This window comes from Parasphingorhabdus sp. (assembly GCF_039939955.1).
In the GTDB taxonomy this organism is placed as follows: Bacteria; Pseudomonadota; Alphaproteobacteria; order Sphingomonadales; family Sphingomonadaceae; genus Parasphingorhabdus.
On sequence record NZ_JBDVHS010000005.1, the window covers coordinates 1,089,066 to 1,202,479 of the forward strand.

116 protein-coding genes and 3 tRNA genes (2 of these 119 cut by a window edge) are annotated in these 113,414 nt (G+C 52.4%); 63 read left to right on the top strand and 56 right to left on the bottom strand.

The window, feature by feature from the left end:
• Positions 1-203, top strand: the 3' portion of a protein-coding gene (gene putP, locus ABJG22_RS10470; RefSeq protein ID WP_348020170.1) for a sodium/proline symporter PutP. It extends 1,267 nt beyond the left edge of the window; 203 of the gene's 1,470 nt are visible here — the last part of the coding sequence; the start codon falls outside the window, past its left edge; its stop codon occupies positions 201-203.
• A gap of 66 nt (positions 204-269) precedes the next feature.
• Here putP and ettA read toward each other — a convergent pair whose 3' ends face one another.
• Positions 270-1,949 (bottom strand): energy-dependent translational throttle protein EttA, encoded by a 1,680-nt coding sequence (ettA, locus tag ABJG22_RS10475; RefSeq protein WP_348020171.1) that lies wholly within the window; start codon positions 1,947-1,949, stop codon positions 270-272.
• Between the two features lie 114 nt (positions 1,950-2,063).
• Here ettA and ABJG22_RS10480 point away from each other — a divergent pair, with 114 nt between their 5' ends.
• Together ABJG22_RS10480 and ABJG22_RS10485 are read left to right on the top strand one after the other, a co-directional pair.
• The gene (locus ABJG22_RS10480) at positions 2,064-3,449 is read left to right on the top strand and encodes a M28 family peptidase (RefSeq protein ID WP_348020172.1); all 1,386 of its coding nucleotides are present in this window, start codon (positions 2,064-2,066) and stop codon (positions 3,447-3,449) included.
• Complete coding sequence (locus ABJG22_RS10485) at positions 3,446-3,679, top strand: hypothetical protein (protein ID WP_348020173.1); 234 nt, start codon at positions 3,446-3,448, stop codon at positions 3,677-3,679. Before ABJG22_RS10480 ends, ABJG22_RS10485 begins: the two co-directional genes overlap by 4 nt.
• Positions 3,680-3,688: 9 nt before the next feature.
• On the opposite strand, the gene ABJG22_RS10490 is transcribed toward ABJG22_RS10485, so the two are convergent.
• The 5 genes from ABJG22_RS10490 to glpD all read right to left on the bottom strand — a co-directional run bounded on the left by ABJG22_RS10490 (position 3,689) and on the right by glpD (position 8,394).
• Complete coding sequence (locus ABJG22_RS10490; protein WP_348020174.1) at positions 3,689-5,092, bottom strand: HAMP domain-containing sensor histidine kinase; 1,404 nt, start codon at positions 5,090-5,092, stop codon at positions 3,689-3,691.
• Positions 5,089-5,808, bottom strand: coding sequence for a response regulator (locus ABJG22_RS10495; RefSeq protein WP_348020175.1), 720 nt, complete (start codon positions 5,806-5,808; stop codon positions 5,089-5,091). The genes ABJG22_RS10490 and ABJG22_RS10495 overlap by 4 nt, the downstream gene beginning before the upstream one ends.
• 104 nt (positions 5,809-5,912) lie before the next feature.
• Positions 5,913-6,521 carry a hypothetical protein gene (locus tag ABJG22_RS10500; RefSeq protein WP_348020176.1) on the bottom strand — a complete coding sequence of 203 codons (609 nt, stop codon included), beginning with the start codon at positions 6,519-6,521 and terminating at the stop codon, positions 5,913-5,915.
• Between the two features lie 237 nt (positions 6,522-6,758).
• A tRNA-Gly gene (locus ABJG22_RS10505) sits at positions 6,759-6,832 on the bottom strand.
• A 53-nt stretch (positions 6,833-6,885) separates the two neighbouring features.
• Complete coding sequence (gene glpD, locus ABJG22_RS10510) at positions 6,886-8,394, bottom strand: glycerol-3-phosphate dehydrogenase (protein WP_348020177.1); 1,509 nt, start codon at positions 8,392-8,394, stop codon at positions 6,886-6,888.
• Between the two features lie 104 nt (positions 8,395-8,498).
• Between glpD and ABJG22_RS10515 the strand changes: the two genes are divergently transcribed.
• Complete coding sequence (locus ABJG22_RS10515; protein WP_348020178.1) at positions 8,499-9,971, top strand: glycerol kinase; 1,473 nt, start codon at positions 8,499-8,501, stop codon at positions 9,969-9,971.
• A 77-nt stretch (positions 9,972-10,048) separates the two neighbouring features.
• Here ABJG22_RS10515 and ABJG22_RS10520 read toward each other — a convergent pair whose 3' ends face one another.
• From ABJG22_RS10520 to petA, 3 genes are read right to left on the bottom strand one after another with little or no spacing between them, the layout of a single operon-like run.
• Positions 10,049-10,909, bottom strand: coding sequence for a cytochrome c1 (locus ABJG22_RS10520; protein ID WP_348020179.1), 861 nt, complete (start codon positions 10,907-10,909; stop codon positions 10,049-10,051).
• A gap of 19 nt (positions 10,910-10,928) precedes the next feature.
• Positions 10,929-12,197 carry a cytochrome b/b6 gene (locus ABJG22_RS10525; RefSeq protein ID WP_348020180.1) on the bottom strand — a complete coding sequence of 423 codons (1,269 nt, stop codon included), beginning with the start codon at positions 12,195-12,197 and terminating at the stop codon, positions 10,929-10,931.
• Between the two features lie 12 nt (positions 12,198-12,209).
• Positions 12,210-12,770 (bottom strand): ubiquinol-cytochrome c reductase iron-sulfur subunit, encoded by a 561-nt coding sequence (petA, locus tag ABJG22_RS10530; RefSeq protein WP_348020181.1) that lies wholly within the window; start codon positions 12,768-12,770, stop codon positions 12,210-12,212.
• A 174-nt stretch (positions 12,771-12,944) separates the two neighbouring features.
• Between petA and ABJG22_RS10535 the strand changes: the two genes are divergently transcribed.
• The 3 genes from ABJG22_RS10535 to ABJG22_RS10545 are packed head-to-tail and all read left to right on the top strand — an operon-like array spanning position 12,945 to position 14,847.
• A complete protein-coding gene (locus tag ABJG22_RS10535; RefSeq protein WP_348020349.1) occupies positions 12,945-13,403 on the top strand; it encodes a tRNA (cytidine(34)-2'-O)-methyltransferase in 459 nt (152 codons plus the stop codon).
• Positions 13,400-14,257: an oxygen-dependent coproporphyrinogen oxidase gene (hemF, locus tag ABJG22_RS10540; protein ID WP_348020182.1), complete on the top strand. Its 858-nt coding sequence runs from the start codon at positions 13,400-13,402 to the stop codon at positions 14,255-14,257. Before ABJG22_RS10535 ends, hemF begins: the two co-directional genes overlap by 4 nt.
• Positions 14,258-14,268: 11 nt before the next feature.
• Positions 14,269-14,847: a GNAT family N-acetyltransferase gene (locus ABJG22_RS10545; RefSeq protein WP_348020183.1), complete on the top strand. Its 579-nt coding sequence runs from the start codon at positions 14,269-14,271 to the stop codon at positions 14,845-14,847.
• Here the strand turns inward: ABJG22_RS10545 and ABJG22_RS10550 are convergent.
• Positions 14,840-15,592: a hypothetical protein gene (locus tag ABJG22_RS10550; RefSeq protein ID WP_348020184.1), complete on the bottom strand. Its 753-nt coding sequence runs from the start codon at positions 15,590-15,592 to the stop codon at positions 14,840-14,842. The two genes, ABJG22_RS10545 and ABJG22_RS10550, sit on opposite strands and share 8 nt — an antisense overlap.
• A gap of 72 nt (positions 15,593-15,664) precedes the next feature.
• Here ABJG22_RS10550 and lipB point away from each other — a divergent pair, with 72 nt between their 5' ends.
• On the top strand, positions 15,665-16,315 hold the full coding sequence (gene lipB, locus ABJG22_RS10555) for a lipoyl(octanoyl) transferase LipB (RefSeq protein ID WP_348020185.1): 651 nt from the start codon (positions 15,665-15,667) through the stop codon (positions 16,313-16,315).
• Between the two features lie 42 nt (positions 16,316-16,357).
• Positions 16,358-16,606, top strand: coding sequence for a hypothetical protein (locus tag ABJG22_RS10560; RefSeq protein WP_348020186.1), 249 nt, complete (start codon positions 16,358-16,360; stop codon positions 16,604-16,606).
• Positions 16,607-16,610: 4 nt separating this feature from the next.
• On the opposite strand, the gene queE is transcribed toward ABJG22_RS10560, so the two are convergent.
• The 15 genes from queE to ABJG22_RS10635 all read right to left on the bottom strand — a co-directional run bounded on the left by queE (position 16,611) and on the right by ABJG22_RS10635 (position 28,754).
• Positions 16,611-17,255 carry a 7-carboxy-7-deazaguanine synthase gene (gene queE / locus ABJG22_RS10565; RefSeq protein WP_348020187.1) on the bottom strand — a complete coding sequence of 215 codons (645 nt, stop codon included), beginning with the start codon at positions 17,253-17,255 and terminating at the stop codon, positions 16,611-16,613.
• Positions 17,255-17,938: a 7-cyano-7-deazaguanine synthase QueC gene (gene queC / locus ABJG22_RS10570; protein WP_348020188.1), complete on the bottom strand. Its 684-nt coding sequence runs from the start codon at positions 17,936-17,938 to the stop codon at positions 17,255-17,257. Before queC ends, queE begins: the two co-directional genes overlap by 1 nt.
• Before the next feature lie 57 nt (positions 17,939-17,995).
• Positions 17,996-18,403: a hypothetical protein gene (locus ABJG22_RS10575; RefSeq protein ID WP_348020189.1), complete on the bottom strand. Its 408-nt coding sequence runs from the start codon at positions 18,401-18,403 to the stop codon at positions 17,996-17,998.
• Between the two features lie 145 nt (positions 18,404-18,548).
• Positions 18,549-19,451: an Hsp33 family molecular chaperone HslO gene (locus ABJG22_RS10580; protein ID WP_348020190.1), complete on the bottom strand. Its 903-nt coding sequence runs from the start codon at positions 19,449-19,451 to the stop codon at positions 18,549-18,551.
• Complete coding sequence (gene argF, locus ABJG22_RS10585; protein ID WP_348020191.1) at positions 19,451-20,377, bottom strand: ornithine carbamoyltransferase; 927 nt, start codon at positions 20,375-20,377, stop codon at positions 19,451-19,453. The genes ABJG22_RS10580 and argF overlap by 1 nt, the downstream gene beginning before the upstream one ends.
• A complete protein-coding gene (locus ABJG22_RS10590) occupies positions 20,374-21,558 on the bottom strand; it encodes an aspartate aminotransferase family protein (protein WP_348020192.1) in 1,185 nt (394 codons plus the stop codon). Before ABJG22_RS10590 ends, argF begins: the two co-directional genes overlap by 4 nt.
• 104 nt (positions 21,559-21,662) lie before the next feature.
• Entirely contained in the window at positions 21,663-22,043 is a 381-nt protein-coding gene (locus tag ABJG22_RS10595; RefSeq protein ID WP_348020193.1) for a GFA family protein, read from the bottom strand.
• A 38-nt stretch (positions 22,044-22,081) separates the two neighbouring features.
• The gene (glmS, locus tag ABJG22_RS10600) at positions 22,082-23,905 is read right to left on the bottom strand and encodes a glutamine--fructose-6-phosphate transaminase (isomerizing) (protein WP_348020194.1); all 1,824 of its coding nucleotides are present in this window, start codon (positions 23,903-23,905) and stop codon (positions 22,082-22,084) included.
• 6 nt (positions 23,906-23,911) lie between these two features.
• Positions 23,912-24,289, bottom strand: coding sequence for a type II toxin-antitoxin system VapC family toxin (locus ABJG22_RS10605; protein ID WP_348020195.1), 378 nt, complete (start codon positions 24,287-24,289; stop codon positions 23,912-23,914).
• A 6-nt stretch (positions 24,290-24,295) separates the two neighbouring features.
• On the bottom strand, positions 24,296-24,526 hold the full coding sequence (locus ABJG22_RS10610) for a ribbon-helix-helix protein, CopG family (protein ID WP_348020196.1): 231 nt from the start codon (positions 24,524-24,526) through the stop codon (positions 24,296-24,298).
• 91 nt (positions 24,527-24,617) lie between these two features.
• Positions 24,618-25,967, bottom strand: a complete 1,350-nt coding sequence (gene glmU / locus ABJG22_RS10615) for a bifunctional UDP-N-acetylglucosamine diphosphorylase/glucosamine-1-phosphate N-acetyltransferase GlmU (RefSeq protein WP_348020197.1) — start codon at positions 25,965-25,967, stop codon at positions 24,618-24,620.
• A gap of 114 nt (positions 25,968-26,081) precedes the next feature.
• The gene (locus ABJG22_RS10620) at positions 26,082-27,113 is read right to left on the bottom strand and encodes a nucleotidyltransferase family protein (protein ID WP_348020350.1); all 1,032 of its coding nucleotides are present in this window, start codon (positions 27,111-27,113) and stop codon (positions 26,082-26,084) included.
• Positions 27,113-27,973 (bottom strand): HprK-related kinase A, encoded by an 861-nt coding sequence (locus ABJG22_RS10625; RefSeq protein WP_348020198.1) that lies wholly within the window; start codon positions 27,971-27,973, stop codon positions 27,113-27,115. Before ABJG22_RS10625 ends, ABJG22_RS10620 begins: the two co-directional genes overlap by 1 nt.
• An 8-nt stretch (positions 27,974-27,981) precedes the next feature.
• Positions 27,982-28,266, bottom strand: a complete 285-nt coding sequence (locus ABJG22_RS10630; protein WP_348020199.1) for an HPr-rel-A system PqqD family peptide chaperone — start codon at positions 28,264-28,266, stop codon at positions 27,982-27,984.
• 71 nt (positions 28,267-28,337) lie between these two features.
• Positions 28,338-28,754, bottom strand: a complete 417-nt coding sequence (locus ABJG22_RS10635) for a hypothetical protein (protein ID WP_348020351.1) — start codon at positions 28,752-28,754, stop codon at positions 28,338-28,340.
• Between the two features lie 237 nt (positions 28,755-28,991).
• Between ABJG22_RS10635 and ABJG22_RS10640 the strand changes: the two genes are divergently transcribed.
• From ABJG22_RS10640 to phoB, 7 genes are all read left to right on the top strand, one after another.
• Complete coding sequence (locus tag ABJG22_RS10640) at positions 28,992-30,230, top strand: ATP-binding protein (RefSeq protein WP_348020200.1); 1,239 nt, start codon at positions 28,992-28,994, stop codon at positions 30,228-30,230.
• A 214-nt stretch (positions 30,231-30,444) separates the two neighbouring features.
• A complete protein-coding gene (locus tag ABJG22_RS10645; RefSeq protein ID WP_348020201.1) occupies positions 30,445-31,488 on the top strand; it encodes a substrate-binding domain-containing protein in 1,044 nt (347 codons plus the stop codon).
• A gap of 59 nt (positions 31,489-31,547) precedes the next feature.
• Positions 31,548-32,933 carry a phosphate ABC transporter permease subunit PstC gene (gene pstC / locus ABJG22_RS10650; protein ID WP_348020202.1) on the top strand — a complete coding sequence of 462 codons (1,386 nt, stop codon included), beginning with the start codon at positions 31,548-31,550 and terminating at the stop codon, positions 32,931-32,933.
• Positions 32,926-34,188 (top strand): phosphate ABC transporter permease PstA, encoded by a 1,263-nt coding sequence (pstA, locus tag ABJG22_RS10655; protein WP_348020203.1) that lies wholly within the window; start codon positions 32,926-32,928, stop codon positions 34,186-34,188. Before pstC ends, pstA begins: the two co-directional genes overlap by 8 nt.
• Before the next feature lie 52 nt (positions 34,189-34,240).
• Positions 34,241-35,038 carry a phosphate ABC transporter ATP-binding protein PstB gene (gene pstB, locus ABJG22_RS10660; RefSeq protein ID WP_348020204.1) on the top strand — a complete coding sequence of 266 codons (798 nt, stop codon included), beginning with the start codon at positions 34,241-34,243 and terminating at the stop codon, positions 35,036-35,038.
• Between the two features lie 24 nt (positions 35,039-35,062).
• The gene (gene phoU / locus ABJG22_RS10665) at positions 35,063-35,785 is read left to right on the top strand and encodes a phosphate signaling complex protein PhoU (protein ID WP_348020205.1); all 723 of its coding nucleotides are present in this window, start codon (positions 35,063-35,065) and stop codon (positions 35,783-35,785) included.
• A complete protein-coding gene (gene phoB / locus ABJG22_RS10670; RefSeq protein WP_348020206.1) occupies positions 35,785-36,486 on the top strand; it encodes a phosphate regulon transcriptional regulator PhoB in 702 nt (233 codons plus the stop codon). Before phoU ends, phoB begins: the two co-directional genes overlap by 1 nt.
• A gap of 9 nt (positions 36,487-36,495) precedes the next feature.
• On the opposite strand, the gene ABJG22_RS10675 is transcribed toward phoB, so the two are convergent.
• On the bottom strand, positions 36,496-36,852 hold the full coding sequence (locus ABJG22_RS10675) for a DUF2794 domain-containing protein (protein WP_348020207.1): 357 nt from the start codon (positions 36,850-36,852) through the stop codon (positions 36,496-36,498).
• Entirely contained in the window at positions 36,849-37,553 is a 705-nt protein-coding gene (epsC, locus tag ABJG22_RS10680; protein ID WP_348020208.1) for a serine O-acetyltransferase EpsC, read from the bottom strand. The genes ABJG22_RS10675 and epsC overlap by 4 nt, the downstream gene beginning before the upstream one ends.
• Positions 37,554-37,707: 154 nt before the next feature.
• Between epsC and ABJG22_RS10685 the strand changes: the two genes are divergently transcribed.
• A complete protein-coding gene (locus tag ABJG22_RS10685; protein ID WP_348020209.1) occupies positions 37,708-38,631 on the top strand; it encodes a LysR substrate-binding domain-containing protein in 924 nt (307 codons plus the stop codon).
• 10 nt (positions 38,632-38,641) lie between these two features.
• Here ABJG22_RS10685 and ABJG22_RS10690 read toward each other — a convergent pair whose 3' ends face one another.
• The 3 genes from ABJG22_RS10690 to pgsA are packed head-to-tail and all read right to left on the bottom strand — an operon-like array spanning position 38,642 to position 39,917.
• Positions 38,642-39,085, bottom strand: a complete 444-nt coding sequence (locus tag ABJG22_RS10690) for a molybdenum cofactor biosynthesis protein MoaE (protein ID WP_348020210.1) — start codon at positions 39,083-39,085, stop codon at positions 38,642-38,644.
• Entirely contained in the window at positions 39,082-39,345 is a 264-nt protein-coding gene (locus tag ABJG22_RS10695) for a MoaD/ThiS family protein (RefSeq protein ID WP_348020211.1), read from the bottom strand. The genes ABJG22_RS10690 and ABJG22_RS10695 overlap by 4 nt, the downstream gene beginning before the upstream one ends.
• Complete coding sequence (pgsA, locus tag ABJG22_RS10700; RefSeq protein ID WP_348020352.1) at positions 39,345-39,917, bottom strand: CDP-diacylglycerol--glycerol-3-phosphate 3-phosphatidyltransferase; 573 nt, start codon at positions 39,915-39,917, stop codon at positions 39,345-39,347. The genes ABJG22_RS10695 and pgsA overlap by 1 nt, the downstream gene beginning before the upstream one ends.
• Positions 39,918-40,078: 161 nt before the next feature.
• Between pgsA and ABJG22_RS10705 the strand changes: the two genes are divergently transcribed.
• The 5 genes from ABJG22_RS10705 to ABJG22_RS10725 all read left to right on the top strand — a co-directional run bounded on the left by ABJG22_RS10705 (position 40,079) and on the right by ABJG22_RS10725 (position 44,914).
• Entirely contained in the window at positions 40,079-41,365 is a 1,287-nt protein-coding gene (locus tag ABJG22_RS10705; RefSeq protein WP_348020353.1) for an MFS transporter, read from the top strand.
• A gap of 524 nt (positions 41,366-41,889) precedes the next feature.
• Positions 41,890-42,129, top strand: coding sequence for a hypothetical protein (locus ABJG22_RS10710; protein WP_348020212.1), 240 nt, complete (start codon positions 41,890-41,892; stop codon positions 42,127-42,129).
• Positions 42,130-42,295: 166 nt separating this feature from the next.
• Complete coding sequence (gene hslV / locus ABJG22_RS10715) at positions 42,296-42,862, top strand: ATP-dependent protease subunit HslV (RefSeq protein ID WP_348020213.1); 567 nt, start codon at positions 42,296-42,298, stop codon at positions 42,860-42,862.
• Positions 42,863-42,905: 43 nt separating this feature from the next.
• A complete protein-coding gene (gene hslU / locus ABJG22_RS10720; protein ID WP_348020214.1) occupies positions 42,906-44,207 on the top strand; it encodes an ATP-dependent protease ATPase subunit HslU in 1,302 nt (433 codons plus the stop codon).
• A gap of 77 nt (positions 44,208-44,284) precedes the next feature.
• Complete coding sequence (locus ABJG22_RS10725; RefSeq protein ID WP_348020215.1) at positions 44,285-44,914, top strand: peroxiredoxin family protein; 630 nt, start codon at positions 44,285-44,287, stop codon at positions 44,912-44,914.
• On the opposite strand, the gene ABJG22_RS10730 is transcribed toward ABJG22_RS10725, so the two are convergent.
• Complete coding sequence (locus tag ABJG22_RS10730; protein WP_348020216.1) at positions 44,911-47,829, bottom strand: insulinase family protein; 2,919 nt, start codon at positions 47,827-47,829, stop codon at positions 44,911-44,913. The genes ABJG22_RS10725 and ABJG22_RS10730 overlap by 4 nt on opposite strands.
• Before the next feature lie 123 nt (positions 47,830-47,952).
• Here ABJG22_RS10730 and ABJG22_RS10735 point away from each other — a divergent pair, with 123 nt between their 5' ends.
• The 11 genes from ABJG22_RS10735 (at position 47,953) to ABJG22_RS10785 (ending at position 56,024) form a co-directional block, all read left to right on the top strand.
• Positions 47,953-48,525: a NifU family protein gene (locus tag ABJG22_RS10735; RefSeq protein ID WP_348020217.1), complete on the top strand. Its 573-nt coding sequence runs from the start codon at positions 47,953-47,955 to the stop codon at positions 48,523-48,525.
• A gap of 26 nt (positions 48,526-48,551) precedes the next feature.
• Positions 48,552-49,145, top strand: coding sequence for a malonic semialdehyde reductase (locus tag ABJG22_RS10740; RefSeq protein ID WP_348020218.1), 594 nt, complete (start codon positions 48,552-48,554; stop codon positions 49,143-49,145).
• A gap of 7 nt (positions 49,146-49,152) precedes the next feature.
• A complete protein-coding gene (gene tsaB / locus ABJG22_RS10745) occupies positions 49,153-49,779 on the top strand; it encodes a tRNA (adenosine(37)-N6)-threonylcarbamoyltransferase complex dimerization subunit type 1 TsaB (protein ID WP_348020219.1) in 627 nt (208 codons plus the stop codon).
• Between the two features lie 3 nt (positions 49,780-49,782).
• Positions 49,783-50,286 carry a ribosomal protein S18-alanine N-acetyltransferase gene (rimI, locus tag ABJG22_RS10750; protein WP_348020220.1) on the top strand — a complete coding sequence of 168 codons (504 nt, stop codon included), beginning with the start codon at positions 49,783-49,785 and terminating at the stop codon, positions 50,284-50,286.
• 140 nt (positions 50,287-50,426) lie between these two features.
• On the top strand, positions 50,427-50,843 hold the full coding sequence (locus ABJG22_RS10755; protein WP_348020221.1) for a MucR family transcriptional regulator: 417 nt from the start codon (positions 50,427-50,429) through the stop codon (positions 50,841-50,843).
• A 119-nt stretch (positions 50,844-50,962) separates the two neighbouring features.
• Positions 50,963-51,385, top strand: coding sequence for a Fur family transcriptional regulator (locus ABJG22_RS10760; protein ID WP_348020222.1), 423 nt, complete (start codon positions 50,963-50,965; stop codon positions 51,383-51,385).
• Positions 51,357-52,211, top strand: a complete 855-nt coding sequence (locus ABJG22_RS10765) for a lysophospholipid acyltransferase family protein (RefSeq protein ID WP_348020223.1) — start codon at positions 51,357-51,359, stop codon at positions 52,209-52,211. The genes ABJG22_RS10760 and ABJG22_RS10765 overlap by 29 nt, the downstream gene beginning before the upstream one ends.
• A 9-nt stretch (positions 52,212-52,220) precedes the next feature.
• Positions 52,221-53,558 carry a tRNA (N6-isopentenyl adenosine(37)-C2)-methylthiotransferase MiaB gene (gene miaB, locus ABJG22_RS10770; RefSeq protein WP_348020224.1) on the top strand — a complete coding sequence of 446 codons (1,338 nt, stop codon included), beginning with the start codon at positions 52,221-52,223 and terminating at the stop codon, positions 53,556-53,558.
• Positions 53,558-54,589: a PhoH family protein gene (locus ABJG22_RS10775; RefSeq protein ID WP_348020225.1), complete on the top strand. Its 1,032-nt coding sequence runs from the start codon at positions 53,558-53,560 to the stop codon at positions 54,587-54,589. The genes miaB and ABJG22_RS10775 overlap by 1 nt, the downstream gene beginning before the upstream one ends.
• Complete coding sequence (gene ybeY / locus ABJG22_RS10780) at positions 54,576-55,091, top strand: rRNA maturation RNase YbeY (protein WP_348020226.1); 516 nt, start codon at positions 54,576-54,578, stop codon at positions 55,089-55,091. The genes ABJG22_RS10775 and ybeY overlap by 14 nt, the downstream gene beginning before the upstream one ends.
• 12 nt (positions 55,092-55,103) lie before the next feature.
• A complete protein-coding gene (locus ABJG22_RS10785; protein ID WP_348020227.1) occupies positions 55,104-56,024 on the top strand; it encodes a hemolysin family protein in 921 nt (306 codons plus the stop codon).
• Positions 56,025-56,035: 11 nt separating this feature from the next.
• Here the strand turns inward: ABJG22_RS10785 and ABJG22_RS10790 are convergent, their stop codons facing one another.
• Positions 56,036-56,692, bottom strand: coding sequence for an MOSC domain-containing protein (locus ABJG22_RS10790; protein ID WP_348020228.1), 657 nt, complete (start codon positions 56,690-56,692; stop codon positions 56,036-56,038).
• A 64-nt stretch (positions 56,693-56,756) separates the two neighbouring features.
• Between ABJG22_RS10790 and ABJG22_RS10795 the strand changes: the two genes are divergently transcribed.
• The 7 genes from ABJG22_RS10795 (at position 56,757) to ABJG22_RS10825 (ending at position 64,044) form a co-directional block, all read left to right on the top strand.
• Complete coding sequence (locus tag ABJG22_RS10795; protein WP_348020229.1) at positions 56,757-57,938, top strand: glycosyltransferase family 1 protein; 1,182 nt, start codon at positions 56,757-56,759, stop codon at positions 57,936-57,938.
• 2 nt (positions 57,939-57,940) lie between these two features.
• Positions 57,941-59,260 (top strand): replication-associated recombination protein A, encoded by a 1,320-nt coding sequence (locus ABJG22_RS10800; protein ID WP_348020230.1) that lies wholly within the window; start codon positions 57,941-57,943, stop codon positions 59,258-59,260.
• The gene (locus tag ABJG22_RS10805) at positions 59,241-60,638 is read left to right on the top strand and encodes a serine hydrolase (protein ID WP_348020231.1); all 1,398 of its coding nucleotides are present in this window, start codon (positions 59,241-59,243) and stop codon (positions 60,636-60,638) included. The genes ABJG22_RS10800 and ABJG22_RS10805 overlap by 20 nt, the downstream gene beginning before the upstream one ends.
• The gene (locus ABJG22_RS10810) at positions 60,635-61,636 is read left to right on the top strand and encodes an NADPH:quinone oxidoreductase family protein (protein ID WP_348020232.1); all 1,002 of its coding nucleotides are present in this window, start codon (positions 60,635-60,637) and stop codon (positions 61,634-61,636) included. The genes ABJG22_RS10805 and ABJG22_RS10810 overlap by 4 nt, the downstream gene beginning before the upstream one ends.
• A gap of 114 nt (positions 61,637-61,750) precedes the next feature.
• Positions 61,751-62,980 (top strand): mechanosensitive ion channel, encoded by a 1,230-nt coding sequence (locus tag ABJG22_RS10815; RefSeq protein ID WP_348020233.1) that lies wholly within the window; start codon positions 61,751-61,753, stop codon positions 62,978-62,980.
• Between the two features lie 85 nt (positions 62,981-63,065).
• Entirely contained in the window at positions 63,066-63,938 is an 873-nt protein-coding gene (locus ABJG22_RS10820; protein WP_348020234.1) for a hypothetical protein, read from the top strand.
• Positions 63,939-63,968: 30 nt separating this feature from the next.
• Positions 63,969-64,044: transfer RNA gene (locus ABJG22_RS10825), tRNA-Thr, on the top strand.
• Positions 64,045-64,218: 174 nt separating this feature from the next.
• Here the strand turns inward: ABJG22_RS10825 and ABJG22_RS10830 are convergent.
• The 4 genes from ABJG22_RS10830 to ABJG22_RS10845 form a co-directional block, all read right to left on the bottom strand.
• Entirely contained in the window at positions 64,219-67,197 is a 2,979-nt protein-coding gene (locus tag ABJG22_RS10830; RefSeq protein WP_348020235.1) for a TonB-dependent receptor, read from the bottom strand.
• Positions 67,198-67,427: 230 nt separating this feature from the next.
• Positions 67,428-70,025 carry a TonB-dependent receptor gene (locus ABJG22_RS10835; protein WP_348020236.1) on the bottom strand — a complete coding sequence of 866 codons (2,598 nt, stop codon included), beginning with the start codon at positions 70,023-70,025 and terminating at the stop codon, positions 67,428-67,430.
• Between the two features lie 199 nt (positions 70,026-70,224).
• Positions 70,225-70,309: transfer RNA gene (locus ABJG22_RS10840), tRNA-Leu, on the bottom strand.
• A 104-nt stretch (positions 70,310-70,413) separates the two neighbouring features.
• Positions 70,414-71,211 (bottom strand): A24 family peptidase, encoded by a 798-nt coding sequence (locus tag ABJG22_RS10845; RefSeq protein ID WP_348020237.1) that lies wholly within the window; start codon positions 71,209-71,211, stop codon positions 70,414-70,416.
• A gap of 113 nt (positions 71,212-71,324) precedes the next feature.
• Between ABJG22_RS10845 and ABJG22_RS10850 the strand changes: the two genes are divergently transcribed.
• The gene (locus ABJG22_RS10850) at positions 71,325-72,515 is read left to right on the top strand and encodes an acetyl-CoA C-acyltransferase (protein ID WP_348020238.1); all 1,191 of its coding nucleotides are present in this window, start codon (positions 71,325-71,327) and stop codon (positions 72,513-72,515) included.
• 1 nt (position 72,516) lies between these two features.
• Here ABJG22_RS10850 and ABJG22_RS10855 read toward each other — a convergent pair whose 3' ends face one another.
• Positions 72,517-72,999, bottom strand: coding sequence for an SH3 domain-containing protein (locus tag ABJG22_RS10855; RefSeq protein ID WP_348020239.1), 483 nt, complete (start codon positions 72,997-72,999; stop codon positions 72,517-72,519).
• 106 nt (positions 73,000-73,105) lie between these two features.
• Between ABJG22_RS10855 and ABJG22_RS10860 the strand changes: the two genes are divergently transcribed.
• Together ABJG22_RS10860 and ABJG22_RS10865 are read left to right on the top strand one after the other, a co-directional pair.
• On the top strand, positions 73,106-74,104 hold the full coding sequence (locus tag ABJG22_RS10860; RefSeq protein ID WP_348020240.1) for a D-glycerate dehydrogenase: 999 nt from the start codon (positions 73,106-73,108) through the stop codon (positions 74,102-74,104).
• A gap of 133 nt (positions 74,105-74,237) precedes the next feature.
• A complete protein-coding gene (locus tag ABJG22_RS10865) occupies positions 74,238-75,521 on the top strand; it encodes an ammonium transporter (RefSeq protein WP_348020241.1) in 1,284 nt (427 codons plus the stop codon).
• Between the two features lie 58 nt (positions 75,522-75,579).
• Here ABJG22_RS10865 and ABJG22_RS10870 read toward each other — a convergent pair whose 3' ends face one another.
• The 4 genes from ABJG22_RS10870 to ABJG22_RS10885 form a co-directional block, all read right to left on the bottom strand.
• Positions 75,580-76,035: a GNAT family N-acetyltransferase gene (locus ABJG22_RS10870; RefSeq protein ID WP_348020242.1), complete on the bottom strand. Its 456-nt coding sequence runs from the start codon at positions 76,033-76,035 to the stop codon at positions 75,580-75,582.
• 1 nt (position 76,036) lies between these two features.
• Positions 76,037-77,440, bottom strand: coding sequence for a nitronate monooxygenase (locus ABJG22_RS10875; protein ID WP_348020243.1), 1,404 nt, complete (start codon positions 77,438-77,440; stop codon positions 76,037-76,039).
• Positions 77,441-77,521: 81 nt separating this feature from the next.
• The gene (locus ABJG22_RS10880) at positions 77,522-78,667 is read right to left on the bottom strand and encodes a glycosyltransferase (RefSeq protein WP_348020244.1); all 1,146 of its coding nucleotides are present in this window, start codon (positions 78,665-78,667) and stop codon (positions 77,522-77,524) included.
• Positions 78,668-78,699: 32 nt separating this feature from the next.
• Positions 78,700-79,563 carry an alpha/beta hydrolase gene (locus tag ABJG22_RS10885; RefSeq protein ID WP_348020245.1) on the bottom strand — a complete coding sequence of 288 codons (864 nt, stop codon included), beginning with the start codon at positions 79,561-79,563 and terminating at the stop codon, positions 78,700-78,702.
• Positions 79,564-79,622: 59 nt separating this feature from the next.
• Between ABJG22_RS10885 and ABJG22_RS10890 the strand changes: the two genes are divergently transcribed.
• The 7 genes from ABJG22_RS10890 to ABJG22_RS10920 all read left to right on the top strand — a co-directional run bounded on the left by ABJG22_RS10890 (position 79,623) and on the right by ABJG22_RS10920 (position 86,587).
• Positions 79,623-81,023 (top strand): protein adenylyltransferase SelO family protein, encoded by a 1,401-nt coding sequence (locus ABJG22_RS10890; protein WP_348020246.1) that lies wholly within the window; start codon positions 79,623-79,625, stop codon positions 81,021-81,023.
• Between the two features lie 138 nt (positions 81,024-81,161).
• A complete protein-coding gene (gene astD, locus ABJG22_RS10895) occupies positions 81,162-82,607 on the top strand; it encodes a succinylglutamate-semialdehyde dehydrogenase (protein WP_348020247.1) in 1,446 nt (481 codons plus the stop codon).
• 66 nt (positions 82,608-82,673) lie between these two features.
• Positions 82,674-83,465: a uroporphyrinogen-III C-methyltransferase gene (gene cobA, locus ABJG22_RS10900; protein ID WP_348020248.1), complete on the top strand. Its 792-nt coding sequence runs from the start codon at positions 82,674-82,676 to the stop codon at positions 83,463-83,465.
• A complete protein-coding gene (locus tag ABJG22_RS10905; RefSeq protein WP_348020249.1) occupies positions 83,462-83,758 on the top strand; it encodes a DUF2849 domain-containing protein in 297 nt (98 codons plus the stop codon). Before cobA ends, ABJG22_RS10905 begins: the two co-directional genes overlap by 4 nt.
• A 1-nt stretch (position 83,759) precedes the next feature.
• Positions 83,760-85,394, top strand: a complete 1,635-nt coding sequence (locus tag ABJG22_RS10910; protein WP_348020250.1) for a nitrite/sulfite reductase — start codon at positions 83,760-83,762, stop codon at positions 85,392-85,394.
• Entirely contained in the window at positions 85,387-85,812 is a 426-nt protein-coding gene (locus ABJG22_RS10915) for a DUF934 domain-containing protein (protein ID WP_348020251.1), read from the top strand. Before ABJG22_RS10910 ends, ABJG22_RS10915 begins: the two co-directional genes overlap by 8 nt.
• Positions 85,805-86,587, top strand: a complete 783-nt coding sequence (locus ABJG22_RS10920; protein WP_348020252.1) for a phosphoadenylyl-sulfate reductase — start codon at positions 85,805-85,807, stop codon at positions 86,585-86,587. The genes ABJG22_RS10915 and ABJG22_RS10920 overlap by 8 nt, the downstream gene beginning before the upstream one ends.
• Positions 86,588-86,643: 56 nt before the next feature.
• On the opposite strand, the gene ABJG22_RS10925 is transcribed toward ABJG22_RS10920, so the two are convergent.
• A complete protein-coding gene (locus ABJG22_RS10925) occupies positions 86,644-88,143 on the bottom strand; it encodes a replicative DNA helicase (RefSeq protein ID WP_348020253.1) in 1,500 nt (499 codons plus the stop codon).
• Positions 88,144-88,295: 152 nt separating this feature from the next.
• Between ABJG22_RS10925 and ABJG22_RS10930 the strand changes: the two genes are divergently transcribed.
• The 5 genes from ABJG22_RS10930 (at position 88,296) to ABJG22_RS10950 (ending at position 92,181) form a co-directional block, all read left to right on the top strand.
• Entirely contained in the window at positions 88,296-88,778 is a 483-nt protein-coding gene (locus ABJG22_RS10930) for a UPF0262 family protein (RefSeq protein WP_348020254.1), read from the top strand.
• Between the two features lie 47 nt (positions 88,779-88,825).
• Positions 88,826-89,503, top strand: a complete 678-nt coding sequence (locus ABJG22_RS10935) for a GH25 family lysozyme (protein ID WP_348020255.1) — start codon at positions 88,826-88,828, stop codon at positions 89,501-89,503.
• A 19-nt stretch (positions 89,504-89,522) separates the two neighbouring features.
• Positions 89,523-90,077, top strand: a complete 555-nt coding sequence (gene dcd, locus ABJG22_RS10940) for a dCTP deaminase (protein ID WP_348020256.1) — start codon at positions 89,523-89,525, stop codon at positions 90,075-90,077.
• A 52-nt stretch (positions 90,078-90,129) separates the two neighbouring features.
• Positions 90,130-91,311, top strand: a complete 1,182-nt coding sequence (locus ABJG22_RS10945) for a saccharopine dehydrogenase NADP-binding domain-containing protein (protein WP_348020257.1) — start codon at positions 90,130-90,132, stop codon at positions 91,309-91,311.
• A gap of 102 nt (positions 91,312-91,413) precedes the next feature.
• The gene (locus ABJG22_RS10950; protein ID WP_348020258.1) at positions 91,414-92,181 is read left to right on the top strand and encodes a metallophosphoesterase family protein; all 768 of its coding nucleotides are present in this window, start codon (positions 91,414-91,416) and stop codon (positions 92,179-92,181) included.
• A 73-nt stretch (positions 92,182-92,254) separates the two neighbouring features.
• Here ABJG22_RS10950 and ABJG22_RS10955 read toward each other — a convergent pair whose 3' ends face one another.
• Positions 92,255-92,962: a response regulator transcription factor gene (locus ABJG22_RS10955; protein WP_348020259.1), complete on the bottom strand. Its 708-nt coding sequence runs from the start codon at positions 92,960-92,962 to the stop codon at positions 92,255-92,257.
• A gap of 363 nt (positions 92,963-93,325) precedes the next feature.
• Here ABJG22_RS10955 and arfB point away from each other — a divergent pair, with 363 nt between their 5' ends.
• From arfB to ABJG22_RS10970, 3 genes are all read left to right on the top strand, one after another.
• Positions 93,326-93,724, top strand: coding sequence for an alternative ribosome rescue aminoacyl-tRNA hydrolase ArfB (gene arfB / locus ABJG22_RS10960; RefSeq protein ID WP_348020260.1), 399 nt, complete (start codon positions 93,326-93,328; stop codon positions 93,722-93,724).
• Between the two features lie 100 nt (positions 93,725-93,824).
• A complete protein-coding gene (locus tag ABJG22_RS10965) occupies positions 93,825-94,310 on the top strand; it encodes a GAF domain-containing protein (RefSeq protein ID WP_348020261.1) in 486 nt (161 codons plus the stop codon).
• Positions 94,311-94,468: 158 nt separating this feature from the next.
• Entirely contained in the window at positions 94,469-95,152 is a 684-nt protein-coding gene (locus ABJG22_RS10970) for a hypothetical protein (RefSeq protein ID WP_348020262.1), read from the top strand.
• A 77-nt stretch (positions 95,153-95,229) separates the two neighbouring features.
• On the opposite strand, the gene ABJG22_RS10975 is transcribed toward ABJG22_RS10970, so the two are convergent.
• The 4 genes from ABJG22_RS10975 to ABJG22_RS10990 all read right to left on the bottom strand — a co-directional run bounded on the left by ABJG22_RS10975 (position 95,230) and on the right by ABJG22_RS10990 (position 99,148).
• Complete coding sequence (locus ABJG22_RS10975) at positions 95,230-95,994, bottom strand: arginyltransferase (protein WP_348020354.1); 765 nt, start codon at positions 95,992-95,994, stop codon at positions 95,230-95,232.
• 170 nt (positions 95,995-96,164) lie between these two features.
• Positions 96,165-96,392, bottom strand: coding sequence for a hypothetical protein (locus tag ABJG22_RS10980; protein WP_348020263.1), 228 nt, complete (start codon positions 96,390-96,392; stop codon positions 96,165-96,167).
• Positions 96,393-96,589: 197 nt separating this feature from the next.
• Positions 96,590-98,260 (bottom strand): amidohydrolase family protein, encoded by a 1,671-nt coding sequence (locus ABJG22_RS10985; protein ID WP_348020264.1) that lies wholly within the window; start codon positions 98,258-98,260, stop codon positions 96,590-96,592.
• A gap of 15 nt (positions 98,261-98,275) precedes the next feature.
• Entirely contained in the window at positions 98,276-99,148 is an 873-nt protein-coding gene (locus tag ABJG22_RS10990) for an NAD(P)-dependent oxidoreductase (RefSeq protein WP_348020265.1), read from the bottom strand.
• A 75-nt stretch (positions 99,149-99,223) separates the two neighbouring features.
• On the opposite strand from ABJG22_RS10990, the gene ABJG22_RS10995 reads away from it, so the two are divergent.
• Together ABJG22_RS10995 and asd are read left to right on the top strand one after the other, a co-directional pair.
• A complete protein-coding gene (locus tag ABJG22_RS10995; protein WP_348020266.1) occupies positions 99,224-100,465 on the top strand; it encodes a threonine ammonia-lyase in 1,242 nt (413 codons plus the stop codon).
• A 21-nt stretch (positions 100,466-100,486) separates the two neighbouring features.
• Positions 100,487-101,341 (top strand): archaetidylserine decarboxylase, encoded by an 855-nt coding sequence (gene asd / locus ABJG22_RS11000; protein ID WP_348020267.1) that lies wholly within the window; start codon positions 100,487-100,489, stop codon positions 101,339-101,341.
• Between the two features lie 742 nt (positions 101,342-102,083).
• Here the strand turns inward: asd and folP are convergent.
• Together folP and ABJG22_RS11010 are read right to left on the bottom strand one after the other, a co-directional pair.
• A complete protein-coding gene (gene folP / locus ABJG22_RS11005; protein WP_348020268.1) occupies positions 102,084-103,208 on the bottom strand; it encodes a dihydropteroate synthase in 1,125 nt (374 codons plus the stop codon).
• Between the two features lie 13 nt (positions 103,209-103,221).
• Entirely contained in the window at positions 103,222-104,349 is a 1,128-nt protein-coding gene (locus ABJG22_RS11010) for a DNA methyltransferase (protein WP_348020269.1), read from the bottom strand.
• A gap of 331 nt (positions 104,350-104,680) precedes the next feature.
• On the opposite strand from ABJG22_RS11010, the gene ABJG22_RS11015 reads away from it, so the two are divergent.
• The gene (locus tag ABJG22_RS11015; protein WP_348020270.1) at positions 104,681-105,712 is read left to right on the top strand and encodes an acyl-CoA desaturase; all 1,032 of its coding nucleotides are present in this window, start codon (positions 104,681-104,683) and stop codon (positions 105,710-105,712) included.
• Here ABJG22_RS11015 and rnhB read toward each other — a convergent pair.
• Genes rnhB through glmM form a run of 5 tightly spaced genes read right to left on the bottom strand, consistent with a single transcriptional unit; the run spans position 105,709 to position 108,785 of the window.
• Positions 105,709-106,266 (bottom strand): ribonuclease HII, encoded by a 558-nt coding sequence (gene rnhB / locus ABJG22_RS11020; RefSeq protein ID WP_348020271.1) that lies wholly within the window; start codon positions 106,264-106,266, stop codon positions 105,709-105,711. The two genes, ABJG22_RS11015 and rnhB, sit on opposite strands and share 4 nt — an antisense overlap.
• Positions 106,263-107,072, bottom strand: coding sequence for a bifunctional hydroxymethylpyrimidine kinase/phosphomethylpyrimidine kinase (gene thiD / locus ABJG22_RS11025; RefSeq protein WP_348020272.1), 810 nt, complete (start codon positions 107,070-107,072; stop codon positions 106,263-106,265). The genes rnhB and thiD overlap by 4 nt, the downstream gene beginning before the upstream one ends.
• The gene (locus tag ABJG22_RS11030) at positions 107,033-107,224 is read right to left on the bottom strand and encodes a hypothetical protein (RefSeq protein WP_348020273.1); all 192 of its coding nucleotides are present in this window, start codon (positions 107,222-107,224) and stop codon (positions 107,033-107,035) included. The genes thiD and ABJG22_RS11030 overlap by 40 nt, the downstream gene beginning before the upstream one ends.
• Complete coding sequence (locus tag ABJG22_RS11035) at positions 107,218-107,445, bottom strand: DUF1272 domain-containing protein (protein ID WP_348020274.1); 228 nt, start codon at positions 107,443-107,445, stop codon at positions 107,218-107,220. Before ABJG22_RS11035 ends, ABJG22_RS11030 begins: the two co-directional genes overlap by 7 nt.
• Positions 107,445-108,785 carry a phosphoglucosamine mutase gene (gene glmM / locus ABJG22_RS11040; protein WP_348020275.1) on the bottom strand — a complete coding sequence of 447 codons (1,341 nt, stop codon included), beginning with the start codon at positions 108,783-108,785 and terminating at the stop codon, positions 107,445-107,447. Before glmM ends, ABJG22_RS11035 begins: the two co-directional genes overlap by 1 nt.
• 171 nt (positions 108,786-108,956) lie before the next feature.
• Here glmM and ABJG22_RS11045 point away from each other — a divergent pair, with 171 nt between their 5' ends.
• Together ABJG22_RS11045 and ABJG22_RS11050 are read left to right on the top strand one after the other, a co-directional pair.
• Complete coding sequence (locus ABJG22_RS11045; protein ID WP_348020276.1) at positions 108,957-110,177, top strand: cation:dicarboxylase symporter family transporter; 1,221 nt, start codon at positions 108,957-108,959, stop codon at positions 110,175-110,177.
• Complete coding sequence (locus tag ABJG22_RS11050; protein WP_348020277.1) at positions 110,174-111,166, top strand: aldo/keto reductase; 993 nt, start codon at positions 110,174-110,176, stop codon at positions 111,164-111,166. Before ABJG22_RS11045 ends, ABJG22_RS11050 begins: the two co-directional genes overlap by 4 nt.
• A gap of 3 nt (positions 111,167-111,169) precedes the next feature.
• Here the strand turns inward: ABJG22_RS11050 and ABJG22_RS11055 are convergent, their stop codons facing one another.
• Entirely contained in the window at positions 111,170-112,465 is a 1,296-nt protein-coding gene (locus ABJG22_RS11055) for an amidohydrolase family protein (protein WP_348020278.1), read from the bottom strand.
• Positions 112,462-113,414 carry the 3' portion of an amidohydrolase gene (locus tag ABJG22_RS11060; RefSeq protein WP_348020279.1) on the bottom strand. Its footprint extends 451 nt past the window's final position, so only the last 953 of its 1,404 coding nucleotides appear in the window; the start codon falls outside the window, past its right edge — the gene reads right to left on this strand; its stop codon occupies positions 112,462-112,464. The genes ABJG22_RS11055 and ABJG22_RS11060 overlap by 4 nt, the downstream gene beginning before the upstream one ends.

The window sequence follows — 113,414 nt, forward strand, 5'->3', positions numbered from 1 at the left end:
TGACCTGGAAGCGGATGACCGGTGCTGGCGCTGTTGCCGGATTGGTGACCGGCGCCGTGGTGGTGATTGGCTGGATATCGCTGGGCTGGAACAGCGCATTCATGGGCGGGCCCGGGGTTTACGAGATTATTCCAGGGTTTGTGGCTGCTATGATCGCTATTGTTGGGGTTAGTTTTGCCGGAAAGCCAACAACTGCCGCCTGATACTGACGTTCACTATTCAGAGAAATCGTTGGGGCCCCTTCTCCCTCTCGGGAGAAGGGCTCCACATCAACGCGTCAATTTCTTATAAGCCACCCGTGTCGGCCGATCCGCTGCATCGCCCAATCTCCGGCGCTTGTCTTCTTCATAGGCTTCAAAGTTTCCTTCAAACCATTCCACATGGCTGTCGCCTTCAAACGCCAGGATATGGGTCGCCAAGCGATCGAGGAAGAAACGGTCATGCGAGATGACCACGGCACAGCCGGCAAAGCTTTCCAGCGCGTCTTCAAGGGCACGAAGGGTCTCGACGTCGAGATCGTTGGTCGGCTCATCGAGCAGCAGAACGTTGCCGCCTTCTTTCAACATCTTGGCTAGATGAACGCGATTGCGTTCACCTCCGGATAGTTGACCGACTTTCTTCTGCTGGTCGACGCCCTTGAAGTTAAACGCGCCAACATAGGCGCGGGTCTGGACTTCATTCTTGCCAAAGGTGAAAAAATCATGGCCGTCGGAAATTTCTTCCCAGATGTTCTTCGCTGGATCGAGCGAGTCACGGCTTTGGTCGACATAGCCAAGCTGCACCGTGTCACCGAGTTCCAGCGTTCCGCTATCCGGTGTTTCCTGTCCGGTGATGATCCGGAACAAGGTCGTCTTACCCGCACCATTGGCACCGATAATGCCGACAATGCCGCCCGGTGGCAGCGAAAATTCCAAATCTTCAAACAGCAATTTATCGCCATAAGCCTTGGTGAGACCCCGCGCCTCAATCACCTTGGACCCAAGGCGTTCCGGGGTCTGGATCAAAATTTGGGCTTTGCCCATCTGTCGCGTTTCCTGCGCCGCCACCAGATCATCAAAGGATTTGATACGCGCTTTGGATTTGGTTTGCCGTGCTTTGGGGCTCTGCCGCATCCATTGCAGCTCGTTGTCGATGGCTTTCTGACGGCTTTTGTCTTCCCGCTCTTCCTGCGCCATCCGCTTGGATTTCGCTTCGAGCCAGTTGGAATAATTGCCTTCGAACGGGATGCCTCTGCCGCGGTCGATTTCCAACACCCAGTTCACGACATTGTCGAGGAAGTAGCGGTCATGGGTCACCAGAATGACATTGCCGGCATATTCAATCAAATGCTGCTCCAGCCAGGCGACGCTTTCAGCATCAAGATGGTTGGTAGGCTCGTCGAGCATCAAGATTTCCGGCTTGTCGAGCAAGAGGCGGCAGAGTGCCACACGGCGTTTCTCACCACCCGAAAGATCGATCACCGGACTATCGCCAGGAGGGCAGCGCAGCGCTTCCATTGCAATTTCCAGCTGGTTATCGAGGGTCCAGCCATCGACTGCGTCGATTTTTTCTTGCAGCACGCCCATTTCTTCCATCAACGCGTCAAAATCCGTATCTTCCGGTGGATCACCCATGAGGGTAGAAATTTCGTTGAAGCGTTCGACAAGGTCGGCAACTTCGCGGACGCCGTCCATGACATTTTCTTTGACCGTCTTGGTCTCGTCCAATTCCGGCTCCTGCGCGAGATAGCCGACCCGGATCCCCTCGCCTGCCCAGGCTTCACCCTGAAATTCTTCATCCTGACCGGACATGATTTTCATCAGCGTTGATTTACCGGCACCATTTTTACCAATGATGGCGATTTTTGTGCCCGGCAGGAATTGCAGGTGAATATTGTCGAGAACCGGTTTCGGGGCTCCTGGGAAGGTCTTGGTTAGACCTTTCATGACATAGCTATATTGGACGGCCATCTGGCGGATTTCCTTGCTTCAAATGTAGTAAGATTTGCGCTCCGCCTAGCGAAATGGTGACCGACTCGCAAGAGAGCATTGGCAAAGCCGATAAGGCGGGTTAGGCAAGGCGATATGAGAAACATATCCACCCTGCTCGCTGGCGTATCTGCGCTGTTTCTGTCCACTTCTGCTATGGCCGACAATCACGGAACGATGAGCTTGCAGGCCAAGGCGCTGCAAGATGATGTCGCTTATGACATTGTCGAAGGGCTGACGACCGAAGTCGGGCCGCGACAGGCCGGCACGGAAGCAGAGGCCCGGGCGCGGGATTGGGCTATCCAAAAGCTGAAAGCACTTGGCTTTCAAAATGTCCGGAACGAACCCTTCATGATGCCAACATGGGTGCGCGGAGCGGAAACGGCTGAAGTCGTATCGCCCTACCCCCAGAAAATGCACATTACCGCGCTTGGCAACAGCGCGAGCACCGGAGAAGCGGGGATTGAAGCCGAAGTGGTCTATTTTGACTCGCTCGCCGCAATGCGGGCCGTTCCCAATGGTAGCCTCACTGGCAAGATTGCTTTTGTAACCCACGATATGCACCCCACGCAGGATGGCTCCAGCTACGGTACTTACGGACCTGTCCGCTTCGTCGGCCCGAATATCGCGGCCCAGAAAGGCGCGGCGGCCTATGTGATAAAGTCCATCGGCACGGACAATCATCGCAACCCACACACCGGGAATACAGGGTTCCGCGATGGCGTGACGCCTATTCCTGCCGGCGCCTTGTCCATTCCTGACGCGGACAATCTGGAACGTATGGTCAAACTGGGAGAAAAAAACGGCACGCCTATCCGACTGAAAGTGATGATGACGCCGCAAAATATTGGCCAGCAGGAATCCGGCAATGTGATTGCTGAAGTCACTGGCAAAGACCCGTGCAAGGGTATGATATTGGTCGCTTGTCATCTCGACAGTTGGGATCTGGCCACTGGAGCCTTTGATGACGCAGCAGGCTGCGGGATCGTAGCGGCAGCAGCGAAAAATATCATGGATCACGGCAAACCGCTCCGCACGATAAGGATATTATGGGCTGGCGCTGAGGAAGTTGGGCTTTGGGGCGGCAAGGCTTATGCAGCGGCAAACAAAGACCAAAATCACGCGATTGCGATGGAATCCGACTTTGGAGCGGATCATATCTGGCGGGTAGAGTATAATTTCCCCGACGCCGCGAAGGATGTTCGGACGGAAATTTCACAGGCGTTGCTTCCACTGGGGATCAGCATAAATGGCCCCAAGGCTGGTGGTGGAGCGGATATCCGCGATATCATCGCGAGCAACAATCTAGCGATTATCGACCTGCAACAGGATGGCACGCGTTATTTCGATCTGCATCACACGCCAGACGATACGCTGGACAAAATCGATCCGGAACAATTGCGACAGAATGTCGCGGCATGGACCACGGTTCTCTCGATCATCGCCAATAGCGATGTCGACTTCACGATGCCGGCAAAATGATGAAAAACCGCGATCTCATCCTACCAACGGCGCTGCTTCTGGCGGCTTGTTCCGAAACCCCCATCGACGAGCAAGGCGCCGCAGCAATTGCCGAGCTGGAGCAGCAGATTCAGGAAGACGCTCAATCTCTGGAGGAAGCCGCCGCTGAAGCCGTCAGGACGCTGGAAGAGGAGATTGATGCCGAAATGGCGGAAGATGGGATCACTGCGCCGGAACGGCCCGAAAGCTAATCTATAAGGTCAGCCAATTGGCAGGCACAAGGTGGCGCGAAACCCGCCTTGTTCACGATTTGCCAGAATGATGTCACCGCCATGATCTTGCGCAATCGCCCGCGCCAATGTCAGGCCAAGCCCGGAACCGCCGGTGCTACGATTGCGTGATGCCTCGCCCCGCAAAAACGGATCGAACATGGACTTGATCTTATCCTCTGGGATTCCCGGGCCTTCGTCGTCAATATATATCATCAGCTTATCGTCCGACTTTTCCACAGAGATATCCGCAGCCTTGCCATAGAGAATGGCATTTTCGATAAGATTCCGGAGCGCTCGGCGGACAAGCGTATCCCGCACCAACGCGCTTTGTTTCTCTCCCCGCTGATAGTGGACGTCATGGCCAAGGTCAGTGAACTCATCAACGACGGTTTCGATCAATGAACGGATATCGACGGGATCCGCTTGCTCGTTGGACCGACCAAGCCGTGCCAGAGACAGGATATCCTCGAGCATTTCATTCATATCTTCGATACCCGCGATCATCCGTTCGCGCTCGACCTCGTCATCGACGCTTTCAACACGAACCCGCAGCGCGGCCAACGGCGTGCGCAGATCGTGCCCGATCGCTCCCAACATCACATCTTTTTCCGCGATCATAGTACTGACGCGCCCGCTCATGGCGTTAAACGCCCGGATCAGTTCCTTGGTATCGGGAGGCCCCTGCTCTTCCAGAGATATTGTCTCGCCCGGATCAAAGGACTGCGCTTTTGCGGTGAGTGATTTCAATGGCCGCGAGATATAGCGCCCTAGCAAGATCAAGGGGATTAGCATCAGAAGATAGATAGTGATCGTCTGGACCAATAATGTACGGATCAATAAGGGCGTGCGTCCGCGAACCGCAGATGCAACGCTGATCCACCCCCCATCAGCCTGTTGTGCCGATATGATGACAAACCCTTTGGTTTCCACCTGCGATTGGCGGCCACCCATTGATCGGTTAATCGGGTTGTCCCGCCGTTCGCCCCGACTGGAACCGATCATATGACCGCTCATGTCGGACGTCAGTTGCGGAACGAAGGCCGCACGAATATCGGAAAAGCCAATACCCATATTGGAAAAGGCCTGGCCAGCGCGAGCCTCAAGCTCCGGAAGCCGGTTCATGTCCGCTGTGACCGCCGTGTCGGAATCCATTTTGACTTGGCCCCAACGGCGAACGCGCATTGGTCCCCCGCGCCAAACAGGACGGCCGTTGGCCTGTCGATCCAGGCTATATGCTATGCGGGAAACGGCAGCGGTCGAAGCCTCCACGAGATTCTGCGTTTGCGCACCACGATACAGCAGAAAGCTGTTAATGCCCTGCGCTAGCAACAGCATCAACGCAACGATCAGCAAAAGCTGTCCGATGAGGCTTTTGGGCCATAGATATTTCAAAGCGACTGAACCTCTCCGGCAAGAACATATCCACCGCCCCATACTGTTTTAATAATTTCGGGATTTTTCGGATCGACTTCAATTTTCCGCCGCAAGCGGCTGATTTGATTATCAACAGCCCGGTCAAACGCATGGGCTTCCCGTCCTTGAGTAATATCAAGCAACTGATCTCGGTTGAGCACCTGCCCTGCCCGCGACGCCAAAGCCAACAGCATCTGATATTCACCGGTAGAGAGTGACACATTCACGCCCTCTGCATCGATCAAACTCCGTTTGTCGCATTTCAGCGTCCAGCCCGAGAATTGATACGCCCCTTCCGTCGTGCGGATTTGCTTGGCCCCGCTTTTTTCCGCGCGGCGCAGGACAACCTTGATCCGGGCTACCAGTTCTCGCGGACTGAACGGCTTTGTAATATAATCATCCGCACCCAGTTCCAGTCCGATAATCCGTTCGGTTTCTTCGGTCTTGGCGCTGATGAAGATGACGGGTGTATCTGTCTTATCGGTGACAAACCGGCACAGGCTTAGCCCATCTTCACCAGGCATCATGATATCGAGCAACAGCATATCGAAATCATAAGCATTGAGCAGAGATCTCGCGATACTCGCGTCACTGGCTTGCTGGACTTTATAGCCTTGTTTGATCAAATAATCCGCCAACGGCTCCCGCAAGGAAGCTTCGTCATCGACCAGCAATATGTGAATCTTGTTTGCCATGCGGTTGTCCTAACACAGGATACGTAAAAAGGAACGGACCGCCAGCCAATTTGGGGGAGAGGGAGATGGCTGACGATCCGTTCGCGTAAAGAGTGGTTCAGGGATTAACCGCCTCTTTTATTCCATTTGCCACGCTTGCCTTTGAAAGCGGCCTTACGCTCTTCTTTGGTGAGCTTGCCGTCATTATTGGCATCGGCTTTTTCAAAGCGGGTCAGGGCTGCAGCGGTGAATTCCGCCTTGCTGATCTTCTGATCACCGTTGGTATCCGCACCGCGCATCATCGCCATGCCGCGACCACCGCGATTCCCGCGCATGCCCTTGCCTTTATGACCACGTTTACCACGCAACGCCTTGGCTTCTTCCTGGCTCAACGTACCGTTGCCATCGACATCCGCTCTAGCGAAACGCTTAGATTTTCGCGCTTCACGAGCTGCTGTGATTTCCGCTTGCGAAAGCTCACCGTCGCCATTGGTATCAACTTTGGCAAAGCGTTTTGCATGTTTCGCCGTGCGATCTTCCTTGGAAAGGAAGCCATCACCGTTCACATCCATCTTGGTAAAGCGAGCGTCCAGCGATGTGCTGAGCTCGGCACGGCTTATGGCGCCATCACCATCAGTGTCAGCGCGCATACCGCGGTCGCCAGGAGCTGCGATAGCAATACCGCCAGCCATCAAAAGTGCAGTGGCACTCGAAATCAAAATTGTCTTTTTCATATCTTTTTCCTCTTGGTCCTATTCAGGGAGACGGTCTGTTCTTTCCGTCATGAATATTGTTCTAGTAGCGAGTTGTCGCTGAACTTTGTCAGAACGAGAGGAAATTGTCGCAAATTGTATCAATTGCTGGAATCGGTTCATACCAGCGACAGTTTGCCGCAAGTTTTTGCATGAAATTGCCTAGTAGACCGGGTCACCGGAAGGTCTGTAACAGCAATATTGGATATTTTGCTGGTTTGGAGCGGGTGAAGGGAATCGAACCCTCGTCGTAAGCTTGGAAGGCTTCTGCTCTACCATTGAGCTACACCCGCATATCCAGACTGACTGGATGGCCGCTATTGCCACCGCTTTTCCGGTGCGTCAATCAGGAAAGGCCGGGATTTACCTTTGTCTCTTCATCTCGATGCGCAAACCACTGTGTCACGGCCTGTTGTTCGGCTTCGGTCATATGTAATCCCAGCTTGGACCGACGCCAAAGGACATCCTTTGCCGTGCAAGCGAACTCGTGATCGATCAACCAGTTTAATTCAATCTCATATAGGCCAGAACCGAATTCCTGTCCCAAATCCGTGACAGTTTTGACGTCTTTCAACATATAAGCCGTATCGGTGCCATAAGCACGAACCAGTCGGTACAAGACTCCTTTATCGATATAATCCCATCGATTCGCATATTCCTCGACCAGCTCGTCAAAGCCATCAGGCGGGAAATCGCCGCCGGGAAGATGTGCCTCTTTGGTCCAATCATCACCGTCCACGTTTAGCGCGTCCGACAAAGTACGGATCGCTTGCAGAGCCAGCACACGATAGGTTGTGATCTTGCCACCGAATATCGACAAGACGGGCGCGCCATTCTCGTCGTCATAGTCGAACACAAAATCTCTGGTCACTGTGGCGGCCGTGCGACTGTGATCGTCAAACAGCGGGCGAACCCCGGAATAGGTCCACATAATATCGGCGCGCGTGACCGGAGACTCAAAATATTCACTGGCAGCATCACAGAGATAGTCTGTTTCGGTGTCACTGATCTTGGCAGGGCCTTCCGAATAGCTCCAAGGCTGGTCCGTGGTCCCGATAAGCGTATAATCGCCTTCATAGGGAATGGCGAAAATGATGCGGCCATCTCTATTCTGGAAAATATAGCTGTCATCGCCTTCATATTTTCGTTTCACAACGATGTGGCTGCCTTTGACCAAGCGCAGTTTCGCGGCCGTGTTGCTGCGGTCATACATGGCAGTGACCGGATCAACCCAGGGACCGGCGGCGTTCACCAACACCTTGGCCGTTTCGATCGTTTGTTCGCCATTCTGTTCTATTTTCAGGTTCCAGCAATCCGAACTACGCTCCAGTCCCGTACATTCCGCACGGGTCCGAATATCGGCTCCCCTCTCAGCCGCATCCCGGGCGGTCAGGGACACAAGACGGGCATCCTCAACCCAACAATCGGAATAAGCGAACCCCTTTTTAAGACGTTTTTGCAGTGGTCCGCCACGCCGGTCTTTATGGAGGTTAAGGCTTTTCGTCCCCGGTAATATGTCGCGACCACCCAAATGATCGTATAGAAACAAGCCCAACCGTAGAAACCACGCAGGCCGCATCCCCTCGTCTACTGGCAAAACAAAGCGCATCGGCCAAATGATATGGGGCGCCGCGCGTAGCAGAACTTCCCGCTCCTTTAACGCTTTGCGGACCAAATTAAATTCATAATGCTCCAGATAGCGCAAACCGCCATGAACCAGCTTGGTACTTGCTGACGATGTATGGGAGGCGAGATCATCACGTTCGACGAGCAGGACTTTCAGCCCCCTGCCCGCAGCATCACGCGCAATTCCAACGCCATTTATCCCGCCGCCAATGATAGCCAAATCGTACATGGCCGCACTCATAGAGAATCCAGAAATTTGTGCAATGTTGCATCGCAATATGACTTGCCTTTTATATAGCAGCTTATAGCGTGAACCTTGAAAAGGAGCGGAAGATGGCGGCACCAAATATATTGGTCATCGATGAAGGAACCACATCAACAAGAGCGATGCTCTTCGGTCTTGATGGAAAACTTCACGGATCCCAGCAGGAATCACTGCAACAACATTATCCCGCTCCCGGTCTGGTTGAGCATGATGCTGCAGAGATTTGGGAAAAGACGCTACATTGCTGCCAAAAAATGATCGAACAGGCAGGTGGCGCGGACAAGATCGCAGCCATTGGCATTACCAACCAGCGCGAGACAATTGTCGCTTGGGACAAACGGACAGGCGAGCCGCTTGCCCGTGCCATCGTTTGGCAAGATCGCCGCACCGCCGAAAAATGTGATGCGCTAAAGGCCGAGCGCCTCGAACCCATGGTTCAGGAAAAGACGGGACTGCTCCTCGATCCCTATTTCTCAGGCAGCAAAATCGGCTGGATGCTCGAAAACTGGCCAGAAATCAGCGCTGCAGGAGACAATCTCGCATTTGGCACAATCGAATCCTATCTCATCTATCGGCTCACCGGTGGGCAACATGTGACCGATGCCAGCAATGCCAGCAGAACCATGCTCATGGCGCTGGACGGAAACGAATGGGACGATGATCTTCTTGCGCTGTTCGCCATTCCGAAAAAAGCCCTGCCGAAGATTGTCGACTGCGCAGGAGAACTCGGGACCACAGCAGCAGATCTGTTTGGCGGTCCCATTCCTATTTGCGGCTCTGCGGGTGACCAACAAGCTGCGACGATCGGACAGGCTTGCCTTGAAGTGGGTCAGACCAAAGCGACATTTGGCACTGGTGCCTTCATTCTCACCAATAGCGGAGATAGTCCGCGCCGGTCGGACAATCGCTTGCTGTCGACCATTCTCTATCAGCATCAGGGCAAACGCACCTATGCACTAGAAGGCTCTGTTTTTGTGGCGGGAAGCCTGATGCAATGGCTACGCGATGATATCGGTCTTTTGAAATTTGCCGGCGAGAGCGAAGAACTGGCGCGATCCGTCGAGGACAATGGCGGCGTCTATCTGGTCCCTGCCCTATCCGGCCTTGGCGCACCTCATTGGCGTGCCGATGCTACAGCCACTTTTTCGGGTCTGAGCTTCTCATCGAAAAAAGCCCATATCGCTCGGGCAGCGCTAGAATCCATGGCCTATCAGTGCCACGATCTTAAGACCGCCTTTTCCGCCGATGGTGTTGATTGGCAAAGCCTAAGGATCGACGGCGGTATGGTCGCCAATGACTGGATGGTGCAGGACCTCGCCGATATATTGAATATCACGGTCGAACGGCCCGAGTTTTTCGAAACCACAGCGCTCGGGGCAGCAATGCTGGCGGCAGTGGGATGCGGAATATATCCGTCGCTAGAAGCGGCTTCTGCCATGATATCCGGATTGGACGGCTACAATCCCGAGATAGGCCCAGACATCAGAAACCAGCGATTGGTGGGCTGGAAACGGGCGATCAGCTCGGTTTTGGATAATTAAAGCCGACTTCAGCAACTATTCCAGACATAAAAAAGCCCGCTCGAGGCGGGCTTTTCTAAGGAATGACGCAAAGCAGATTATGCTTCAGCCTCTTTCTTTTTCTTCTCAGCTTTAATGTCAGCCCAGATAGTCTTGTAAGATAAATAGCCCAAGAAGGTAGCAATCAGCAGGAAGATAAGAACCGCCCAGCCAGTTTGATGCCGCTCTTCAAGCTTTGGTTCCGCAGTCCAGATCAGGAATGCCGAAACATCTTCCGCCATCTGTTCGATCGTGGCCGAGGTACCATCCGAATAGCTCACCTGATCAGCCGCAGCGATCGGTGGTGCCATTGCCAGGTTCAGGTTCGCGAAATAAGGATTATAGTGCAATCCCGGTCCCGGTTGATTGGCCGCTGGCAAGTCTGCTGGTGGATTTTGATACCCGGTCAGCAAAGAATAGATATAAGGTGCTCCGCCTTCACGTGCCTTGGTGATCAAGGACAAATCAGGTGGAATTGCGTTATTATTCGCAGCGCCTGCAGCTACATCATTCGCAAATGGTTTAGGAAATTTGTCCGATGGCAACGATGCACGTGTAGACATTTCGCCGGTTGCCGGATCAATATCCGGGGTCGGGATAGGCCAATTGGCCGCGATTGCCTTCACTTCTGCTTCATTATAGCCAATATCTTCCAGATTGCGGAACGCAACCAGACGAAGCGAGTGACAGGCTGCACAGACTTCCTTGTAAACCTGGAAACCGCGCTGCAGTTGCTGACGATCAAATTTACCCAGCGGGCCGTCTGATGTGAAGGAGATATCCTTCGCATGTTGGTGAAACGCATGCTCAGCGGTATCCGCTGGCCGGTTTGTGTAATATTCTTTCGCTCCCATTCCAAATGAGACCAAAAGCCAGCCTGAAAAGAACAGGCCAATCAAGATTCCAAAAATTCTTACCATTACGACAGGTCCCTGTTTCTTAGCTGGCAGTGTTGAGTGGCTTGCCGGTTACCGATTCAGTAATACTGTTCGGCAATGGCTCCGGTTTTTCCAACCGTGACAACAGCGGCAATACGATGAGGAAATGCGCAAAATAGTAAGCTGCGGCCAATTGGCTGATCATCACAAATGGTTCCTCAGCCGGCGCTCCGCCGCAATAGCCCAGGATCAAAACATCAATCACGAGAATGATGAAGAACATCTTGAACTTCGGCCGGAATTTACCGGAGCGTACGGGCGACTTGTCCAACCAAGGCAGGAAGAACCAGACCAGAATAGCGGAGAACATCGCCAACACACCCAGCAGTTTCGCCGGAATGAAGAGGAAATCGAACGTGAAGGCCCGCAAAATTGCGTACCAAGGCCAGAAATACCATTCCGGAACAATATGGGCCGGAGTGGAGAGCGGGTTCGCTGGAATATAGTTATCCGCGTGACCAAGCGCATTGGGCAGGAAGAACATCATGATCGTGAAGAAAATCAATGCCACGCCGAGCGTCCAACCATCTTTCGATGTATAATAAGGGTGGAATGGAACAGTATCCTGTGGCCCCTTCACGTCAACACCCGTCGGGTTGCTCGAACCCGGAATATGTAATGCCCATATGTGCATGATAATCACGCCTGCAATTACAAATGGCAATAGATAGTGAAGCGAGAAGAAACGGTTCAATGCCGCATTATCGGGAGCAAAACCGCCCAATAGCAGCTCCTGGATCGGCTGACCGATCAGCGGGATCGCTTCAAATAAGCCGGTAATCACTTTAGCGCCCCAGAAGCTCATTTGTCCCCAAGGGAGCACATAGCCCATAAATGCAGTCGCCATCGCCAGCAGATAAATTACCACGCCCAACAACCAAACCATTTCACGAGGCGCTTTGTAGGACCCATAATATAGGCCGCGTCCAATATGGAGGTAGATGGCAATGAAGAAGAAGCTAGCGCCATTGGCATGGGCATAGCGGATCATCCAGCCACTGTTTACGTCGCGCATGATATGTTCGACGGAGTCAAACGCGATACCCGCATTGGCAGCATAGTGCATAGCCAAAATGATGCCGGTAACGATCTGAACAACCAGAAAAAAACCAGCCAGCGAACCGAAGTTCCACATATAGTTCAAATTACGTGGTGTTGGATATCCAGCACCCAAGCTGTTGTAGATCAGCCGCGGAACCGGAAGCCGGTCGTCCATCCACTGGCCGAGTTCGGTCGTTGGTGTATATTGTTTTGCCCAAGGAAAGCTCATTTTTTCTGTCCTTTAGCCGATTTTCACGACGGTATCTGATAGGAATTCATGCTCTGGCACTTGAAGATTAGTCGGTGCCGGACCTTTGCGAATGCGCGCTGCCGTGTCATAATGTGAACCATGGCAAGGGCAGAAATAGCCCCCAAATTCGCCTTTAATTTCGCCTTGCGCCGCGCCGAGCGGGACACAACCAAGGTGGGTACATACACCCAGAGTAATCAACCAATTCTCTTTGCCTGCGGTGGTCCGGTCAGCAAGCGTCTCCGGATCGCGTAACTCGGCAACATCAACCGCATTTGCGTCAGAAATTTCCGAAGCGGTCAAATTGCGAATGAAAATCGGCTGTTTCCGCCAGCTTGTCTTGATCGACTGCCCTGTTTCGATTGCCGAAATATCAACTTCAATCGATGAGAGAGCGAGAACGTCTGCGCTCGGGTTCATCTGGTTAACCAGCGGGAATACGGTGGTAACCGCCCCAGCACCAGCGAAGCTCACTGCTGCTATATTGATAAAGTCCCGACGACGAACGCCGTCTTCTGCGACTGCCGTTTCAGCTGTTTCAACTGTTGCCATGCAAACAAGCCCTATTGATAATTATGACCCCCAGACTGCCCGAACATTGAAAACTGGATTAAACAGTTTGAACCGGCAGTGATTTGCGCGCCTGATAGCCGCGAAGGATAGGGTTTGCCAACAGGGAATTTTCGATTGACCAAACATTCACTTCTTGCGCATGATGTGGGCCCTATGAGGATAGCTTTATATCAACCCGAGATTGCGGGAAATTTAGGAACAATATTAAGGACTTGTGCATGTTTAAATGTGCCGGTTGATATCATAGAACCTTGTGGATTTCCATTTAGCGACCGCAGTTTGAAACGGGCTGGAATGGACTATTTTGACCATGTTCAATACACGCGACATGCCGATTGGGATGCATTCCGCGCAACGGTCGATTCCCAAAATGCGAGGATTATACTGCTCTCCAGCAAAGCAGACGCGCCGCTCCACGGATTCGCCTACCAAAAGAACGACATATTGTTGTTCGGATCGGAAGGTTCCGGCGTTCCACAAGACATCCATGATCAAGCGGATAGCCGAATCACTATCCCGATGAGGCCAGGCATGCGCAGCTTGAATCTCGCGGTTTCGGCTGGCATGGCTCTAGGCGAGGCCCTTAGACAAACAGGACAATTTCCAGAATGACCCGACAATTGGATGACCAGCAAATCACAGCTCAGACATGGTTCAAGCAATTGCGCGACGATATTTGTGCCGAATTCGAAAAAATTGAGTCTGAAGCCGGCAGCGACGCGACGTTCGAATATATCCCATGGGATCGCAAAAATCCGGACGGCAGCCCCGGCGGCGGCGGTATGCAGGGGAAGATGAACGGGAAGGTTTTTGAGAAAGTCGGCGTCAGTATTTCTACGGTCGATGGCACGTTTAGCGAGGAGTTTGCGCGCCAGATCAACGGCGCGGAAGAGGATCCACGTTTTTTTGCCACCGGCGTTAGCCTGGTCGCACATATGGCAAACCCACATGTTCCCAATGTTCATATGAACACACGGTTCCTGTGCACGACCAAACGATGGTTTGGTGGTGGTGCCGATTTGAATCCGGCGATTCCCTGTGAGGATGATACCGAAGCCTTCCACGCCCGCCTACGGTCAGCTTGTGCGGCACATAATCCGGAATATTATCCCCGGTTCAAAAAATGGGCGGACGACTATTTCTACATTCCGCACCGCAACGTCCATCGGGGCGTCGGCGGAATATTCTACGACCATATCGAGCTGGAAAAAGACACTGATTTTGAACGTCACTTTGCTTTTACGCAGGACGTCGGACGGGCATTCCTCGACATATTTCCTCAATTGGTCCGCAAGCGGATGGGCATGGCGTGGAGCCCCGAAGACAAACAGCAGCAGCTGGAATGGCGCGGACGCTATGCCGAATTTAATCTGGTCTATGATCGGGGCACGACCTTTGGACTGAAGACCGGAGGCAACGTCGATGCCATTTTGATGAGCCTGCCGCCCGAAGCCAAATGGCTCTGAACTGACGGACAATGCGTAATTACAATGTCCCCAAAAGTCATGTCGCAACCATCATAACTCATCTTGAAATGCATGAGCATGCTGTTCTCTCGGTACCGGATTGCAAGCTTAGCCTGGAACGTTGGACCAATCCGACGGTTGAGGACTATTGCGCCCTCTTTCGAAAGGTTGGCGAGCCTTGGATGTGGATATCCCGCTTGCTGATGGATGAGGATGAACTTGAGACTATCCTGCATGATCCCGCGGTAGAAGTTTCAATGGTCCGCGATGGCGAACAGTCGATTGGTTTTATCGAGCTGGACTTTCGCGAACCGGCCACATGTGAAATTGCCTTTTTCGGGCTGATACCCGAATGCAATGGCAAAGGTTATGGCCGTTGGATGATGAAGCAAGCGCTACAAAGGGCGTGGCGGGATGGAATCGAGCGGGTGTGGCTACATACATGCACGCAGGATTCACCGCGTGCCCTGCCCTTTTACCAACAATGCGGCTTCCGTATCTTCAAACAGGAAATCGATATGATGGAGGACCCGCGTCTGTCTGGTCACTTGCTGAAAACAGCCGCCCCCCACGTCCCCATATTCAGTTGACTATACCCTTCACATCGGCCTGCTTGCTCGTCAGTTCCATATAGATCGAAACATAGATCGCAATAACAACCAGCTGAAGCGCCGTATTGGTAATAGCAGCCACTAGATTCTCTATAAATGGCCAACCGAGGCCACCCGTAAACAGACCAGCTACGATTCCGATCAATATCTGCACGGCGCCAGCTGCGATCGCGCCGACGATTACAATGATCAAGAGAAAGAACAAAATTGAGAAACCATTGTCCTTGGTCACGGCCCAACTTCGCTTTAGCAATGCTACAGGGTGGCGTTCTCCTTCTTCGGCAATCACCACCGGTACAAGAATGAAACGGCAGGCTAGATACAGACCCGGAATGACGAACAGAATCATGCCCGGAAGTATCACCAACACTGACAATATATTGGCCATCAGATAGAATAGAAATGCTGCCAAGGCAGCGGACAGATTTTCGGCAACCGTATTGTCTCGCGATGGAGCAAGAGAAAAAACAATGGCAAGTGACCCAATGGCCATTGCGAGATTGGAGACGATGATTGAAAGATAATTTTCATTAAAATAGGCCGAATAAATCGCTGCCAATGCATCCATATTTTCATCGCCATTGACAATGGGTTGATCGACAAATTGCGCGAACAACAATGCCGGCAGAAAGAGAAAAACGCCGGCAATTGCCAATATTGCTTCTTTATGAGCGCCAAGCAGAGCCATAGCGCCATTCCAACATTGCATAAAGTTCAGCTTCATCTTCTCACCCTCACATCCATTATATGATTGCCAACCCTTGCCACCCGGCTAGCAAAAGTGCACGAAAATTCTATGAATAGCCTTAAAGACATTGAATGGCGGGTTTCGTCCCAACACGTCGCCTATCCCGACGCACTAGCCGAAATGGAAGGGCGCAACGCTGCGGTGCAAACCGGCGATGCGGAGGAATTGATCTGGCTGCTCGAGCATCCACCGCTTTATACTGCCGGCACCAGTTCCGACCCAACAGAACTTCTTAGTCAGGCATTCCCTGTCTACGATACCGGTCGCGGCGGCCGACATACCTATCATGGACCGGGCCAGCGGGTTGGCTATATTATTCTGGACCTTAAAAAACGAAATTCCGATGTACGCGGATTTGTACATGCGCTCGAAGATTGGGTCATTGCTGCCTTGGCCGAATTTGGCGTCGCGGCGCGGGCGGCGGAAGGCCGCGTTGGCATCTGGTGTGACACGCCCGATGGTCAGGAAGCCAAGATAGGCGCCATCGGCATTCGCATCCGAAAATGGGTCACAATGCACGGCTTTTCCGTCAACGTTGATCCCGACCTGAGCCATTTCGGGGGAATCGTTCCATGTGGGATCAGCGAATATCCGGTGACCAGCCTTGCTCAACTGGGTATCGCGATAAAGCTTCAGGAGTTTGACGAAGCGTTGCAAAAAACGGTCGGCAGCTTCCTGAAAGCAATTGATCAGGCCTAATCCGGGTCTATTGTATGACCTCACAGATGAGAGGATGATATAATGCACATGTTCCCCAAAATGGCCGCCGCTGCTGTACTCGCATTGAGCATTTCTGCCTGTTCCGACAACGAAGCGCCGGACGCCGGTGATGTCACAGAAACACAAATGGACGAAGTCGATGTCATTGATGGCACAATCAGCGACGATATGGTCGACGTCGATGCAATGAATGATGCCGCCACGACAGATAGTACAGAAGACTCCGGATCCACAGATGAAGCCGATTCAACCGAAGTAACAGAAGAGTAGTCTGTCAGGCCAAGCCTAGAATTTTATGCGTTTGTAATGACAAACGCCATTTTGGATGGGCCTGCACAAATGCAATGGCCTGTTCAAGATTGGCTTGGCTGGCGGCCGGGTCTTCGATTGCATCCTTCGGTTGCAACAATAAATTGTTGAAGGCCCATCCCTCCATGTCTTGCCAATCGCTTCCGTCCTGTGGCCAAATGAGTTTCAATTCATCGCCGGAGTACTGCACGGTCTCGCTTTGCGCTTTCGGGCTGATGCAAATCCAGTCAATCGCGCGCGGAACAGCCAGCGTGCCATTGGACTCTATCGCAATGTAAAAACCTTCTGCATGCAGCGCCTCAATCAAAGCGTCATCCACCTGCAGCATTGGTTCACCGCCGGTCAGAACTACAAAACGAGCTTCTTTTTCGTTGCCCCATGTATCCGCTGCGGCCTTCGCAAGATCGGTTGCTGTTTTAAATCGACCACCGCCCTCGCCGTCCATGCCGACAAAATCTGTGTCGCAGAATTGGCAAATCGCGCTGGCGCGATCCTTTTCCAGACCCGACCAAAGGTTGCATCCCGCAAAACGGACAAAAACCGCGCGGCGACCAGCATGCACGCCCTCCCCTTGCAGGGTAAGGAACATCTCTTTGACCGCATAGCTCATCAGGCCGCGTATCGCGTTGGATCGGCAAGCCCAGCTTCTTCAAAGCCCTTTTGCCGCAAGCGGCAACTATCACATAGGCCGCAATGCACGCCCCCGGGTGCCGGATCATAGCAGGACCAGCTCCAGGCCGCGTCAATCTTTAACCGGGCAGCTTCTTTGGCGATGTCCGCCTTGGTCATAAATTGCAGCGGTGTGCGGATGTTAAAGCCACTGCCTTGATCCCCCGCCTTGGTCGCGAGATCGGCCAGTCGTTCAAATCCTTCAATAAATTCCGGTCGGCAGTCCGGATAGCCGGAATAATCGAGGGCATTCACGCCGATAAATATATCCCGCGCTTGCCTGGCCTCCGCCAAACCCAGCGTCAGCGACAGAAAAATAAGATTGCGGGCGGGCACATAGGTGACAGGGATATGATCGGTGACGCCTGATTTTGGCACATCAATATCCGCAGTCAGGGCCGAACCACCAAAGCGGCTGAGATCAAGCGGCAAAACGATATGCTCAGCCACATCCAGTTTCGACGCGATCTTCTCAGCAGACTGCAATTCGATTTTATGCCGCTGGTTATAATCGACCGTCAGAGCGATCAACCGATAGCCTTGCTCCGCTGCAATCGCGGCAGACACCATTGAGTCCAGCCCACCGGACAATAATATGATCGCTGATTTTGATTCGGAAGTCATGATGCGCCCCGCTAATGGCCTTGCTTAGCTGGTGCAAGTCTTGCGCGCAATTTGACCTTAGCAACTACCGGTACGGCGCGCTTCCACATTGAAGGAAAAGGGCGCATTATTACGAATACCCTGAGAAGAAATCTGAAGCAAAGTGCTGGATTCCGCCTTGATTTCCGTAACCCCATGGCCAGCGCCACGGCATTTATAGCTTACGCGAAGCTTCTTTGGGGTATTTTCAATCACATAACGCGTACAAGATGTTTCGCCATGTTGAATTTGCAGCAACAATTCAGGATTTCCTAGACAAAGTGGCTTACCGGGCAAACCCGAACTGCGATCCGTCAACGTCCATTGGCCCTGCATAATACCGTCAAGCAAAGTCGCTTCCGGCGTTTGTGCCGGCGCGGCGATCGCAAAACCACACAAGACAGCGGCCGATGCGCTGATAGCTTTGATCAGTTTCAAGCCTTTCATTGATATTCTCCTGTCCTGTTGGTCGCTTTGGTCATTTCGTGAATCTTGAGATAATTTTTAATTATGGCCAATATCGTTATCAATTGTGGCAATCGATAGGAAGTTTTCGACAATTCCGGCCAAAAAGCCACATTTGTAGCAGCGCTTAGTTGTTTAAACTGGCGCTCGTAATCGTGAATTTTTTACTACAAAAAGCGCAGTCAATTGCGATATTTCCGTCGTCGTCCACCATATCTTTCTTATCTTCTTTCGGGAAACGCGCTATCACGCCCCTGATATGGTCTTCATTACAGCGGCATCCCTTAACGCACGGTTTACCGCTCAAAACCCTCACCTCATCGCTCTCGCTGAAAAGGCGCCACAAAACATCCTCCAGCGGTAGGTCCGTTTCGGTCAATTCTGACGCTTGCACACTACCGCCCATAATTTCGATATGCTCCCATTCGGGGTGATCCAATCGAACATGGAGCCGTTCGCGACCTTCTTCCCCTTCTGGCAGGTGCTGCACCAACAAACCGCCAGCGGATATCTGACCACTGTTCTCGCCAACGGCGACCCGGATCAGTGTCGGGATTTGTTCAGACTGAAAGAAATATTGCTGCACCGCTTCGGCTAAGCTGGCACCTTCCAAGGGTACGATCCCTTGATTACGGCCACGCGGCGCGGGAAGGTCAAAAGTGATGGCGAGATAGCCCTTGCCGAACAGAGAGGCCAAAGTGGGATCAATTGCTTGGCTAGCAAAGCGTTCACGATCATAATCAACATAACCGCGAAGCGCGCCATCCTTGTAATCACAGGCAAGAAGACGGATCACGCCGGCTTCTGTCTGGGCCTGCAACGTCAACTGCGCGCCATCATCTTTCAACAAGCCGCCGAGTAAAGCCGTCAAACAGACGGCCTCTGCCAAAACATTGCGGATCATCGACGGATAATCATGTGCCGCTAGAATTTCGTCCAGCGCAGGACCAAGCCGAACGATACGCCCGCGACAATCTTTCGCAGGAATCGCAAAGGACAATAGATTGTCGGTCAAAGCCGGATTCGCCATCAGATTTGGCCGAAACACCAACGAAGGACGGATTTTTGGGCGTGGATGCGGTTTTCAGCTTCATCCCAGATGACCGACTGTGGACCATCAATGACCGAAGGCATCACTTCTTCCCCCCTATGCGCGGGCAAGCAGTGCAGGAACAAGGCATCGGACTTCGCCTGCTCCATCAGCACGTCATTAACCTGATAGGGCATCATCGCAGCAAGCTTGTTATGGACATGCTCCTGTCCCATCGAGACCCAGGTATCCGTCACGACAACATCCGCACCAACTACCGCTTCATTCTCGCCCCGATGGATTGAGATATTGGCGCCAGCTGCTCGTGCGGTTTCGATAAAGCTTGGATCAGGATCATAGCCCTGTGGGCACCCTATGCGCAAATTGAACTTCATCAGGCCAGCGGCTTCGACTATGCTGTTGAGCACATTATTGCAGTCACCAAGCCACGCGACTTCTAAGCCCGGCAGAGCTTTGCCATGTTCAACCAAAGTCAGGAGATCGGCAACAATCTGGCAAGGATGCGAAAGATCGGTCAGGCCATTGATGACCGGCACTGTGGCGTTCTCCGCCAGTTCTTCGATCTTGGCGTGATCATCGGTCCGGATCATGATGGCATCGCACATGCGCGACAGAACCTTAGCGGTATCCGCCACTGTTTCCCCGCGTCCCAGCTGCATGGATCCGCTGTCCATCACAATGCTGGTCCCGCCGAGCTGACGAATGGCAATATCAAAAGACACCCGCGTTCGCGTGCTACTCTTTTCAAAGATCATCGCCAGTACATGGTCTGCCAGCGGTTTATCGGCATCCGGCTTGCCCTTGGGCCAAGTTTCACGCGCTGTCTTGCGATCAATCGCATCCGCTATCATGGCTGCAACCGCATCTCCGCCCGCATCGGCGAGACTCAGAAAATGCCGGCTCATGATGCTGGTGCTTCATAATCGGCTGCACCAGCAGACAGTTTTTCAATGAATGTCGCAATGTGACTATCATCAATATTCAACGGCGGAAGAATCCTTAGCGTATTATCGCCAGCCGCGACGGTCAAAAGACCGTGATTGTCTCGCAAATGCGCGACGAAGGAGCGTGATTCCTGGGTCATCATGATGCCGAGCATTAGCCCCTTACCCCGGACGCCCTTAAACAAATTGGGGTAGTTACCGATAAATTGTTCAATCGAAGCGCGTAGCTTGTCACCCGTCGACCGAACATTTTCCAGAAACTCGTCATTGGCAACCACATCCCAGACCGCATTACCAGCGGCCATGGCCAGTGGATTGCCTCCATAGGTTGAGCCATGGGTTCCAACCACCATGCCGCGAGCCGCCTCTTCCGTCGCCAAGCAGGCACCCAGCGGAAAGCCACCGCCGATCCCTTTTGCCGTTGCGAGAATATCCGGCGTGATGCCATATAGTTCATGGGCATATAGAGCGCCGGTACGTGCAACGCCGCTTTGCACTTCATCCAGCGCCAACAGGAAACCATGTTTGTCCGCAAGATTGCGCAACCCCTTCATAAAGGATTCGGACGCTGGCCTTACGCCGCCTTCACCCTGAATGGGTTCGACCAAAAATGCCGCCGTTTTATCGGTAATAGCCGCTTCCGCCGCTTCCAGATCATCAAATTCCACATATTTGAAACCAGCGAGCAGAGGCGAGAAGCCATGGTGCATCTTTTCTTGATTGGAGGCCGAGATGGTCGCCATCGTTCTTCCATGAAAGGCGTTCTTGAACGTGATAATCTCAAACCGGTCGCTGCCAGCCGATTGATGATAGGCGCGCGCTGTCTTGATCGCGCATTCAACCGCTTCGGCCCCGCTATTGGTATAGAACACCGTGTCTGCAAAAGTTGTATCGACCATACGTTGCGCGAATTTCTCACCTTGCGGGCTACCGTAAAGGTTAGAGACGTGCATTAACGTAGCGGCCTGATCCTGGATCGCTTTGGTCAGATGCGGATGACCGTGACCAAGCAAATTTACGGCGATACCGCTGGCGAAATCGAGAGCACGACGACCATCTTCGGAAATCAACCAGGCGCCTTCGCCTCGGACAGGACGAAAACCACACCGAGGATATACGGGCATGAGCGGGGTAATCGTCATCTTACTTTCCTTCCAAAAATGGACATAAACTAAAACAGAAAAGGCGACCCGACTGGCCGCCCTTATCTAGCTTGATTGCCTATACGCCTCGTCGCCTTGCCGCGTCAATCCGTAGCATTGAGGACGGCTTTGGCCTTTTCCCAATTTCGACCGTCAAATGGCCTGATACGCGGGGCCAGTTCATGCCCCTCGTCCAAACAGTGGAAGTTGATGCTCCAACAATCCGGATGAGAGCGCGGCTGATAGAAGCTTTTGACCCCGCAGTGCCGACAAAACAGGTGATCCGCCTGCCTGCTGCCGAATTTATAACTGATCAGATCGTTCCCACCCTTCAACAAGGTAAAATCTTCATGCGACGCGAAGAGATGGAGGAAGCCGGTGCCAGCACATGCTGAACAGTTACAATCCAACATTTCAGGAGATGCATCGACCGCGGCCTCGAAACGAACTGCGCCGCAATGACATCCGCCCGACACCTTTATCATTGGCGGGCCCGCCCCACAAAAACGAGCAATTGCGGCAACTATTCCACCGTCACCGATTTTGCCAGATTGCGGGGTTGATCGACATCCGTCCCTTTGGCGACTGCTGCATGATAAGACAGTAGCTGGACAGGAACGGCATAGACCAACGGCGCGATCAGTGGATGGACTTTCGGCATCTCGATTGTCGCCATGCAACCGTCGCCCGCTTCGGCGATGCCTTCTGCGTCGGAGATCAACACGACCTTGCCGCCGCGGGCCATGACTTCCTGCATATTGGAAACGGTTTTTTCAAACAACGGACCGGATGGAGCCAGCACGATCACCGGCACCGCTTCATCGATCAAAGCGATGGGACCGTGTTTCATCTCGCCAGAGGCATAGCCTTCCGCGTGGATATAGCTGATTTCCTTGAGTTTGAGCGCGCCTTCCAGTGCCAATGGATAGTCCGGACCGCGCCCCAGATATAGGACATCACGCGCCGGCGCTATAAGATGCGCCATATTGGCAATATCTTCATCATGGGCCAAAGCCGCGTTCAGCGCAGCGGGCGCTTCGGTGAGGTGCTCGACCACTTCATGTTCTTCATCTCGCGTCATCTTTCCTTTTACGACGGCCAGATGCGCGGCAAGGGCAGCCAGAACAGCAAGCTGGCAAGAGAAAGCTTTGGTCGACGCCACACCAATTTCCGGGCCGGCATGGGTGGGCAGCAACAGATCGGCTTCCCGCGCCATGCTGCTGGTCGGCACATTGACGACCACCGCGATTTTCTGGCCATTTTCTTTACTGTGGCGCAAGGCTGCCAACGTATCGGCGGTCTCTCCAGATTGGGAGATAAACAAAGCCAAGCCACCCGGCTCCAGTACCGGATCACGATACCGGAATTCTGATGCAAAATCCAAATCGACGGGTACCCGTGCGAAGGTTTCGAACCAATATTTTGCTACCATCCCGGCATAATAGCTGGTCCCGCAGGCTACGATGGTAATCCGTTTGATATCGCGCAGATCAAAATCCATCTGCGGCAGCGCCACTTTCTGCTCCAACGGCCGGATATAGGAAGACAGTGTTTGCGCAACGACCGTAGGTTGCTCGAAAATTTCTTTCTGCATGAAATGGCGATAATTGCCTTTTTCAATTGCAGTGGCCGATACGCCGGAAGTAGTGATTTCGCGCTCTACCGCACTGTTATTCTCATCATAAATCTTTGCACCATCGCGCGTAATAACCACCCAGTCCCCTTCTTCGAGATAGGCTATTTTCTGGGTCAAAGGCGCCAGCGCCAGCGCGTCGGAGCCCAAATAGGTCTCACCATCGCCATAGCCGACGACCAGAGGTGAACCGAGCCGCGCGCCGATCAGCTGATCTGGCTGCGTACGAAAGGCAATGGCCAACGCAAAAGCACCGCGCAGCTTCGGTAGGATGGCTTGGACAGCCTCTTCTGGAGATTTGCCCGCCTCAACCTGTTCGCTGACAAGATGCGCGACCACTTCGGTATCTGTTTCGCTCTCAAATGAACGCCCACGCGCACTTAATTCCTCGCGCAAAGGTTTGAAATTTTCAATGATACCATTGTGTACCAGTGCTACTTCATCCGTGGCATGGGGATGGGCGTTGCTCGTCGTAGGCGCACCGTGTGTGGCCCAGCGGGTATGCGCAATACCTATATTGCCGGCAGCAGCATCGGTTTTTAAAACAGATACGAGATTGGAAAGCTTCCCCTCCGCACGCCGGCGGATCAACTGGCCATCTTGTACCGTGCAAACGCCCGCGCTGTCATAGCCGCGATATTCCATTCGCTTCAGCCCATCAACGAGGCGATCGGAAACAGGTTCTTTGCCGACAATTCCAATAATTCCGCACATGCTATTTCAGGCTTTCTTATCCAGAGTATAGGGAATCCGAATCCCCGGCATTTCTACCGGAAAATCTTTTGTATTTCTTGTTATCAAAATCGCGCCATTTACCTGCGCAGTTGCGAGGATATAGGCATCAAGAAGTCTCATCTTGCTACGATAGCGGATATCAGCCGCGGCAATAGCAATTCGTTCGTCAACTTCAACCATTTGAAAGGGCGTCAGCAGTTGCGCCATATTGCTCCGGGTTTCAACCGCTTCACCAGCCAATAGCTCGGTCCAGACAATACGGCTGATCCTATGGCGTTTATAACGCGACAATTCGGCAATAGCTTGCGGCCGGTTTTTCAACCAGTCGACAAGAATGTTCGTGTCAAAAAAAGGATCAGACATATCGGATCAATCGTCCCGGTCCGCACGAACCGTCTGCTGATATTCGACGCCATCGGTGATATCAGGACGATCTTGCCAGTATCCCGCACCGCGTTCGATCCAACCTCCCCCAGCATTGGGGCGGTAGGCCGCGACTGCATCCCGTAAAAGCTGAGCACGCGACTTACCCTGCTCGAACGCAAGAGCGTCCAGCCATTTGATATCTTCATCGGGTAAGTCAGCGAGAATACGTGCCATGTCGATCACTGATATCAGGTCATGATATCATGTCAACTCATCATAACTTATGTGACGCAGACAGCAGGAGAGCCAGAGTTTTGGCTGTGGCTTACTTTCCAGCCTTCTTTTTCGCGCTCACTTCATTGAACCGCTTGGCCCAACCATTTTTCGCTGTCTGCTCTGCCCGTACCAGCGCCAAATCACCGGCTGTGACATCTTTCGTCAACGTCGCCCCTGCCCCGACAATTGCACCATCACCGATGTTGACCGGCGCCACCAAGGCGCTGTTCGAACCGATAAAGGCTCCTTTACCGATCACCGTTTTATATTTGAAAAAGCCGTCATAATTACAGGTGATGGTCCCAGCGCCAATATTCGCGCCCTCGCCCACTTCAGCATCACCAAGATAGGTCAAGTGATTGGCCTTTGCGCCTTTGCCCAAGGTGGCTTTTTTCATTTCAACGAAATTGCCGACCTTCGAACCTTCCTCCATCACAGCACCAGGACGCAGGCGGGCAAAAGGACCGACATTGCTGTTGGGCCCGATGGTTGCCCCATCGATATGGCTATGGCCATAGATGGTTGCGCCTGAGGCAATGGAAACGCCGGGGCCAAAGATCACATTGGGCTCGATCACAACGTCCGCAGCAATGTCCGTATCATGCGAAAACCAAACCGTTTCAGGCGCGATCAGACTGACACCATCGGCCATGGCCTGCTCGCGGCGCCGCGACTGCCATTCGCCTTCGACGGTCGCGAGTTCAGCGCGGCTGTTCACCCCGGCGACCTCGACCGGATCATCGACCTCGATCACCGCACTTTTCTGTCCGGGCAACATGACAATATCCGGCAGATAATATTCTCCCGCTGCATTGTCGTTGCTGATCTGGTCAAGCAGGATGAACAAGTCGGTCGAGCGTGCCGCCATCAGACCGCTGTTGCAAAGATTTACACTGCGTTCCTGATCATTAGCGTCCTTAAACTCGACCATCTTCTCGATGCCGCCCTGATCATCAGCGATGATTCGTCCATACGCCGCCGCATCGTCGGGACGAAACCCCAAGACAACGGCGCGCGGATCCGTCCCGTTGTTCAAACGGAAAATCATCTCCTGCATTGTATGTGCGCTGACCATCGGAACATCGCCGTAAAGAATCAGCACATCGCCCGCGAACCCCTTTAATGCATCATGGGCTTGAGCGACCGCATGGCCAGTGCCAAGCTGATCTTCCTGCACCGCTATCGCAACGTTGCGATCGGCAACGCTTGCTTCAATCTGCTCCCGCCGCGCCCCGACAACGACAACTGTTCGTTCGACACCGATAGAATCAACCGTATCGAGCAAATGATGCAGCATCGGTTTCCCGGCAATCGGATGCAGCACTTTATGGGTATCCGACTTCATGCGGGTACCCTGGCCTGCGGCTAAAATGATTGCGGCTAGCGGGCGAGATGTCATCGAATTACTCCGGAATAATGTTGGTCATATATGGTCTCTGGTCGACCGATTTGCACCAGCTAATGCCACGCCCAGCAAGCTTAAGCCAGTCCGTTTATCCACGCATAGGCGGGTTCAATTCGCGGGCATTCCACCCTTGCGCCATTTGGTCCATAAATGCCGAGCAAGCATTATTGGTGGCATCCGCAACCAATGGGAACGGACATAGAAAGCAAATCTTGTCAATTTTCGTGTTTCCCGACCAAATCCATCCCGTGCCAGCAGTCGCCGAACATAGAAACAGTCCGAGAAATGGCCTGGTTCCGACGGACCATCCGGAACCGGCGTCCCATATAGTCGCGCCGCAAGACGCAACGCTCGACCCAACTCCCTGCCCAGTCCATGGAATGCGGCACGGGCAGCAAGTGCTTGCCAGAACCCATCATCCGTTTCGGCAAAGTCCCGCAGCAGAAGATTGATATCCCATAGATTCCGCAATCCCCCTGCCAGATCGCCATCGGCAAACAGATGCGCGATCGAATGCAGCACCATGTCCGTCGGTTTCATCAAATAGAGGCCGTTGTCCAACCGGACCGCAGACTCCAATATAGCATTGGCATCCGGACTAGGCCGAGCGGTTAGAGGCAATATCGTGTGATGAACATCGATCATCCGGTCCCGCTCACGGTGAATCAGCGGCGGCAATTCGTGCATATGCTCTCGATAATATTGGTCATCATAGGGATCCGGCTTCACCCATTCCCATCCTGCATCAAGCAACGCGGGTTCCACGACCGGCAAATCTTCCCGCTGCACCATGATATCGAGATCACCGATACTGCGTCCGACGCCAGCGGACAGGTTAGCCGCGACATAGGCAGTGCCCTTCATCAGGACAATCTTGCCGGAATAATCTACCAAAGCCCTCTGGGCGCATTCTGCCTCCCACAAGGCCTGTTTCCGAACCAGATCATGTGCGCCAATGGCATCTTGCAAGACCGATCGTACCGCATTGGGTAAGCGAACGTCTTGAAGTCGATGGGCCAGCGAACCGATCAAAGACTCGGCGCGTGCTATGCTGACCAATTCCGTCCACTCGCCGCTGCTCAAAGCCTCGACGCTGTTGGGATCCCGCAGAGCACAGATTAACGGACGCGCATCACCCATCATGCGAGCTGGCTCCACAAGCTTTCGATCAATTCTTCCGCCTGCTCCAACGATTGATAGTCCATCGCCTGCGTGGGAACCGCATCCACGAAACGGGTGAGCGATTGAAAGCCAACCTCACCCAGCGCGACATAATTGGTAGAGGCTTGCGTTAATCGAACGAATATTTCTGATTTCCCCATGTCTCGCAATTCAGGCTCGTAGCCAAAACGCGGGAAAAGTAGCAACCCTGGCTTCGCGGGTTCATGCATCCGCACCACGGCCTCTTTCGGCGGCACAAGATGCCTTATATCTCCCTTTGGCGTGGCTTTCATTTCCGGACCAAAGCGGCTTTCCGGAACGGTCTGTTGCATGGCCGCTATGGCCTCATTCTTCAGACTGATGAGACGCGGAAACGGATGCATCTCTCCGGAATCAAGGTTCAACAAAGCAAATTCATCACCCATGAACCGCCAGCCTCTCTCGGCCAGCATGGCGGACAGAGTCGACTTTCCGGAGCCCGAAAGGCCGGTCATAATCAGCGCCTTGCCATCCTTTTCAACGCTGCTGGCGTGGAGCAGCAAATGCCTCCGCCACCCCAATGCCATTTGGAGGTTCATTCCCATTTCTGCAGCCAGTAATCCCTGTGCAAGCGGTAAGGGAGCAGCATCAGGCAACCAGAAGTCTCCTCCAATATGGACCGACGGTCGGACAAATCGCCGCCACGGCTTTTCCGGCTCAAGCCGAACCGTAAAATCAACATGTTGATCCACCGGTTCCGGATAATCCTGATAGAGATTGGTCAACCGATCCAGCGGTTGGCGCCATGTCGAGGCAATCCGGAAAGCCGCGGGACCAATGTTCAGTGATATCTGATGCATCTGCCCCATCAGCCCGATACTTTCGATACCAAGCCAAGCAGGGACAGTTCTTCCAAGCGCGCCAAAACAATATCTTCTGCATCACCTTCGGTTTCGATATCAAACAAAGCGCTCAATCGAGATGCTATTTCGCTAGCCGCTAGCGGTGCATCCCCCATGACCTGCAACAGGTCCGGCGCCGGCTCGGCGAGCATATGGGTAATACCGGACGGGCGATGAAACAAGAGCGTCATGCTGTCCAGAGCATGCCAGATCAGATCATCTTGCGACGCCGCACGATATTTCTGAGTCATGATGGATTACCTGCGATTCTCGTCCGACATACCGGTCTGATAGCAGGCAAATGTAAAATGGAACTAAATTATTAGCGCGGCATCTGCAGAGAGGCATAGCAGGTAAAGCCACTTTGCCCAGATTGCAGCCTACGGATATAGTTCACATAGGCCCTCGACTGACGCCGCGATGTACCGGGAAGTCTCCGTCCCTGCATTGCACGACGTACTTCCTCGCCGGTAAAATTGCGGCCCGATGCCGGAAATGCGCCCGGTGTATCAGGAGGAACGATTGACCCACGTGCATCGATATATCCACCGGCAGCATGGTTGCCAGGAACCGGAATTTCGCAATTCATAACCGAGCCAACGGTTTGCGCCAAAGCGGGCTTGATGCTGACCACAGCCGAAGCCGTGACCGCACCCATCATTAGCGCACGACGGCGGTTTACGATTCCGTTTTTCTGGTCTTCAGTGACCGACGGTTCAGATGGATGTTCATCTTTCATCGAATTTATATCCATGGTTTCTCTTAACTTCAATTTTTATATAGACTGAAATTCCGTAAAAAGCGAGCAAACAGTACATCAGCCTTAGTTCAGTCTACAATCGGGACATCGACGCCGAAAAACCCAAACATAGAGCCGCTATCTCTGCCGCCCGACTTCCCATCACAAAACATTCCCATTGCCGACCCGATGACGCACCGCCTAAATAGAACGGATGAAAACCTCAGAATCGGCCAGATGACCTCTGTTTCCCCTCTTCGTTTGTTCGTTGCCCTCGCATTTATCGCGGGCGGCGGAATATTGGCGAGCCAAATGCCGCAATCTGGACAACAATTTATAGTCGTGATCGCGGCCGGGGCAATCGCCCTTTTCACCGTTTTACAGGATCCGCTGCCCACTGCTGCGCCGCCAACAGACTCTTTGGAGCGACAGCGCAAGAGGATCCTGTATCAGGGGCGAGCGGAAGCTTATCAGGACATCATCAACCCCATTTCCGATCCGATATTGTTAGTCCGCAACGCAAAGGTTGCCGCCGCCAATCCGGCAGCCGCCCAAATTTTGGGTGATCATATCGTCGGTGAAGACGTCCGAATTGCTATTCGTCACCCCGCCGCTGCGGATCGTTTGGCAAATCCCGACGCCCAACATACCGGACAGCCTATCCTGCTGGTTGGAGTTGGCAGCGCCGAGCAGCGATGGGAGTTACGTATTCACACCCTGCAAGATGGCCTTAAGCTGGTCCAACTTTCTGATCGGAGCAGTCGCTATGCTGCAGAAAGAATGCGCACGAACTTTGTTGCCAACGCCAGCCATGAACTGCGCACTCCGTTAGCGGCGATAAAGGGGTTTCTGGAAACTCTCGAAGACCCAAAGGCCGGCAAGGACGATGCTACACGCGCGCGGTTCCTGAAAATCATGTATGATGAGGCCGATCGTATGCAGCGTCTGGTCGAAGATCTGATGTCGCTTTCTCGAATCGAAGCGGAAAAATTTGAACTGCCTTCCGAAGAGGTAGATCTCCGTGATTTAGTCGGAGAAGCGCGTGATTTCTATATCAACAGCCGCGGCAAGAATGCAAAAGACATTCTGGTAAAACTGCCGACGGAAATACCTCTTATAAACGGCGACCGCGCCCAGTTATCGCAGGTTGTGAATAATCTGCTCAGCAATGCGTTCAAATATGGACGGAAAGGCACGCCGGTCACGATCAATGTAGCACCCAACAAAGCCGGCACAATGTTATATCTGGCGGTTAGCGATGAAGGAGAAGGCATCGCACCGGAACATATCCATCGACTGACGGAACGATTTTATCGCGTCGACAAAGGGCGTAGCAAATCGATTGGTGGGACGGGCCTTGGACTAGCCATCGTCAAACATATTTCTGAAAGACATGGTGGTCGAATGGAAATAACCAGCGAGGTAGGTAAAGGCACCACCGTATCCATGATGCTGCCTATTTCTAACAAATCTTAAAGCCATAGAGACCGGAACCACCGCATCGCATGAGCCGGTTTTCAGGGAAACATGCGCGGATAGAAAGTCCGCTGCGCCCACTGTAATATATCCGTAACATATCTGTAATGAGTAGGACATTGCACCTCCCTAGATACCAGCTAATCAAACACGCATTCAAGGTTTTTGGCGTTGTTGGCCAGGAATCATAAGTAGACCAATCAAGGATTTTTTCATGCTAAAGAAACTTGCTCTCTTAACAATTGCTACTCTCGCAACATCTGCCTGTCAGGATCAAGCTTCTGGCGGTCAGGGCGGCACGCGCGGCGAGATCCGGATCGTTGGATCTTCTACGGTTTTCCCATTCGCAAAGGCAGTGGCCGAGCAATTTAGCATCAATGGAGAAAATCCATCTCCGATCTTGGAGTCGACGGGCACAGGCGGTGGAATGAGCCTCTTCTGTGCGGGTGTCGGTGCAGACACGCCGGACATTGAAAATGCTTCGCGCCGGATCAAAGCCTCCGAGTTCGAAATGTGCCAGAGCAACGGTGTTACCGATGTGGTAGAAGTCAAAATCGGGATCGACGGAATCGCCATCGCACAAGCGAATAATGGCGCTGCTTTCTCTCTGACACCGACGCAGATATATAAGGCGATCGCAGAACGCCCGTTTGGGGAAGAAAACACTAGCGAAAAATGGTCAGATATTGATTCTTCTCTGCCTGATTTTGCGATCAGTGTTTACGGGCCGCCGTCTACTTCCGGTACGCGGGACGCACTTACCGAACTGATCATGGAAGTTGGTTGCGTCACGGACCCAGCAACAAAAGCGCTGAAGAAAACCGACAAAGAGAATTTTGATGCAATCTGTCACGAAGTCAGAGCAGATGGCGGCTATATTGATGCAGGGGAAAATGACAATCTCATCGTCCAAAAGCTGAAAGCCAATCCCAATAGTGTCGGTATTTTTGGGTATAGTTTCCTGGAAGAAAATCTAGACAGCGTTCGCGGTATTCCGGTTTCTGGCGTCAACCCAACCTATGATGCGATTGCATCAGGGGAATATCCCGGTGCCCGCCCACTCTATGTATATGTCAAGAAGCAGCATGTTGGCGTGATTCCCGGACTGCAGGAATATATGTCAGAGTTTATTAATGCCGGTACTCGTGATGGATATCTGGTGAAAGCTGGCTTGATTGCGTCTCCTGACGATGTTCGGGCCGAAATGACCGAAGTGGTGGCGGATATGAAACCACTTGCCGCTGACGATCTTAAGTAAAAGCTCTCGACCGGGCATTTTTTCCAGACGATTTTGATTCAGGGGCGGAACCAAATATTGTGACCAGTGCAACGCTGCTTTTTCTCGTTATCGGCTTGGGCCTTGTTGCGTGGTTTTTTGGTCGTTTAAAGGCGGCTGGACTGCAAACGGGTGGCAAAGGCTCTCGATCCGTTCTCCATTCCTTGCCGACCTATCACGGCTGGTATGTTGCACTTTGGGCGATTGTTCCCGCTGCAATTTTCATGGCGGTGTGGAGCGCCGTCAGTCCGGCATTGATAACCGATGCAGCACTGACCAGTCCCGCAGCGGCGCAATTGCCACAAGGTGGCTTCGCGCGCGGTGCGATTCTGTCAGAAGCCCGTGCCATTGCTTACCGCAATCAGGTAAACGCATTTAATCCGCTTTCCCAATCGATGGTCCAGCCCTATCGGGACGCTATCTCCTATTACCAGATGATCGGAGCCGTTGTCGCGCTACTCATGGTCTTTGCTTTCGGAGCCTTTGCATGGCTACGCATCAAACCTGATCTTCGCGCCCGCACGAAAATAGAACGTGTTACGATGTTCGTGCTGTTGTTAGCATCGCTCATCGCAATCATCACCACCGTAGGCATTTTCCTGTCATTGGTTTTTGAATCGGCGCGGTTTTTTTCCATGGTTTCGCCGATCGACTTTTTATTCGGAACCGAATGGAATCCAAAAGCCGTCGCTGGCCCCCGGGGTGAAACCGGATTTGGTGCGATCCCGCTTTTCTGGGGTACGGTTTTTATCGGCGCCATAATCGCGATGATCGTTGCAATCCCGCTCGGACTGATGAGCGCTATCTATCTCACGCAATATGCACCAGCCAAATTACGGTCTTGGATGAAACCTATATTGGAAGTTCTCGCTGGCGTTCCAACGGTCGTTTACGGATATTTTGCTGCCTTGACGGTGGCCCCTGCCCTGCGTGACTTGGCTGTTTCCATTGGCATTTCCAGCGCATCTTCGGAATCCGCCTTAGCGGCTGGTGTGGTCATGGGAATCATGATCATTCCGTTTGTTTCTTCGATGGCGGATGACAGCATCGCGGCCGTTCCAAGCGCAATGCGAGACGGATCGCTGGCAATGGGTGCCACGGATAGTGAAACCATCAAGAAGGTTCTTATCCCTGCGGCTCTGCCGGGCGTTGTCGGCGGCGTACTGTTAGCGGTAAGTCGCGCTATTGGTGAAACGATGATCGTGGTGATGGCTGCAGGCCTTGCTGCCAATATGACAGCCAATCCTTTTTCAAGTGTCACCACCGTCACCACACAGATCGTTCAGCTTTTGACCGGTGACCAAGAATTTGACAGTCCAAAAACATTGGCTGCCTTCGCCCTTGGTCTCGTCTTGTTCATTGTAACTTTGCTGCTCAACCTCATCGCCTTGCGCGTGGTCAAAAAATACCGGGAAGCTTATGAATAGTCTAACCGAAACGAAACGTCAGCCGACCGACTGGCAAGGCCCGGAAATGCAAAAACGCATTGCAGGCCGCTATGCCGCCGAACGTCGATTCAAGGCGATGGGTATGGCTGCGATCATATTGTCAGCCGGTTTTCTTGCTTTTCTGCTGGTCGTCATGGTGGGCAACGGGTTTCTTGGCTTCACCCAGACCGAGTTACCTGTAGAAATCGACTTTCCCGCTGCGACCGGCGGAGCTTCTCCCAGCCAGTTTGAAGGCCCCAATGCGAGCGCAAACCTCCAATCCATGGGGCTGCGCGAAATTGTCGATACCAGCATAGAAATCCAATATGGACAGGATGGCACGGAACTCTTCTCACCCGGTGGTTGGACCGCCGTCAGCGCCCAGCTGCTGAACGATCCGGAATTGGTTGAGCAGAAAACAACAATCTATCTGCCGGTCAATTCTGATTTGGACGTCGCGTATAAAGACGTCGGCAATCCCGAAGCGGAACAAAAAATCGAGGAATTGGGAGACCAGCTCTCTACCGGATTCAACTGGAATTTCCTGAGCCATTCGGACGCTACCGACCCTATGCAGGTTGGCGTGTGGGGGGCATTTAAAGGCTCTCTGATCACCATGATTGTGACGTTGCTGCTGGCTTTTCCAGTGGGCGTGTTGGCCGCGCTCTACCTGGAGGAATATGCTCCAGAAAACCGTCTAACGGACCTGATTGAAGTTTCGATCAACAATCTGGCGGCGGTTCCCTCGATAATCTTCGGCCTGCTCGGATTGGCAGTGTTTTTAAATTTCTTCGGCATGCCGCGTTCCGGCGCGTTGGTGGGTGGTTTGACCCTCGCGCTGATGACGATGCCGGTGATTGTTATTTCGGGACGCAATGCGGTGAAGTCGGTACCGCCGTCTATCCGCGAAGCCGCTCTCGGTATCGGGGCAAGCCCGCTGCAAGTGGTGTTCCACCATGTTCTGCCACTCGCGCTTCCTGGTATATTGACCGGTACCATCATCGGCATGGCCAGAGCATTGGGCGAAACCGCTCCTCTGCTGATGATCGGTATGCGGGCCTTCATCGCGACACCGCCAAGCGGCATAACCGATCCAGCAACGGTTTTACCCGTTCAGATATTCCTATGGTCCGATGAAGTTGACCGCGGTTTTGTCGAGAAAACATCCGCAGCAATCATTGTGCTATTACTATTCCTCCTGACCATGAACGCACTAGCGATTTATCTCCGCAATCGCTTCGAAACCCGTTGGTAGGTGCCCAATGAATGATGACCAGAAAATGCAAGAACCGAGTGAAAGCGTAAATATGACAGATTCGGCTACGACAGGCGCGACAACCGACATAGGCACGCCGAAAATGACGGCTCGCAATGTCGATGTTTTCTATGGCGAGAAACAAGCGATCAAAAATGTGTCCATCGATGTGAGCATGGATAATGTGACCGCGTTCATTGGTCCGTCTGGCTGCGGTAAATCAACCTTCCTACGCTGCATGAACCGGATGAATGACACGATCCCGATCGCACGCGTCACCGGGGATATAATGCTGGAAGGCGAAGATATTTATGCGCCGAAAATGGACGTCGTGCAGTTGCGCGCCAGGGTCGGCATGGTGTTTCAGAAACCCAACCCCTTCCCCAAGTCCATTTACGACAATATCGCTTATGGACCACGCATCCACGGACTTGCGACCGGTAAGGATGAGCTGGATCATATTGTAGAATCCTCTTTGCAGCGCGCCGGCCTTTGGGGCGAAGTGAAGGATCGATTGCTGGACAGCGGCACAGCATTGTCCGGCGGTCAACAGCAGCGCCTGTGTATCGCCCGTGCGATTGCGGTCGATCCCGAAGTGATCCTGATGGACGAGCCATGCTCGGCACTCGATCCGATCGCCACTGCAAAAATCGAAGAGCTGATTCATGAATTGCGCGGCAAATATGCTATCGTCATTGTGACGCATAACATGCAGCAAGCCGCCCGTGTGTCGCAAAAAACGGCCTTTTTCCATCTCGGAACTCTAGTGGAATATGGCGATACAACGGATATCTTCACCAATCCGGGCGAAGAAAAGACACGGGACTACATCACCGGTCGATACGGCTGATATACAGATTGTTAGGAACAGATAATGGTCAATAGTGGGACAGAACATACCGTCAAAGCCTTCGATTCTGACATCAACGAATTGCGGGGAATGGTTGCCGAAATCGGCGGTCGCAGCGAGCAAGCCATTGCCAAGGCAATGCGCGCATTGGAAAATAGCGATCTCGACCTCGCTGCCGAAGTCGTCCGGGAAGACAAGTTAATCGACGAACTCGAAAAACGGATCGACGAGTTGACCTTTCAGACGATCGCCCTGCGCGCACCCATGGCCGATGATCTGCGAGAATTAATCGCGACATTCAAAATTTCCGGCGTGGTCGAACGCATTGGTGATTACGCCAAAAATATCGCGAAGCGGGTTCCGCTGGTCACCAAGACGCATCGTCTGACACCGATCTCGCTTCTGCCTTCCATGTCGAAAATCGCGAGCGAACTGGTTCGCGATTCGCTCGACGCCTTTGCACGACGCGACGCCGAATTGGCTATCGAAGTGAACCGACGCGATCAAATTGTCGATGATTTCTACAACAGTATCTTCCGTGCCGTTATCACCCATATGATCGAAAACCCGAAAGATATTGGTGAAGCAGCCCATCTTCTGTTCATCGCCAAAAACCTCGAGCGCATCGGTGATCATGCCACCAATGTTGCAGAGATGGTCTATTTTGCCGCGACCGGTGAACCGATGCCGGAACGAACCCGCGGAGAGAATCCGACAGACGATGCATCGGGTGACGGGACTGATTAATGCCAAATGCAAAATTATTGCTAGTAGAAGACGACGCAGCGCTTGCCGAACTCTTGTCCTGGAATTTTAAGAAAGAAGAATATGATGTCATCCACACGTCGGATGGCGAGGAAGCACTGCTACTCGTGCAGGAGCACCGTCCAGACGTTATATTGCTCGACTGGATGCTCGAAAGCCTATCCGGAATAGAAGTTTGCCGTCGCCTGCGCCGGTCATCGGAAACAGCCAATATTCCGATCATCATGCTTACGGCAAGAGGCGAAGAAGAAGACAAGATTCGTGGACTGGAAACCGGCGCGGATGATTATATTACCAAACCTTTCAGTCCTCGCGAATTGATCGCTCGGGTCAAAGCGGTTCTGCGCCGTGTCCGGCCGGCGCTTGCGGGCGAGAAACTAAGCTTTGGTGACCTCGAGATGGATGCAGTGGGACATAAGGTCAAACGCGACGGCGAAACCATACCGCTGGGCCCAACAGAATTTCGTCTGCTTCGGCATTTTCTCGAACATCCCAACTGGGTCTTTTCCCGGGAACGCCTCCTCGACAGTGTTTGGGGACAGGATAGCGATATCGAACTACGCACCGTGGATGTCCATATCAGACGGTTGCGCAAAGCCCTGAACGCCAACGGGCGGCCGGATATCATCCGCACGGTTCGGTCAGCAGGCTATGCACTCGATACCGACGCCGTTGAAGTCTAGACGGCCAGCCTATTCAACAACCAGTTTCAAAAGCTTGCGCTCAACCGGGGCCAAAACACCCGCCAAATCATGACCACGCTTCAGAATTTGGCCTTGCTCACCATGTAAAGACCACATGCCTTGCCGGTTTCGGTCTGCGGGGCGTTTTTCTATCCGTATTTGAGGTCGTTCGGACGCACGGCGAAAGGCCGCAAAAATGGCAACATCCTGTCGCATGTCCATCGCATAATCTTTCCAATGGCCCGCTGATACCATGCGACCATATAGGTTGAGGATACGTTCCAATTCTCGTCGTTCAAACCCTACTTGTGAGGGCAGGTTTTTCTGCGGGAAGACCGCGACATTCGATTCAGCGGAACGCTTCAAGCGCGATCACGCCCCTCTGCGATATTGTCTTCAGTCCCTTCATCCCGCTCTTTAGCGAAGGCAGCCATGCGTTTCTGCAACTGCTCCATCTCGCATTGCAAAATTTCCAACTTTTGCGTGGAGGGATCAAAAACCTCGCTGCAAGGCGTCCCATATGGAACAAAGTCTTTTTGATATTCTGTCGCTTCGACCAATGTCGGTCGCGCCCGTACACCAACCATCGTGGCTCCTTCGGGTACGTCCTGTGTCACAACCGCATTAGCACCCACGCGCGACCGCTTGCCAACCGTAACGGGGCCAAGCACCTGCGCACCGGAACCCAGAATGACGTCATCTTCAATGGTCGGATGGCGCTTACCACCAACTCCGTTGGTAGGATTGGTTCCCCCCAATGTCACACATTGATAAATCGTTACATTGTCGCCGATTTCGACGGTTTCTCCGATGACCGTGAAGCCATGATCAATGAACAAATGCCGACCGATTTTTGCACCCGGATGAATGTCGATCGCGGTAAAGAAACGCGAAAAATGGTTGATAAACCGGGCACAGAAATAGAGCTCCCCCTTGAACAACCAATGGGCGAAACGGTGCAGACCAAGCGCCAACACACCGGGATATAGCAATACTTCCCAGCGCGATCGCGGTGCCGGATCGCGTGCCTTTATGGAATCTAGATAGGCGCCAAGTTCCCGAAACATAAATATTCTCCGGATGTTGCGAAGACTCATAAAATAGGCGCAGCAAAGGAGTATTTCCAGTCCTTTTTTGCAACCGAAATTTGTTCATGCTTTCCAAGGCCTCCATAATCACTATATTAGATCAATGCCCAAATACTGATCGAAAGATTCGATAATGTCGACCTATCTCCCCACGCTCAAACAACTCCAATATCTGGTGGCACTGAAAGAACATGGCCATTTCGGCAAAGCCGCCGAGTCTTGCTTTGTCACCCAGTCCACATTGTCCGCTGGTATAAAGGAGCTGGAAGCCCTCCTCGATATCGTTTTGGTAGAGCGCACACGGCGCGTGGTCCGTTTTACGGAACTCGGCAACCAAATGGTGGAAAAGGCCTATCGTATTCTGCGCGAAGCCGAAGAGCTTTCGGAAATGGCGCGCTCTGCAGGCAAGCCTTTGGCCGGCGATATCAGGATGAGCGTTATCCCAACAATCGCGCCGTTTCTTCTACCACGTTTGCTGCCGCAACTGCGCAAGGAACGTCCCGAACTCAAGCTATACCTAAAAGAGGAAACCAGCCAAGCGGCTTGCGATTCTTTACATCACGGCCATGCGGATTGTGTCCTGCTTGCGCAGCCATTCCCTTGTGGTGACGTGGAATCCGAAGTCTTGTTCAGTGATGAGATATTCGTGGCTTTCCCAAAAGACGACCCACGTGATCCTCCGCCGCAAGTGGATCCGGCGACCATCGATGAAACGCGGCTCCTTCTATTGGAGGATGGTCATTGCCTCAAAGACCATGCGCTTGCGGCGTGCAATCGGCCAGAGTTGAGAGCTTCAGCGCGGATGATGGGGACTTCTCTCCACACATTGGTGCAAATGGTCGACAATGATCTCGGCCTAACCCTGCTGCCCAAAATGGCGATCGATAGCGGCATATTGAATCACACCAATATCGTTGCAAGGCCGCTGAAATCGGAACGCGCATCACGGGATATTGCGTTGGTGTGGCGCAAAAACAGTCCGAGACGCAGCGAATTTCAACTTTTGGCGGAAATCATGAAAGGTGCACAGGATTGGGTGTCAAAAGCCCACTCATAATCCGCTCTTTCTATGCATTCCATTTTTCCGATGCTTCCACATCCGAAGCGCGTTCCTCGATCCATTTGGTTTTACCATCGATGCGCGTTTCTTTTTTCCAAAATGGCGCAACGGTTTTCAACCGGTCCATGATAAATGAACAGGATTCTATCGCCGCTTCGCGATGATCCGACCCCGTCACTACAAGAACGATATTATCCCCAACGGTTAATTTTCCGACGCGGTGGACGATGGTAATCGCGTGAAGCGACCATTTGGATCGTGCCGTTTCGGCAATCTCCAACAGCGCCTTTTGCGTCATTGCTGGATAATGTTCTAATTCTAGGGTTTCCAGATTTCCATCATCGCGAACCTGACCAACGAAACTGGATATCGCCCCGCCGCCCTGCCCGGCCACTTTTGCAGATTCTGCACCAATATCAAAATCTGCCGGGCCAACCTCAACCCTAATCATCCGCCTGTCACCGGGGGGAAAATCGCCAATTCTTGTGCCGCCCCTATCTCGGACGCCGGAAGACCATAGTCTTGATCGAGAGCAAAGCGGAGCTTCTCAACATCAGAAAAAATATCTGCATAAGTATCGCTGCGATTTTTGAGAACGTCCAGAACATCAGAAATGGTCTTTACGCCACCTCCGATAGCGATGTTTTCTTCCTCGAGGCCAAGTCGTTCGCGCACCCAAGCGAAATATACTATTTTAATCGAACGATCCATCAGTCCATGTGCTTCAAGCCGACACGGAGATAGTCCCATCCGGTAATCAAGGTCAAAATCGCCGCCGCCCACAATGTCCACAAGCCAACCGATTGAATGACCGGGAAATGCGGCAGCCCGCCCGCTAGGATCAAGGCACCAAGAGCAATCATCTGAAATCCGGTTTTCCACTTAGCCAGCTGGGAAACTGGTACACTGACTTGCAAACCTGCCAAAAATTCGCGTAGCCCCGACACCGTGATCTCACGCAACAGAATGATAATGGCTGCTATGACGTGCCATCCGCTGATATCTCGCGTGAATATCAACATCAGCACCACGGCAGCAACCATGATCTTATCGGCGATCGGATCGAGGAAAATACCAAGCTTAGAAACGGTACCCTGCGAACGCGCAAGATATCCATCAAAATAATCGGTAACAGCCATCAGGCAATACAAGCCAAAGGCAAGAAGATAGTCGAGGGTCATAGGCTGTGACCCCATCAGATCGAACTTCGGCCACAGCAGAAAAACTAGAATCGGCACCGCAAATATTCGCGAAAGTGTCAATATATTCGGTAGGTTCAGCATAGTGACTTTCGCATAGACAGATTTCGAGGAAATGAAAATCGATTCAACCAAATAATTCAGGTTTCCGTCGCGGCAACACCCGTCATTCGTTTGACGCCTTGATGGAAAGGCCTAAAGATAGCAGCACGATCATCATCCGCTCAAAAAGAGATTTCCAATTGATGCAAAATACTGCGCATTTGCTGCGAACCAAAAGGTTTCTCCCGTTGTTCCTGACGCAGCTACTCGGGGCTTTTAACGACAATCTGTTCAAATTTTCGATGGTCATTTTGGTGACCTACGGGATTTACGAAAGCGAATCCGAGGATTTTGTTTTCAATGCCCTCGCGTCTGGCCTGTTCATTCTGCCCTTTTTCCTATTTTCTTCATTGGCCGGACAATTGGCTGACAATTATGACAAGGCTCGGATCACCCGATTTGTAAAGACGTTGGAGATCCTGATCGCGGTGGTAGGCGGTATCGGGCTTTGGCTACAGTCCATCCCGATCATGCTCACCGCATTGTTTCTATTGGGTTTGCAATCCACATTTTTTGGGCCGATCAAATATGCCGTTCTTCCGCAACATTTAGAGAAGGACGAAGTGCTCGGCGGTACCGGACTGGTTGAGGCAGGCACCTACGTGGCAATCCTGGCCGGGACCATTCTTGGTGGGATCATCATCGACCGCGACGGAAATGGCGTTGAAATTGCCGTCATTGCAGTTTTCTTCGTCGCCCTACTTGGTCGAGCGGCGGCTCAATTCATGCCACCCGCCCCGGCTCAAAAAGAAGTCGAAAAAATCGACTATAATTTTGTCAGATCATCGATCCAGCTGATCTCCGCCACCCTGCATGTTCGCAAATTATATCTCGCGATCATCGCGATCAGCTTTTTCTGGACGATCGGATCGGTACTGATCATCCAATTTCCGCCATTGGTTGAAAATGTGCTTACTGCGACGCCTCAAGTAGCCAGTCTTTTCCTAGGAGTGTTTTCTATCGGGATTGCCATCGGATCTGTGTTGGTAAACCGCCTGTTGAAAAGCGAAGTTTCAGCACGCTTCGCTCCCATCAGCGTCATTTTCATGGGAATATTCGTCCTAGCGCTTTATTTTATCGCCCGCGGCTGGGAAGGCTTGCCCGATGGCCAACTATACACATTCAAAACGTTCATCGTCCATGAAGGCGCTTGGGCGTTGCTCGGCACGCTTGCCGGAGTATCCATATCAGGAGGCATGTTTGTCGTGCCCCTTTATGCTTTTCTGACCACTACGGTTGATATCAGCCAAACGGCACGCACAATTGCTGCCAATAATGTAGTAAATTCCGGCTGCATGGTGTTGGGAGCTCTCGCTGCTCTCGCTCTCAGCATGTTAGGTGTCTCAACAACAGAGCAGCTATTACTCGTCGCTGCGATGTGTGTGTTCGCCGCTTGGCTGGGCCATCAACTCCATCGCGTATGCGACTGAGTCCTATTATACAATGAACATGTAAAAAACGGTGAAAAAGGCAACGAAGCTCAGCAGGAATAGGCTGGCATCGTCACCGACACTCTTCTCTTTCGTTGTAGCTCCTAGATTCTGTTCTTTTTTTGCAAGTCGTATAAACTCTATTGGCAGGCTCTGACGGAAAGGATGCCTTATCCCTTCGTCGCGCAACGCTAGTGTCTTCAGTCTCTTTCGCTCCATGGGAAAACATTAACAAAATATTATCCATATTATCCAGCGGGAACTTAGCCCCGATGGTTAACGTCTTATATTGGAACAGGCTTACAAATCCGGCGTTTTCCAGAAAGTCAGGCACATTGCATTAACTAGTAAGGAGCTAATTTGCCTCTAATCCAGCGCAAATTTGCGAAATTCTACCTGTGTGATCTTTGCAACAATCGGGATGATTTACAAGATTTGAACAATAGTGCGGTTGATTTAAAAGGCCTGTTATGCCACTGCCGTTACCGTATTTGATTAAATGCGAAATTCTGAAGGAGTATATTATGCGTTTCGGTAAACTTGGAATTGCTGCGGCAGCAGCTGCATCGCTGGTAAGCGCACCTGTTTTGGCCCAGGCTGTTCAGCCCGTTTCTTCTGTTGCACGTACAAGCGCGACTGTTGAAAGCGAAAACAACCTTGAAGGTGGCTCAGGCATTATTATTGCTATTCTCGCTGCAGCTGCAGTGATTGCTGGCATCGTTATCGCAGCCGACGGCAGCGACGACACGCCAACCTCTCCCTGAATTCATTCAGGCATAGAAATTTGAAAATGGCGGCCTTTTGGTCGCCATTTTTTTTGCCAGTTAGACAGATCGAACACGAGAGAAACGGGCGCGAACATCTTGCTCAAGCGCGAAGCCCCAAAGCCTTCGGTTGCACATCGGGGCAGGATTACCCATATCTTATTTCATGACAGAAAATCAGCAACATGGCCTGCCTCAATGGCATGGCACAACAATCTTATCGGTACGCAAAAACGGTAAAGTCGTCGTCATTGGTGACGGCCAAGTCTCTATGGGGCAGACCGTTATGAAACGGAACGCGCGGAAAGTCCGTCAATTGCATGACGGGTCCGTGATCGGCGGTTTTGCAGGCGCCACTGCGGATGCTTTCACCCTGTTTGAACGGCTCGAAGCGAAATTAGAACGTCATAATGGCCAGCTCATGCGAGCTGCTGTCGAACTGGCAAAAGATTGGCGGACAGATAAATATCTGCGCAATCTGGAAGCGTTGATGATCGTAGCGGACAAGGATATTACGCTCATCCTGACCGGCAATGGCGATGTTCTGGAACCCAATGAGGGCATCGCAGCCATCGGCTCCGGTGGTAATTTCGCTCTTTCAGCGGCTCGCGCTTTGATGGGCTATGAGAAAAATGCCGAGAAACTTGCGAAGAAGGCGATGGAAATCGCTGCTGAAATATGTGTCTACACAAATGATCAGGTCACCGTTGAGACGCTAGATAGCGAAGCTTGATAACGTCGACCCCGTCACAATCACGAATGAAGAGAAGAACAACATGCAGGCGAACCTGACTCCCAAAGCCATCGTCAAGGCATTGGACGAACATATTATCGGCCAACAAGCGGCGAAACGGGCCGTTGCCGTTGCTTTGCGCAACCGCTGGCGCCGCCAAAGACTGTCGGCTGAGCTACGCGACGAAGTGACGCCGAAAAACATTCTCATGATCGGCCCCACCGGTTGCGGCAAAACTGAAATTTCCAGGCGTTTGGCAAAGCTCGCCGACGCGCCCTTTATCAAAGTGGAAGCCACAAAATTCACCGAAGTCGGCTATGTTGGCCGTGATGTCGAACAAATTGCGCGCGATCTCGCGGAAGAGGCCGTCCGGCTAGAACGTGAACGTCGACGGCTAGCCGTGCATGACGCAGCGGCAGAAGCAGCCATGAAGCGTCTGCTCGATGTTTTGTGCGGCGAAAATGCGAGCGAAGCCACACGAGAGAGCTTTCGCCAACGCGTCATCGACAACCATATGAACGATACTGAGATCGAGATCGAAGTAGAAGATACGCCGAATACGCCAATGGATATCCCGGGCATGAACGGGCAGGTTGGTATGATCAACCTGTCCGACATGATGGGCAAGGCGTTCAATCAGAACAGCCTGAAACGGCGAAAAATGCGCGTGGCGGATGCTTGGGACAAACTGGTGGAAGAAGAGTCCGACAAGCGTCTTGATGACGAAGATATTTCAAGGGCCGCCATTTCGGATGCCGAGTCCAACGGCATCGTGTTCCTCGATGAAATTGACAAAATTGCAGTAAGCGATGTGCGCGGTGGATCCGTGAGCCGCGAAGGTGTTCAACGTGATCTTTTGCCGCTGATTGAAGGCACAACGGTCGCAACCAAATATGGCCCAATGAAAACCGACCATATTTTATTCATTGCCTCCGGTGCTTTTTCCATATCCAAACCCAGCGATATGCTGCCCGAGCTGCAGGGCCGGTTACCAATTCGAGTAGAGTTAAGAGCTCTGACGGAAGCCGATTTCGTTCGAATATTGACCGAAACCAAAGCCAATTTGCCCGTGCAATATGTTGCGCTTCTGGGAACGGAAGACGTCAGAATTAACATTACCGAAGGTGCGATCGACAAGCTTGCCGAAATTGCCGCGACAGTGAACGAAACGGTAGAGAATATCGGGGCACGGCGGCTCCAGACGGTTATGGAAAAACTGCTCGAGGAAATCAGTTTTGAAGCGGAAGATCGTGTGGGTGAAGAAATTACGGTTGATGAAGACTATGTCAAAAAACAGCTGTCTGATGTTGCCAAGGACACCGATCTGTCCAAATATGTCCTGTGATGATAAACTCCTAGTCGAGCTGTAACGGAATAGCGCCGACACGCGAATAACCGCTACGATAGTTAGATGGAGCCTTTATGAAACGAACGAACATATTCTTATCATCCGTTGCGGTTGTTGCTCTTTCGGCATGTTCCGAACCGGCAGCTACTGCCCCTGATGCAGCAGAACCAGTACAAAGCAAACAGGATGAGAGCGTCCAAGCTGTTGCTGAAGCAGTGAGCATAGATGCCGGATTGACGGTTGGAAAGCAGGCGCCCTTGACCACCAGTCTGCTCAGAAATGGGGAGAAAACTACCCTTGGCGAGATTGTCGAAAATGGCCCTGCCCTGATTGTTTTTACGCGTTCAGTTGAATGGTGTCCCTATTGTCAGACGCAATTGAAATCGATCAATACCATTGTCGATGACCTGAAAGACCGTGGTTATAGCCTCTACGGGCTCAGCTACGACGATCCAGAACAACAAGATCGCTTCTCGACCAACCAGATGCTGCAATATGATATGTTGTCTGATCAGACATCAGCGGTGATTGATGGTTTTGAATTACGCGATCCGCAATATACCGAAGGTCGTGCCGTCGGTGTGCCTTATGCTTCGGTTTTCTTGATCGACCAAAACGGAAAGATCGTCGCAAAATCGGTATCGGGTGATTATAAAAAGCGCCCTACCAACGATCAAATACTGGCACTGGTAGATTCAATCTAGTGGTTGACGGCAACAGCTGAGGATGGTGGCCCGGGCGCATTATCATTCGCAGCCGAGCTATTGGCTTCAGGAAGAACAACCAGTTTCCATTTCTTGCTGTCATCGAAATATTTAATCGCCAAGGCCTGCACCTCTTCAGGGGTGATTACGGTATAGTCCTTGAGCAAGCTTTGAAGCACCGTAAATTTCTCTGGTTTGAAGCTTGCTCCCTCCATTTGGCTCATCCAAAAGCTGTTGCCGCTTGTGGCCCGGACGATCAGTTGACGCAATGGCTCAACCACCCGCCGGAGTTCATCGGCACCGACGGGTTCTGCCTTCAAATTTTCAGCTATTGATTCCACAACATTGAAAAATTGCTCCACATTGTCTGGCGTCAATTGGCTTTGTGCTCCGACATAGCCGCCGGATTCAAGCTCAGCCGGCCAGCTATTGATGAACTGTGGACTATAACTTGCTCCTTGTTGAGACCGGAGAATTTCAAACAATCGATCATTGAAAATCGATGACAATATTTCAAGCTTGCGGCTTTCGCGTATGTTTTCAAGGCCACCGCCAGTCGGCCAAGCCACCATGGCTGCCGCCCGTTCGGGATCGCCTTGATGCCGTATAATCTCCGGATCAGATTGAGATGCCGGGAAACGAGGAGCCAATGCCTCTGGCGGGATGGCAAGCTCCTCCCTCTCTTTCAATGCGCCGAAGGTTTTCAAGATGGAGTCCACGGCCTGCTCCCGATCAAAATCTCCAAAGAGCATTAATTCGATCGGACCACTCTTAAGAATAGGTTCCCAAAATTGACGAAAATTGCTCGCGGTCAACCGCCCCATCTCTTCTTTGTCGGGTGTCTTCCAGCGTGGATCCCTTCCGTAGGTCAACCATTGCAGATCGCGTTCGAACACCGCCTGCGGAGATCCCGAGAAACTGTCATAGCTAATCATTGCCGCCGCTTTACTACGAAGCACGGGAGCCGCATCCCAGCGAGGGAAAGCTAGCTTTGCGGCAATCAAGTGAAGTTGGTCTTCGAGGTCAGATTGCCGCGTGTCCGCTTTTATCTCAAATGCATCATTATCGATGTCGAAGCCCAGTCCAATCCGGCGACCGGTGGTAAGCTTGTCCAGCTCTCCCTGCCCCAAATCGTCTACTCCACTCGCCATCAAAGCCATAGCACCCGACCAAGCAAGAGACTCATCATGCGGCGAAAGCCCGCTGTAGCCGTGCCCAAACCGGGCATTGACCATGATCTTGTTGCGTTCCGATTTATTTGGATACAACAAGACCCGAACACCATTGGCGAGCTCCAACTGCTCCACATCAAATCGTTCGATTGTTTGAGAAGATTCAACCTTACCTTTTCGTCCGATTTTCTTTAGTTTTTCAAAACTGATATCAGACTGAACGACCCGAGCATCGCTGGCGGCATCGACCGTTGCGCGCAACGCTTGCGCGAGCCTTAGGCGTCCGTCCGAAATGGCGTTAGGCGACGTCAGCAATCCCCGGGTGGAAACCCCGGAAAACAAGTTGCGTGTTGAATCGAGTAACTTACTCGGCGTGAAATTATTCCGCATCCCGCGAAACACATCCAGTGCCACCTGCGGTGTCGCGACGGTTTCCCGAATGTCGACTGCATTGACGATGTTATCCGCCTGTTTCCGAGCAGATTCGGTTTGATAACTCTCAACGCCAATAACCAGCGCCGCGTCAAATTCCGCGATCTCTCGCGCTATATCAGCTTCGGAAGGCGCATTACCTGTCGCATCAGCGATAACCGCTCGAACGTCTCTAAGCGCAGCCTCCCAGTCGTCACCAAGTGGAATGATGCTAATGAATGTACCATCGATAGAGCGGCTGACATCTTCCTGCCCCACGCTTGCTTGTAGATAGCTACCACCTGCCCTCGCCCGCTCTTCCAATCGTCTATTGATGAGTTGCAGCGCCAGTAGGTCAATCATCAACTGTTGATTATATACGATCGTGTCATCAACTTGTTCCCAAGGCCGCGTAATCACCATCGAAATAAACCGCGGTAAAGTCGGCTCTACGACAATATGACTGATATCGGTGATATCCTCCGGGCTCCCAAAATCGGGAATATTGCCCGCTTTACCTTCGCCTTTCCAAGCCGAAAAATGCTTGTTCAATAGTTCCGCGAACAGCGCAGGCTCTCCGTCACCCGCGATTGCAATCACGACATGTTCCGGGCGGTACCAGCGTTTATGGAATTGCTGCAGCGCCTTGGGCGTCGCGGCAACTAGTGTTTCCGTTGTTCCGATTGGCGCACGGTTGGCCAAACGTTGTCCGGCAAAGAATAAGCCTCTTATCGCGTCCTGAACTTTCGTTTGCGGACCAGCGCGCTCCCGTAATTCGGCCAGAACGACCGGACGTTCGGCATCAACAGCGGTCGCGCTCAAACCAGGCGAACGCATCATACCCGATAGAATTTTCAAGCTTTCATCAAGGCTAGACCTGCTGGCATTCGGCAAATCCAACTTATAGACGGTTTGTGTCGGCGTCGTTTCAGCATTGCTGTCACTTCCAAATGTAGCGCCCAATCGCTGCCACACACGCTTTGCTTCACCATCTGGGACGTAAGTAGAACCTCGAAAGATAAGATGCTCCATAAAATGAGCAAAGCCCCGCTCTTTTTCCGTCTCCATCAACGATCCAACATCCACTCTCAATCGGATCGACACCTGACCAGGTGGCACGCCATTGCGCTTCACCGCATAGCGCAATCCATTATCCAATTCACCGAACGTCCAGCTCTTGTCGACCGGCACATCGCTATTTTTATAAAGCCATGGCAATATATCGTCGCTCGTCGCTTCTTGGGCATAAGCCTTTCCCGGCATTGCCAGCAGACAAACCGCGAGAAGGAAAATCGGAAAATAGGGAGCCACACGAGCAGATAATGATTTCATGTCCCGGATATAAGCAGCCCCAATCTTACTGACTAGTGAATATTCCCGTCATTCCCAATCTATCTTGCTGATCGGCTGCGTTTAGTCCTTGATCGATCCGATCACAATCGCCAGATAGCATCTATGCTCATTGAAACAGAAAAAACACCGAACCCATCAACACTCAAATTCTTGCTCGGACAGCAGGTCATGGCTGATGGAACCCGCGATTTCGCTTCACCGGAAGATGCTGAGATATCTCCCCTGGCCGAAGCTCTTTTTACCTTGGGCGACGTCACCGGCGTTTTCTTCGGTTCAGACTTCATCTCTGTAACCTGCGGACCGGGTTCAGATTGGAACGACCAGAAGCCACAGGTTCTCAGCATCTTGCTGGACCATTTCTCCGCTGGGCTCCCCCTTTTCAAGCCTGGAAGCGCTGGAGAAATTACCGTGCCACCGGAAGAAGAAGTGCATGACGACCCGGAAGATGCGGATATCGTAGCACAAATCAAAGAATTGATTGAAACCCGTGTGCGGCCAGCTGTCGCCAACGATGGTGGCGACATCATCTATCGTGGCTTCAACAAAGGCACAGTATTCTTGAAGATGCAGGGTGCCTGCGCGGGATGCCCATCGTCGACCGCTACGCTGAAACATGGCATCGAATCTTTGCTGAAACATTATGTTCCCGAAGTGACGGAAGTCCGGGCAGCGTAAACTCTACCTCATATAAGGGCACATCAATGAACTCTCCTCTCGATCAAGCGGCGCTGGATCAGCTGTTTTTGAAAGCACGGACCTATAACGGCTATCATGACAAGCCCGTCTCGACTGAGCAATTGCACGCCATTTGGGACCTGATGAAAATGGGGCCCACCAGTGCGAACATGCTGCCGGCACGCCTCATCTGGTGCCATAGCCAGCAATCGCGAGACCGGCTGGCGGATCTCTCGTCGGAAGGTAATCAGGAGAAAATTCGGAAGGCCCCTGCCGCCGTCATCATAGGTACGGATCAGGAGTTTCACGAACATCTTCCCGAACTCTTTCCGCATGCGGATGCAAAAAGTTGGTTCGCTGGCGATCCCGAAGCACGGAAAGTGCATGCTTTGCGTAACAGCTCGCTACAGGGCGCCTATTTTATTTTAGCCGCTCGGGCCCTGGGCTTGGATACCGGCCCGCTATCGGGTTTTGACAATGCCGCTGTCGACAAGGAATTTTTTGCCGATCAACCCAATGTGAAATCCAATTTTATCTCCACGATCGGCTATGGTGATCCCGCAACAATTTTTGATCGGAGTCCTCGTCCGGGATTCGATAAATTCAATAGCTTGATTTGAAACACCGATGGGCGAACGCCTTCTCGCAATTGACACAGCCTCCGTCGCTTGCTCCGTGGCACTATTTGATGATGGCGCGCTGATTGCTTCGGATTATGCCGAAATTGGGCGCGGCCATGCGGAAAAACTGATTCCTGCTATTCAGCAGCTTCCTGATAAAGGCAGAGCGGCCAAGATATTGGTCAATTGCGGTCCTGGCAGCTTCACAGGGGTCAGGATCGGTATATCAGCCGCAAAAGCTCTTGCCTTGGCATGGAACGCGGAAATTCGCGGCTATTGTGGTCTTTCGCTCGTCGCCGCACAGGCGCAAAACAAATTGGATATTTCTGACCCGGTCTGCGTCGCAATGCTCGCAGGACATGGCGAGTATTTTGTACAGAATTTTGACGGAACCGGTAAACCACTGGAGGCCTTGGCTAGCCTTACACCGGACCAAACTGTCGACAAGGTCAAGGCCAACATGATCGTAGGATCGGCCGCAGCGGAGCTAGCTGCTGCAATCGGGATCGATGATCATATTCCCATGTTGCCAAACGCCGCCCATATCTCTTTAGTAGCCGATGATATGAAAAAGTTGCCACCTACACCTATCTATGGCCGCAAGCCCGACGCTCAACCAACGAAAACTGCCTGAACCATGGCGAAACGGGAAAGTTCTTGGGACGATCAAAACATCGACCCAGTTGATATCCAATCGAGCGACCTTAACAGTCTGCGCGACGTGATGCACATCATGGAACGTTCATTCCCGAAGACCTATGGCGAAAGCTGGAACCATCACCAATGCCGGTCGATGCTTTCCATGCCGAGTGCGAAGCTCCTCATTGCGCGACGGCGAGACGAAGTTTGCGGCTTTATAATAAGCCGCCAAGCCGCCGATGAGGAAGAACTGCTTATGATTGCAGTTTCTCCCGAATGCCAAGGTAAGGGTGTCGGATATTCCCTGCTCCGCCATATGATTGAGGAAGCCCGGAAACTTGAAGTTTCTGCGGTTTTTTTAGAAATGCGGGCGGGAAATCCAGCAGAAAACCTCTATATCAAATTCGGCTTTGAACAGATCGGATTGCGCAAAGCTTATTACACCGGCGTAAACATGGAAAAGTTTGATGCCGTTACTTACAAGGCTGTAATAAGCGCTTAAATAGCCATGATATTAATGGCTTAATTGAAAGTTGGATTAACTCTCAAGTTTGACTATTGCAGCCAACGAACGTTCGTGTAGATAACGCTCCGCAAACTATGCAAACATAGTAGTAATTGGTCGCACAAAGGTAATAGAATATGACAGAGGAAGAAATTGCTCTGAATGAGACGTTGATTACGCTCACTTCAGACATTGTCGCCGCGCATGTTAGTAACAACAGTGTCGCAGTATCAGATTTACCACTTATCATTAGCAGCGTTCATGGAGCGCTGGCTGGCCTATCTGGCAAAGCAGCGGAACAAGCACGCCCAGAACCTGCAGTTCCAATCAAATCTTCAATAAAACCAGATTATGTCGTCTGCCTGGAAGATGGCAAGAAGCTCAAGATGCTGAAACGCCACCTGATGACGCATTATGGCATGACCCCCGAAGATTATCGTGCAAAATGGGGCCTGAGAAACGACTATCCCATGGTCGCACCAAATTATGCGGAAAAACGACGGGAACTTGCTAAGGCAATAGGCCTTGGTAAGAAAAAAGGCGCAAAAAAGTAACGAGCCTTTTCGATATATTTTACACGAAAATTGAAAATTGCGGCAACTCTGCCGCAATTTTCTCTTTGAAATATTCCACTCTCCGCATAGAGTCTTCCCAAGCATAACGGAAAGAGTCCATGCCGCAAAAAATCGATCTTGAAGCATTATGCGCGGAAAAAGGGCTCCGCATCACAGACCAACGTCGTGTGATCGCTCGAGTTATTTCCGACGCCGAGGATCATCCCGACGTAGAGACCCTGCACGAGCGGGCATCTGCAGTGGATCCTCGTATTTCCATCGCAACAGTTTACCGAACAGTTCGCCTGTTTGAAGAAGCTGGAATATTGGACCGGCATGATTTTGGAGATGGGCGCGCGCGATATGAAGCCGTTCCGGAAGCGCATCATGATCATCTCATAGATGTCGAAACTGGTAAAGTTATTGAATTTGTCGATCCAGAACTGGAAGCGCTGCAAAAGCAGATTTCCGAGAAGCTAGGCTATCGACTGGTTGACCACCGTATGGAGCTATATGGCGTATCTCTCGCCAGAAAAAGCTAAAGTGCCACATCCAGACCCACAAGCCCGCCCTTGTGACACTCAGCCAATGGCATATCGGCTGTGGGACGGAGCTACTCCTTTAGGTTACCTGCGGTTTGGCCTTCGGGTTCTCTTGTTATTTGCTGCATTGTTTTTCTGCATCCCCTTCTATTATATCTGGCGCATCTTGCACCTCCCCAATCCTTGGCCAAGGACATTTCTCAAGGCCGCAGCATTCGCATGCGGTGCGCGGGTCAAAATTATTGGCACTCCGATCAAGCGTGATGTATTTTTCATTTCCAACCATTTATCGTGGGTCGATATTGCCATTCTAGGTGGACATAGCGGCACTGCCTTTGTTTCGAAGGAAGAAATCGGCAACTGGCCCATCATAGGTTGGCTTTGCCGTCTAAATGATACGGTCTTTGTTTCACGCTCGGATCGCATGGGTATTGCGGATCAGATAAACCAACTTCGGGATGCCTTGGAGGAAACATGGGCAATCACGATTTTTCCTGAGGGCACGACCACCGACGGTTCAACGCTACTCCCTTTCAAGGCCCCTCTTCTGAAAGTGCTAGAACCGCCACCACCCGGCATCATGGTGCAACCCATATTCTTAAACTATGGGAAAGACGCCTATGAAGTGAGCTGGCCCGGCGAAGAAAGCGCGCAATCAAATGCCTGGAGGCTATTGACCCGACCCGGCAATTTTCTGGTCGAGGTCCATTTTCTAAACCCGTTCGATCCAGATCAATTTTCTTGTCGCAAAGACATTGCAGCAGAAGCTAGGCTAAGAATTGCGGAACCGCTTTCGGCTTCCCTGGGGGGCAAACCCATTGTATAGGCGCGGGCTATGAGCAAAGCCGATCCCAAAAAATTCCATATTAAGTCCTTTGGTTGCCAAATGAATGTCTATGACGGAGAGCGCATGTCCGAATTGCTCGCCGGACAGGGCCTGAGTGCGGCTACAAATAGCGAAGACGCGGATATGGTGGTTCTGAACACCTGCCATATTCGTGAAAAGGCAGTCGACAAGGTGTATTCCGATATCGGACGGTTGCGCAGAAAAGACGGCAGCAGCCCAATGATCGCTGTTGCCGGTTGCGTGGCGCAGGCCGAAGGCAAGGAAATCTCTCGCCGAGCACCCAGTGTGGATATTGTGGTCGGGCCTCAGGCCTATCATCGGCTTCCGGAACTTATGGAAACGGCAAAATCCGGCAAGAAAGCGCTCGACACCGACATGCCCGCAGTGTCAAAATTTGACGTCCTACCATCTCGTGGGAAGCAAGCACGACCAACAGCTTTTCTCACCATCCAAGAGGGTTGCGATAAATTCTGTACCTATTGTGTCGTTCCCTACACCCGAGGCGCTGAAATCTCACGACCTTGGTCAGACTTGGTTGATGAAGCCAAAGCGCTTGTCGACGGTGGCGCCCGTGAAATCACGCTTTTGGGCCAAAACGTCAACGCGTGGACCGGTGAAGATGACAAAGGTCACCACCAAGGCCTAGACGGCCTAATCCGCGCGCTCGACAAAATCCCTGACCTAAAGCGTATTCGTTACATGACCAGCCATCCGAACGACATGACCGAAGGTCTTGTTGCGGCACATGGTGACGTCGAAAAGCTCATGCCATTCCTCCATCTACCAGTACAAGCAGGCAGCGACCGGGTCCTCAAGGCGATGAACCGTTCGCATAGCGCTCAAAGCTATCTCGACATTCTGGAGCAGATGCGCAAAGTCAGGCCCGACATAGCGCTGTCTGGCGACTTCATCGTCGGATTCCCGGGCGAGAGCGATCAGGATTTTGAAGAAACATTGCAGATTGTCCGCGACGCCAAATACGCAATGGCCTTTTCATTCAAATATTCCCCGCGCCCCGGTACACCGGCTGCCATGATGGAAGAGCAAATTGCGCCGGAAGTTATGGATGAGCGCTTACAAAGACTGCAGTCATTATTGAACGAGCAGCAATATGCCTTTAATCAGCAGACCGTTGGGCGCACAACCAACATTCTGCTTGAACGCAAAGGCAAGTTGGATAGCCAGTTGATTGGCAAGACGCCGTGGCTGCAATCCGTGCATATTATATCTCCCGATCTCAAGATTGGGGATTTGGTTGAAATAGAAATCACGCAAGCCGGACCCAATAGCCTCACAGGCGAGATCAAAGAAAGAATAGCCGCTTAATGGTGCAAAAAACGAAGGCAAATGCAGATAGCAACCTAGTCAAACTGGATCTCGAATTTGAAGATCCGCAGATATTGGGTGATCTTTTCGGGGAATATGACCGAAATATCGTCGCGATCGAAGACCGCCTTGGTGTGTATATCGCCGCACGCGGAACAAAATTGAAAATTGAGGGCGAAGAAACGGCAGTATCACAGGCCCGTTCAGTTCTAACCGGCATATATAATCGATTGGAGCAGGGACAGGAAATCGATGCTGGCGCCGTAGAAGCCATAATAGCGATGGCGGCAGATCCCCGCGTCGCCAAAGTTGCGAAACAATCTTCTGCTGGCACTAACAATGATAAAGATGATGTCGTCGAGCCGCCGAAGGTGATGATCCGGACGCGCAAGAAGACTATTTTTCCGCGTAGCGCTCGGCAAGCCCATTATATGGAAGCCTTGGCGCGTGATGATATGATATTCGCGCTCGGCCCGGCAGGTACCGGCAAAACCTATCTTGCAGTAGCACAAGCTGTCTCTCAACTCGTCAGCGGTTCCGTCGATCGCCTCATTCTGTCGCGGCCTGCTGTCGAAGCCGGTGAAAAAATTGGTTTTCTTCCGGGCGATTTAAAGGAAAAGGTCGATCCGTTCCTCCGCCCCCTATATGATGCACTCTACGACACACTGCCTGCCGAACAGGTTGAAAGACGCATCGAAAGCGGCGAAATTGAGATTGCTCCTATTGCATTCATGCGCGGACGGACCTTGTCGGATGCATTTGTCATCCTTGACGAAGCGCAAAATACAACCGCCGCGCAAATGAAGATGTTTCTCACTCGTTTTGGCATGAACAGCCGCATGGTGATTTGCGGCGACCCCAAACAAGTTGACCTTCCGCGAGAAGCAGTGTCCGGCCTAGCCGATGCGGTATCGAAGCTGCAAAATGTAGAGAAGGTTAGCTCTGTCACATTTGGCGCAAGCGATGTGGTACGCCATCCTCTGGTAGGCAAGATTGTCGAAGCCTATGAAGGCAAAGATGCTCCAGACTGAATTGATCACATCTCCGTCATGGGGAAATGAAGGCGATTGGACGGACTTGGTCACGCAAGCGACAACGGCTGCAATCGCCTCTTCTTCTCATGCCAGCCTGCTGTCACAGAGCTTTGCTCTGGAAGTCAGCGTGAAATTTTCAGACGATACTGAGGTGCAAACCCTCAACAAATCCTATCGCGGCAAAGACAAGCCCACCAACGTTTTGTCCTTTCCACAGGTCCAGCCCGACCTTCTGGAAACATTGGCGAATACCGATGACGGAGAGGCGTTGCTTGGCGATATCATTCTTGCTTACGAAACATGTCATGAAGAAGCGACGGCAAAAAATATTCCGTTTTCCGATCATGTTTCACATTTGATTGTGCACGGGTCCCTGCATTTGCTAGGATATGATCATGAGAATGAAGCAGATGCTGAGATAATGGAAAATTGCGAGATCAATGCATTGGCAAGATTAGGCATTGCCAATCCCTACGCCGAACAGGCGCAAAACAGGTAATCAAGAAATTATATGACTGACGATGACAATGGTACGGTTGTGGCACGCAGCAGCAGCCAATCCAAAGAAGATGAAGAGCCTGGACGAATATGGCGGAGCCTGAAGGCTCTGCTATTCCGCAATACGGAAGATAATAGTCTGCGCGCGCAGATTGAAGAAGTCATAGATGATCATGAAAGTGACGCGGAAACCGCGCCTAACGGTGATCCGGACTTGTCGTCCCTTGAACTCGAAATGTTGCGGAATATGCTGCATTTCAGCGAACATCGGGTGGATGATATTGCGGTACCCCGTGCTGATATGATCGCGATCGAAGAAAGCGCGCCATTTAGCGATTTTGTAGAGATTTTCTCGGAACATGGGCATAGCAGAATCCCGGTTTTCCGGGAAAATCTCGATAATATTATTGGTATGATCCACATCAAAGACATTTTTGCGATTGTTGCCAAAGGTGGCGATTTCCCAGACGATATAACACCCTTTTTACGCCAACCACGATTTGTCCCGGAATCCATGGGAGTTCTCGATCTACTTGCAGAAATGCGGGCAACACGGACCCATCTTGCAATCATATTTGATGAGTATAACGGCACCGAAGGCTTAGTCACCATTGAAGATATTGTTGAAGAGATCACCGGCGAAATCGAAGACGAGCATGATGATGAACCGATACCGATGCTCGTCAAATTGGATGATGGTGTTTGGGAAGCGGATGCGCGAGCCGAACTGGATGACGTCGGAGATATCGTAGATTCGGCGCTGGAAGAAATTGACGAGGATGTCGATACGATCGGTGGACTCTCCTTCGTTCTGGCGGGGCATATCCCGACCGTAGGTGAGCGGCTAGAACATCCCAGCGGCTGGACATTGGAAATCACCGAAGCCGATGATCGGCGCGTCACCAAATTGCGTTTGCATCCCCCCGCACATTAAGAAAATTGGAACTATTGCCCCTCCGCCAGCTCCCCTGCGCGCAGTCGCCAGTTTTCGGCCAAGGCCGGATGTTCCGCCAACGTTTTGAGTTCCGCGCCGCGGCCCTTGTGCTTACCGCCGATGATCAAGCCGAACAGTTTATCCAACGGCCAATCCGGCCATGGTCTTTCCTGTTGCACCAGCTCGTCCCCGCTCCGTACATGCCCTTCTTCCAGCACCCGGAAATAGCTACCTGATTTTCCGCTCTGCACGACGGTTTTCAGAACATCTTTTTTCCCAAATCGGTGATTGAGTTTCCAGCAGGGCTGACGCGCATGGCTACATTGGATCAACGCCTCCCCTACCCTAAAAACATCGCCCAAACATAGCTTCTCTTCGGTTAATCCTTCACAACTAAAATTCTCTCCAAAAGCGCCCGGTCGTTCCAAAACATCCAGGTCCGGATATTTGTCTTTCCAATAAGCATAGTGTTCCGCCGGATAGAGATGGAGCGCTTTATCACGTCCGCCATGCCTCAGAGCATCGCCAACCTTATTACCTTCCAGCCCTTCAAATCCCAGCATCAAGGAAGCATCCGTCTCGGTTTTGGCAATAGCGCTCATTTCGCCGTCATCACCAAATGGTTGCGGAGTGCTTATCAACACATGTTTGAGCGGCGTTCGGATCATCTCCGTCTGTTAACCGAGCAAGTTCATATTGGCAATTTCCGTGCGACTATGCTTGAAGGCGCGGATGGAAATAAGTGATCTTCGCATTGCGCTATATAGCGGTAATTATAATTTTGTACGGGACGGTGCCAATCAAGCACTCAACCGTCTCGTTGACTATTTGCTTCGCCAGGGCGCGGCTGTTCGCGTATATTCACCGACAACCGATACACCGGCTTTCGAGCCCACTGGCGACCTGATCAGCGTACCATCAGTGGCCTTCCCCGGGCGCGGTGAATATCGCTTCCCTACCCGTCTGTCTGGCGATGTACGGAAAGACTTAGAGCAGTTTAATCCGAACATCATGCAGATATCTAGCCCGGACCGGGTCGGGCATAAGATGGTATCTTGGTCCCGCAAACAGGATATACCGGTGCTCGCATCCGTTCACACCCGGTTTGAGACTTATCCGCGTTATTATAATCTGGCCTTTCTAGAGCCAGTGATCGAGGCAATATTGCGCAGGCTGTATCGGCGATGCGATGCGCTGGTAGCGCCATCCGAATCGATGGCTCAGGTACTGCGCGATCAACGGATGAACTATGACGTCGGCATATGGTCACGGGGCGTCGATCGCTATACTTTCAATTCGAATCGACGGGATACAAAATGGCGACAGTCCTTTGGCATCGCGGACAACGAACCCGTGATCGGATTCCTTGGCAGGCTCGTTATGGAAAAAGGGCTGGATGTCTTTTCAGACACAATTGACGAGCTCAAACGCCGTAAGGTGGCCCATAAGGTGCTCGTGATTGGCGAAGGGCCTGCACAACAGTGGTTTGAGGAGAGAATTCCCGGCGCTGTTTTTGTCGGATTCCAACAGGGCAGCGATCTTGGTCGCGCGGTGGCTAGCATGGACATGCTTTTCAATCCCTCCATTACCGAGACGTTTGGGAATGTAACGTTAGAAGCCATGGCTTGCGGTCTTCCCGTCGTTGCGGCGAAAGCCACAGGCAGTCAGAGCCTGGTCAAAGAAAAGGAATCCGGCAGACTTATCCAACCTGGTGCCATTCGTGATTTTGCGGATGCATTGCAGCTATATTGTGACAATGACGGTCTTCGCGCCACCCATGGCTCCGCCGGTGAAAAACGAGCCGAGGAATTCAGTTGGGATCAGATCAATAACGCGGTCGCCGAAACCTATTTACGATTAGTTCGTCAACGGCAGGCCGGCCATGGGCCGATCGCCCAAGCTGCCATCCGTTAATCATGCCCGGGCTGTTTGACGAAGAAACGGATCAACAGCGTGAACCGGAAAATGCGCCCGACGGGCCATTGGCAGATCGGTTACGGCCGCGCCACCTTGACGACATTGTGGGACAAGATCACCTTGTCGGCAAAGATGGTACAATTGGTCGAATGGTTGCTGCTGGTAAGCTTGCATCGATCATCCTGTGGGGGCCACCTGGAACCGGGAAGACCAGTCTTGCTCGTTTGCTAGCCGATCAAACCGATCTACATTTTAAAGCCATTTCCGCCGTCTTTTCCGGCGTCGCTGATCTTAAAAAAGTGTTTGCTGAAGCCGAGATGCGATTGCAGTCAGGCAAAGCGACTCTTTTATTTGTGGATGAAATACACCGCTTTAACCGCTCTCAACAAGACAGCTTCCTTCCCTATGTCGAGAGCGGCACCGTGGTATTGGTTGGTGCCACGACCGAGAATCCATCTTTTGAACTAAATGCTGCTCTGCTCAGCCGCGCACAGGTTCTGATCCTCAATCGACTGGACGCCACGGCCCTGACCCGACTTTTGATAAAAGCAGAGAAATTGGAAGGCAAATCACTTCCGCTCACCACCGAGGCAAAAGAAGCGTTGATCGCAAGCGCGGATGGTGATGGTCGTTTTCTGCTCAATCAGGCCGAGACATTATTTTCCCTCAATATCAAAGATCCACTGGAGCCAACTGAATTAGCCAAAATCCTGCACCGCCGGATGGCTGTCTATGACAAGGATCGCGAGGGACATTATAATCTGATCTCGGCACTGCATAAGGCGATGCGCGGTTCTGATCCGCAAGCATCGCTATACTATTTGGCAAGAATGCTGGTCGCGGGCGAACAACCTCTTTTTCTGCTCCGCCGGATCGTACGCTTTGCCAGTGAAGACATCGGTATCGCTGATCCACAGGCACTGGTACAAGCGCTTGCCGCAAAGCAAGCTTATGAGTTTCTCGGCAGTCCCGAGGGCGAACTAGCGATCGTTCAGGCCTGCCTCTATTGCGCAACAGCTCCGAAATCCAATGCTGTGTACAAAGCCCAGAAAGCTGCTTGGAAATCGGCCAAAAATACGGGTTCGCTCATGCCGCCACAGAACATACTCAACGCGCCAACAAAACTAATGAAAGAAATCGGCTATGGCGCAGGCTATAGCTATGATCATGAAACTGACGATGGGTTTTCAGGCGACAACTATTGGCCGGAAGAGATGGAGCCGGAGCATTTCTACCAGCCCGTCGATCGTGGTTTTGAACATAAAGTCCGGGAACGGCTTGAATATTGGGAGAATTTGCGTGCTGAAAAAGCTGGTTAGTATTTTTGCGGTCGGGGCGCTACTCGGCGGCACTGCGGTTGCTCAAAGCGACGAAACGGCCGGCTACGACCGCGCCCTGGCGGCGGGCTATAAAGCGCAGTTCATCTGTTCGGGTCTCTGGAATGGCGGAAAGTCGCTTGCTGATATTGAAACGGACGAGCTCAGCGGCATCTATGACCGGATATCCGATATCGTCCCGACTCTTGATGCAGAGATTGACGATATCGCGCGCACGGTCCGCGTCAGCTTTGCCGATGATGCGCCGCCACGCGTCGCTATCTGGAACAGCCAGAGTGGTTGCACGTCAATGCCGATCGGCTTTGACGGACCGGAAAAAACCATGCCGACGGGCGAACGGGTGATTGTTGATGAACAGCCCTGGCCGATCGGCGATCGGGATGCCGCACCAGAATCGACCGCTCTTTCCTCCGAATTCGAGTCCCTGACCGAGGCAGCTTTCCAGACGGACCGATATGGCGGTAAAACAAGCGCCGTGCTCGTTATAAAAAACGGCAAAATCCAGGCCGAGGCTTATAAGACAGGGCATGATCTACACACCGCTCAACGCACGTGGTCGGTCGCAAAATCGCTCGCTGGCACCTTGATCGGTCATTCTGTCCAGCAGAATATGCTCGACATTCACGCTCCTGCGCTCATTCCCCAATGGCAACAATCGGGTGATCCGCGCGCACGTATCTCGATCGACCAACTCATGCGCATGAGCAGCGGCCTGGTGAGCGACACAGCAGGCAATCGCACCGATCCTCTCTATATGGGTGGCGCGACGGTCACGGAGCGGGCGACCGGCTGGCCGCTACTCTACACGCCGGGCTCCCGTTTTCGCTACGCCAACAACGACACGCTGCTGGCAGTCTACGCGGCGCAGGCTCAGCATATTGCCCGAAACAGCAAATTTGAGGGCGAAGGAGCCAGAAAGGTTGATTTTGACCCCTTTGCCTTTTTTCAGAAACTCGGGATGACCCGAACCTATGCCGAAACCGACTGGCAGGATAATTACATCCTCTCCAGCCAGGTCTGGACAACCGCACGTGATCTGGGGCGATTGGGCATGCTCTATCTTAACAACGGCATGTGGAACGGGGAACGTCTGTTGCCGGAAAACTGGCGGTCATGGGTCAGCGCCCCATCAGGGCCACAGCCCGAGGGCCGTGATTTTGGTTATGGTGCGACGTTCTGGCTGATCAACAAGTCCGAAGGAATTCCAAAAGATACATTCGCGGGCTTTGGTAATCGCGGTCAATATTTGGTGATCATTCCCTCTTTGGATATTGCAGTCGTTCGGCGAGGCTATGATACCGCCGACAATCGTTTTGATATCGGTGCCTTTACCAAAGATATCGTAGCAGCGGCCAAATGATGAACAGCACATATAGAGCCGCCGTCTGCACAGAACTCAGCGGCCCGTCATCCATCCGAATATTAGAGCAAACAGCCGAACCGCTTCAGTCCGGTGAAGTGCGGATACAAGTGCAAGCAGCAGGCCTCAACTTCCCTGATCTGCTGATGACTCAGGGCAAATATCAATTTAGACCAGAGCCTCCGTTCATACCGGGGCTTGAGGCGGCTGGCGTCGTGATCGAAGTCGCGTCCGATGTCCAAGGGGTAGCGGTCGGGGATCGGGTCATGGCTGGCGGCAAAGGAGGTACGTTGTCGGAACAGTCGGTCGTCAGCGAAACCGCCATCAGCCCCCTTCCCACAGCTCTATCCTTCATCGAAGGCGCTTGCTGGCAAACAGCAGCCTCAACGGCCTGGCACGCGCTAGTCGAGCGCGGCAAACTTCAGTCGGCAGAAAGCGTTCTAATTCTTGGCGCTAGCGGTGGCGTCGGCATGGCAGCCATCAAAATGGCGAAACATATTGGCGCGATGGTGGTTGGTACTGGATCCAATGACAAAAAGGCGGAAGCCATCCGTCAGGCTGGAGCGGACCATATACTGGACCCTTCCGACCCGGAGTTAGCGACCAAGGTTAAAACTCTAACCAACGGAAAAGGTGTCGATGTCATTTTTGATCCCGTCGGCGGTGATCTCGCGTTAACCGCCACACGGGCGATCGCTTGGAACGGGCGATATCTTATCGTTGGTTTTGCCAGTGGTTCTATCCCATCCTTCCCAGCCAATCATGCGTTGATCAAAACATATAGCCTGATCGGCGTTCGTGCGGGTGAAAGTCCTCGCCGCGACCCAGAGTTGGCGAAGCGCCAAAAGGCGGCGTTACAGGATTTAGCCGCAGCAGGAGCAATGCGCCCCCATATTTCTCATCGTTTCCCACTGGGAGAGGCTGCTGAGGCCCTTGCAGTACTGGAACGACGCGAAGCCATCGGCCGGGTCGTTGTAGAGATGACTGCAAGCTCCTGATCTTTACGAGTTTTTACGCTTAACCCCAAGTATCACCCTATTGAATTCTGTCCATCAGACAGCAAACGTGCTAGTAACAAAAGTCACTACTATTAACGCAAGAGGGGAAGCGAAATGGATGGACTGCGAATAGGCAACTATGCTCTGGATACAGAGCTGATGGTTGCATGGGGAGAGAAGCTAGGCATAGCCCTACTCGTCCTCTTCGGCACATGGGTATTGGGAAAGGCCGCGAAATGGACCTTTGCTAAACTTGTGAACAACGTAAAATTTTTACAACGAGACACTTCAGCGGGCACGTCTGTTGGAGAGTCACTCGGCAAGATTGTATCTCTATTGATCTGGCTGTTCGGACTACTTATCATCATGCGCGTCCTAGGACTCGGTGGTGTTGATGCACCGATCCAGACTTTGCTGAACTCGATAATGGGATTTGTGCCTAATCTGATTGGCGCAGCCGTTATATTCTTCATCGGTGTCGTTGTTGCACGGATTGTCAGAGACCTTGTGGTGACATTCTTGCAAACAGTCGATTTTGATAAATGGGCCAACCGCGGCGGAATTGATGCGGTTACCGGCAATTCAGCGATCAGCAAGACCATCGGAACGATCATATATGTTCTGATCATCATTCCGATCGCAATATTGGCGCTTGAAGCTCTCAAGCTGGAATCCGTTTCCGGACCAGCCAGCGACATGCTTCGTATGATTTTGGCAGCAATTCCAAACATCATTGGGGCAGCCATCATCTTGGGCATTGGCTATTTGATTAGCAAGTTCGTGGTTCAGATCATCTCTGAAATTCTCCCGGGCCTTGGTGTGGATCAATCCGTAGCCGCTCTTGAAATTCTTCCGGCGAAAACGTCATTGACGGCGGTATTGTCGAGAGTTGCTCAGGTAGCGATCATGCTCTTCTTCGCAATCGCAGCGATGCGCCTGCTTGGATTTGCAGAGCTCACATCGATCCTTGATCAGATCCTTGAACTCGGCGGACGTGTCATATTTGGCGCAATCGTTATCGCTGCCGGTTTCCTGATCGCCAATCTTCTGTCGAAGATCATCGGTGGTGCGGATGAAGGCACAATGGCATCGACCATCGTGCGCTACGCAACGATCATATTGTTCACCTTCATGGGCCTTCAGTTCATGGGCGTTGGACAAGAAATCGTACAGACGGCTTTCACTGCACTGGTTATCGGTGGCGCCGCAGCGGCGGCACTGGCCTTTGGCTGGGGCGGACGTGATGTTGCTGGCAAGGTTCTCGAAGACCTGCGCAACAACCCACCAAAACCAAAAGCACCTGCTCGTAAACCAGCAGCACGGAAGACAGCGGCGAAAAAATAGACGCTGACTACCTAATAAAAGAACGAGGGCGGGTCCGATGGACCTGCCCTTTTCTTTTGCCGGTTTGATCCGCTAAGGATTGAACGTGCGAAGCTTCTCCTATTTTGCCTGTGTCGATTGGTCGGGTGCCAAGGTCGAACGCCCCGACGGTATTGCCGTGGCCATTATCGGTCCAAAAGGGCCGCCGGTTCTCATAACACCCAAACCACACTGGTCGCGTGCAGATGTACTGCAATGGCTTTTCCGCTTGGCAGCTCATAGACAAAATATCCTGATTGGCTTTGATCTGTCGATGGCGTTGCCCTTTCTAGATAAAAGCTCCTACTTCCCGGCGTGGGATCAAAGCCCCGGTGGCGCAAAAGAGCTATGGAGCGGAATAGACGCCATTTGTAACGATGATCCCTATTTAAACATCTCCAGCTTTCTAACCCACCATCAGGCCAGTCGCCATTTTCGCCATAGTGCAGACCAGGTTGGCGATCTGTTCGGCAGTGGGATAGGACGACTGCGGCAAGTCGAACACCATCAGCGCGCTACCGGTCAAGGCAATAGCGCAAGTTGCTTCAATCTCGTTGGCGCTGCTCAAGTCGGGAAATCAAGTCTTACCGGAATGCGTTTACTGCATCAGCTTTCCGGAGCGATACCGGTTTGGCCATTTGATCCCCTCCCCAGCCATGGGCCTGCGATCGTCGAGATATATACAAGCATCGCTGCGGTGGCGGCGGGCCGACCGAAGGGCCGCAGCAAGGTCCGCGATCAAGACGGCCTTGAGACCGCTCTGGGGCATTTGGATACGCCCGTGCCCGAACGATTGAACCACTATGACGACCATAGTACCGATGCCCTGATCACCGCCGCCTGGATGAAGCAGGTTGCTCATAATCCGGCCCTTTGGAACGTCCCTGCAATGACAGATGAAATTGCAAAAAAAGAGGGCTGGACCTTTGGCGTAGTTTAACGCTAATAGCGCCCAGCAAATCCAGTGTATGCCGAATTAGCTCAGCTGGTAGAGCAACCGCCTTGTAAGCGGTAGGTCATCCGTTCGAGTCGGATATTCGGCACCATTTTCCATAGACAAGAAACATCCGCGGATCATTACCCCGAGAACTTCCAACAGGAAAATGGGCTCTGCCGCTATCAACAAACTCGCGCGGCTACGATCGCATGGCTTTTTCGGTAACATAAAAAAAGCCCCGCCGGTCTCCCGGCAGGGCTCCTTTTCTTACGTGACGATATCGTTAGAACTTGAAGCCAGCGCCAATACCGTAGCGACGTGGTTCCAGGGTAAAGACATTGGTGTACAGACCTGATGATTGATCCGTTACATAAAGCCCTGTCTCAGAGTTGCTATCGAAGATGTTCTGGATGAAGCCACGAACATACCAGCGATCATCGGTGCCGTTCAACTGGATCTGGGCATTTGCCTGCGCATAGCCTTTGATCCGGTTGACATTGCCGTTGAAGATGCTGCCATAGCTTTCACCAGTGTAAGCAAGGTCAACACGTGGAACCAAGCTCATGCCACTGTCAAAGTTCACCGTATATTGCGCTCCGACGGAGAACTTAAACTTGGGCGCTTGAGGCAAAGAGTTTCCACGAATGTTCTTGGGAACACCAGCTGCAAAAAATTCAACTCCACCGAACGCCGCCGGATCCAATCCAGCTGCTGCGAATGCTCCACCAGCTGCGGCTTCCAAAATACCGCAGATGCCAAATGCCCCTGTTGAAGCAATGCCACTGTCCGAGCCAAAGGATGTGGTCCCTTGGAGATTGGCACCCGGACGGATGTCGCCTCCATCGATCACGCCGTTTTGATCAAGATCGATTCCTCCGTTAATCACATTATTCACAGTATTGACGAAGGCATTTATCCCTGCAGCACTTCCTGAAGACGATACAACAGCACAATTGGATGCATTGGTAATATCTTTGATGATCACCGCATCCGATCGTCCGCCACCAAAGTCGCGCGGATCGCTGTTAAACGTATCCCCTTTGACCTTGGTTTTCAGATAGCTGAATCCCATATTGATCATCCAGTCTGGATCAGGGCGGAGAACCGCCTCAACTTCCGCGCCGTAAATATCGGCATCGATATTTTCGTTTACCGATGTACGTGCAACAATCTTACTGAGCTGCAAATTCTTATACTTATAGTAGAAAGCAGTCAGATTGAGTTGCAGAGCACCATCACCAAAGCTGTTTTTCGATCCAATTTCAAATGCATCGACTTGCTCGGACTCAAACGATTCTGGTACCTCGAAGATGGGCTGCAGAGGCGGGTTCAAACCACCCGATTTATAGCCGCGCGAATAAGAAGCGTAGAGCAGATTGTCGTCGCTGATTTGATAATCAAGTACCAAACGCCCGGTGATTTCATTGTCTTTCACGTTACGCCGCTGGTAAATCTGATTACCAGGCGTTCCCGGATCAGCGTCGTAAGATCCGACAAACGGCGAATCAAATGCGTCGGTCGTTTGACTGTAAGGGACCAAGAAGCTTGCTAGCGTCGAACGCGCTTCAACATTTTTCTCATCATTATTGTAACGCAAACCACCGGTCAGCTTCAGTCTGTCGCTGACGTCAAAATAGACTTCACCGAACAATCCATATGATTTGACGGTCAAATCGTTCGTATTGTTCCGGAAATATGGTGTGCCCAAGAATGACGGTGGCAAACCATTACCAAGCGAAGTGAAACTGCCAAGCAAGCCCGCAACATAGTCAATTGCAAAGGCATTCACATAATAGCTGTTTTCGCTCAGATGAAAGTCAGCATAAATACCGCCAACGAGGAAGTTGAACGGGCCATCAAGATCACTTGAGATAATGGCCTCAGCCGACCAACTGCTGTTTGCTTGGTTGGATCCGTCAAACTGAAGCGGCGTCGTCCCACAAATGCTGTTGCCACCGAACGAACCGAGACCGGTAGTATCCGTATCTGACGTACAAAGCACGCCATCAGGCCCATCAGGAATGATCGCCGAGGCAAGAGGTGCAAAATAGGCAGCGGGAAGACCAGGAACCAAGCCAGCAGCAGCGGCAGCAAGCGTGTTCAACGCCGGCGCGTAGATATCCCGGCGGCCTATATTGTTATTATAGTCTTGCCGTGAATTGAGCTTCACCTTTTGATAGTTACCGGAGAGCTTTGCGTTGATTGGACCAAAGTCATGCTCGATCGAACCTTGAAGCGTCATCTCGCTGGTAAAATATTCCGGCGTGAATGCAGTATTCACCGTTCGCGAATCTTCCGGAATATCTATGCCTGCATATTGGTCGGGCCCATAGAGACTACCCAAAGCAAATGCCGTTGGGATGCCTTGCGTTGCGAGAAATTCCCGTGATGACAACGCCGCCGTAAACGTCGCGTTTGCATTGAAGGATTCCGCTTTGCGAGAACCATTTAGACAACCCAAGATACCTGTAGGGTCCCGTTGACAATATTGTTTCTGGATCCGCATCCGATTATCATTTTCACGGAAATAGGAAGCATAAAGGTCAATCGTGGTATCAGGGCTTGGTTCAAAGCGTAGCGAACCACGAACTGAATATAGATCCCGGTCATCAAGATCAGGACCACCGTTCAAATTGGTCGTATAACCATCACGTTTCACATAAACACCAGCGCCACGAAACGCGATGCTGTCGCTAATCGGGACGTTGACCATTCCTTGCACTTTGATCGCATTGTAGTTGCCATATTCAGCATCGCCAGATGCTTCGAACTCGCCCAAATTCGGTTTCGCTGTAACGACATTGACCACACCAGCGGTGGCGTTCCGTCCGAACAATGTACCCTGTGGGCCACGCAGAACTTCAACCCGCTCGAGGTCAAAAAATTCTGTTTCAAAAAGCCGTGTTGCGAACAAGGGGGAGTCATTCAAGTGAATGGCTGTTGCCTGATCACAAGACACACCCACACACAGATCGCCGATCCCGCGGATCGTGAAACTGGAGCTTGTAAAGTTAGTTTTTGTAAATGTGATATTGGGCAGTGTCAGTTGAAGATCAGAACTATTTTCAATCTGCTGCGCCTCAAGCGTCTCTTGTGAAAAGGCCGAAACAGCAATTGGCACATCCTGTAGACTTTGTGCCTGACGTTGAGCGGTAACAATGATGACATTGTCATCAATGGCCCCTGAATCCTGATCCTGCGCGACAGCAGGTACGGACATTGCAGATATAGCTGTAGCAGCCAATAGTAACGATTTACGCATTTCTCTCTCCCAAATCCCATCCTAATTTGTTGGAGAGTGAATATTTTACCCATCCCCCCAAGACAAACCAACCTTCAACTAATCGGTCAGTTAAGTCCAGATAGAAATGTAAAAAACGCATTTTGGCATGCCATTTATGCATCTAGCTGGGCCCACCGTACGGGAATGAGACAAAAAAAGCCCCGCCAGTTTCCCGGCAGGGCCTAAATTTTTTTAATGAAACTTCTAGTTTAGAATCTGAAACGGACAAGAGCACCGTATGTACGCGGCGCACTAGGGTAGCCCGAAACCGTGCCCTCCTGGGCGACGCCGTCAAACACCGTTGTCAGAAACTGGTCGTTGAACAGGTTGCGAACATAAGCGCCAACTTCGAGTCCATTCTCAAGTTTAAGCGTCATCGAACCGTTGACCAGATTTACTTCGCGTTCAAAAATCTGGGTATTACCCAAACGAGCGTTGAAAGTTGGCAATCCGTTGTTGATCGGCGTGTTGCTTTCATGGCTGTAATCAATCCGCGTGACCAGAATATTACCGCTCGCGCCAAATTCGTGCGAATAGGTTGCAGACGTCGAAATCGCCAACTCAGGAATACCCGCCGGCTTCACGCCGCTGAGGTCGCCCAGAACACTACCCGGGAAATCATCAAATAATGGATCAAGGTAAGTCATGGCAAAAGTGAAGACCAAACCATCGGTCGGGCTAATGGTACTATCAAATTCAAAGCCCTTAACCGACTGCTGACCCGCATTCTGCAGAGCAAAACCAGTGCCGGTGAAAGCCAAGCTTTGGAAGCCTTTGATAGTTTGGTCGAACAATGCGAGGTTAAAACCGAATCCTTCCCACTGGCCTTTGATACCAACTTCATACACGGTGGCATTCTCTGGTCCCGCAAAGCGCGAACCACTGCTCAGGTTGGCAGTTGCTAGACCAGCATCGGTAATCGGTGACGATGGCGCAAGAAAGACACTGCCCGAAGCTCGTGCTGGAGCATCCGGGCGTGCCGTTGTTTGAGGCGCATTCACAAAATCTGTCGAGGATGGGCGGCTATCACGCGACAAGTTAACTGAGCTCGCTTTGAAGCCAGTTGCATAGCTTGCGTAAACATTGATCTCGTTCGAAATCGCATAAGACGCACGCAGAAGATACGTAAACTTATCATCGTTCGTCTTCCCGTCTTCAACGGCGTTCGGAATGGTTAGAAAAGGCGGCTGGAACTGAAATGCCCCGAGACCAAGGAAGGGATTTATCGCTGGATCAAGAGCCGCATTCGCGAACGCATCTTGGGTAGCCTGCGGGAGTGCGAGGAATTCATCGCGAGTGGTCACCGTCCCTCCAGTAAGAAAACCTGTGATGAACGCATCAACCAAGTTTATCTGCCCCAATGGATCAAAGCTTTGTTGAGCGAGCGCGAAGTCTTTCTTATCGTCGGTATAGTTGAAGCCGCCGGTAAAGACGAGGCCCTCAACAGGTTCAAAATCAACGGTACCGAAAATCGAATAGGAGGTATTGTCCATCGAGAACTGCTCGGCAGTGAGCAGCGGCGTTAGGAAAATAGACTCCTGCGGCAGACCGAGACCAGCTTCAACGCCATTAAACACACTTGGGTTGCCCAAAATAACGTCCGCCGGGTTTCCACCAGCCAATATTTCAAAAAAGTCACGAATCTGCGTGCCATTTTCGATCTGACTGATCTGCGAGATGCTTTCGTCGAAATAATAACCACCGAGCAAGAAGTTGATCGGACCGTCAAAGTCTGATGTAATCCGGAATTCCTGGGTGAGAGTCTTTACCTTCTGGTTTCGGGTTTCGTTCGCAACGTCCAGACTTGTGTAATCAATGTCCGAAACAAACAAGTTCTTCAGTTCGCGATAAGAAGAGATAGAGGTGAACGAAAGCGCACCGGCCTCGTAATCCACCTGAAGCGAGCCGCCATAATTGTCGACTTTGTTAATTGGAACCTGGTTCAGATATGCATCATAACTGAAACGATCTGTCGAAAGTTGGCCGCCGAGCAGTTGAACTGCTGCTGCGGTCGGTCCGGCAACAACCGTCGTTACCTGACAGCAAATTTCGTCAATCTTCGAATAGTCAGCAATCGCACGGATTTTCAAATCCGATGATGGTTCAAACAAAAGCTGGCCGCGTGCTGCCCAACGATTACGGTTGTTCTGTTCTTCGTTCAAATTGACAATATTAGCGTAACCGTCTCGTCGGTTGTAGCTGCCGTCTACCGAGAATGCGATACTATCAGACAATGGACCTGTAATATCGCCCTTCAGAACGACATTGTTGAAATTACCGTAAATGGCCTCAACCGCTCCGCCAAATTCGAATTGTGGTTCGCGTGTCACAACGGAAATCACACCAGCAGAAGCGTTCTTACCGAACAGTGTCGATTGCGGGCCATTCAGCACTTCGATGCGCTGAACATTGGGGAGATCTGATAGCGCCGCAGCGGAACGCGAACGGAACACGCCGTCAATGAACACGCCAACAGATGGCTCAATGCCGAAATTGTTGTCGCCATTACCAAAACCACGAATGATGAAAGTCGATGCCGAAGATGTCTGCAACTGACTGACTCGCAGCGAAGGTGTAACCGATTGAAGATCAAGCACATCACGAATTTGCGCATTTTGAAGCGTCTCACCCGTCGTCACCGACACCGAAATCGGGGTTTCTTGTAGCGTCGATTCACGCTTGGAAGCCGTAACGATGATGACATTGTCGTCGAATGTCTCTGCTTCTTGGCTATCCTGCGCATAGACTGGTGAAGCAACGATAACGCTGCTGAGCGCCGTTGCGGCTAAATATTTCGTGATTTTCATAACTCTCTCCCAAGGCCTGAACTTATTCGTTCAAGCAATTCTAACAAAACGGAAGCCTATCCATTTTCGTAGGCAACATTTGTCGAGATATGAAAAATAGTCCAGCACATATGGCCGTAAAAGCCTGCATGAACGCGCAATATTTTTGAAAAACCGGATAGCGTTGCAACTAAGCCACAATATCTAAACTTCTAAGGAATGGTGCCCCTGGCCCGACTCGAACGGGCACTCCTTGCGGAACTGCATTTTGAGTGCAGCGCGTCTACCAATTCCACCACAGGGGCTTATCAGCTGCGTCAAATAACGATCAGCGAAATCGGGGCTCTGTTAGCGAACAGACTTTCCGCTGGCAACGGCTTTTTCACAGGACCTTCTGCTGCATCACAATTCAATATAATAAACCATCACCCGCAGCCTGATAAAGCCAAAGAGGAAAAGCGACTACAGCCATTAAACTTCCAAGCGGCAGGAGGCTGTCAGCAGTCATAATCTTTCCCCTCACCTGCCATGATAACGCGACCAATAGGCCAACAAAGCTAGCGCCAAGAATGACCAGTGGCAAAGTCTGCCAGCCCAGCCAGCAACCAATCCCGGCCAGCATCTTGGGATCGCCGCCGCCAAGCCCTTCTCTCCCGCGCACATATCTATAAAGGCCGGCTACAATGGCCAGCGAGGCGAAACCTAACAGTCCACCGATCAGCCGATCGATTAGCTCCACCGGAACCAGCAAAACACTGGCAACCAATCCTGAGACCGCCAAAACCACTGTTAGCCGGTCGGGTAGCCAATGATGGTTCGCATCTAGCGCACCAAGTGTCAGCAGAACCCAACCAAAAACAGCGCCTGCGAGGCCTTCCGGACCGGGAGCGGCGAAAAGAGCGAGGCCTCCAATCAGCCCCGCCGCGATTTCTATGGCGATATGATCTGGGGCAACCTCCTGACCGCATTGTCGGCATTTCCCGCGTTGGAGCAGATAGCTTGCAACCGGGATCAGTTCCCATATGCGCAGTTGATGCCCGCAATGGTCGCATGATGAACGTCCAGACATTACGGAACGGCCTTCCGGCCACCGAAGGATCAAGGTCGCCAGAAAGCTTCCAATGATCAGACCTAGCAGGGCACCGGCAATCGGTATGGGTAAAGCTGGCAACATGTGCTCCAAAGAATAGCCTCGATCGATTGGCACGACCAGCTCCGGCATTCAATGCCGCAATTGAAAAAGCCATTGGCCACGCCTATGTGCGTTGCAAGATTCGCGCTTGTCGAAGGCAGCGCAACAAACGCAGAAAGGCCAAACCCATGTCCAATTCCGATCCGATCGTCATTCTTTCTTATGCCCGCACACCCATGGGCGGTATGCAAGGCGCACTCGGAGAGGTCAGCGCACCAGATTTGGGTGCCGTTGCGGTCAAGGCTGCTGTCGAGCGCGCTGGAGTTGCGGGCGCAGATGTCGAACGCATCTACATGGGGAATGTTTTGTCCGCTGGCCAAGGTCAGGCCCCTGCCCGCCAGGCAGCAATTTTTGCAGGCCTGCCGCAATCGGTTGAGGCAACGACCGTCAACAAAATGTGCGGATCGGGCATGCAAACCGCGATCATGGGAGCGGAAGCGCTTGCGGCGGGGTCGGTCGACATTATCGTGACCGGCGGTATGGAAAGCATGACCAACGCCCCATATCTGCTGCCCAAGATGCGGAGCGGCGCGCGCCTGGGTCACGCGGAGGCCAAAGACCATATGTTCCTTGATGGCCTAGAAGATGCATATGAACCAGGCCGGGCAATGGGCACCTTTGCAGAGGAAACCGCTGGCGAATATCAGCTCACGCGCGAATCACAGGACGAATATGCAATCGAATCCTTGTCCCGCGCCAAAACGGCCGTTGAAGGCGATGATTTTGACGACGAGGTCGTCGCAGTTGAAGTCAAAACCCGCAAGGGCAGCGTGATCGTCGACAAGGATGAACAGCCGCTAAAAGGCAATCCGGATAAAATCCCTCAGTTGCGGGCCGCTTTTGCTAAAGACGGTACAATCACTGCGGCCAACGCTTCGTCAATCTCCGACGGCGCCGCTGCAATGGTCCTTTCCCGCGCCAGTGTCGCAAAGGAAAAAGGTCTCACAGCTGTCGCCGAGATCGTAGCTCACGCAGCTCACGCTCATGCACCAGCCAAATTCACCACGGCACCGGTTAGCGCGATCGAGAAGGTTCTCGAAAAAGCTGGCTGGTCAGTCGCCGACGTTGATCTTTGGGAAGTGAATGAGGCTTTCGCTTGCGTCGCGATGTTTGCGATGCAGGACATCGGTATCAGCCGCGACAAATTAAACGTGAACGGCGGCGCAACCGCATTGGGGCACCCTATCGGTGCCAGCGGCGCGCGGATCATGGTGACCTTGATAGCAGCCTTGAAAAAGCGCGGTCTGAAAAAGGGCGTCGCTGCTCTTTGTATTGGTGGTGGCGAAGCAACAGCCGTAGCGCTCGAGCTAACCGACTGAGTTATTTCAGCGGCTCGTCGCCCCAGACATCTGCGACGCTGACATAGCCTTGGCGGCCGGTAACATCGAATAGACACCAGCCCTTGTCACAGAAGCTCAGGCTGCCAACCACGCCTGGTTCAGCAAGCCAAACCGTTTTTGCGCCAGCATTGGGCAATGCGCGCATCGCAATCGGCTCGCCGCTGGATGCTAACACTAGGGCTGTTCTGGATGCGCTAAGCAGACGTGCGTGCATCCATCCCTGGGTTCCTTCATGATCCTCAATCTTGCGCCAAGCATTATAGCGCGCGAGAATTTTCACCGGTAACTTCTCACGTTTATAAATCCACATAGTCGGATACTCGGTACTGGGGCCGGTGCGCATCCGCGCCTCTGGTTCGTCGATGGATGCCCAATAAGGTGGTTCTTGCTGAGCCAGAGCGGGCGTGGACAAAAAAAGACCCGAAACTGCTATGAATGTGAAAGCCAGAATGCGCATGATCATTGGTTACTCAACTTCCCGAATTAAGAAATCTATAGCCCGAAGTTGAAGCCTGCTTCAAGTGCCCGCTGCTTGACCTGAAGTAAAATTCGGGCATAGCAATTCGCCTATGCCAGACTCACAACGCCCCGCTAATCCCCGTGTCATCATCACCCGCGAATTGGCGGATGCGAATCAGGATCGAATGTGCGAACTATTCGATGCAGTGCCCAATCATGCCGACAAACCGTTTTCGCGCGATGACCTGATTGCGGCCATGGCGGATTGCGACGTACTTGTCCCCACAGTGACCGACCATATTGATGCCGAAATGATCGAAAATGCACCGGATCGACTGCGTCTGATCGCCAGTTTTGGTGCGGGTGTCGACCATATTGATCTAGCCGCCGCGCGGGCGAGAAAGATCATGGTCACCAACACACCGGGTGTCTTCACCGAAGACACTGCCGACATGACAATGGCTTTGATCCTGTCAGCGCCGCGCCGCCTTTCAGAAGGTGAGAAGCTGATACGCGCCGGCCAATGGGAAGGCTGGAAGCCATCCGGCATGCTTGGACACTGTATCGGCGGAAAAAAACTCGGCATCATTGGGATGGGCCGCATCGGCCAAGCCGTAGCCCGACGTGCTTCCGGTTTTGGGATGTCGATTTTCTATCACAACCGCCGCCAATTGCCGCCGGCGGTCGAAGAATCGCTTCGCGCCAGCTTTGTGTCCGACATTGAGGATATGATCCGCGAGTGCGACATCATCTCGCTCCATTGCCCGCACACCGCAGAAACCCATGAGATGATAAATGCCGAGCGTATCAGCAACATGAAGCCCTCGGCCTATCTCATCAACACCGCACGGGGGGATCTAATCGAAGAAGAAGCGTTGATCGAAGCCCTCCAAAACGAAAAAATTGGTGGCGCCGGTCTGGATGTCTATCAAAAAGAACCAGATATTGACCCGCGTTTTCTCACGCTTAAAAATACAGTGTTACTGCCGCATATGGGGAGCGCAACCTTCGAAGGTCGCGAAGCTTCGGGCGAGCGGGTCATCACCAATATCCGCGTTTGGGCGGATGGTCATCGTCCGCCCGATCAGGTGCTTGATGGTTGGGTATAAGCTTTCCATTGAGTCCACCGGTCGTCTCGACTAGAAATTCGATGCAATCTGATTCGCAAGGATGGATCAGTAGAATAAAATTATAAATACAGGGAATGCCATGAAACATCCAATCAAGCTCTTAGGGCTGCTTATGACCGCGATTTGGGCGACAGCACCGCTCCATGCGCAGCAGGTCTTTGATCCGGCGGTCACTGATGTTGCCAATAGCGGCGACACGGCCTGGATTTTAACTTCCAGCGCCTTGGTGCTCCTCATGACCCTGCCTGGCTTGGCGTTATTTTATGGCGGACTTGTTCGATCGAAAAACTTTTTGTCCGTGCTAATTCAATGCATGGCGGTCGCAGGCGTTTGTTCGGTTCTGTGGATCATCGTCGGCTATACGCTTGCATTCGGTGGTGTCAGCCACGGATTTCTTGGCGATGGATTCAATCTGATGCTCAACAATCTCGGGAATGTTCGGGAAGGAACGACAATACCCGAATCTTCGTTTGTGATGTTCCAGATGACTTTCGCCGTGATCACGCCCGCACTGATGATCGGTGCTTGGGTTGAACGCGCGCGTTTTGGCTGGGTGATTGCCTTTTCGGCATTGTGGCTGCTCATCGTCTATGCACCCGTAACCCACTGGGTCTGGGGCGGCGGCTGGCTCAGCAACCTTGGCGTGCTCGACTTTGCTGGCGGCATTGTTGTTCACACGACTGCCGGCGTTTCAGCACTGGTGGTTGCGATCATGCTGGGCAAGCGCATGGGGTGGCCAAAAACCTTGATGCTACCGCATAGCCCTGCCCTGACCGTTGTCGGTGCTGCGATGCTATGGGTCGGCTGGTTCGGATTTAACGGCGGCTCCGCGCTGACCGCGACCGACGATGCTTCTTCTGCCATCATCAACACTCATATTGCCGCATCCATGGCTGCAGTGACCTGGATTCTTATCGAGAAACTCAAGGTTGGGAAATCAACCGCTATCGGCGTCGCAACGGGCGCCATTGCTGGACTAGCAACAATCACGCCTGCGGCTGGTTTTGTTGGCCCCGGCGCGTCGATCATCATCGGTGCTGCGGCAGCAGTGGTCTGTTTCTTTGCGGTCAGCTTGGTGAAAAACGGCTTCAAAATCGACGATAGCTTGGATGTCTTCGCGGTCCACGGCGTTGGCGGAATATTGGGCAGCTTGCTGCTGGCCCTCTTTATCGCAGAAGGCTTTGGCGGAACCGGATATGACGAAGGCATGGCCTTTGGTAGCCAGTTCGTCGCCCAGTTGATCGGTGTCGGCGCCGTCGCAATATGGTCTGCGGTCGCCACAGCAATCCTTGGATTGGGTATCAGCTTCATCCTACCGATGCGGGTCAGCGAAGATGACGAGCGCGACGGATTGGATATTTCCAATCACGGTGAACGGGCTTGGGATCTGGATTAATCGGCAATACCCCCTCTCCCTCGGGAGAGGGGCTTGCTGCAGGACCGGATTTGGTTGACTATAGTTCCAGGTGAAGAAACTGGTTAAATTCGGTGGATTTATAGTCGCCGAATGCATCACCATTCGCAAACCCTCGCTTGCGATATAGACCCAGCGCTGCATCAAATTCTGTTCCAGAACCTGTCTCTAGGCTCAACCGCCGATAACCACGCTGTTGCGCTTGGTCGATGATGTGATCGAGAAGTGCGATGCCAACCCCTTTGCGTAGATGTCGTGCATCGGTTCGCATCGATTTGATCTCGCCTGTGGTTGCAGACAATTGCTTGAGCGCGCCAACGCCCATCAACTCTCGCCTATCCCAAATCGTCCACACCGCCACATCAGGATGTTTCAATCCGCTTAGATCAAGCGCGTAAACACTTTCAGCCGGAGAGTTTGCTTGCATCCCGGCGAGATGCGCAGCCAGCAAGTCTTGGACCTGCTGGCCGCTGAGATCATCAAGCCGGATATCCATCTTAGTCGCCCGTCAAAATCCGGTCCATCAACTGCTTCACAGTCGGCACAAAACCGTTGGAATAAAATGGATCCGTTCCGAAATTATAGGCACCATGGCCAGCGAACATCAGATGTTCTTCTACCGGAGCACCGTGGACGATTTCCTGCAGGCTCTTCTGAATGCAGAAGCTACGTGGATCGGCGAGCCGTCCAGTGCTGAAATTGTCATGGTCTTTCCATGCAGAGAAACCGCAATGCGAAAGGCAACCCATGCAGTCCGCCTGATCCTTGCGGATCATTTTCGATTCCTCTGGCGCAGCGAATATCACGGTGCTGTCGGGGGTTTTCAACGCCATGGTGTGGCCAAGGCCAACCCATTCGCGCGCGCGCAACAAATCAGCTTTGCTAACCCAGAAATTCTTCCCTTTGACGCCAACATCCAGTTGGTGCGTGTGTTCGCCTTCCTGTTCCGTCAGATACGGAATCTGACGCTCCGACCGCGCTTCCAGGCTGCGGAGAAATTCATTCCGAACAGCGGAACTATAGAAACCGGTTGGTGAAAATTTATGTAGAAGAACATCACCTTCTTTGATTTTGGTCAGTTCACTCTTCCAGCTTTCCGGGATGGGGCTTTCTTTCGTGAGCAAAGGTCTCGTTCCGAACTGGAATGCAATCTGCCCCAATTCTTCATTATCGATCCAATTTTCCCAATCACGCAAATGCCAGACACCGCCCGCCATGATGATCGGCACAGTATCGGCTATTCCTTCTCCGCGCATAGTATCCCGCAAAGCCTTGACCCGCGGATACGGATCTTCCGGTTTTCTTGGGTCTTCCGCATTGGACAAACCGTTATGACCACCCGCCAGCCACGGATCTTCATAGACCACAGCTGCCATCAGATCAGGAACCTTCTTATAGGCCCGCTTCCACAAAGCGCGGAACGCACGAGCAGAGCTAATGATGGGTAGATAATTTACCCCATATTCCTGCGCTATTTCGGACAGTTTATAAGGCATGCCAGCGCCGCAAGTGACACCAGCGACCATCCCTTTTGTCTGGTCTAAAACGCCTTCCAGCACTTGCTGTGCGCCGCCCATTTCCCAGAGCACATTGATGTTGATTGCGCCCTTGCCGTTTGAGATTTCATAAGCTTGCGTGACCTGCGCGACCGCGCCGTCAATCGCATATTGGACCAGTTCCTGATGACGCTCTTCCCGTTTTCGGCCATGATAGATTTGCGGAACAACATCGCCATCCTCATCATAACTATCTGCGTTCACGGCCGATACTGTACCAATACCGCCTGCAGCGGCCCAAGCCCCCGAACTAGCATGATTGGTTGCTGCAACGCCTTTTCCACCCTCGATCAATGGCCAAACTTCCTGACCATTATACTGGATGGGTTTTAACCCCTTGAACAATGAAATCTCCTATAATCCCCTGATGCCGATATAGACGGCAGCCGATAAAAATGCTCGAAAAAAACTCTTTTCTGAAATCCTTTAACTGGGCGAACCAAAATCACCCCGCCCTAGCGCACGACCATAAAGCAAGCCGTAACGACCAAGCATCTTATTCTCATTATATTCTGCTTGCGCTTTGGCCCGATTTTGCATCCCCAAGTCTTCCCGCAACTGCTGATGCTGAACCAAAGTTGTCACAGATTCGAAGAATTTGCTTTCGTCGGCAAGCGGTTTGATAAAACCGTGATTGGCCTGTGACACCATGGATTTAATATCCCCCACATCTGTGGCAGCGACGGGCAGACTCGCTGCCATTGCCTCGATCACCGAAATCGGGAATTGTTCACTGTCCGATGACAGGGCAAAAATATCGAACAAACCCATATAGCGCGACGGATCCGCCAAAAAGCCAGGCATCAGCAAACGATCCCCTAGCCCAACGCGTTCTGCCTCGGCCAATATTGCTTCTTTTTCCGGCCCTTCACCGACAATGACCAATCGGACATTATTGCCAGCTGCGGCACAGGCGCGCACGAGCCGAGGCAGATTTTTGATCGCCCGCAATCCGGCAACCGTTCCGACCACGACTTCGCCGTCACGCCGCATGAACCCAGGCAAAGCGCCCCTTTGTGGCGTCTTTTCGAAACGTTTAACATCAATGCCGTTGGGAACCTGATGGATTTTCTGCTCTGGCTGTTTCCATATCTCCTTGGCGATTCCGGCCAATTGCTCAGAGGGAACCACGAGAGCCTCCGCGCGCCCTAAAGCAAATTTACGGAACCAGTTTCGTTTCCAGTTCAGCCTCTCGCGCTCATCCTCGTTAAATCCGTCTTCGTGGTGAATCAGAGGTGGCAATCCCTCGATCCGGGAGAAAAGCGTCCGTGCCATCACGCCATCCATGGAACCCCAATTATAGGACAGGATCAGATCAAACTGCCGAAAATAGCTGACAAATTCCCGATATCGTTTCAGCGATGGCTTCCCCGCCAGCAAGGGTGCATCCTTTGGGAAAGCAACTTTGACCTTCGGATCAATCGCTTCGCGAGCGGACAGGCTATCAGGCTGCGCGGACAAAATGACATGTTCCGCAGCGGCACCGAAATGATTCATCAACCGGACGGCTCGCGCCTCCTTGCCGCCCAAATTGAACGTACTGTGAAGATGTAAGATTTTAGCTGGCTTCATGCGGTTTTCATGTTCGGCTATCGTGATGAGAGTCAATCAATGCGGTGGAGCAATTGATGGATCGCGTCAAGCGAGGCAGGCTCTTCCAGCGTCGGTGCGTGCCCCACGCGTGGGACAGTAACCAGATCACCCTTATCCAGTTTCTCGAGCATTTGCCGAGCGATCTTCTCACTGAATAGATCTGAAATCTCTCCGCGCAATATCAGCGTCGGGACCACCTTCAAACCTTCCAATGCGTTCCACAAAGCGCCACTGCCCCCACCTTTGCTATCAAACGGCTCGGCAATTTTCATGTCATAGTCTAGTTTAATGCGGCCAGAGCTGTTCATCCGGTAGACTTTTTTGGAAAAGGCAATCCAGTCTTTCAGTGTGAAATCCGGAAAGATATCTCCGCTATTTTCCGCCGTATCGCGTCCGGCATGGGCCCAAGTATCGAAGCTTCTCCCCTGCCCGACATGCGAACCGATGCGGTCCAATCCTTTTTGATCCAGTTCAGGACCAATGTCATTCAACAACGCGCCCGCAACGCGTCCGGGATGCATTTTTGACATTACCATGGTCACAATGCCGCCCAGAGACGTACCGAACAAGACAGCCTTCGGCATAGCCTGCTCGTCCATAAGCTTGATAATGTCAGCTATATATTGCTTCGGGTTGTAGCTGCTGCTGTCTTTGGCATATTCGCTCATACCGCGGCCGCGCAAATCCAACATGATGATCCGTCGTTCACCGTTGAGCACAGCGCCAAGATGCTCAAAATCCCGAGCATTGCGCGTTAATCCCGGCACGCAGATGATCGGTGTCTTGTCATTATCCGCTGAATAGTCCCGCGCGTGTAATTTCAATCCGTCCTCAGATTGCCAGTAGATATCTTGATATGTTTTTTCGTCGCTCATGTTGCGATTGCCCCGTCTTCCCACTTGCTGCGCAACCGATTAGCCGCCACTGTCAAGAAATGCCATATAAACCGCAATCCGAACCCACAAAGATCAACTACCAGCCCGATGTCCAGATCACCCAACTGGGAGAAAAGATCGGTGATCCGGTCAGCGCCGCTAATTTTCCAGATCATATTCTCCGGTTCAGAAATGACCGATGGGACCAGAGCATTGGCCTGCACGGCTTGGATGACTCGGATTGGATCAATCATTTCGGAAAACTTGCACCACTTGCGGACAACCTAAGCCCGCCGTTGGCCTTGCGCTATCATGGGCACCAGTTTCGCAACTATAATCCGGATATAGGCGACGGTCGCGGCTTTCTGTTCGCGCAGCTGCGCGATCATGAGAAACGGCTCATGGACCTTGGGACTAAAGGTTCCGGGACAACACCTTGGAGCAGGACCGGTGACGGCCGCCTAACCTTGAAAGGCGCGGTCCGCGAAATTATTGCGACTGAGATGCTTGAAGCACTCGGCGTCAACACCTCTAAAACACTCTCGGTTGTCGAGACCGGCGAAGAGCTAACGCGCGGTGATGAGCCGTCTCCGACGCGATCAGCCGTAATGACAAGATTGAGTCACAGTCATATTCGTATCGGAGCGTTCCAGCGGATCGCCTATGAAAAGAACGAGGCACTGATGCAGCAGCTCATCGAATATTGCCTGACAAATTATTATGGCGGCATCCAGACCGATGATCCGGCGGCAGAGCTATTCGCCAAAACTGCGCAGGAAGTCGCGAAACTAGCGGGCGCCTATATGACCGCGGGCTTTGTCCACGGTGTCCTGAATACCGACAATATCAACGTCACAGGCGAGAGTTTCGATTATGGGCCCTGGCGTTTCACCCCTCATTGGGAACCGGGCTTTACCGCCGCCTATTTTGATCAAGAGGGATTATATTGCTTCGGCCGGCAACCGGAAGCGCTCCACTGGAACCTGGCTCAATTTGCTAGCGCCTTGTGCTTAGTAGCAGAGAGTGATCCATTGGTTGCGATATTGGAATCCTTCCCCAAGGCCTATGGCACTGCGTTCACCGAACATTTCTGCTGGCGGCTGGGCATCGAGTCAAAAGGCTTCGATGACGACCGTGATCTGGTGGTTGCAGCAGAAAAAGGCTTGGCGCAGAAAACAACCCAGATTGACCAATTTTTCTTCGATTGGGGCAAAGCAGAGGACGTCGCTAAGCCTAAGGATGACTCATCAGAATTTTCCGAATTTCGCAATCTGATCGCGAACCGCGAGCGCACGCGAAAACCGGTGAGCGAATATTGGCACAAAGCTAGTCCATGTTCGATGCATATCGAAGAAGTTGAAACCATCTGGGCCGCCATTGCCGAAGATGATGATTGGAACCAACTCTCAGAAAAAGTCAATGAAATCCGTGGAATGGGTTTTGCATTGCGTAATGGCTAACAAGTCATGTTACATCAATTGACGTTCTGCAGATATTAACCCTGATATTAGCCGAATTTTCGCGCTATGGTCCATTGCGCTGGATATGCTTCAAACGGGCTATCTGGCATCGAATATCCTTAGAAAACAGAGGCTAGCTTGAGCGATCTGATATCAACTGAACCAGCAACCGGCGACACATTATGGACCGGCACGAGCGGCGATCCTGATGCAGCGATTATCAAAGCGCGCGAGGCATGGCCCGCTTGGGCTGCGACCTCCGTGGTCAACCGTGTAGAGGCGGTTCAACGCTATGCCGCCTGTATCCGCGCTGATGCGGAGAATCTCGCGGAACTGATTTCGCGCGAAACCGGCAAGCCATTGTGGGAAGCACGTACCGAAGTCGACTCTGTCGTCAAGAAAATCGACATTTCAGTTGATGCCTTCGCGCAACGTACCCCACAGCGCCAACTACCCAGCCAGGGCAATATGCGCGCAGCCTTGCGCCACAAGCCGCTTGGTGTTCTTGCAGTACTGGGTCCATATAATTTCCCAGCTCATCTACCCAATGGCCATATTGTTCCCGCTTTGATTGCCGGTAACACGATTGTTTTTAAACCATCCGAGAAAACACCTGCCGTTGGTCAATATCTAATTGATGCCTTCGCGAAGGCTAAGCTGCCGACCGGCGTGGTCAATATCGTTCACGGCGGCCCGAAAATCGGCAAACAGCTCACCACCAATGAAGATCTCGACGGCGTCTTGTTCACAGGCTCTGCCCGGACGGGGATTGCATTGAACCGCCAATATGCCTCCCGGCCCGACAAGATGCTGGCTTTGGAGATGGGTGGCAACAATCCCATCATTGCATGGGATACCGACGATATTCACAGCGCCGCCACGTTGATCGTGCAGTCGGCCTTTCTATCGGCTGGCCAGCGTTGTTCGGCTGCGAGCCGCCTGATCGTGAAAGATACGCTCTATGATCCCATCGTTCGGCAAGTGAAGCGGATCACAGATCGCCTTATCATAGATGAACCTTTTGCGAAGCCAGCCCCGTTCATGGGGCCCGTAATCGATAATGAGACCGCCGACGGCCTTACCGAGAGTTTTCTCGCGCTGATGAGCCACGGCGGAAAACCGATCAAGCATATGGCAAAAAAGATCGAGGGCCGTCCGTTTCTGACGCCGGGCATCATTGACGTAACCGACCTTCATGAGCGCCCGGACATCGAATTATTCGGCCCCATTTTGCAAGTGGTCCGTGTCGGTGACTTTGAGGAAGCCATCGCTGAAGCCAACAACACACGCTATGGGCTATCCTCCGCCTTAATCGGCGGAACGGCTGAACATTACGACAAATATTGGTCAAACAGCCGCGCTGGTATCGTGAATTGGAACAAAATGACAGTAGGCGCCTCATCTGAAGCACCCTTTGGCGGCATCGGCTTATCAGGTAACCATCGACCCAGCGCTTATTATGCCGCTGACTATTGTGCCTATCCCGTAGTTTCGCTGGAAGCAGAGCAAGCCAAGGCCTCGATCGGGATTGGCCTTAAAGATGAAGATCTTGGGAACAATACCGAACCTTCGCCCGCTAAATAGCTAAGCTTAGGTCACCCCAAAAACTTCTGTTTTGAACATGGCCGTCAATGGGGGCATATCGTAACTATGGAAAAAACATCAAATACGGCGACCCCATCGGGTAAAGTTCATCTGGTTGGTGCAGGACCCGGAGATCCGGATCTGCTGACACTGAAAGCGGCGAAACTGCTGGAACGCGCCGATGTCGTCGTTCACGATGGCTTGGTTAGTCGTGATATTCTGGATTTGATAGCGCCATCCGCACGTCGGATTTCGGTTGCCAAGAAACGTTCTCTGCACAGCGTCGCACAGAACCAAATCAACGACATTCTGATCAGTGAAGCTGAAAAAGGCCATTTGGTCGTACGCCTGAAGGGCGGCGATCCTTTTATTTTCGGACGCGGCGGCGAAGAGGCTGATGATTGCATCGCCGCTGGAGTGGCGGTCGAAGTCGTTCCGGGTATCAGCGCCGCCCTCGGTTGCGCTGCACAGGCAAGAATGCCCCTCACCCATCGCGATGCATCCAGCGCAGTGTCTTTTGTCGCAGGCCAATGCAAAGGCCTGTCCGATCAAAATTGGTCCGGCTTGGCAGGAAAAGGCCGTACGTTGGTAATCTATATGGGCGTAGCCAATGCCGAAGCGATCGTTGAGAAGCTGATCGCCGACGGCGCTGCACCGGACCTGCCCGTTGCCGTGCTGGAAAACGGCACGCGTGACAATTTCAGAGCACTCCGGACTCTTTTGACCGACCTCGGTGATCTCGTGAGGCGCGAAAAGATTAAGAGCCCTGCACTACTCGTCGTCGGGGAGGTCGCGAACTATGGCGATGCCGACGATAAATTTCAGGAATTTGCTCAAATAGCGGGAGTGATCGCATGAACATATTGACCGGAAATGACCTCAAAACCGGCGACGTTATCTGGTGGACCGGCAGCGAATGGTCGCGTCTTGTCAAAGACGCGGTCGATGTCGGCGATCAGGGCGAAACGATTCTGCAGCAAGAAGAATCCGCCCGCAGGGTCAACTCGCCTTATATTATCGAAGCCGAGCAAACAGAAGGTGGTCCGCGACCCGGACACATAAAGGACCGAGTCCGGGCACTCGGACCAACCGTTCGTCTCGACCTGACATTAAAACCGGCTGATCCCAATGCCGGCGACTGGGTGATCTAACATGTATCAATATGACCAATATGACCAGAAAATGGTCGACACACGGGTTGAAGAATTCCGCGATCAGGTAAAACGCCGCCTCGCAGGAGATCTAACCGAAGACCAGTTCAAACCGCTAAGGTTGATGAACGGCCTCTATCTACAGCTTCATGCCTATATGCTGCGTGTTGCCATTCCCTATGGCACGCTGAGTGGCAAACAGATGCGGATGCTTGGCCATATCGCGCGCAAATATGACCGCGATTACGGACATTTTACGACACGCCAAAACTTGCAATATAATTGGATCAAGCTGGAAGATGCTCCCGATATTCTTGCTGATCTTGCGTCGGTCGAAATGCATGCCATCCAAACCAGCGGCAATTGCATCCGGAATATTTCTTCTGATCAATTTGCTGGTGCGACGGCAGATGAAATTGCTGATCCACGCCCTTGGGCAGAAATTCTGCGGCAATGGTCCAGCTTTCACCCCGAATTTTCTTATCTTCCACGGAAGTTTAAGTTCGCGGTCATTGCCAGCGAAACCGATCGTGCGGCAATGCGGCTGCATGATATTGGTATCCAGTTGGTGCACAATGAAGCCGGCGAACTAGGCGCGAAATTCTATGTCGGTGGCGGCATGGGTCGTACACCCATGATCGCACCGGAAATCCGGGACTTTGTGCCTGCCGATGAACTGATCAGCTATGCCGAGGCCTGCCTGCGGGTGTATAACCGCTACGGACGACGGGATAATAAATATAAGGCACGGATCAAGATCCTCGTCCACGAGCTTGGCAAGGAAGAATATACCCGCCAGGTTGAAGAAGAATTCGCTCATATGAAACAGCTGGGACTAAACCCGCCGGTTGAGGAGTTGGAGCGCATCACTCAATATTTTGCGGACCCGCCGTTTGATAACAGTGCCAGCAATGATCTAGACCTATCCGATCCTGATTTTGCTTTATGGGTGGACCAGAATGTTTCCGAGCATAAACAATCGGGCTACGGAATTGTAACGATCAGCCTGAAACCGCGCGGTGGCATTCCCGGCGATGCTTCATCGGCACAGATTGATCTGATGGCGGAATTGGGCGAGCAATATAGCTTCGACGAATTGCGCGTGACCCACAGCCAGAATATTGTGCTCCCGCATGTTAAGAAGAGCGATCTATATGCGCTTTGGCAGAAGCTGGATGAAGCGGGACTAGCTCCAGCAAACCTCGACTTGATCTCGGACAGCATCGCCTGCCCCGGGCTCGATTATTGCAGCCTCGCCAATGCCCGTTCTATTCCCCTCGCCCAGAAAATCAGCGAACGCTTCGCTGACCTCGGTCGTCAGAGGGAATTGGGTGAGCTGAAGCTCAAAATTTCAGGCTGTATCAATGCTTGCGGCCATCACCATGCCGGACATATTGGCATATTGGGCGTCGACCGAAAAGGCACGGAAAATTATCAGCTTCTGCTTGGTGGTTCCGCTGCGGAAGACACCAGCCTTGCGAAGATCACGGGGCCTGGTTTTACCGAAGATGGCGTGATTGATGCAATTGAGACGGTAACCGATCTCTATCTCGATCAACGGGAAGATGGAGAGCGATTTATCGACACCTATCGCCGTGTCGGCATGGCTCGGTTCAAGGAGGCTATCTATGGTTGATCCCATCCGTTTGCGCAGTGATGATGCCCATGCAGAACCAGCGGTCTCGCTCGACTCGTTTCTGGGCGAATCCAACGCCACTGCTGTTCGTATCGAGCCAGGTGAAGATGCCCGGCAATTGCTTCCCTTTCTTGATCGTCTGTCACTGATCGAAGTTGCTTTTCCGGCCTTTGGCGACGGTCGTGGCTATTCGACCGCACAGATATTGCGGGAAGCCGGCTATGCCGGTGAGCTCCGGGCCAGTGGTGATGTGCTGCTGGATCAGGTCGCTTATATGCAACGTTGCGGCTTTGACGCCTTTGCACCGGACGCTCCAATCGATCCCGAACTGATGGAAGAAGCGATCCGTCGTTACGACCATGTCTATCAGGGAACATCAGACCAACGCACAGCAATTTGGAAACTTCGTCATGGGTGAAGCAGCACGCAGAATCGACACAATCGACGTCCGTCCGGATTTTTCCCAGGCCGACGCAGATGCCCTGAACCAACGCTTTGAAGGCGTAGGCACGATAGACATGCTTAAGGCATTATTTGACGAGCGCCAGTTGGGCGAAGTCGCGGTCGTATCCTCCTTTGGTACCGAAAGCGCCGTTCTGCTCCATCTGATTGCAGCGGTTGACGCAACCATCCCGGTGACCTTTGTGGATACGTTGAAAATGTTTCCAGAAACGCTCGAATATCGAGAGAAATTGGTCAAAACTCTTGGCATAAAGAACAGCAATGTTGTCGAACCCGATGCAGCGGTACTGGCGGAGAAGGACGAAAACGGTCTCCGTTGGTCCTATGATCCCGACGGTTGCTGCGAAATCCGTAAAGTGGAACCGCTGGCACGCGCCAAAGCGGGATTGAACAGCTGGATTTCTGGCCGGAAGGCATTCCAGTCTGTAACCCGCAACAATATCCCGCGCTTTGAAATTGACGATGGTCGATTGAAGATCAACCCATTGGGTGACTGGATCAAAGATGATCTCGAAGCCTATTTCGAAGAGCATGACCTGCCGCGCCACCCGTTGGAAGCGGAAGGTTATCTCTCGGTTGGTTGTGCACCCTGCACCTCCAAAGTGCTGCCAGGTGAAGATCCCCGTGCGGGGCGCTGGCGCGGCTGGGACAAGTCCGAATGCGGCATTCACGAAGATGTGACGCCGTTGCCGGATGCGGATGATAATGGAAAGAATGATCCGATTTTCTAGCGCTTCATTCTCTATATGAGGCTCACCGCTCGGTTGGGATCACTGTCTATCGCTAGCTAATATTCGTCCGGCGCATCCCCATATGCCAAATCACCGAATTTCGTGAACTCGCTGATGAAGCTAAGGTTGATATTACCGGTCGAACCTTGCCGGTTTTTGGCGACGATGACCGTCGCCTTATTCACCTTGCTTTGGTGATCGGTTTCCCAGGCAGAATATTTTGCAATCTGTTCCGGTGTGGAATTGCCATCAGGCTCATCAGGCTTGATCGCGAGATGATAATATTCATCCCGAAAAATGAACATCACGATATCCGCGTCCTGCTCAATCGAACCGGATTCACGAAGATCGGAAAGTTGCGGACGTTTGTCATCCCGGCTTTCAACCTGCCGACTGAGCTGCGACAGTGCCATCACCGGCACTTGCAATTCCTTCGCCAGTGTCTTCAGGCCACGACTGATTTCCGAAATTTCATTAACTCGATTGTCATTGGCACGACCGGAGCCTTGCAGCAACTGCAGGTAATCGACCACGATCAGCCCGATACCCTGACGCCGCTGTAACCGTCGAGCACGCGTCCGCAGTGCAGCAATAGTCAATCCTGGCGTATCATCGATAAACAGCGGCAAATCCTGCAATTCTCGCGACGCCAACGCAAGTCGATGCATATCGTCCCGACTGATCGCACCCATGCGCAGCTTTTCCGAGCTAATTTCTGCTTGCTCCGACAAAATCCTTGTAGCCAGCTGATCCGCCGACATTTCTAGGCTGAAGAAAGCGGTTTTAGCACCCAAAGAGTCAGCGGGTGCAATCCCGTCTTCCATATCCCGTAGATATCGATTGGCCGCATTGAACGCGATATTGGTCGCGAGCGATGTCTTACCCATGCCAGGACGACCCGCCAGAATGAGCAAATCGCTCCTGTGCAAACCACCCATCTTGGCATTCACATCGGTCAGGCCTGTCGTGATACCCGACACCTTGCCGCCACTGTTAAAGGCCCGCTCAACGTTGCTCAGCGCCTCTGTCGATGCCTGTAGGAACGATCGTACACCGCCTTCCTGCGCTTCGCCTTCGGAAACCCGGTAAAGAGCCGTTTCCGCTTCCTCGATCTGTTCTTTGGGAGCAACGGTTTCGCTGGTGTCCAACGCGCTTTCCACCAAAGTCCGACCGACGCTGACCAATTCGCGCAGCAAGGCCAGATCATAAATCTGGTCGGCAAAATCACGGGCGCCGATCAGTCCGGCCCCATCACCCGTGAGTTTCGCAAGATAGGATGGTCCGCCTAGCGCCTTCATTGCTTCATCAGACTCGAAATAAGGCTTCAGGGTCACCGGAGTAACCACCATATTTTTGTCGAGCAGCTTCAATGCCTGCTCGTAAATCCGTCCATGCAAGGGTTCATAAAAATGTTCGGGCCGCAGACGTGTCTGCACATCTTCCGCGACACGATTGTCGATCAGCAGCGCACCAAGAAAGGTCGCCTCTGCTTCGACATTGCGCGGCAGTCGCTGCTCGTCACTTTCATCTGCTTGGAAATGCATCAATTCGGCCATGGCTCTTCATTGACCCTGAATCGATTCTCGGCAAGGGGCGCGGCGAAAAAATTCGTAAACTTCCGGGGACAGTCCTGTGGAAAAACACACAGCCGCCATGTTGCACTGCAAAAACTCTTGTCCTCTGACCGGCGCTGCGGCAACAAGGCGCTATGTCCGATCCGCGCATCATTTCTGTTGAACTCGACGAAGCCACAATTTTGTGGCGCAACGCCGATATCGAGCAGGAACGGCGGATCGCAATATTTGATCTGATCGAAGAGAATTTCTTCAAGCCACTCAAACCACATGACGATGGCTATGCCGGCCCCTATCAACTTCAACTCAGTGTTCAGGAAGGTCGACTGATCATTTCCATCGGACGCGAAAATGGCGACCCCCTGGAAACTCTGATCTTAGCACTTGGCCGGTTTCGACGACCAGTTCGGGATTATTTTGCCATTTGCGACAGCTATTATCAGGCGATCCGCAAGGCGAGTGCAGCGGAAATCGAAACCATCGACATGGCCCGGCGGGGTGTACATGATCAAGGAGCAGATTTGCTGATCGAACGATTAGACGGAAAGATCGAGGTAGACTTCAAGACCGCGCGCCGTCTCTTCACATTGATCTGTGTATTGCATATCAAGAATTGAATGATTCTTCCGCTGCGTATTAGGGAACCAGGGTGGCCAATCGAAACATGAAAAAAACACTGTTGAGCCTTGCCGTAACAGCAGTGGTGCTGCTGATCATCGCATTCATCTTGCGCAGCGTTATCCTTAGCTGGGCGCCATCCCGGGACCAATATCCGGTGCAGGGCATATCCGTCGATGAAAGCCACGGCCAGATCATTTGGCATATCGCCGGCGCGACTGGCGTTGACTTTGCCTATGTCCAAGCCACCAACGGTGCGAAAAAACGGGATGAGAAATTCGCGGAGAATATAAAAGGAGCACGGGAGTCCGGGGTGCGCTATGGTGCTCTCCACAATTATTCGCTCTGCCATCTCGCGACGGATCAGGCGACTATGTTTGTGACCACCGTCCCGCGCGGCGACAATATGTTGCCACCTGCCGTTCGTCTGGCCTTCGACAATGATTGCAGAGACCGCCCTAGTCGCGCTCTGGTGCTCAGCGAGCTCAACACATTCCTCAACCAGATAGAAGCCCATAGCGAGAAACCCACCATCGTCGCCGTGTCAAAAGACTTCGAGCAGCTATATAATATCAGTAGCGGGATTGACCGGACCTTTTGGCTCGAGGCCAATTTTTTTCCACCGGATTACGCCACAAAACCCTGGGTCATGTGGCGCGCTTCAGATATGCGGCGGATCAGTGGGGTTGACGGCCCGATAAACTGGAACGTAGTGCGACCATGATCACCAACAGGAAACAAATATGAGCATTTTGTCTGACCGCTGGATCCGCAATGAAGCGAAAAAGTCCGGCATGATTGAGCCTTTCGTGGAAGGTCAAAAACGGGAAGGAAGCATCAGCTATGGCCTGTCTTCTTATGGATATGACGCCCGCGTGTCAGATGAATTCAAGATTTTCACGAACGTCGATAATGCCATTGTCGACCCGAAAAACTTTGCCGAAAACAGCTTCGTTGATCGCAAAACCGACTGTTGCATAATCCCGCCCAACAGCTTTGCCTTGGCCCGCACTGTCGAATATTTCCGGATACCACGCGATGTGCTCGTTATCTGTCTGGGTAAATCCACATATGCCCGCTGCGGGATCATTGTGAATGTCACACCACTGGAACCGGAATGGGAAGGCCATGTCACTTTGGAATTCTCCAATACCAGTCCCCTGCCCGCAAAAATCTATGCAAATGAAGGTGCCTGCCAGTTCCTGTTCCTAAAAGGCAATGAACCTTGCGAGACAAGCTATGCGGACAGAGCCGGCAAGTATATGATGCAAAAAGGTGTGACTCTGCCTAAGCTGTAGGTCATAGATCGCACAATTATTTCACCAGAAGATAAACGGCAGGAGCGCCCCTATGTCCGAAACACGTGAATTTGATGTCATCATCTATGGTTCAACCGGCTATACCGGACGTCTTGTCGCTGAATATATGGCACAGCAATATGGGCTGTCCGACGATGCCCCGAAATGGGCAATGGCAGGTCGCAGCCTTAACAAGCTTGAAGAGGTCCGCGATCTCATTGGTGCGCCAAAGGCCACACCGCTGGTCGTTGCCGATTCCGATGATAAAGATTCCATAGATATGATGGCGAGCCGGGCGCAGGTCATACTGACCACAGTCGGCCCCTATCAACTATACGGCGACGAACTTGTGGCTGCCTGCGTCAAAAATGGCACCCACTATGTCGATCTTTGCGGCGAACCGGGATGGATGCGCGAGATGCTCGACACCCATCAGGAAGCGGCCGAAAAATCAGGAGCGCAAATCTGTTTTTCCTGTGGCTTTGACTCGATCCCTTTCGATCTCGGCGTATTGATGCTGCAGAAGGAAATGAACGAGCGTTTTGCGAAACCTGCCACGCGCGTCAAAGGGCGCGTCCGCGCAATGGAAGGCACATTCTCGGGCGGAACCGCAGCCAGCCTGAAAGAAACGATGAAAGCGATTGCCAAAAACCCTAGCCTCGTCAAAATTCTAGCAAGCAGCTTTGGCCTGACACCCGGTTTTGAAGGACCGGACCAGCCCAATATGTTGATCCCCAAATATGATAAGACCATCGACAGTTGGGTTGCCCCGTTCATCATGGCCGCAATCAACACAAAAAATGTGCATCGCACCAATTTTCTGCTCGATTTTGCCTTTGGCGAAGACTTCAAATATGATGAGATGGTCGTCACCAGCCCCGGTGATATTGGCAAACAGGCCGCTGAAATGGTGGCGAAAGCCAATCCCCTCGGTGGTGATGATGCACCGAAGCCAGGCGAAGGCCCAACCAAAGAACAACGCGAAAATGGCTATTATGACGTATTGTTCCTAGGCGAGACTTCCGACGGTGAAACAGCCACGCTCTGCGTCAAAGGTGATAAAGACCCCGGCTATGGCTCCACCTCCAAAATGATTGCCGAAGCGGCTCTATGTATTGCTCTTGATGGTAACAAACAGGGTGGCGGTGTCTGGACACCGGGCGCACTGATGGGCAACAAGCTCGTCAAGCGATTGGAAGACAAGGCTGGACTTAGTTTCACGGTAGAAAGCTAGAGGCCGTCAGCAACCGTTCAGGCTTTGACGCTATTGACACGCTAAAATTGCAAACGATATCCCCCTTGAAACCAGATTTTTCAGGATAGATTTTTAGTCACCATGTTGAAACGCCTTCTACGCAAAAAAAAGCCGGACCGGCCAATTGATAGCGCGACGATTCCCGAGAACCGCCGCGTCTATGCAATTGGCGACGTACATGGTTGCAATGACCTCCTGCTGCAATTGCTGGACAAGATCATCAAGGATGACGGTGAACGCGATACTGTTGAAAGTGAAATCATCTTTCTTGGTGATCTCGTCGACCGCGGCCCCGACAGCGCCGGCGTGCTCGATACCGCTATCCAGGCCAAAGCCGAACTGGGCAACGTCCGGTTTCTGATGGGTAATCACGAAGAAGTTTATCTGGCCGCAGCTACCGGTGAAGAAAAAGCCGTCCGCTTCTTCAACAGGATCGGCGGACGCGAGACGATCTTGAGCTATGACATCACAATGAAGGAATATCTCGAACTCGACATGCCGGAACTGGCCGCACGCTTGCCTGAGCTATTCCCGCAAGAGCATATTGATTTTATAACAAGTTTTGACGACCAAATCGTCGTTGGCGACTATGCGTTTGTACACGCTGGTATCCGTCCCGGCATCCCCCTTTCTGAACAGCGTCAGAAAGACCTTCGCTGGATTAGAGAAGATTTTCTTGCGACACAGGAAGCCCATGAAAAGGTCATTGTCTACGGCCATACGATCAATGAAGACGTCGTAGAATGCGGGACACGGATCGGTATCGACACTGGTGCCTATTATTCTAACAAGCTAACCGCACTGGTACTGCAAGGTTCAGAACGTTGGTATCTGGACACCGCTTCATAAAAAAGGCGGAGCCAGATGGCCCCGCCGTTTTTCGGTCCGACAAACAGACCATTTTTGATATTGCTTCCGCGTTTTATGCGACCTGAGCAGTCGGCGCGATTTCTTCTTCCATATCGCGCAGAACATAGCCGCGTCCCCATACCGTTTCGATATAGTTTTCACCACCGCAGGCCAGCGATAGCTTCTTGCGCAGCTTACAAATAAACACGTCGATAATTTTAAGCTCCGGCTCGTCCATGCCGCCATATAGATGGTTGAGGAACATTTCCTTGGTGAGCGTTGTGCCCTTACGCAAGGACAGCAACTCAAGCATCGCATATTCTTTGCCGGTCAGATGTACCCGGTTGCCATCAACTTCAACCGTCTTGGCGTCAAGATTAACGGCCAGTTTTCCGGTCCGGATAACGCTCTGTGAGTGGCCTTTCGAACGGCGCACAACAGCATGGATACGGGCAACCAACTCGTCTCGGTGAAACGGCTTCGTCACATAGTCATCGGCACCGAAGCCAAAGCTGCGGACCTTGCTATCCATTTCGCTGATGCCGGAAAGAATTAGGACAGGTGTTTGAACCTTCGCAACGCGCAGTTTCTTCAACACATCATAGCCATGCATGTCCGGCAGGTTTAGATCGAGACAGATGATGTCATAATCATAAAGCTTGCCAAGATCGAGGCCCTCTTCACCCAGATCAGTGGTATAAACATTAAAACCCTCGGTCGTCAGCATAAGCTCGATCGCTTTTGCGGTCGTTGGTTCATCTTCAATCAGCAGCACGCGCATCAGGCAGCCCCTTTTTCTAAATTACGCTCCAGGATCGGAAACTATTCCGACCCGATGGATCATTTATTAACCATAAGATGAATGAACTTAAAAGGTTAATTTTTCGCTAAGTCAGGACTCAAGGCGAGTCGCGAAGATCGAAATGACTCTGTAACCCGCAGGAATGAGTCATTTCAGGACTCTCGGAATCTTCCAAAAAAAAATTAACTTTTTGCAATTTCGATGCTCAAATCGTGACTATTTTGTCAAAATGCACTGTCTTTTTCGGTATATTGGCAACACAAAGGACCATTTTTTACAACATATGGTAAGCTTCATTAACAAGCTCTTGTTGCACGGAGGCCCATGCCGCATGATCCATCCATGACCGAAATCCCAGCGAGCGCGATCACTGAAACATTCTTAGCCGCCAGCGGTCCTGGAGGGCAAAATGTCAACAAAGTAGCGACAGCGGTTCAAATGCGGGTCAACGTCTATGCTCTGGGGTTGACGCCTTATGCATTCCGGAAACTAAAAACCCTTGCAGGGAGAAAAATGACACAGGCCGGGGAACTCGTCTTCACCGTCCGCGAATATCGCACCCGCGAAGCCAATCGGGCAGAAGCGCGACGGCGGCTAGAGGAAATCATCGAGCAAGCCCACCAACGAGATCCGCGAAGGGTCAAAACCCGCCCGAGCAGAGCAGCCAAAGCGCGGCGGATTGATTCCAAGAAGAAGAAGTCCTCCGTGAAAAGAATGCGCGGAAAACCGAGTTTGGACTGAGCGATGAGCAGCGCAGTCACTGGATATCATCATGGGCTAGCTTGCCGTATATAATCCGGTAAAGAAGCCGGAAGTAGAAAATCTATTCGAAAGCACCATCATGTTAGAAATTTCCATCGATAGAGAACAGCCGACGGCGGAATATTATGCTGACCTGACATCCGCTGCCGCTGCACTCGTTGATGGCGAGCCAGATGCGATTGCCAATATGGCAAACATCGCAGCACTAATCTGGCAATATATTCCAGACCTCAACTGGGCCGGATTCTATCGGATGGTCGATAGCGAACTCATACTAGGGCCGTTCCAAGGCAAAACAGCCTGCATCAGGATCGCGGTTGGATCAGGCGTATGCGGCACCGCTGCAGCATCCGGAAAAACACAAAGGGTCGCCGATGTTCATGCCTTTCCGGGCCATATTGCTTGTGACGCCGATAGTCGGAGTGAACTGGTCGTACCGGTTATGAAAGATGGAAGAGTCATCGCGGTCCTCGATTTAGACAGCCCCCTGCCCGATCGTTTCAGCCCGGCAGATGAAGCGGGGATGATGAGCTTGATCAAGGCCATTGCCCCCAGTCTTGGCTGAGAAAAATCGTATGATATGCCCCAATTCGAGACAGGGTGAGAAATCTACCCTATTTCAGATAAGCCCAATGGCCAACATCCGTGAACAATGGTAAATAGCGGTTAACCAAATTTCCTTTGGGCATGCTGGATGCAAGCCCAAAATAGGAGTTGTTACGCATGAAGCCCCTCATATGTGCTTGCGTTACCGCTATTTTCGCGGTTGCGCCAAATTCCGCCATTGCCGCTGTCGACTCGACTTCAGATGCCACCGTTCAACTCCCCTATAACCAAGACTATCCCGATAACCGGATCGCTTATGAGACAAATGCTGTGATTGGCGATGATCGAGTGATTTCCACACCATCTGCTTATCCCAACGCCGCCCAGCCAACCTATCAAGGGAATTGGAACGGCGCATATCAAGAAGACGGAAGCTACCAAGGTGAATGGCAAGGCGATTATCGTGATGCCGACGGTCGCGTATATCGGGGAGACTATTCAGGAACCTTCATCGGTACTGGCGACATGGAGCCAGCACAAAAATATCAAGCAAAGAAAATTTCAAATCGTGCAGAAGAGCTTGTCTATCTTGAACAATGCAAGAAAACTAATGGTGTGACCGGCGGTCTGGGCGCGGTTGCGGGAACTGCCATTGATCAACGAACCAATCGATGTCGAAAATTGCTCAAAAAAGATACGGAAAATCAGCAAGATACCACGCGATATCAAACCAACCCCGGCGGTAGGAACGGATATTATCCGGATGCACAATCGGCGGTAACATCTACCGTCACGCAATCTGGACCCACAACTACCACGACGACGACAACCACGACGACAACGACCTACTACGAAGAGTGAAGGGCTTCAGCAACGCCGAGGCATGCTGCTCTTTGGGCACCAGTATTTTCGGCGAATAAGATCACAAGTCTCGAGTGTCAGCTTTGACCCTGTCGTCGGAGCAACGCAGTTGGATCAAATCTTTCCCAACCGTCGGGACCAAGGCGCTCCAAAGGACGAAACCGGACTTTATATTCCATCTGGGAAGCGCCATCTACCCAATAGCCTAGATAAACATAGGGTAGCTCAGCCGCCTGAGCGCGCAGAATATGATCCATGATAATATAATTTCCAAGGCCCGTCCGCTCGCCATGTTCCGCATCAAAGAAACTATAGATCATTGATAGGCCATCAGCTTGCTGATCGGTCAAGCAAGCGCCAACCAGTCGCCCCTTACTGCCATCCAGCGTGGGTTCGCGATATTCGACAACTAAACTCTTAACCGGCGACTGCTCAACCATGTCGGAATAATCCATCTCGTCCATCTCTGCCATACCACCGCCTGGGTGGCGTTTCGCGAGATAGTTCTGGAGCAGTTGATATTGTTCTTCTGTTGCCCATGGTTCACAGGCTTCGACCACTAGATCCTGATTGCGGCGGATCAATTTCCTTTGCGTGCCACTGGGACGAAACTCATCGGCCAACACTCTAACCGAAACGCAAGCCTTGCAATCCACGCAACTGGGTCGATAGGCGACATTCTGGCTACGTCGAAAACCAATCCGCCCAAGGGCGTCGTTTAATTCTTCGGTATGAGGGCCGCTAAGCTCTGTAAAAACTTTGCGTTCGTTTTTGCCAGGCAAATAGGGGCATGGGCTGGGATTGGTCACAAAGAATCGCGGGAAGCGAACGGGTGCAGTCACAAAACCTGCCTTTTGTTGCATTATTCAGAATCGACATTAGCAATATGCAATGGAGTGAACAGAATGAAAAGGTGATTCACCACATAATTTTATAATCAGGTCATGTTGGTGATAACCAAAAAAAAACGGGACGAAAATCGCCCCGTTTTCCAAATTAGATTAGCTTAAGCTCAAGGGCTTGTTGGATCATCATCATCAGCGATGACAATGATACCAGCGATAACCGCTGCTGCTGCAAGAACAGCGATCAGAATGCCGCTTCCGCCTTCAAGCTCTTCCGAAGAAGAAGCAGAAGTGGTTGCGCCAACGCGCTCAACACTCTGAGATACTTGGGCCGTCACAGGTGCAGCAATCAAAGATGCTGCGGCAATGCCAGCTGCCAATTTACCGAATTTCATAACTATGCTCCAATACGTCATTTACAAAAGGTCGAATGCCAAAAATGGGCATTCATGCGCCCTGCTGTTTTACAAAGGGTTTTATTGAAAAGTCCCTCTGCTGGAATTTTCCTAACTGAGATTATGATTCTTGGCAACAAAATAGAGCATTTAGTTTCTCAAGTTAGCTTATTTCCAAACCACTTAAGCACATATTGCTATTTCTGAACAAATACCGGCCTGCCCGCGATCCACGTTTCCAAAACTTTCAAATCTTTGATTTGCGAAGGGGTTGCGAGCAAGATATCCCGATCAATAAGCAGGAAATCCGCCCTTTTTCCAGGCTCCAGACTACCAAATCGATCTTCAGCAAAGGCTGCATAAGCCGAGCCACTTGTATACGCATGTAACGCATCTTGTCGCGCCAAGCGTTCTTCAGGCATCCATCCTCCGAAAGGCCGCCCAGAAGCATCTTCCCGCGTCATGGCAGCAGCAATACCGGGAAAAGGATTGGGTGATTCAACCGGAACATCGGTCCCAAATGCCAATTTTGCGTCCGAATCAATCAATGACTTCCACGCATAGGCACCATGCAAGCGATCCGGCCCAAGACGCGCCTCCGCCATTAGCCTATCAGACGTCTGATGGACCGGTTGCATGGAAGCGATTGTTCCGGAAGCAGCGAAACGGCCAATGTCGACAGGATCGACAATCTGAGCATGCTCCACTCGCCACCGCCGATCTCCCTTATAGGTCAGTCTCAGCTCTTCAATTGCCGATAAGACTTCCTCATTCGCTTTATCACCAATCGCATGAACCGCCGTTTGGAAACCGTCCATAGCTGCTCTGCTCATCTTATTTCTAAGCTGCGCCGAGGTCAGCATTGCCAGCCCGCTTTCCTTTGGGCGGTCGGCATAGGGCTGTTTCAACAACGCTCCCCGCGACCCCAATGCACCGTCAATCATCAACTTGACCCCCGCCAAACGGAGATGGTCCTCATAAAGCCAAGGTGAAGGCCCAGGGCCTGCTATTGCGATCATATTATCTATCCCAGCGGCATAGGCAACAATACGCACCTTCAACTGGCCACTATCCCCTGCCCTGCGAAAACTTTGCCAATCCTGCATCGACGTACCCATGTCAGCGATCGCCGTGACTCCATTGACCAGCAATATCTCCTGCGCTTTGGCTAGTGCCAGGTCGCGTTCTACGGGACGCGGCTTCGGAATGACATCGGCGAAAAGCCCAGCAGCCGCATCGACAAAAATACCGGTTGGTTTACCGGCTTTCGTTTCAATAGCGCCGCCGTCAGGTGACTTTGTGGCAGATGTAATACGAGCAGCTGCCATCGCAGTACCGTTTACCCAAATTGCATGCCCATCAACCCGGGACAGATAGACCGGACGATCCGGCACTATAGCATCCAGTTCAGCCGCCGTAGGAAAACGCCCCAGCCCCCAGGCCTCTTGGTTCCAACCCGTTCCGATGATCCACTGTCGAGCGGGATTGTCGGCTGCATATTGCGCGACCTTTTCCAATGCTTCTTCGAGCGACTGGGTGCCAGATAGATCAAGGGTCAGCGCGGCGAAGCCCAGTTCCATCACATGGCCATGAGCATCAAAAAAGCCCGGGATCAGCGTACGGCCTTCGCCATCAAACTGAAAATCCAATTCACGTGGCCGCTTATCGTCACGGCTTAACAGCTGCTTCACCTTGCCATCATCGTCAATCACCATGGCGGCGAAACGAATGGCATTGCCTTCATCGTCTAACGTTATGCCGTTGACATTTTCGATCAAGCTGTCGGCACTGACCGGGCTGGATGCCAGACTCATACTCGCGACCATCACACCAAATATTGCACCATGTTTTTTGAACCAGCTGCTCATATCGCTCGCCTTTGCTTATTTTCTTTTCGGAAGACGGGAGACCAGAGAACTCGTGTCATTGCGGCCACCACCATCGGCCTGCACTTCCGCATAAAATTGATCGACCAGCGCGGCGACCGGTATCGCTGCACCATTGGACCGGGCTTCCTCAATCGCCAGCCCCAGATCTTTGCGCATCCAGTCGACAGCAAAACCAAAATCAAATTCATCCTTCGCCATGGTTGCCCAGCGATTGTCCATTTGCCAGCTTTGTGCTGCACCGCCCGAGATAGCCTCGTGGACCTTTTCCAGATCGAGCTGGCTGGCCTGCGCGAAACGCAGTGCCTCAGACAGGCCTTCGAGCACCCCGGCGATCGCAATTTGATTGCACATTTTTGTCGTTTGCCCAGCCCCCGTGCGTCCGACATGCACAATACGTTCCGCATAAGCGGACATGATCAACTCGGCAGCGGCAAAGGCTTCCTTGCTACCACCGCACATGATCGACAACGCACCATTTTCGGCTCCGGATTGACCGCCAGAGACCGGCGCATCGACAACATGAATGCCTCGCCCCTCTGCTTCAACCGACAATTGCCGCGCTATCCGCGCAGAAACGGTCGTATGGTCGATGAAAAGAGAACCCGACGGCATTGTCGAGAAAGCCCCATCGCGGCCCATGGTGACCGATGCAAGATCATCATCATTACCGACACAAGTAATCACAATTTGTTTATCGCGTGCGGCCTCCGCCGGATTTTCTGCAAGAGCAGCACCATGTTTGGCACCCCACGCCTCGGCTTTCGCACGGGTTCGATTGTAAACGGTTAGCTCATGTCCTGCATCGACTAGATGAGCCGCCATTGGGCCGCCCATCACGCCCATCCCGATAAATGCTATTTTTGCCATAGTTTCCTTTAACCTCTTGAACGGCCATAATCATTGTTTCCCTCCCTGACCAGATGCGTTAGGGGCACAGACGATATGAACGATATACAGACAACCAACCATCCTTCCTTCGACTTTGAAGATGTGAAAGCGGCACACGAACGGATCAAAGACCGGGTCGTCCACACACCAACGCTGAAAAGCATTACACTGTCGGAACTTAGCGGTGCGGAAGTCTATCTCAAATTTGAAAATCTGCAATTTACCGCAGCCTATAAGGAACGGGGTGCACTCAATGCCCTACTCCTGATGGATGAAAACAAGCGCAAAGCGGGCGTGATCGCCGCCTCAGCCGGCAATCATGCGCAAGGCCTCGCGTATAATGCCAAAAACCTGAACATCCCGGCCACGATCGTCATGCCGAGCACCACACCGATGGTCAAAGTGGAACAAACCCGCGGTCATGGAGCAGAAATCGTCATATTCGGTAGCAATTATGATGAATCATATGCCCATGCGCTATCGCTCGCCGAGCAGCGGGGCCTAACCTATATTCACGCTTTTGACGATCCACATGTTGCTGCTGGTCAGGGAACCGTGGCCATTGAAATGCTTGATGCAGTGCCGGATTTGGACCGATTGATCATTCCGATAGGCGGCGGCGGACTATTCTCCGGCATGGCCACCGCAGCGGCAGCGAAAAAACCGGGCATAAAGATGACCGGCGTGCAAGCGGCTCTTTATCCCAGCATGTACGGGAAGTTGACGGGTAAGACCGTCGAAGCTGGTGGCGATACGCTGGCCGAAGGTATTGCGGTGCGCAATCCATCGGAATTCACGGCCGAGATCATCCAGAAACATGTCGATGAAATATTGTTGGTCAGCGAAGCGCAATTAGAAGGCTCTGTGAGCTTGCTTCTGCAGATTGAGAAAACTGTCGTTGAGGGAGCGGGAGCCGCCGGCCTCGCCGCTCTGCTCAACAACAAGGAAAAATTCGCAGGTGAAAAAGTCGGTCTAGTTCTGTGTGGGGGCAATATCGATCCACGATTGCTGGCAAACGTGCTCCTGCGCGACCTTGCCCGGTCAGGCCGTTTGGCCCGTCTGCGCCTGCATCTGCGTGATCAGCCCGGCGCACTCTATAATGTCGTGAAGCAATTCGCCGAGCATGAAGTCAATATCATCGAAGTCTATCACCAGCGGGTCTTTACCAATCTGCCGGCCAAAGGCCTGATCACCGATATCGAATGCGAAGCCAAGGATCGCGAGCAGCTAGAAGGTTTGATCGCTGACCTCAACAAGGCCGGCTATGATGTCCGGCAGGTTGAACTGGCCGATTGAGCCATTGATGCGAGAAATTCATTGTTCGAACGTCTGAAAGTCGCATCGCAGCACATCCTGCCAAAGCGGGGCCTTACCGCCTTTGCCGGTCGCATTGCCGAGGCGGAACGCGGCGCGCTGACGACCCGGCTGATACGCTGGTTTGTCGGCAAATATGCGGTCGACATGAGCGAAGCGCAAAACTCCGACATCTCCAGCTATAACAGCTTCAATGCCTTCTTCACCCGCCCGCTCAAAGCCGGCGCGCGCGCTATCACGGAAGCGGATTTTGCCTGCCCGGTCGATGGCGCGATCAGCCAGTTTGGCGCGATTGATGACGACCACATCCTGCAGGCCAAGGGCCATTTGTTTACGACGACCGAATTGCTGGGCGGGGATACGGCGCTGGCAGCAGAATTTCGCCACGGCAGCTTTGCCAATATCTATCTGTCACCAAAGGATTATCATCGCATCCATATGCCTTGTGATGGCAGGCTCACGAGCATGACCTACGTGCCAGGCGCGCTGTTTTCGGTTAATCCCGCCACAGCGCGCGGCGTGCCGAACCTCTTCGCGCGCAATGAACGGGTCATATGTGTGTTTGAATCGCCCGAGCATGGGACGTTCGCGATGGTCCTGGTCGGAGCTACCATCGTCGGCAGCATGGCAACGGTGTGGCATGGCCTCGTCAAACCAAAGCCCGCCAACAAGCTTACGCAGTGGACTTATATCGACCAGAACATCACGCTCGAAAAGGGCGAGGAGATGGGGCGGTTCCTGCTCGGCTCTACAGTCATCATGCTATTCCGCCCGAACAGTATCGCGTTTTCAGCCGACTGGGCACCGGAGAGATCGGTGCGGCTCGGTGAAACAATGGGTGATCGGCCCGGTATTTGAGCTTTATCGACTGGCATACAAGTAAGCGAAGACGCGGCGACTTTATTATTTTCTGATCACTCTGATTAATAGCCTTTGATCGAGTGGCCGACGGTGATCAAAGCTGACCACGGGTCTGAACGTCTCGTTCTACGTCATTTGCGGAATGTCAGCATTTAATCTGCAACATCGATAAATCAGACCTCGGGCTCGCTTTTCAGGAACTTCCGCTTCCGACCCAATGGCGGACTTTGAGTCGAATGATAAATCGACTTGGAAGCTAACATAGATGATCTCTTGGCCGTCAGTTATTCCGTTTTTTTGAGGCCCGTCGGATCGCTCGCAAAATGAGGAATGTTCCAACTAGGGTCACGGAAGTCGCCCATGTTCCTGTGAGAGCCATTAGAAATCTGCCTAGCGCTGTTGCCTCGGACCAATTCGCTACGAAGGGGCTAATCAAGAGAACTGGCAGCACGGCGAGAAGCATCATCTTTGCTTCGCGTCGTTCCGATCGCCTGTGTCCTCGAAAACGAGCGCTCGCTGACTTTCCATGGAACTGTTGTCGTAGTGCATTTTCTTCGCTCGATGCCCAACGGTGAATAATTTTATTGATCCATGGTCTTGGCATAGCACAGCAGTAAAGCGAACGACTGCAAATTTCAAATATTGTCGTCCAACAGCCGCCGTTCCGCTTTCCACCCAATCCCGGCCATCCCGCAAACCCATGACCGCCGTCCGCTTTCCAGATATCGCGGAGTTCAGTCTAGACCGGCGCGGTAACCCCTGCATCGCGCATGCCACGCCAGATTTGCAATGCCTGCACCGTTTCCGGTACATCGTGCACGCGTACGATTTGCGCGCCCTGCTGGACGGCGTGATGCGCAAAGGCGATGGAACCGCCAAGACGTTGATCTACCGGCGCTTCCTTGGACAAGGCGCCGATCATCCGCTTGCGGCTGGCGCCGATCAGAAGAGGTTGACCAAGCGCATGGAACATCGAAATATTGTTCATCAAGGCAAGATTGTCCGCCAATGTTTTGCCAAAGCCCAAACCTGGATCGACAATGATCTTTTCCCGTTCAAAACCTGCTGCAATCACATCCGAAATCCGCTGTTCCAACCAATTCAGCGTATCGGTGACGATATTGCCATAGCCACCGCCTTTATGGGGGTTTTTACCACTGGACGGCGCGTGCATCAGCACCACCGGGCGACCTGAAACGCCAGCCACTTCAAGCGATCTTTTATCGTGCAGCAATGCAGACACATCATTGATCACATGCGCACCAGCAGTAATGGCCGCTTCCATCACCGCTGCCTTGCGCGTGTCGATGGAGACAACAGCACCACAATGGGCCAGTCTTTCAATCACGGGCGCGACGCGCTTAATCTCGTCCCCTTCCCAAACAGGTTCAGCGCCGGGTCGCGTACTTTCCCCACCGATATCAATAAAAGATGCACCAGCGGCCGCCATCGCGAACCCTGCGTCTGCCGCCTTCTCCGGATTGTCCTGATGCTTACCGCCATCCGAGAAGCTGTCTGGCGTAATATTGAGTATGCCCATGACATGCGGCTGATCGAACCGGATGGTCCGCTCTCCGCATTGCAGCGCTTGATGCTGCCGCGTGAGATTGGCGAATTGGTCGTTGGCTCGCTTCGCCAGTGGCTCCGGCAGAGCCTTCGACCATTCCGGCCATTGCGTGATATTGACCAGGCCTCGCTTGGGCGGACTATTGGCTTCAAATATTGAATATTCTATCTGAGAAAACCAAATTAAACTATTGTTTAATTGTTGATTTTTGCCTTCATGCCATTGCGGATTATCAACAAATCCAACCGGTTTCAGATAGAGCTTCGCATCCGGCCCACATGCTTCCAATTCTTCCATTGGACCGCCCATATCAGGGTTCGGTGGCGAGTAAATAGGTCTGACGCAGATTGTCGATCGGTTTCAGATCCTTGCCGTCCTTATAATACCAATATGTCCAGCCATTACAGCTTGGTGCATCCTGTACCGTCGCCCCGATTTTGTGGATTGAGCCTTCCTGCCCCTCCCACAGAACAGAACCATCGGCACGCACCTTCACCTTAAACTTGCGGTTCTTGCTGCACAGCTCGTCGCCGGGCTTCAGATATCCGGTTTCAACCAATGTGCCAAAAGCAACCCGGGGCTTGGCTTTTGGTGACTGCATGGTTTTGAGAGAGCTTTCGTCCAGAGGCAGGGCTTCGGCGATACGCTGTTCAGCCACTTCGCAATAGCTGTCTTCTTTTTCACAACCAATCCATTCCCGGCCCAGTCGTTTTGCAACTGCGCCCGTCGTACCGGTGCCGAAAAACGGGTCGAGCACAACATCGCCAGGATTGGTGGTCGCGAGCATGATCCGGTACAGCAAAGCTTCTGGTTTTTGCGTAGGATGTGCCTTGCTACCGTTGCGTTTCAGCCGTTCTTGGCCACCGCAAATCGGCATTACCCAGTCGCTGCGCATCTGCAATTCATCGTTGAGATTCTTCATCGCGCGATAGTTGAACGTATATTTCGCTTTTTCCGATTTCGACGCCCAAATCAGGGTTTCATGCGCATTGGTGAAGCGCGTTCCCTTGAAATTCGGCATCGGGTTGGCCTTGCGCCAGATAATATCGTTGAGGATCCAGTAGCCCAGATCTTGCAGAGACGCGCCGACCCGGAAAATATTATGATAGCTGCCGATGACCCATAGCGAACCATTTGGTTTCAATATACGACGCGCTTCGGCCAACCATGCCTTGGTAAAAGCATCATAAGCGGCGAAGCTGTCGAAATGGTCCCATGCATCATCCACGGCATCCACCTGCCCGCCTTCCGGACGATAGAGATCACCGCCAAGCTGCAGGTTATAAGGAGGATCTGCGAAGACCATATCAACCGATGCGTCAGGAAGAGACGCCATTGCTTCGATACAATCCATCTTCAGAATCTGCCCCAATGGCAGCCTTGTAGATTTTTTCGCGATACGTGTTTTGGGCACGTGAATGCGCTCGATAATCCCCATGAAACTCTATTCCTTTTTCCTGATGCACCTACGGATGAGTCCGAAGCGCCTCGCGGTCAAGGCCGTTAACATAGGTTAAAGCCGTATCTTTATGGTTAACCAAAGCGAACGTAGGAGAACGAAAGGAGTCCGCCACCAGATGTGGAGTCACGCCCATCAAGCGAGACTCAACCCCTAGTGGTGTGACGAAAAAGACTCTTTCCGAAAATTAATTGTGCATTTTCGAGAAACCCTCGAAATTCAAATATGGTTTCCAAGATGTTACATTCGGGCTATATGTCGCACCAACAAATATGCTCCAGAGCGTAACAGTCCGAGGATCAGTGAACAAATGGCGCGCAATTTTCGAGATAAATATCAGCATGAATATGGCATTGCTCAGGAAAGCGATGAACCTCGTCCTCATCCCGGAGTCATTGTCGGCGGTGCGGCCGGACGCGAAAAGCGTCGGGAATATGCCATTGTTTTTGGATCAAAAATTTTCGGATCTATTGCGGCGGTTTGGTGGATGTTCACCTATGAAACCGGCTGGGTAGAATGGTCCGCTTTCATCGCAGGATATATCATTTTGATGCTTGGTATCGTTCTGGGCTTTCACCGCTATTTTTCACATAAATCCTTCGAAACTTCTGTTCCCATGCAGTATATTCTGGGAGCAATGGCGCAAATGTCGATCCAGTCTTCCGTCTTGCGTTGGGCCACCGATCACCGGCGTCATCATGCCCATTCCGACGAAAATGGCGACGTTCATAGCCCTTGGCTGGATGGCAAAGGTCGTCCGACGAGCCGATTGAAAGGCATGTTCCATTCGCATTTCGGTTGGTTCATGGATGATTGCGTCACGGACATGAGCATCTACGGCAAAGGCCTTGCGGATAATGATGTGGTGCTCTGGCTGCACAAGACACGCTGGTATTGGTTGATCTTCTCCTTGATAATCTTCCCCGGTATTTGGGGACTGGTTTTCGGCGGATGGGAACATGTTATCAGCACGATCCTGATCGGCGGTTATTTCCGGACATTTGTCGTCCTGCAAATCACATTGGGAATCTCTAGCTATGCCCATGTTGTCGGATCACAACGCCACACCAAAGGCGTCGGTACGGCCAAGAACAGCTTCATTTTCTCGCTGCTGACCTTTGGCGAAGGCTGGCATAATAACCACCATAAGCACCCGCGCGCCACGTTTCAGGGCATGGCATGGTGGGAAATAGACATAGCGGGCTATGTTCTATTGCTGCTGGAGAAAATGGGGCTGGTCTGGAATGTTACCCGGCAGCCGAAATATATCAAAAATGACGAAGGCGTGTGGGTTTTGGCGGAACGCAAAATCGCTCAAAAACCAACGAAAGCTGAAGCTTAGAGCAAATCCAACTGCGCTATCGGCGCGAAGCTCTTCCGGTGCAGTGGCGTCGGACCATATTGCTTGAGCGCCGCCAAATGTTCCGCCGTTCCATAGCCCTTATTCCGTTCCCAGCCATATTGCGGATATTGTTCTGCCGCAGCAATCATCATCCGATCCCGGTATTCCTTGGCCAGAATTGACGCGGCAGAAATGCAAGCGTGGATAGCATCTCCACCGACGACGGCTTCGGCTGAATAGGACCATTGGGGCAATCGATTGCCGTCAACCAGCACATGATCCGGCACAGCATCCAAACCTTCCACTGCCCGCTTCATCGCGAGCATTGTCGCCTGCAAGATGTTGATCTCGTCAATTTCAGTTTCCGTGCATTGGGCCACTGAAAAACGAGCGACATCCATAATTTCCTGCTCAAGCCGTTCGCGCTTTTTGGCAGTCAGTTTCTTGCTGTCATCTAGTCCCACAATAGCATGATTGTCGGGTAGAATGACCGCTCCGGCAACCACAGGCCCGGCAAGAGGCCCCCTGCCCGCCTCGTCCACACCGGCAATCAACGCCGTTCACCCTGAAAGTCGGTAACAAATTGATGCCCCAGCGGACCGTTTCCTTCACCAAGGCCCGGTGCTTGCAAAATCGCAACACGCGTAAATGATACCGCTTGTTCAAATGCCATCGTTAGATCCAGACCACGGCCAAGCCCGAACGCCAGCGCACTGGCGAAGGTACAGCCGGTGCCGTGGGTCTCGTTGGCCTCCAACCTTTCGTCCTCTATGCTCTTCAGCAGGCCGCTTGGCGAATAGAGTTGATCGATGACCATAGAGCCCTCTCCGTGCCCACCTTTGATCACTAGGTGGCAACCATGGCTCAATATCCGGTCCTTACCACCCAGAGCTTCCAATTCCGGCAGATTTGGCGTGACGACCGTTGCGACGTCCATCAAATCACCAAAGGCCGCGATCGTATCGCTATCGGCCAGCTCGCTGCCACTCGTTGCGACCATGACCGGATCGAAGACGATCGGAATGCTCAGCTTCGCAAGATATTGCGCAACCGCCTGCGCTGCTTCCGCGCTGCTAATCATCCCGATTTTGATTGCATCCGCGCCAATGTCACTGATCACGGACTCAACCTGTTGTACTATCATCGGAGTTGGCACCGGATGCACAGATTGCACACCAAGAGTATTTTGCGCCGTAATGGCGGTAACCGCCGTCATCGCATGACCGCCCAACATGGTGATCGTTTTGATGTCAGCCTGAATGCCCGCTCCGCCGCCGCTGTCAGAACCCGCGATCGACAATATTCGCGGACAATCGCCGGTCACAGGAATAGTGGTCCGACCTGCACGATCAGGAACCATTCAACGGCTCCGATAATCAACAGGATCAATACCCAGAAGCGACGAAAAAACCCGCGTGCAAAGACAAAGAGGAGCAAGGCCAAAAGGATCGGCAATATCAAGCCAACAACCACAATGGTTGTGGCATCCATCGCATCAAGGAATGTCAGCATTTATATTTCCGTTCCGTCGAAGCTGGGTATTTTGCAAGAAAAGCCGCAGAACGGGTCGGGCGTGCTATCAGCGCGCCGCCGCAATTGGGGCATATGTTTTGGTATTTTTCAGCATTGCAGTTATCGCAAAATGTGCATTCGAAACTACAGATCAGTGCGCCGGACTGGTCCGCGGGCAAATCCTTGCCGCAGCCTTCGCAATCAGGGCGCATTTCGAGCATCAGCCGGCAACCTCTTCGACCACCGCGCAAATCCGGTCGACCACTGCATTCACTTGATCCTCGTCATCGCCTTCCGCCATCACCCGGATCAGCGGCTCAGTTCCTGATTTACGGATCACCAGACGGCCACAGCCTTCAAGTTCTTTCTCCGCTTCTGCGATCACAGCTTTGACCTTTTCGTCTTCAAGCGGCTGACCTTCACTATAGCGGACATTTTTAAGCAGTTGTGGCACTGGGTCAAAAAGATGCAGCAGTTCACTTGCTGGCTTCCCGCTTTCGACCAGTTCACCGAGCACTTGCAGTGCAGCAACAGTACCATCACCGGTGGTGCCATGGTCCAGCATGATCATATGTCCCGATTGTTCGCCACCGACATTATAGCCACCCTTTTTCATCTCTTCCAATACGTAGCGGTCACCGACCTTTGCCCGTACGAGATCCAAATCTTGGGATTGCAGAAATCTCTCCAGCCCGAGGTTTGACATGACCGTGGCGACAATTCCGCCGCCGCGCAAAAGACCATTGCGGTGCCAACTGGAACCGATCAGTGCCATCAGCTGATCGCCATCCACAACCTGTCCTTTTTCGTCGACGACGATCAGACGATCGGCATCGCCGTCCAGAGCAATACCGATATGAGCACCGGAAGAGACCACAGTCTCCTGCAGAATTGCAACATCGGTAGAACCACATTTATCGTTGATATTTAAACCGTTTGGTTCGATCCCCAACGAGATTACTTCTGCGCCCAATTCCCAGAATGCAGCAGGGGCAACCTGATAGGCAGCGCCATTGGCGCAGTCGCAGACAATTTTCATGCCATCCAGTCGGATATGGTCCGCCAAAGACATTTTGACCGCATGAATATAACGGCCGCGTGCATCTTCAAACCGTTTGGCCCGACCAATGTCTGCCGCCGGTGCCAATTTGGCATCTTCCTCCAGATAGGATTCAATTTTGAACTCATCTTCGTCCGACAGCTTAAACCCATCTGGGCCAAATAATTTTATACCATTGTCAAAATAGGGATTGTGACTAGCGGATATCATCACCCCCATATCTGCGCGCATCGATTTTGTGAGCAAAGCCACCGCAGGTGTCGGCATAGGGCCGACTTGAACCACGTCCATACCGACACTGGTGAAGCCCGCCACCAATGCGTTTTCCATCATATAACCGGACAATCGTGTATCCTTGCCGATCACAACGCGATGCTTGTGATTTCCACGGAGGAAATGACGGCCAGCAGCCTGTCCCACTTTCATGGCAATTTCGGCAGTCATTGGGTGTTTGTTGGTCAGGCCTCTTATGCCATCAGTTCCAAAAAATTTCTTCGTCATATTCACTTACATCCCAGAATGGCTGCGCCCCTTAGGCTTGTCTCTAGCCGATGCTCCTGCCGTAGACCAAGAGCGAATGGGATCAATAGGAAAATTTACACATAATCATCCCTTGCCACAGCTTAGCGGTCATGGTTGATGGTAGCCTAGGGATGCCACCGGAGACAAAGAATGAAAAAAGCACTGATCATACTGCTTGCTCTGGTACTCGGCATATTGACCGGACTATTTGTCGGCACGAAAAGCGATTTTCTGGTCGAAGCCGCTGATGTTGTCGGCAACATGTGGCTAAATGCCTTGCGCATGACGGTCATTCCCCTTGTTTTCACCTTGTTGATCGTTGGTATTGGTAAAGCAGCATCAATGGCGCGCGCCGGACGAATGACGGCACGCGCCATATTATTCATGATCTTCATCCTATGGTGTTCTTCCGCGATGGCAGCCTTGGTCACGCCCGCGCTGCTAGAACTTTTCCCGCTCAATCTTGATGCGGCTGCGGCACTTCAGGCCGCGCTCGGCAATGCCCCACCTCCCGGAGATGTGCCTCCATTTAGCGAATTCCTTCGCGCCCTAATCCCAACCAATGCGATAGCGGCAGCTGCAGAAGATGCGGTATTGCCATTGATGATTTTTGCCCTCGCCTTTGCCTTTGCAATCACCCGTTTGCCAGACACCCAAAGGCTGATACTCGACCAATTTTTCAATGCAATCGGGGATGCCTTGCTGGTGCTTATTCAATGGGTTCTGGCTTTGGCACCCATTGGTGTGTTTGCACTGGCTCTGGGGGTCGGCGCCAAAGCCGGACTGGCCGCTTTTGGGGCATTGCTACACTATGTCCTGATCGTCAGCAGCGTTGGCGCGGTGATCTGGATATCCAGCTATATCCTAACCTATGTCGGCGCCAAACGCGGACCAATTGCATTTTTCAAAGCCTCCGCACGGGCACAGGCCGTCGCCATTTCTACACAAAGCTCGCTAGCTTCGCTACCCGCCATGGTTAGCGGCGTGAAAGCCATGGGCGTTGGCGAACGGTCGGCCGATGTTGTCCTGCCTATTTCAGTCGCACTATTCCGCGCCACTGGCCCCTGTATGAACCTCGCTGTCGCAATCTACATCGCCCATCTTTTGGGGATCGAACTATCGTTCGGTATATTGGCTATTGGTGTGGCGGTGGCGGCGATCACCACCATGGGTGCGGTGAGCTTGCCAGGATCCATCAGCTTCATCACATCAATTGCTCCAATCTGCATCGCCATGGGGATCCCAATCGAACCGTTGGTCCTGCTTTTGGCGATTGAGACCTTTCCTGATATCATGCGGACTGTAGCCAATGTCAGCGCTGACATGAGCGTGACGGCAACAATCGCTAGAAGCGAAGGAGATATGGAATGAAATATCGCAAGCTAGGTAGCGAATTGGAAGTCTCGGCCCTTGGCCTCGGTTGCATGCCAATGGCAGGAATTGGTACAGCGATGTATGGCGCGGCAAACGGAACCGAAAGCCTCGCCACCATTGACCGGGCGATCGAGCTGGGTGTCACATTTTTCGACACGGCAGAAGTCTATGGCCCGCACATCAACGAAGAATTACTCGGCCAAGCCATTCGGGGCCGCCGCGACCGATTGGTAATCGCCACCAAATTCGGCTTTGCTTTTAACGAAGGGAAAGTGGTTGGCGTGGATTCCAGCCCTGCCAATATCCGCCGCGCTTGCGAAGGGTCGTTGCGCCGACTGGGTGTTGATACCATTGATCTTTTCTACCAGCATCGCGTCGATCCCAATGTACCGATAGAGGATACGGTGGGCGCGATGGCCGAACTCGTTGCGGAAGGCAAGGTCCGCTATCTCGGCCTATCGGAAGCCGGAGCGGAAACACTGAAGAAGGCCCATGCAACCCATCCCATTGCTGCCTTGCAGTCGGAATATTCTTTGTGGGAGCGCGGCATTGAGGAAGAAATTCTACCGATCTGCCAAGACCTTGGCATCGGCTTTGTGCCCTATAGTCCGCTGGGCCGTGGCTTCCTGACTGGCCAGATCAGTAGCCGGGATGACTTGCCCGAAGATGATTATCGCCGCAACGATCCGCGCTATTCGGAAGAAAATTTCGCGTTGAACATGAAACTCGTCGATGTGGTGAAAGAAGTCGCCGGGCGCCATCACTGCTCGCCTGCACAAATCGCCCTGGCATGGTTGTTGGCCCAGGGCGACTTCATCGCCCCGATCCCCGGCTCCAAACGACGGGCAACGCTGGAAGATAGTATGGCGGCGGTCGATATCGCATTGACGGAGACGGATCTCGACGAACTGGAAACCGCTGCCCCCGTCGGCGGAACCGCAGGGCTTCGCTATGGCGACAGAATGATGTCGATGGTCCGGCTTTAACGGCTAGTGGTCATAAGCCTTTGGCAAAGCACCAGGCGCTGGGTTCCGGTAACGATCCCGCAGATGCATCTGGCGATTGCTAAGAGACTGCTCAACACCATCGATGATCACCTTCTCAACCTGCGTTGAAAGTTCCAATGGGTCACCATTCCAAATCACGACGTCGGCCTGACGGCCGACTTTGAGAGACCCGATCCTGCCACCCATACCCATGATATCAGCAGGTCCAGAACTGATCGCAGCGAAAGCCTCGTCCCAGCTGAGCCCGCTAGCGCGAGGCACCTTGTTGAGCGCAACAAGATTGCCGGCATATTGCATCGAATAGCGCAGTTGGTGCGCATCACGATCATTGATCATACCGATAGCGACCTTCACTCCGGCATCCTTCATCCGACCGATATTGGACTGGGTTGCCGCCAAATCCTCAAAACCATATGGCAAATCGCTCAGCGCCGAGGCCAGAACCGGCACACCGGCTGCCGCGATATGATTGGCGACACGCCAACCTTCATTGACGCCTACCAATACCATTTTCAGTGCAGGAAAATCCTTTCGCAAGTCCAGAACCTTCAAAATATCATTCGCGCCTTCGACATGGACGAGAAGCTTCGTGCTGCCGTTAATCACTGGCAGCAGCGCTTTTGCATCTGATGCCTTTAGCAAATCACTATCGAAGACTGCTGGATTACGTGCGTAAGTGCGCGCTTCGTTTAACAATGCCCGGAAATGGATATGGGCAGCGGAACGACTGCCGCCTGCCCGCCGATGACCGGTCTCACCCAGTTCCACAAATTGGAAAGCGCGCGCTTGGGTGATGGGGTTTTCATCCTGTCCAAGATCAACGATCGCGCCATATCCGCCAAAAATCGAACTGCTGGTGCTCGGCGAAACAACCGCGCGAGTGACCCCTGCCGCGCGGTTCACGGCAATTGCTGACGCAAAGGGATTGACGGCATATTGAATGTCCAGCGCAGCCGAGAACGGCGAACTGCTCGCATTCACATCATTGGTTTGATTCACCGCCCCGACTTCAACCAGACCGACCCGGCTAAAACCGGCGAAAATACCTGGTGTGACCCATTTTCCGGTCGCATCAAAACGGCGGGCATTAGCGGGGATTGTGACATTGGCACCTGCCGCCACGATCCGGTCATTGCGGATCAACACCGTACCGCCCTCTATCGGAGCGCTGCCGTCACCAATCACAAGCTTTCCGCCAGTGATAGCGATGGTCTCAGCCGCTGTAGGCGCAGCCATCAAGGCCGCGGCGGAGGCGAGGAGCATAGAAAAGCGCTTCATTTTACGTCTCCTTCACCCGGCTGGCCCAGCTCGAAATCGCTGACCGGACGCCGTTTGGGATCGCCGCTGTCAAACATCAATGCACCATCAATCCACACTTTCTCGGGTCGTGCATAGACGCTGAGCGGGTTGCCGTTCCACAAAACTAGATCGGCCATCTTGCCCGGTTTCAGGCTGCCAGTCATTTCGTCAATGCCCATCGCTTTCGCCGGATTCAGCGTGATCCACCTGATCGCCTGCGCGTCGCTAATTTCAATGCCCATGGCCCGTCCATCGGAAAGCGCCTTGGCCGCTTCCTGATTGAGCCGCTGGATTTGGTTTTCATCATCGCTATGGATGATCACACAGGCCCCTGCATTTTGCAGCAATGCAGCATTTTCCGGGATGGCGTCATAGGCCTCCATCTTGAAGCCCCACCAGTCGGCCCAGACCGCAGAACAAATATCTTCCTCAGCAAGGATATCAGCGATTTTGTAGCTTTCCACCGCATGGTGAAAAGCCGTTACCTTATAGCCAAATTCCTTTGACATATCGATGATCTGGGCAAGCTCATCTGCGCGATAGCAATGGTTGTGTACCAATATATCTCCGTCGAGCACACCGGCGAGCGTTTCCTTGCCCAAATCACGCTTTGGCGGATTGGTGCCATTGCGTTTCTTTCGATATTCCTGAGCATCTATCCAGGTTTGCCGGTTGAGCGCCAGATTGCCCATGCGGGTAGATGGCAAGCGGTTGCGTCCGCCGTAAACACGCTTCGGATTTTCACCACAGGCCATTTTCATACCATAAGGCGCATCAGGGAATTTCATCCCCTGTACAGTTCTGGCCGGCACATTTTTCAATGTCACCGAGCGGCCGCCAAAAAGATTGGCCGAACCCGGCAATATCTGCAGGGCTGTAATCCCGCCATTGGCCATCGCCCTAGAAAATCCGGGGTCCTGCGGCCAGA

Excerpts from the sequence above, each read along its gene's own strand:
- ABJG22_RS10610 (WP_348020196.1), bottom strand. The coding sequence starts at position 24,526 with ATGGCACGTATTCTCGCTGACTTACCCGATGAAGATATCAAATGGCTG.
- ABJG22_RS10685 (WP_348020209.1), top strand. The coding sequence starts at position 37,708 with ATGTCGACCTATCTCCCCACGCTCAAACAACTCCAATATCTGGTGGCA.
- pstB (WP_348020204.1), top strand. The coding sequence starts at position 34,241 with ATGACAGATTCGGCTACGACAGGCGCGACAACCGACATAGGCACGCCG.
- queC (WP_348020188.1), bottom strand. The coding sequence starts at position 17,938 with ATGACTTCCGAATCAAAATCAGCGATCATATTATTGTCCGGTGGGCTG.
- ABJG22_RS11030 (WP_348020273.1), bottom strand. The coding sequence starts at position 107,224 with ATGCTGACATTCCTTGATGCGATGGATGCCACAACCATTGTGGTTGTT.
- ABJG22_RS10865 (WP_348020241.1), top strand. The coding sequence starts at position 74,238 with ATGACCGCGATTTGGGCGACAGCACCGCTCCATGCGCAGCAGGTCTTT.
- ABJG22_RS11010 (WP_348020269.1), bottom strand. The coding sequence starts at position 104,349 with ATGGGGATTATCGAGCGCATTCACGTGCCCAAAACACGTATCGCGAAA.
- ABJG22_RS10485 (WP_348020173.1), top strand. The coding sequence starts at position 3,446 with ATGATGAAAAACCGCGATCTCATCCTACCAACGGCGCTGCTTCTGGCG.
- ABJG22_RS10630 (WP_348020199.1), bottom strand. The coding sequence starts at position 28,266 with ATGACTCAGAAATATCGTGCGGCGTCGCAAGATGATCTGATCTGGCAT.
- ABJG22_RS10590 (WP_348020192.1), bottom strand. The coding sequence starts at position 21,558 with ATGACGATTACCCCGCTCATGCCCGTATATCCTCGGTGTGGTTTTCGT.
- ABJG22_RS10740 (WP_348020218.1), top strand. The coding sequence starts at position 48,552 with ATGAACTCTCCTCTCGATCAAGCGGCGCTGGATCAGCTGTTTTTGAAA.
- ettA (WP_348020171.1), bottom strand. The coding sequence starts at position 1,949 with ATGGCCGTCCAATATAGCTATGTCATGAAAGGTCTAACCAAGACCTTC.
- hslU (WP_348020214.1), top strand. The coding sequence starts at position 42,906 with ATGCAGGCGAACCTGACTCCCAAAGCCATCGTCAAGGCATTGGACGAA.
- rimI (WP_348020220.1), top strand. The coding sequence starts at position 49,783 with ATGGCGAAACGGGAAAGTTCTTGGGACGATCAAAACATCGACCCAGTT.
- ABJG22_RS10705 (WP_348020353.1), top strand. The coding sequence starts at position 40,079 with ATGCAAAATACTGCGCATTTGCTGCGAACCAAAAGGTTTCTCCCGTTG.
- ABJG22_RS10910 (WP_348020250.1), top strand. The coding sequence starts at position 83,760 with ATGTATCAATATGACCAATATGACCAGAAAATGGTCGACACACGGGTT.
- ABJG22_RS10605 (WP_348020195.1), bottom strand. The coding sequence starts at position 24,289 with ATGTCTGATCCTTTTTTTGACACGAACATTCTTGTCGACTGGTTGAAA.
- ABJG22_RS10755 (WP_348020221.1), top strand. The coding sequence starts at position 50,427 with ATGACAGAGGAAGAAATTGCTCTGAATGAGACGTTGATTACGCTCACT.
- ABJG22_RS10580 (WP_348020190.1), bottom strand. The coding sequence starts at position 19,451 with ATGGCGAATCCGGCTTTGACCGACAATCTATTGTCCTTTGCGATTCCT.
- ABJG22_RS11035 (WP_348020274.1), bottom strand. The coding sequence starts at position 107,445 with ATGCTCGAAATGCGCCCTGATTGCGAAGGCTGCGGCAAGGATTTGCCC.
- ABJG22_RS10790 (WP_348020228.1), bottom strand. The coding sequence starts at position 56,692 with ATGATCCGAACGCCGCTCAAACATGTGTTGATAAGCACTCCGCAACCA.
- ABJG22_RS10730 (WP_348020216.1), bottom strand. The coding sequence starts at position 47,829 with ATGAAATCATTATCTGCTCGTGTGGCTCCCTATTTTCCGATTTTCCTT.
- ABJG22_RS10905 (WP_348020249.1), top strand. The coding sequence starts at position 83,462 with ATGAACATATTGACCGGAAATGACCTCAAAACCGGCGACGTTATCTGG.
- ABJG22_RS10775 (WP_348020225.1), top strand. The coding sequence starts at position 53,558 with ATGGTGCAAAAAACGAAGGCAAATGCAGATAGCAACCTAGTCAAACTG.
- ABJG22_RS10835 (WP_348020236.1), bottom strand. The coding sequence starts at position 70,025 with ATGAAAATCACGAAATATTTAGCCGCAACGGCGCTCAGCAGCGTTATC.
- ABJG22_RS10785 (WP_348020227.1), top strand. The coding sequence starts at position 55,104 with ATGACTGACGATGACAATGGTACGGTTGTGGCACGCAGCAGCAGCCAA.
- ABJG22_RS10890 (WP_348020246.1), top strand. The coding sequence starts at position 79,623 with ATGCCATATAAACCGCAATCCGAACCCACAAAGATCAACTACCAGCCC.
- epsC (WP_348020208.1), bottom strand. The coding sequence starts at position 37,553 with ATGTTTCGGGAACTTGGCGCCTATCTAGATTCCATAAAGGCACGCGAT.
- ABJG22_RS10500 (WP_348020176.1), bottom strand. The coding sequence starts at position 6,521 with ATGAAAAAGACAATTTTGATTTCGAGTGCCACTGCACTTTTGATGGCT.
- argF (WP_348020191.1), bottom strand. The coding sequence starts at position 20,377 with ATGAGCCGGCATTTTCTGAGTCTCGCCGATGCGGGCGGAGATGCGGTT.
- miaB (WP_348020224.1), top strand. The coding sequence starts at position 52,221 with ATGAGCAAAGCCGATCCCAAAAAATTCCATATTAAGTCCTTTGGTTGC.
- ABJG22_RS10860 (WP_348020240.1), top strand. The coding sequence starts at position 73,106 with ATGCCAGACTCACAACGCCCCGCTAATCCCCGTGTCATCATCACCCGC.
- pgsA (WP_348020352.1), bottom strand. The coding sequence starts at position 39,917 with ATGCTGAACCTACCGAATATATTGACACTTTCGCGAATATTTGCGGTG.
- ABJG22_RS10990 (WP_348020265.1), bottom strand. The coding sequence starts at position 99,148 with ATGGCAAAAATAGCATTTATCGGGATGGGCGTGATGGGCGGCCCAATG.
- ABJG22_RS10735 (WP_348020217.1), top strand. The coding sequence starts at position 47,953 with ATGCTCATTGAAACAGAAAAAACACCGAACCCATCAACACTCAAATTC.
- ABJG22_RS11050 (WP_348020277.1), top strand. The coding sequence starts at position 110,174 with ATGAAATATCGCAAGCTAGGTAGCGAATTGGAAGTCTCGGCCCTTGGC.
- ABJG22_RS10710 (WP_348020212.1), top strand. The coding sequence starts at position 41,890 with ATGCGTTTCGGTAAACTTGGAATTGCTGCGGCAGCAGCTGCATCGCTG.
- ABJG22_RS10855 (WP_348020239.1), bottom strand. The coding sequence starts at position 72,999 with ATGATCATGCGCATTCTGGCTTTCACATTCATAGCAGTTTCGGGTCTT.
- ABJG22_RS10880 (WP_348020244.1), bottom strand. The coding sequence starts at position 78,667 with ATGAAGCCAGCTAAAATCTTACATCTTCACAGTACGTTCAATTTGGGC.
- glmS (WP_348020194.1), bottom strand. The coding sequence starts at position 23,905 with ATGTGCGGAATTATTGGAATTGTCGGCAAAGAACCTGTTTCCGATCGC.
- ABJG22_RS10560 (WP_348020186.1), top strand. The coding sequence starts at position 16,358 with ATGCACATGTTCCCCAAAATGGCCGCCGCTGCTGTACTCGCATTGAGC.
- ybeY (WP_348020226.1), top strand. The coding sequence starts at position 54,576 with ATGCTCCAGACTGAATTGATCACATCTCCGTCATGGGGAAATGAAGGC.
- thiD (WP_348020272.1), bottom strand. The coding sequence starts at position 107,072 with ATGGTTCCTGATCGTGCAGGTCGGACCACTATTCCTGTGACCGGCGAT.
- ABJG22_RS11045 (WP_348020276.1), top strand. The coding sequence starts at position 108,957 with ATGAAAAAAGCACTGATCATACTGCTTGCTCTGGTACTCGGCATATTG.
- ABJG22_RS10635 (WP_348020351.1), bottom strand. The coding sequence starts at position 28,754 with ATGAAAGATGAACATCCATCTGAACCGTCGGTCACTGAAGACCAGAAA.
- ABJG22_RS10945 (WP_348020257.1), top strand. The coding sequence starts at position 90,130 with ATGTCCGAAACACGTGAATTTGATGTCATCATCTATGGTTCAACCGGC.
- ABJG22_RS10985 (WP_348020264.1), bottom strand. The coding sequence starts at position 98,260 with ATGAGCAGCTGGTTCAAAAAACATGGTGCAATATTTGGTGTGATGGTC.
- ABJG22_RS10925 (WP_348020253.1), bottom strand. The coding sequence starts at position 88,143 with ATGGCCGAATTGATGCATTTCCAAGCAGATGAAAGTGACGAGCAGCGA.
- ABJG22_RS10725 (WP_348020215.1), top strand. The coding sequence starts at position 44,285 with ATGAAACGAACGAACATATTCTTATCATCCGTTGCGGTTGTTGCTCTT.
- ABJG22_RS10930 (WP_348020254.1), top strand. The coding sequence starts at position 88,296 with ATGTCCGATCCGCGCATCATTTCTGTTGAACTCGACGAAGCCACAATT.
- hemF (WP_348020182.1), top strand. The coding sequence starts at position 13,400 with ATGACCCGACAATTGGATGACCAGCAAATCACAGCTCAGACATGGTTC.
- ABJG22_RS10850 (WP_348020238.1), top strand. The coding sequence starts at position 71,325 with ATGTCCAATTCCGATCCGATCGTCATTCTTTCTTATGCCCGCACACCC.
- ABJG22_RS10520 (WP_348020179.1), bottom strand. The coding sequence starts at position 10,909 with ATGGTAAGAATTTTTGGAATCTTGATTGGCCTGTTCTTTTCAGGCTGG.
- ABJG22_RS10760 (WP_348020222.1), top strand. The coding sequence starts at position 50,963 with ATGCCGCAAAAAATCGATCTTGAAGCATTATGCGCGGAAAAAGGGCTC.
- folP (WP_348020268.1), bottom strand. The coding sequence starts at position 103,208 with ATGGAAGAATTGGAAGCATGTGGGCCGGATGCGAAGCTCTATCTGAAA.
- ABJG22_RS10955 (WP_348020259.1), bottom strand. The coding sequence starts at position 92,962 with ATGCGCGTGCTGCTGATTGAAGATGAACCAACGACCGCAAAAGCGATC.
- ABJG22_RS10920 (WP_348020252.1), top strand. The coding sequence starts at position 85,805 with ATGGGTGAAGCAGCACGCAGAATCGACACAATCGACGTCCGTCCGGAT.
- ABJG22_RS10525 (WP_348020180.1), bottom strand. The coding sequence starts at position 12,197 with ATGAGCTTTCCTTGGGCAAAACAATATACACCAACGACCGAACTCGGC.
- hslV (WP_348020213.1), top strand. The coding sequence starts at position 42,296 with ATGACAGAAAATCAGCAACATGGCCTGCCTCAATGGCATGGCACAACA.
- ABJG22_RS10550 (WP_348020184.1), bottom strand. The coding sequence starts at position 15,592 with ATGAAGCTGAACTTTATGCAATGTTGGAATGGCGCTATGGCTCTGCTT.
- petA (WP_348020181.1), bottom strand. The coding sequence starts at position 12,770 with ATGGCAACAGTTGAAACAGCTGAAACGGCAGTCGCAGAAGACGGCGTT.
- ABJG22_RS10980 (WP_348020263.1), bottom strand. The coding sequence starts at position 96,392 with ATGAAATTCGGTAAATTGGCAGCTGGCATTGCCGCAGCATCTTTGATT.
- ABJG22_RS10765 (WP_348020223.1), top strand. The coding sequence starts at position 51,357 with ATGGCGTATCTCTCGCCAGAAAAAGCTAAAGTGCCACATCCAGACCCA.
- ABJG22_RS10480 (WP_348020172.1), top strand. The coding sequence starts at position 2,064 with ATGAGAAACATATCCACCCTGCTCGCTGGCGTATCTGCGCTGTTTCTG.
- ABJG22_RS10695 (WP_348020211.1), bottom strand. The coding sequence starts at position 39,345 with ATGGATCGTTCGATTAAAATAGTATATTTCGCTTGGGTGCGCGAACGA.
- ABJG22_RS10800 (WP_348020230.1), top strand. The coding sequence starts at position 57,941 with ATGCCCGGGCTGTTTGACGAAGAAACGGATCAACAGCGTGAACCGGAA.
- ABJG22_RS11015 (WP_348020270.1), top strand. The coding sequence starts at position 104,681 with ATGGCGCGCAATTTTCGAGATAAATATCAGCATGAATATGGCATTGCT.
- phoU (WP_348020205.1), top strand. The coding sequence starts at position 35,063 with ATGGTCAATAGTGGGACAGAACATACCGTCAAAGCCTTCGATTCTGAC.
- ABJG22_RS10965 (WP_348020261.1), top strand. The coding sequence starts at position 93,825 with ATGTTAGAAATTTCCATCGATAGAGAACAGCCGACGGCGGAATATTAT.
- ABJG22_RS10870 (WP_348020242.1), bottom strand. The coding sequence starts at position 76,035 with ATGGATATCCGGCTTGATGATCTCAGCGGCCAGCAGGTCCAAGACTTG.
- ABJG22_RS10620 (WP_348020350.1), bottom strand. The coding sequence starts at position 27,113 with ATGGGTGATGCGCGTCCGTTAATCTGTGCTCTGCGGGATCCCAACAGC.
- queE (WP_348020187.1), bottom strand. The coding sequence starts at position 17,255 with ATGAGCTATGCGGTCAAAGAGATGTTCCTTACCCTGCAAGGGGAGGGC.
- ABJG22_RS10545 (WP_348020183.1), top strand. The coding sequence starts at position 14,269 with ATGCGTAATTACAATGTCCCCAAAAGTCATGTCGCAACCATCATAACT.
- ABJG22_RS10690 (WP_348020210.1), bottom strand. The coding sequence starts at position 39,085 with ATGATTAGGGTTGAGGTTGGCCCGGCAGATTTTGATATTGGTGCAGAA.
- ABJG22_RS11055 (WP_348020278.1), bottom strand. The coding sequence starts at position 112,465 with ATGAAGCGCTTTTCTATGCTCCTCGCCTCCGCCGCGGCCTTGATGGCT.
- phoB (WP_348020206.1), top strand. The coding sequence starts at position 35,785 with ATGCCAAATGCAAAATTATTGCTAGTAGAAGACGACGCAGCGCTTGCC.
- ABJG22_RS10495 (WP_348020175.1), bottom strand. The coding sequence starts at position 5,808 with ATGGCAAACAAGATTCACATATTGCTGGTCGATGACGAAGCTTCCTTG.
- ABJG22_RS10815 (WP_348020233.1), top strand. The coding sequence starts at position 61,751 with ATGGATGGACTGCGAATAGGCAACTATGCTCTGGATACAGAGCTGATG.
- ABJG22_RS10645 (WP_348020201.1), top strand. The coding sequence starts at position 30,445 with ATGCTAAAGAAACTTGCTCTCTTAACAATTGCTACTCTCGCAACATCT.
- glpD (WP_348020177.1), bottom strand. The coding sequence starts at position 8,394 with ATGTACGATTTGGCTATCATTGGCGGCGGGATAAATGGCGTTGGAATT.
- glmU (WP_348020197.1), bottom strand. The coding sequence starts at position 25,967 with ATGACATCTCGCCCGCTAGCCGCAATCATTTTAGCCGCAGGCCAGGGT.
- dcd (WP_348020256.1), top strand. The coding sequence starts at position 89,523 with ATGAGCATTTTGTCTGACCGCTGGATCCGCAATGAAGCGAAAAAGTCC.
- ABJG22_RS10830 (WP_348020235.1), bottom strand. The coding sequence starts at position 67,197 with ATGCGTAAATCGTTACTATTGGCTGCTACAGCTATATCTGCAATGTCC.
- glmM (WP_348020275.1), bottom strand. The coding sequence starts at position 108,785 with ATGACGAAGAAATTTTTTGGAACTGATGGCATAAGAGGCCTGACCAAC.
- tsaB (WP_348020219.1), top strand. The coding sequence starts at position 49,153 with ATGGGCGAACGCCTTCTCGCAATTGACACAGCCTCCGTCGCTTGCTCC.
- ABJG22_RS10575 (WP_348020189.1), bottom strand. The coding sequence starts at position 18,403 with ATGAAAGGCTTGAAACTGATCAAAGCTATCAGCGCATCGGCCGCTGTC.
- ABJG22_RS10515 (WP_348020178.1), top strand. The coding sequence starts at position 8,499 with ATGGCGGCACCAAATATATTGGTCATCGATGAAGGAACCACATCAACA.
- cobA (WP_348020248.1), top strand. The coding sequence starts at position 82,674 with ATGGAAAAAACATCAAATACGGCGACCCCATCGGGTAAAGTTCATCTG.
- pstA (WP_348020203.1), top strand. The coding sequence starts at position 32,926 with ATGAATAGTCTAACCGAAACGAAACGTCAGCCGACCGACTGGCAAGGC.
- ABJG22_RS10950 (WP_348020258.1), top strand. The coding sequence starts at position 91,414 with ATGTTGAAACGCCTTCTACGCAAAAAAAAGCCGGACCGGCCAATTGAT.
- ABJG22_RS10935 (WP_348020255.1), top strand. The coding sequence starts at position 88,826 with ATGAAAAAAACACTGTTGAGCCTTGCCGTAACAGCAGTGGTGCTGCTG.
- arfB (WP_348020260.1), top strand. The coding sequence starts at position 93,326 with ATGACCGAAATCCCAGCGAGCGCGATCACTGAAACATTCTTAGCCGCC.
- ABJG22_RS10915 (WP_348020251.1), top strand. The coding sequence starts at position 85,387 with ATGGTTGATCCCATCCGTTTGCGCAGTGATGATGCCCATGCAGAACCA.
- ABJG22_RS10625 (WP_348020198.1), bottom strand. The coding sequence starts at position 27,973 with ATGCATCAGATATCACTGAACATTGGTCCCGCGGCTTTCCGGATTGCC.
- lipB (WP_348020185.1), top strand. The coding sequence starts at position 15,665 with ATGAATAGCCTTAAAGACATTGAATGGCGGGTTTCGTCCCAACACGTC.
- ABJG22_RS10970 (WP_348020262.1), top strand. The coding sequence starts at position 94,469 with ATGAAGCCCCTCATATGTGCTTGCGTTACCGCTATTTTCGCGGTTGCG.
- ABJG22_RS10595 (WP_348020193.1), bottom strand. The coding sequence starts at position 22,043 with ATGATAAAGGTGTCGGGCGGATGTCATTGCGGCGCAGTTCGTTTCGAG.
- ABJG22_RS10885 (WP_348020245.1), bottom strand. The coding sequence starts at position 79,563 with ATGAGCGACGAAAAAACATATCAAGATATCTACTGGCAATCTGAGGAC.
- ABJG22_RS10640 (WP_348020200.1), top strand. The coding sequence starts at position 28,992 with ATGACCTCTGTTTCCCCTCTTCGTTTGTTCGTTGCCCTCGCATTTATC.
- ABJG22_RS10810 (WP_348020232.1), top strand. The coding sequence starts at position 60,635 with ATGATGAACAGCACATATAGAGCCGCCGTCTGCACAGAACTCAGCGGC.
- ABJG22_RS10795 (WP_348020229.1), top strand. The coding sequence starts at position 56,757 with ATGGAAATAAGTGATCTTCGCATTGCGCTATATAGCGGTAATTATAAT.
- ABJG22_RS10535 (WP_348020349.1), top strand. The coding sequence starts at position 12,945 with ATGAGGATAGCTTTATATCAACCCGAGATTGCGGGAAATTTAGGAACA.
- ABJG22_RS10995 (WP_348020266.1), top strand. The coding sequence starts at position 99,224 with ATGAACGATATACAGACAACCAACCATCCTTCCTTCGACTTTGAAGAT.